This window comes from Methylobacterium sp. Leaf87, assembly GCF_001422775.1.
GTDB lineage: Bacteria > Pseudomonadota > Alphaproteobacteria > Rhizobiales > Beijerinckiaceae > Methylobacterium.
In genome coordinates this window covers 1-111,299 of record NZ_LMMI01000001.1, presented here as the reverse complement: position 1 = coordinate 111,299, position 111,299 = coordinate 1, and the positions used below count along the sequence as shown (strand labels likewise).

The 111,299-nt window shown below is 69.8% G+C and carries 103 protein-coding genes and 2 pseudogenes (1 of these 105 running past the window's edge); 51 read left to right on the top strand and 54 right to left on the bottom strand.

What is annotated here, in order from left to right; genetic code table 11:
• Positions 1–971, bottom strand: partial view of a ribonuclease E/G gene (locus ASF22_RS00520; protein WP_056260567.1) — the start only. Its footprint begins 2,086 nt before the window's first position; the window shows 971 of its 3,057 coding nt (coding positions 1–971); it begins with the start codon at positions 969–971; its stop codon lies beyond the left edge, outside the window.
• Between the two features lie 940 nt (positions 972–1,911).
• Between ASF22_RS00520 and ASF22_RS00510 the strand changes: the two genes are divergently transcribed.
• Both ASF22_RS00510 and ASF22_RS00505 read left to right on the top strand, forming a co-directional pair.
• Positions 1,912–3,183: an N-acetylmuramoyl-L-alanine amidase gene (locus ASF22_RS00510; protein ID WP_056260565.1), complete on the top strand. Its 1,272-nt coding sequence runs from the start codon at positions 1,912–1,914 to the stop codon at positions 3,181–3,183.
• 176 nt (positions 3,184–3,359) lie between these two features.
• Positions 3,360–5,789 carry a penicillin-binding protein 1A gene (locus ASF22_RS00505; RefSeq protein WP_056169923.1) on the top strand — a complete coding sequence of 810 codons (2,430 nt, stop codon included), beginning with the start codon at positions 3,360–3,362 and terminating at the stop codon, positions 5,787–5,789.
• A 70-nt stretch (positions 5,790–5,859) separates the two neighbouring features.
• Here the strand turns inward: ASF22_RS00505 and ASF22_RS00500 are convergent, their stop codons facing one another.
• Both ASF22_RS00500 and ASF22_RS00495 read right to left on the bottom strand, forming a co-directional pair.
• Positions 5,860–6,831, bottom strand: coding sequence for a hypothetical protein (locus ASF22_RS00500; protein WP_056260564.1), 972 nt, complete (start codon positions 6,829–6,831; stop codon positions 5,860–5,862).
• Between the two features lie 131 nt (positions 6,832–6,962).
• Positions 6,963–7,412, bottom strand: a pseudogene (locus tag ASF22_RS00495) (copper chaperone PCu(A)C); the annotation flags it as partial.
• 587 nt (positions 7,413–7,999) lie between these two features.
• On the opposite strand from ASF22_RS00495, the gene ASF22_RS00490 reads away from it, so the two are divergent.
• Positions 8,000–9,316, top strand: a complete 1,317-nt coding sequence (locus ASF22_RS00490) for a L,D-transpeptidase family protein (protein WP_056260560.1) — start codon at positions 8,000–8,002, stop codon at positions 9,314–9,316.
• A 179-nt stretch (positions 9,317–9,495) separates the two neighbouring features.
• On the opposite strand, the gene ASF22_RS00485 is transcribed toward ASF22_RS00490, so the two are convergent.
• A complete protein-coding gene (locus tag ASF22_RS00485; RefSeq protein WP_056260559.1) occupies positions 9,496–9,927 on the bottom strand; it encodes a hypothetical protein in 432 nt (143 codons plus the stop codon).
• A gap of 2 nt (positions 9,928–9,929) precedes the next feature.
• Positions 9,930–10,583, bottom strand: coding sequence for a hypothetical protein (locus tag ASF22_RS00480; RefSeq protein ID WP_156630000.1), 654 nt, complete (start codon positions 10,581–10,583; stop codon positions 9,930–9,932).
• Between the two features lie 301 nt (positions 10,584–10,884).
• On the opposite strand from ASF22_RS00480, the gene glyA reads away from it, so the two are divergent.
• The 7 genes from glyA (at position 10,885) to thiL (ending at position 16,753) form a co-directional block, all read left to right on the top strand.
• On the top strand, positions 10,885–12,189 hold the full coding sequence (gene glyA / locus ASF22_RS00475) for a serine hydroxymethyltransferase (RefSeq protein ID WP_056086469.1): 1,305 nt from the start codon (positions 10,885–10,887) through the stop codon (positions 12,187–12,189).
• A gap of 119 nt (positions 12,190–12,308) precedes the next feature.
• Positions 12,309–12,830 carry a transcriptional regulator NrdR gene (gene nrdR, locus ASF22_RS00470; RefSeq protein WP_056169900.1) on the top strand — a complete coding sequence of 174 codons (522 nt, stop codon included), beginning with the start codon at positions 12,309–12,311 and terminating at the stop codon, positions 12,828–12,830.
• Positions 12,827–13,927 carry a bifunctional diaminohydroxyphosphoribosylaminopyrimidine deaminase/5-amino-6-(5-phosphoribosylamino)uracil reductase RibD gene (gene ribD, locus ASF22_RS00465; protein ID WP_056260557.1) on the top strand — a complete coding sequence of 367 codons (1,101 nt, stop codon included), beginning with the start codon at positions 12,827–12,829 and terminating at the stop codon, positions 13,925–13,927. The genes nrdR and ribD overlap by 4 nt, the downstream gene beginning before the upstream one ends.
• A complete protein-coding gene (locus ASF22_RS00460; protein ID WP_056260555.1) occupies positions 13,928–14,572 on the top strand; it encodes a riboflavin synthase in 645 nt (214 codons plus the stop codon).
• Between the two features lie 182 nt (positions 14,573–14,754).
• On the top strand, positions 14,755–15,261 hold the full coding sequence (gene ribH / locus ASF22_RS00455) for a 6,7-dimethyl-8-ribityllumazine synthase (RefSeq protein WP_056169891.1): 507 nt from the start codon (positions 14,755–14,757) through the stop codon (positions 15,259–15,261).
• A gap of 5 nt (positions 15,262–15,266) precedes the next feature.
• Complete coding sequence (gene nusB / locus ASF22_RS00450; RefSeq protein ID WP_056260554.1) at positions 15,267–15,761, top strand: transcription antitermination factor NusB; 495 nt, start codon at positions 15,267–15,269, stop codon at positions 15,759–15,761.
• Positions 15,758–16,753, top strand: coding sequence for a thiamine-phosphate kinase (gene thiL / locus ASF22_RS00445; RefSeq protein WP_056260551.1), 996 nt, complete (start codon positions 15,758–15,760; stop codon positions 16,751–16,753). The genes nusB and thiL overlap by 4 nt, the downstream gene beginning before the upstream one ends.
• Positions 16,754–16,762: 9 nt before the next feature.
• Here thiL and ASF22_RS00440 read toward each other — a convergent pair whose 3' ends face one another.
• The 3 genes from ASF22_RS00440 to maiA form a co-directional block, all read right to left on the bottom strand.
• Positions 16,763–17,080, bottom strand: coding sequence for a hypothetical protein (locus tag ASF22_RS00440; RefSeq protein WP_056260893.1), 318 nt, complete (start codon positions 17,078–17,080; stop codon positions 16,763–16,765).
• A 185-nt stretch (positions 17,081–17,265) separates the two neighbouring features.
• On the bottom strand, positions 17,266–18,597 hold the full coding sequence (locus tag ASF22_RS00435) for an NAD(P)/FAD-dependent oxidoreductase (protein WP_056169883.1): 1,332 nt from the start codon (positions 18,595–18,597) through the stop codon (positions 17,266–17,268).
• Positions 18,598–18,736: 139 nt separating this feature from the next.
• Positions 18,737–19,381, bottom strand: coding sequence for a maleylacetoacetate isomerase (gene maiA / locus ASF22_RS00430; protein ID WP_056260892.1), 645 nt, complete (start codon positions 19,379–19,381; stop codon positions 18,737–18,739).
• 200 nt (positions 19,382–19,581) lie between these two features.
• On the opposite strand from maiA, the gene dgcN reads away from it, so the two are divergent.
• Together dgcN and dgcA are read left to right on the top strand one after the other, a co-directional pair.
• A complete protein-coding gene (dgcN, locus tag ASF22_RS00425) occupies positions 19,582–20,604 on the top strand; it encodes an N-acetyltransferase DgcN (protein ID WP_056260549.1) in 1,023 nt (340 codons plus the stop codon).
• Complete coding sequence (gene dgcA, locus ASF22_RS00420; protein ID WP_056260548.1) at positions 20,601–21,587, top strand: N-acetyl-D-Glu racemase DgcA; 987 nt, start codon at positions 20,601–20,603, stop codon at positions 21,585–21,587. The genes dgcN and dgcA overlap by 4 nt, the downstream gene beginning before the upstream one ends.
• A gap of 34 nt (positions 21,588–21,621) precedes the next feature.
• Here the strand turns inward: dgcA and ASF22_RS00415 are convergent, their stop codons facing one another.
• The 4 genes from ASF22_RS00415 to ASF22_RS00405 all read right to left on the bottom strand — a co-directional run bounded on the left by ASF22_RS00415 (position 21,622) and on the right by ASF22_RS00405 (position 24,924).
• Entirely contained in the window at positions 21,622–23,088 is a 1,467-nt protein-coding gene (locus ASF22_RS00415) for a sensor domain-containing diguanylate cyclase (RefSeq protein ID WP_082483448.1), read from the bottom strand.
• Between the two features lie 248 nt (positions 23,089–23,336).
• Entirely contained in the window at positions 23,337–23,510 is a 174-nt protein-coding gene (locus ASF22_RS23560) for a hypothetical protein (protein WP_156368925.1), read from the bottom strand.
• Positions 23,507–24,553: a cytochrome d ubiquinol oxidase subunit II gene (gene cydB, locus ASF22_RS00410; protein ID WP_056260546.1), complete on the bottom strand. Its 1,047-nt coding sequence runs from the start codon at positions 24,551–24,553 to the stop codon at positions 23,507–23,509. Before cydB ends, ASF22_RS23560 begins: the two co-directional genes overlap by 4 nt.
• Before the next feature lie 83 nt (positions 24,554–24,636).
• Positions 24,637–24,924 (bottom strand): hypothetical protein, encoded by a 288-nt coding sequence (locus tag ASF22_RS00405; RefSeq protein WP_056260545.1) that lies wholly within the window; start codon positions 24,922–24,924, stop codon positions 24,637–24,639.
• A gap of 398 nt (positions 24,925–25,322) precedes the next feature.
• Between ASF22_RS00405 and ASF22_RS00400 the strand changes: the two genes are divergently transcribed.
• The 3 genes from ASF22_RS00400 to ASF22_RS00390 all read left to right on the top strand — a co-directional run bounded on the left by ASF22_RS00400 (position 25,323) and on the right by ASF22_RS00390 (position 28,513).
• A complete protein-coding gene (locus tag ASF22_RS00400; protein ID WP_056260542.1) occupies positions 25,323–27,263 on the top strand; it encodes a PAS domain-containing sensor histidine kinase in 1,941 nt (646 codons plus the stop codon).
• 103 nt (positions 27,264–27,366) lie between these two features.
• Entirely contained in the window at positions 27,367–28,137 is a 771-nt protein-coding gene (locus ASF22_RS00395) for a peptidoglycan-binding domain-containing protein (RefSeq protein ID WP_056260540.1), read from the top strand.
• A 34-nt stretch (positions 28,138–28,171) separates the two neighbouring features.
• Positions 28,172–28,513, top strand: coding sequence for a DUF1491 family protein (locus tag ASF22_RS00390; protein ID WP_056260538.1), 342 nt, complete (start codon positions 28,172–28,174; stop codon positions 28,511–28,513).
• A 25-nt stretch (positions 28,514–28,538) separates the two neighbouring features.
• On the opposite strand, the gene ASF22_RS00385 is transcribed toward ASF22_RS00390, so the two are convergent.
• The 4 genes from ASF22_RS00385 to ASF22_RS00370 all read right to left on the bottom strand — a co-directional run bounded on the left by ASF22_RS00385 (position 28,539) and on the right by ASF22_RS00370 (position 34,625).
• Positions 28,539–29,666, bottom strand: a complete 1,128-nt coding sequence (locus tag ASF22_RS00385) for a DUF2336 domain-containing protein (protein WP_056260536.1) — start codon at positions 29,664–29,666, stop codon at positions 28,539–28,541.
• Positions 29,667–29,822: 156 nt separating this feature from the next.
• Positions 29,823–31,421 carry a heme biosynthesis HemY N-terminal domain-containing protein gene (locus ASF22_RS00380; RefSeq protein ID WP_056260534.1) on the bottom strand — a complete coding sequence of 533 codons (1,599 nt, stop codon included), beginning with the start codon at positions 31,419–31,421 and terminating at the stop codon, positions 29,823–29,825.
• Between the two features lie 134 nt (positions 31,422–31,555).
• Positions 31,556–33,775 (bottom strand): hypothetical protein, encoded by a 2,220-nt coding sequence (locus ASF22_RS00375; protein ID WP_056260533.1) that lies wholly within the window; start codon positions 33,773–33,775, stop codon positions 31,556–31,558.
• A 133-nt stretch (positions 33,776–33,908) separates the two neighbouring features.
• Positions 33,909–34,625 (bottom strand): uroporphyrinogen-III synthase, encoded by a 717-nt coding sequence (locus ASF22_RS00370; protein ID WP_056260531.1) that lies wholly within the window; start codon positions 34,623–34,625, stop codon positions 33,909–33,911.
• 185 nt (positions 34,626–34,810) lie between these two features.
• Here ASF22_RS00370 and tsaD point away from each other — a divergent pair, with 185 nt between their 5' ends.
• Genes tsaD through ASF22_RS00350 form a run of 4 tightly spaced genes read left to right on the top strand, consistent with a single transcriptional unit; the run spans position 34,811 to position 37,787 of the window.
• Complete coding sequence (tsaD, locus tag ASF22_RS00365; RefSeq protein WP_056169847.1) at positions 34,811–35,854, top strand: tRNA (adenosine(37)-N6)-threonylcarbamoyltransferase complex transferase subunit TsaD; 1,044 nt, start codon at positions 34,811–34,813, stop codon at positions 35,852–35,854.
• 12 nt (positions 35,855–35,866) lie between these two features.
• Complete coding sequence (locus tag ASF22_RS00360; protein ID WP_056260529.1) at positions 35,867–36,859, top strand: NAD(P)H-dependent glycerol-3-phosphate dehydrogenase; 993 nt, start codon at positions 35,867–35,869, stop codon at positions 36,857–36,859.
• A gap of 2 nt (positions 36,860–36,861) precedes the next feature.
• Complete coding sequence (locus ASF22_RS00355) at positions 36,862–37,320, top strand: opioid growth factor receptor-related protein (protein WP_056260527.1); 459 nt, start codon at positions 36,862–36,864, stop codon at positions 37,318–37,320.
• A gap of 50 nt (positions 37,321–37,370) precedes the next feature.
• A complete protein-coding gene (locus ASF22_RS00350; RefSeq protein ID WP_056260526.1) occupies positions 37,371–37,787 on the top strand; it encodes an EVE domain-containing protein in 417 nt (138 codons plus the stop codon).
• Positions 37,788–37,796: 9 nt separating this feature from the next.
• On the opposite strand, the gene ASF22_RS00345 is transcribed toward ASF22_RS00350, so the two are convergent.
• Positions 37,797–38,459: a response regulator transcription factor gene (locus ASF22_RS00345; RefSeq protein WP_056169834.1), complete on the bottom strand. Its 663-nt coding sequence runs from the start codon at positions 38,457–38,459 to the stop codon at positions 37,797–37,799.
• The gene (locus ASF22_RS00340) at positions 38,456–39,892 is read right to left on the bottom strand and encodes an ATP-binding protein (RefSeq protein WP_056260524.1); all 1,437 of its coding nucleotides are present in this window, start codon (positions 39,890–39,892) and stop codon (positions 38,456–38,458) included. Before ASF22_RS00340 ends, ASF22_RS00345 begins: the two co-directional genes overlap by 4 nt.
• Before the next feature lie 216 nt (positions 39,893–40,108).
• Between ASF22_RS00340 and ASF22_RS00335 the strand changes: the two genes are divergently transcribed.
• On the top strand, positions 40,109–40,873 hold the full coding sequence (locus tag ASF22_RS00335) for a hypothetical protein (RefSeq protein WP_056260523.1): 765 nt from the start codon (positions 40,109–40,111) through the stop codon (positions 40,871–40,873).
• A gap of 246 nt (positions 40,874–41,119) precedes the next feature.
• Complete coding sequence (locus ASF22_RS00330; RefSeq protein WP_056260521.1) at positions 41,120–42,055, top strand: hypothetical protein; 936 nt, start codon at positions 41,120–41,122, stop codon at positions 42,053–42,055.
• A 272-nt stretch (positions 42,056–42,327) separates the two neighbouring features.
• Here ASF22_RS00330 and ASF22_RS00325 read toward each other — a convergent pair whose 3' ends face one another.
• Entirely contained in the window at positions 42,328–44,043 is a 1,716-nt protein-coding gene (locus tag ASF22_RS00325) for a DEAD/DEAH box helicase (RefSeq protein WP_056260519.1), read from the bottom strand.
• Between the two features lie 282 nt (positions 44,044–44,325).
• Between ASF22_RS00325 and ASF22_RS00320 the strand changes: the two genes are divergently transcribed.
• Positions 44,326–45,447, top strand: coding sequence for a calcium:proton antiporter (locus ASF22_RS00320; RefSeq protein WP_056260517.1), 1,122 nt, complete (start codon positions 44,326–44,328; stop codon positions 45,445–45,447).
• A 13-nt stretch (positions 45,448–45,460) separates the two neighbouring features.
• The gene (locus ASF22_RS00315) at positions 45,461–46,549 is read left to right on the top strand and encodes an NAD(P)/FAD-dependent oxidoreductase (RefSeq protein ID WP_056169815.1); all 1,089 of its coding nucleotides are present in this window, start codon (positions 45,461–45,463) and stop codon (positions 46,547–46,549) included.
• Positions 46,550–46,559: 10 nt separating this feature from the next.
• Here ASF22_RS00315 and ASF22_RS00310 read toward each other — a convergent pair whose 3' ends face one another.
• The 3 genes from ASF22_RS00310 to ASF22_RS24685 form a co-directional block, all read right to left on the bottom strand.
• Positions 46,560–47,267, bottom strand: coding sequence for an FAD-binding oxidoreductase (locus ASF22_RS00310; protein WP_056260515.1), 708 nt, complete (start codon positions 47,265–47,267; stop codon positions 46,560–46,562).
• A 1-nt stretch (position 47,268) separates the two neighbouring features.
• On the bottom strand, positions 47,269–47,874 hold the full coding sequence (locus ASF22_RS00305; RefSeq protein WP_056260513.1) for a sulfite oxidase-like oxidoreductase: 606 nt from the start codon (positions 47,872–47,874) through the stop codon (positions 47,269–47,271).
• 76 nt (positions 47,875–47,950) lie between these two features.
• Positions 47,951–48,115, bottom strand: coding sequence for a YqaE/Pmp3 family membrane protein (locus ASF22_RS24685; RefSeq protein ID WP_244472960.1), 165 nt, complete (start codon positions 48,113–48,115; stop codon positions 47,951–47,953).
• 134 nt (positions 48,116–48,249) lie between these two features.
• On the opposite strand from ASF22_RS24685, the gene ASF22_RS00300 reads away from it, so the two are divergent.
• Both ASF22_RS00300 and ASF22_RS00295 read left to right on the top strand, forming a co-directional pair.
• Positions 48,250–49,188, top strand: coding sequence for a DUF2336 domain-containing protein (locus ASF22_RS00300; protein WP_056260512.1), 939 nt, complete (start codon positions 48,250–48,252; stop codon positions 49,186–49,188).
• Between the two features lie 43 nt (positions 49,189–49,231).
• Positions 49,232–49,978, top strand: coding sequence for a hypothetical protein (locus tag ASF22_RS00295; protein ID WP_056260510.1), 747 nt, complete (start codon positions 49,232–49,234; stop codon positions 49,976–49,978).
• A gap of 51 nt (positions 49,979–50,029) precedes the next feature.
• Here the strand turns inward: ASF22_RS00295 and ASF22_RS00290 are convergent, their stop codons facing one another.
• From ASF22_RS00290 to ASF22_RS00270, 5 genes are all read right to left on the bottom strand, one after another.
• Positions 50,030–51,301 carry a DUF4167 domain-containing protein gene (locus ASF22_RS00290; RefSeq protein ID WP_056260508.1) on the bottom strand — a complete coding sequence of 424 codons (1,272 nt, stop codon included), beginning with the start codon at positions 51,299–51,301 and terminating at the stop codon, positions 50,030–50,032.
• 488 nt (positions 51,302–51,789) lie between these two features.
• Positions 51,790–52,656 carry a peptide chain release factor N(5)-glutamine methyltransferase gene (gene prmC / locus ASF22_RS00285; protein WP_156647579.1) on the bottom strand — a complete coding sequence of 289 codons (867 nt, stop codon included), beginning with the start codon at positions 52,654–52,656 and terminating at the stop codon, positions 51,790–51,792.
• A 25-nt stretch (positions 52,657–52,681) separates the two neighbouring features.
• Positions 52,682–53,767 (bottom strand): peptide chain release factor 1, encoded by a 1,086-nt coding sequence (prfA, locus tag ASF22_RS00280; RefSeq protein WP_056169796.1) that lies wholly within the window; start codon positions 53,765–53,767, stop codon positions 52,682–52,684.
• Between the two features lie 81 nt (positions 53,768–53,848).
• The gene (gene ptsP, locus ASF22_RS00275; RefSeq protein ID WP_056169793.1) at positions 53,849–56,110 is read right to left on the bottom strand and encodes a phosphoenolpyruvate--protein phosphotransferase; all 2,262 of its coding nucleotides are present in this window, start codon (positions 56,108–56,110) and stop codon (positions 53,849–53,851) included.
• Positions 56,111–56,274: 164 nt separating this feature from the next.
• Positions 56,275–57,510 (bottom strand): aspartate kinase, encoded by a 1,236-nt coding sequence (locus ASF22_RS00270; protein WP_056169790.1) that lies wholly within the window; start codon positions 57,508–57,510, stop codon positions 56,275–56,277.
• A 206-nt stretch (positions 57,511–57,716) separates the two neighbouring features.
• Between ASF22_RS00270 and ubiG the strand changes: the two genes are divergently transcribed.
• The 3 genes from ubiG (at position 57,717) to ASF22_RS00255 (ending at position 60,127) form a co-directional block, all read left to right on the top strand.
• A complete protein-coding gene (ubiG, locus tag ASF22_RS00265) occupies positions 57,717–58,460 on the top strand; it encodes a bifunctional 2-polyprenyl-6-hydroxyphenol methylase/3-demethylubiquinol 3-O-methyltransferase UbiG (RefSeq protein ID WP_056260505.1) in 744 nt (247 codons plus the stop codon).
• 47 nt (positions 58,461–58,507) lie between these two features.
• Positions 58,508–59,080 carry a YbhB/YbcL family Raf kinase inhibitor-like protein gene (locus ASF22_RS00260; RefSeq protein ID WP_056169785.1) on the top strand — a complete coding sequence of 191 codons (573 nt, stop codon included), beginning with the start codon at positions 58,508–58,510 and terminating at the stop codon, positions 59,078–59,080.
• A gap of 72 nt (positions 59,081–59,152) precedes the next feature.
• A complete protein-coding gene (locus ASF22_RS00255; RefSeq protein ID WP_056260503.1) occupies positions 59,153–60,127 on the top strand; it encodes an NADPH:quinone oxidoreductase family protein in 975 nt (324 codons plus the stop codon).
• Positions 60,128–60,148: 21 nt separating this feature from the next.
• On the opposite strand, the gene ASF22_RS00250 is transcribed toward ASF22_RS00255, so the two are convergent.
• The 4 genes from ASF22_RS00250 to ASF22_RS00235 form a co-directional block, all read right to left on the bottom strand.
• A complete protein-coding gene (locus tag ASF22_RS00250) occupies positions 60,149–61,162 on the bottom strand; it encodes an adenosine kinase (RefSeq protein ID WP_056260501.1) in 1,014 nt (337 codons plus the stop codon).
• Between the two features lie 102 nt (positions 61,163–61,264).
• The gene (locus ASF22_RS00245) at positions 61,265–61,834 is read right to left on the bottom strand and encodes a Uma2 family endonuclease (RefSeq protein ID WP_056260499.1); all 570 of its coding nucleotides are present in this window, start codon (positions 61,832–61,834) and stop codon (positions 61,265–61,267) included.
• Positions 61,835–61,880: 46 nt separating this feature from the next.
• On the bottom strand, positions 61,881–62,171 hold the full coding sequence (locus tag ASF22_RS00240) for a hypothetical protein (protein WP_056169773.1): 291 nt from the start codon (positions 62,169–62,171) through the stop codon (positions 61,881–61,883).
• Between the two features lie 89 nt (positions 62,172–62,260).
• Positions 62,261–63,190 (bottom strand): protein-methionine-sulfoxide reductase heme-binding subunit MsrQ, encoded by a 930-nt coding sequence (locus ASF22_RS00235; RefSeq protein WP_056260497.1) that lies wholly within the window; start codon positions 63,188–63,190, stop codon positions 62,261–62,263.
• Positions 63,191–63,382: 192 nt separating this feature from the next.
• Between ASF22_RS00235 and ligA the strand changes: the two genes are divergently transcribed.
• Both ligA and ASF22_RS00225 read left to right on the top strand, forming a co-directional pair.
• A complete protein-coding gene (gene ligA / locus ASF22_RS00230) occupies positions 63,383–65,845 on the top strand; it encodes an NAD-dependent DNA ligase LigA (protein ID WP_056260495.1) in 2,463 nt (820 codons plus the stop codon).
• 75 nt (positions 65,846–65,920) lie between these two features.
• Positions 65,921–66,787: a 3'-5' exonuclease gene (locus tag ASF22_RS00225; RefSeq protein WP_244474163.1), complete on the top strand. Its 867-nt coding sequence runs from the start codon at positions 65,921–65,923 to the stop codon at positions 66,785–66,787.
• Positions 66,788–66,790: 3 nt separating this feature from the next.
• Here ASF22_RS00225 and ASF22_RS00220 read toward each other — a convergent pair whose 3' ends face one another.
• A complete protein-coding gene (locus ASF22_RS00220) occupies positions 66,791–67,312 on the bottom strand; it encodes a hypothetical protein (protein WP_056260493.1) in 522 nt (173 codons plus the stop codon).
• Between the two features lie 168 nt (positions 67,313–67,480).
• On the opposite strand from ASF22_RS00220, the gene ASF22_RS00215 reads away from it, so the two are divergent.
• Positions 67,481–68,596 carry a PA0069 family radical SAM protein gene (locus tag ASF22_RS00215; protein ID WP_056260491.1) on the top strand — a complete coding sequence of 372 codons (1,116 nt, stop codon included), beginning with the start codon at positions 67,481–67,483 and terminating at the stop codon, positions 68,594–68,596.
• Here ASF22_RS00215 and ASF22_RS00210 read toward each other — a convergent pair.
• Genes ASF22_RS00210 through ASF22_RS00200 form a run of 3 tightly spaced genes read right to left on the bottom strand, consistent with a single transcriptional unit; the run spans position 68,547 to position 71,167 of the window.
• Positions 68,547–69,200 (bottom strand): ribonuclease HII, encoded by a 654-nt coding sequence (locus ASF22_RS00210; RefSeq protein WP_082483426.1) that lies wholly within the window; start codon positions 69,198–69,200, stop codon positions 68,547–68,549. The two genes, ASF22_RS00215 and ASF22_RS00210, sit on opposite strands and share 50 nt — an antisense overlap.
• A 57-nt stretch (positions 69,201–69,257) precedes the next feature.
• The gene (locus tag ASF22_RS00205; protein WP_056260489.1) at positions 69,258–70,346 is read right to left on the bottom strand and encodes a glycosyltransferase family 1 protein; all 1,089 of its coding nucleotides are present in this window, start codon (positions 70,344–70,346) and stop codon (positions 69,258–69,260) included.
• Positions 70,343–71,167 carry a UDP-2,3-diacylglucosamine diphosphatase gene (locus tag ASF22_RS00200; RefSeq protein ID WP_056260488.1) on the bottom strand — a complete coding sequence of 275 codons (825 nt, stop codon included), beginning with the start codon at positions 71,165–71,167 and terminating at the stop codon, positions 70,343–70,345. Before ASF22_RS00200 ends, ASF22_RS00205 begins: the two co-directional genes overlap by 4 nt.
• Positions 71,168–71,908: 741 nt before the next feature.
• On the opposite strand from ASF22_RS00200, the gene ASF22_RS00195 reads away from it, so the two are divergent.
• The 9 genes from ASF22_RS00195 (at position 71,909) to ASF22_RS00155 (ending at position 82,980) form a co-directional block, all read left to right on the top strand.
• Positions 71,909–73,117 (top strand): aminotransferase class V-fold PLP-dependent enzyme, encoded by a 1,209-nt coding sequence (locus tag ASF22_RS00195; protein ID WP_056169756.1) that lies wholly within the window; start codon positions 71,909–71,911, stop codon positions 73,115–73,117.
• 90 nt (positions 73,118–73,207) lie between these two features.
• Positions 73,208–74,146, top strand: coding sequence for a D-2-hydroxyacid dehydrogenase (locus ASF22_RS00190; RefSeq protein ID WP_056260485.1), 939 nt, complete (start codon positions 73,208–73,210; stop codon positions 74,144–74,146).
• A gap of 143 nt (positions 74,147–74,289) precedes the next feature.
• Entirely contained in the window at positions 74,290–75,150 is an 861-nt protein-coding gene (locus ASF22_RS00185; RefSeq protein WP_056260483.1) for an NADP-dependent methylenetetrahydromethanopterin/methylenetetrahydrofolate dehydrogenase, read from the top strand.
• A 3-nt stretch (positions 75,151–75,153) separates the two neighbouring features.
• Positions 75,154–75,780 (top strand): methenyltetrahydrofolate cyclohydrolase, encoded by a 627-nt coding sequence (gene fchA / locus ASF22_RS00180; protein ID WP_056260481.1) that lies wholly within the window; start codon positions 75,154–75,156, stop codon positions 75,778–75,780.
• A gap of 249 nt (positions 75,781–76,029) precedes the next feature.
• On the top strand, positions 76,030–77,223 hold the full coding sequence (locus tag ASF22_RS00175; protein ID WP_056169743.1) for a malate--CoA ligase subunit beta: 1,194 nt from the start codon (positions 76,030–76,032) through the stop codon (positions 77,221–77,223).
• A gap of 18 nt (positions 77,224–77,241) precedes the next feature.
• Positions 77,242–78,135: a succinate--CoA ligase subunit alpha gene (gene sucD, locus ASF22_RS00170; RefSeq protein ID WP_056260480.1), complete on the top strand. Its 894-nt coding sequence runs from the start codon at positions 77,242–77,244 to the stop codon at positions 78,133–78,135.
• 293 nt (positions 78,136–78,428) lie between these two features.
• Positions 78,429–81,188, top strand: a complete 2,760-nt coding sequence (locus tag ASF22_RS00165; protein WP_056260477.1) for a phosphoenolpyruvate carboxylase — start codon at positions 78,429–78,431, stop codon at positions 81,186–81,188.
• A 134-nt stretch (positions 81,189–81,322) separates the two neighbouring features.
• On the top strand, positions 81,323–82,297 hold the full coding sequence (locus ASF22_RS00160) for a CoA ester lyase (RefSeq protein WP_056169734.1): 975 nt from the start codon (positions 81,323–81,325) through the stop codon (positions 82,295–82,297).
• 248 nt (positions 82,298–82,545) lie between these two features.
• Complete coding sequence (locus tag ASF22_RS00155) at positions 82,546–82,980, top strand: heme-binding protein (RefSeq protein ID WP_056169732.1); 435 nt, start codon at positions 82,546–82,548, stop codon at positions 82,978–82,980.
• Positions 82,981–83,087: 107 nt separating this feature from the next.
• On the opposite strand, the gene ASF22_RS00150 is transcribed toward ASF22_RS00155, so the two are convergent.
• Positions 83,088–83,972 carry a porin family protein gene (locus tag ASF22_RS00150; protein WP_056169729.1) on the bottom strand — a complete coding sequence of 295 codons (885 nt, stop codon included), beginning with the start codon at positions 83,970–83,972 and terminating at the stop codon, positions 83,088–83,090.
• Between the two features lie 236 nt (positions 83,973–84,208).
• Here ASF22_RS00150 and ASF22_RS00145 point away from each other — a divergent pair, with 236 nt between their 5' ends.
• A complete protein-coding gene (locus ASF22_RS00145) occupies positions 84,209–84,388 on the top strand; it encodes a hypothetical protein (protein ID WP_056169726.1) in 180 nt (59 codons plus the stop codon).
• 9 nt (positions 84,389–84,397) lie between these two features.
• Here the strand turns inward: ASF22_RS00145 and ASF22_RS00140 are convergent, their stop codons facing one another.
• The 5 genes from ASF22_RS00140 to ASF22_RS00120 all read right to left on the bottom strand — a co-directional run bounded on the left by ASF22_RS00140 (position 84,398) and on the right by ASF22_RS00120 (position 89,391).
• Positions 84,398–85,144: a molybdopterin-binding protein gene (locus ASF22_RS00140; protein WP_056260887.1), complete on the bottom strand. Its 747-nt coding sequence runs from the start codon at positions 85,142–85,144 to the stop codon at positions 84,398–84,400.
• A 117-nt stretch (positions 85,145–85,261) separates the two neighbouring features.
• Positions 85,262–85,438: a DUF3606 domain-containing protein gene (locus ASF22_RS00135; protein ID WP_156398840.1), complete on the bottom strand. Its 177-nt coding sequence runs from the start codon at positions 85,436–85,438 to the stop codon at positions 85,262–85,264.
• Positions 85,439–85,588: 150 nt separating this feature from the next.
• On the bottom strand, positions 85,589–87,019 hold the full coding sequence (locus tag ASF22_RS00130) for an MATE family efflux transporter (protein WP_156398839.1): 1,431 nt from the start codon (positions 87,017–87,019) through the stop codon (positions 85,589–85,591).
• A complete protein-coding gene (locus ASF22_RS00125) occupies positions 87,012–88,901 on the bottom strand; it encodes a monovalent cation:proton antiporter-2 (CPA2) family protein (protein ID WP_056169721.1) in 1,890 nt (629 codons plus the stop codon). Before ASF22_RS00125 ends, ASF22_RS00130 begins: the two co-directional genes overlap by 8 nt.
• A gap of 172 nt (positions 88,902–89,073) precedes the next feature.
• On the bottom strand, positions 89,074–89,391 hold the full coding sequence (locus ASF22_RS00120; RefSeq protein ID WP_056260476.1) for a DUF1127 domain-containing protein: 318 nt from the start codon (positions 89,389–89,391) through the stop codon (positions 89,074–89,076).
• 123 nt (positions 89,392–89,514) lie between these two features.
• On the opposite strand from ASF22_RS00120, the gene ASF22_RS00115 reads away from it, so the two are divergent.
• From ASF22_RS00115 to thrB, 3 genes are all read left to right on the top strand, one after another.
• Positions 89,515–90,918: a PLP-dependent aminotransferase family protein gene (locus tag ASF22_RS00115; protein WP_056260473.1), complete on the top strand. Its 1,404-nt coding sequence runs from the start codon at positions 89,515–89,517 to the stop codon at positions 90,916–90,918.
• Between the two features lie 100 nt (positions 90,919–91,018).
• The gene (ispH, locus tag ASF22_RS00110) at positions 91,019–92,020 is read left to right on the top strand and encodes a 4-hydroxy-3-methylbut-2-enyl diphosphate reductase (protein WP_056260472.1); all 1,002 of its coding nucleotides are present in this window, start codon (positions 91,019–91,021) and stop codon (positions 92,018–92,020) included.
• An 87-nt stretch (positions 92,021–92,107) separates the two neighbouring features.
• Positions 92,108–93,073: a homoserine kinase gene (thrB, locus tag ASF22_RS00105; protein ID WP_056260470.1), complete on the top strand. Its 966-nt coding sequence runs from the start codon at positions 92,108–92,110 to the stop codon at positions 93,071–93,073.
• 13 nt (positions 93,074–93,086) lie between these two features.
• Here the strand turns inward: thrB and ASF22_RS00100 are convergent, their stop codons facing one another.
• On the bottom strand, positions 93,087–93,524 hold the full coding sequence (locus ASF22_RS00100; RefSeq protein ID WP_056260468.1) for a nuclear transport factor 2 family protein: 438 nt from the start codon (positions 93,522–93,524) through the stop codon (positions 93,087–93,089).
• A 224-nt stretch (positions 93,525–93,748) separates the two neighbouring features.
• Complete coding sequence (locus ASF22_RS00095; protein WP_056169705.1) at positions 93,749–94,231, bottom strand: peroxiredoxin; 483 nt, start codon at positions 94,229–94,231, stop codon at positions 93,749–93,751.
• A gap of 164 nt (positions 94,232–94,395) precedes the next feature.
• On the opposite strand from ASF22_RS00095, the gene ASF22_RS00090 reads away from it, so the two are divergent.
• Positions 94,396–95,004, top strand: coding sequence for a YqgE/AlgH family protein (locus tag ASF22_RS00090; protein ID WP_056169703.1), 609 nt, complete (start codon positions 94,396–94,398; stop codon positions 95,002–95,004).
• 118 nt (positions 95,005–95,122) lie between these two features.
• On the opposite strand, the gene ASF22_RS00085 is transcribed toward ASF22_RS00090, so the two are convergent.
• On the bottom strand, positions 95,123–96,109 hold the full coding sequence (locus tag ASF22_RS00085; protein WP_056260466.1) for a hypothetical protein: 987 nt from the start codon (positions 96,107–96,109) through the stop codon (positions 95,123–95,125).
• Between the two features lie 455 nt (positions 96,110–96,564).
• Here ASF22_RS00085 and dnaK point away from each other — a divergent pair, with 455 nt between their 5' ends.
• The 4 genes from dnaK (at position 96,565) to ASF22_RS00065 (ending at position 101,014) form a co-directional block, all read left to right on the top strand.
• Complete coding sequence (gene dnaK, locus ASF22_RS00080; RefSeq protein WP_056169699.1) at positions 96,565–98,478, top strand: molecular chaperone DnaK; 1,914 nt, start codon at positions 96,565–96,567, stop codon at positions 98,476–98,478.
• Positions 98,479–98,590: 112 nt separating this feature from the next.
• On the top strand, positions 98,591–99,760 hold the full coding sequence (dnaJ, locus tag ASF22_RS00075; RefSeq protein WP_056260464.1) for a molecular chaperone DnaJ: 1,170 nt from the start codon (positions 98,591–98,593) through the stop codon (positions 99,758–99,760).
• A gap of 171 nt (positions 99,761–99,931) precedes the next feature.
• On the top strand, positions 99,932–100,588 hold the full coding sequence (locus ASF22_RS00070) for an rRNA adenine N-6-methyltransferase family protein (RefSeq protein WP_056169693.1): 657 nt from the start codon (positions 99,932–99,934) through the stop codon (positions 100,586–100,588).
• Between the two features lie 102 nt (positions 100,589–100,690).
• Positions 100,691–101,014, top strand: coding sequence for a hypothetical protein (locus ASF22_RS00065; RefSeq protein WP_056260462.1), 324 nt, complete (start codon positions 100,691–100,693; stop codon positions 101,012–101,014).
• A gap of 4 nt (positions 101,015–101,018) precedes the next feature.
• On the opposite strand, the gene deoA is transcribed toward ASF22_RS00065, so the two are convergent.
• From deoA to ASF22_RS00045, 4 genes are read right to left on the bottom strand one after another with little or no spacing between them, the layout of a single operon-like run.
• Entirely contained in the window at positions 101,019–102,329 is a 1,311-nt protein-coding gene (gene deoA, locus ASF22_RS00060) for a thymidine phosphorylase (protein ID WP_056260459.1), read from the bottom strand.
• Entirely contained in the window at positions 102,326–103,054 is a 729-nt protein-coding gene (deoC, locus tag ASF22_RS00055) for a deoxyribose-phosphate aldolase (protein WP_056260457.1), read from the bottom strand. Before deoC ends, deoA begins: the two co-directional genes overlap by 4 nt.
• A complete protein-coding gene (locus tag ASF22_RS00050) occupies positions 103,051–103,878 on the bottom strand; it encodes a purine-nucleoside phosphorylase (protein ID WP_056260455.1) in 828 nt (275 codons plus the stop codon). Before ASF22_RS00050 ends, deoC begins: the two co-directional genes overlap by 4 nt.
• A complete protein-coding gene (locus ASF22_RS00045; protein WP_056260453.1) occupies positions 103,871–104,278 on the bottom strand; it encodes a cytidine deaminase in 408 nt (135 codons plus the stop codon). Before ASF22_RS00045 ends, ASF22_RS00050 begins: the two co-directional genes overlap by 8 nt.
• Before the next feature lie 107 nt (positions 104,279–104,385).
• Between ASF22_RS00045 and ASF22_RS00040 the strand changes: the two genes are divergently transcribed.
• Positions 104,386–104,607: a DUF2093 domain-containing protein gene (locus tag ASF22_RS00040; RefSeq protein WP_056169677.1), complete on the top strand. Its 222-nt coding sequence runs from the start codon at positions 104,386–104,388 to the stop codon at positions 104,605–104,607.
• Between the two features lie 22 nt (positions 104,608–104,629).
• Here ASF22_RS00040 and moaD read toward each other — a convergent pair whose 3' ends face one another.
• From moaD to ASF22_RS00020, 4 genes are all read right to left on the bottom strand, one after another.
• Complete coding sequence (gene moaD / locus ASF22_RS00035) at positions 104,630–104,881, bottom strand: molybdopterin converting factor subunit 1 (RefSeq protein ID WP_056260451.1); 252 nt, start codon at positions 104,879–104,881, stop codon at positions 104,630–104,632.
• A gap of 11 nt (positions 104,882–104,892) precedes the next feature.
• Positions 104,893–105,492, bottom strand: coding sequence for a CDP-diacylglycerol--glycerol-3-phosphate 3-phosphatidyltransferase (gene pgsA / locus ASF22_RS00030; RefSeq protein WP_056169670.1), 600 nt, complete (start codon positions 105,490–105,492; stop codon positions 104,893–104,895).
• A gap of 69 nt (positions 105,493–105,561) precedes the next feature.
• On the bottom strand, positions 105,562–107,553 hold the full coding sequence (gene uvrC / locus ASF22_RS00025; protein ID WP_056170636.1) for an excinuclease ABC subunit UvrC: 1,992 nt from the start codon (positions 107,551–107,553) through the stop codon (positions 105,562–105,564).
• 129 nt (positions 107,554–107,682) lie between these two features.
• Positions 107,683–108,423: a protein phosphatase CheZ gene (locus ASF22_RS00020; RefSeq protein ID WP_056169668.1), complete on the bottom strand. Its 741-nt coding sequence runs from the start codon at positions 108,421–108,423 to the stop codon at positions 107,683–107,685.
• A 240-nt stretch (positions 108,424–108,663) separates the two neighbouring features.
• Here ASF22_RS00020 and ASF22_RS23555 point away from each other — a divergent pair, with 240 nt between their 5' ends.
• The gene (locus ASF22_RS23555) at positions 108,664–109,554 is read left to right on the top strand and encodes a L,D-transpeptidase (RefSeq protein ID WP_056260449.1); all 891 of its coding nucleotides are present in this window, start codon (positions 108,664–108,666) and stop codon (positions 109,552–109,554) included.
• 123 nt (positions 109,555–109,677) lie between these two features.
• On the opposite strand, the gene ASF22_RS00010 is transcribed toward ASF22_RS23555, so the two are convergent.
• Both ASF22_RS00010 and ASF22_RS00005 read right to left on the bottom strand, forming a co-directional pair.
• Positions 109,678–110,394, bottom strand: a complete 717-nt coding sequence (locus ASF22_RS00010; protein ID WP_056260446.1) for a DUF2076 domain-containing protein — start codon at positions 110,392–110,394, stop codon at positions 109,678–109,680.
• 324 nt (positions 110,395–110,718) lie between these two features.
• Positions 110,719–111,299 (bottom strand): annotated as a pseudogene (locus ASF22_RS00005) (porin family protein); the annotation flags it as partial.

The following is a 111,299-nucleotide window of genomic DNA, read 5'->3' as shown; positions in this document are numbered from 1 at the left end:
CGCGGGCGCTCGGGGATCTCGGCCAGGGCGTCGCCGTTGCCGCCGACCTGGGCGATCTTGGGCTCGCGCTCGCCGTCCTCGCCCTCGTGGTCCTCGTCGTCGTCCTCGTCCGAATCGTCGTCTTCGTCGGAATCCTCATCCGAATCGTCGTCTTCGTCCTCGTCCTCCTCATCGGACTCGTCCTCGTCGGATTCGTCCTCGGAGGTCTCGGCTGGGGCCGCGACGGGTTCGGCCGACCCGCCCATGGGCGCGGCTTCGAGGGCGATCTCGGCGGCCGGCTCGACATGAGGCGCCGAGGCGACGTGCGCCTCGGCGGTGATGTGCGGCTCGGGAGCCGCTCCAGTCGCCTGAGTCTCGGTTGCGGAAGCGTCCGTCGCGGGTGCCTCGTCGGCATTCGCCTGGGCAACGGCTTCCTCCGTGGATTCCACGGCGTGCTCGGCCTGAGCCAGCTCGGCGGACGCATCGCTGCCCGTCTCGGCCGAAGGCGCCGCCGTGTCGTCGAACCCGGACACGGTCTGCTCACCGACGTTCACGGCCGAGACGTCCGTCTCGGCGGCGTCGGCCGACGGATCCGCGACGCTCACGGTCTCGGCGGTCTTGGCCGAGGCGGCCTCGGCGCGGCGGCCGCGCGAGCGGCGGCGGGGCTTGCGCTCCTCACGCTCGCGATGCTCCTCGGCGTCGCGCGCCTCGTCCTCGAGCAGGGCCTGCCGGTCGGCGAGCGGGATCTGGTAGTAGTCGGGATGGATCTCGCTGAAGGCGAGGAAGCCGTGGCGGTTGCCGCCGTACTCGATGAAGGCCGCCTGGAGCGAAGGCTCCACCCGCGTCACCTTGGCGAGGTAGATGTTGCCCCGAAGCTGGCGCCGGTTGGCGGCTTCGAAGTCGAATTCCTCGACCCTAGACCCGTGGACCGTGACGACCCGGGTCTCCTCCGGGTGCATCGCATCGATGAGCATCTTGTTGTTGTTGGCCATGACGAACTTTCGACAGGGCGGCCGACGTCGTTCTCCTCGAACCGAGCGGCTCCCGTGGCGTGCCGCCCCGTCCCGGCCCATCGGGCCGGACGGTCAACGCGCGCGACGATCCGAAAACGCGGATCGCGGGAACTGTGGGGAAGGGATTGCCGTCAACCGCCTTTGGGCGCCGGTGATCGGCGCGCGTGGGGTTGATCCTGGTCAGGGCCGACGGGACTGCGGCGCCACGCGAAACGCGCATGCGTCGAACACGAGCAACGGCAACCGATGCTGTGTGTCCTCCCATCCTCTCCCTGACCTCGCGAAGACTCTTGGGCCGGATACCGCCGGCCACGGATTTCAAAGAATGGCCGCGAGCCGAGCGGCCGCAGCTTGAACCGTCACCTGCCCGGCTCTTTGGAGCACCGGCGAGCATGGCGCGGGAACCGACGGCGAAGACGCCCGAGCGATCACTCGAAACGTCCGCGGGCCGCGGAGCATACCGCACGGCACCGGGAAGGGTACAGTTTCATTACAGATCGCCGCAGGGATTTGGCAAGATGGAAACGCCGCACGTCCCGCGATAAGTCCCTTCCACGACGGGGCAATGGCGACCTTGACGCCCGTCCGGCCCCGAGGCCACGTGCCCCCGGCCGGCGAGGGTTTTTCCATCGACCGTCTTCACCGGTCCAGCGCCCGGCCCGATGCGGCGTCCGGGAAGGGAACGCAGCGATGGATGGCGACGCGACGTTCCGACTTGCGAACGATCAGGGCCGCGCTCGCCACGCCGCCGAAGCGCTGTTCGCGTCGGTGAGGCGCGAGCTCGTGCCGATCATGGCCCGCGCGAGTGTCGCGCGCCGGCCACAACCCCATGCCAACCGACGGCGTGGCACAAGGAACAGTTAACCATCCCGGCCGTATCGCTTAACCGGACGCCATCAGGAACCGGAACGCCGGACCCATGTTCGCATCCCACCGCCTGCTTCGGTCGATCGTCCTCGCGGCGAGCCTCGCGCTGACCGCCAGTCCCTCCGCGCGGGCCCAGGACGGCGACAAGTCCGTCCGCGCGTCGGCGGCGGTCGCCATCGCGGCGGACCTATCGAGCGGCGGTCCCGGCATCACCAAACTCACCCTGACCCTTTCGAAGGCCATCGAGGCCCGCGCCTTCGTGATGGAGCGGCCCGACCGCGCCGTGATCGATCTGGCGGAGGTCAACTTTCAGCTCGGCACGGAGACCGGGCGCAAGCGCGAGGGTGTGGTCGCCTCGTTCCGCTACGGCCTGTTCGCACCCGGACGCTCGCGCATCGTCGTCGACCTCGCCCAGCCCGCCACCGTCGGAAAGATCGAGACGGTGACCCGCGCCCGCGACGGGGCCGTGCTCCTGACCGTCGAGTTCCAGCGCAGCGACCGCGAAGGCTTCAAGCGCGCTGCGGTGGCGAGCGATCCGGCACCCCAGGCGCGCAAGGCCGTGGCTCCGCCCGAGGCGACGGATGCCCGCCCGCTCATCATGGTCGATGCGGGCCACGGCGGCACCGATCCCGGCGCCATCGCCGCCACGGGCGTGTTCGAGAAGGACATCGTGTTCGGCTTCGCGCAGGCCCTCGTCGCCCGCCTCGAATCGGGCGGACGCTACCGGGTGCGGATGACCCGCGACCGCGACGTGTTCGTGCCGCTCTCCGAGCGGGTGCGCATCGCCCGCGACGCGAAGGCCGACCTGTTCGTCTCGATCCACGCCGATTCGATCCAGTCCGCCCCGCAGGTACGGGGTGCGACCATCTACACCGGCTCGGAGAAGGCCACGGACGCCGAATCGGCCCGCCTCGCCGAGCGCGAGAACAAGGCCGACGCCGCCGCCGGCACGGAGTCGAACGAGGGGCCGGGGCACGTCGCCGACATCCTCCAGGAACTCACCCTGCGCGAGACCCGCACCTTCTCGTCGGGCTTCGCCAAAGGCCTGATGGCCCAGCTCGGCCCCGTCATGGAGATGAGCCCCAAGCCCCACCGCGAGGCCGGCTTCATGGTCCTGCGCTCACCCGACGTGCCGTCCGTGCTGGTGGAGCTCGGCTACCTGTCGAGCAAGCGCGACCTCGATCTCCTCCAGTCGGAGGCCTGGCGCGCCGACGTCACCGGCGGAATGGCCAAGGCCATCGACGCGTTCTTCGGCAACCGGACCTCCCTGACCCGGCCGAACCCGCCCCGGCGTTCCGCGGCAATCGCCCCAGTTTCACCATAGAATGAGAGTGAAACCGGGGCTCACGGCGCCCCGGTCCAACCGACGTCGCGACTTCGACGGGAACGGCCGCGCGGGTAGCCCCGAGCGAACGCCGCCCTTCCTCATGCCCGCTGCCGCGAGCGGCGAGCCGCGTCCAGGCCGGACCGGTGGCAGATTCAGCGACGAACGGGACCCGGATGCGCATCATCCTTCGTTTCTTCGGCTTCCTGTTCAGCATCGGTGCGATGCTGTTCGTGGTCGCCTCGGCCGCCGGGGCGTTCTTCTACTGGAAGTACAGCCAGGATCTGCCGGACCACGCGGCGCTCGCCAATTACGAGCCGCCGGTGATGAGCCGGGTGCATGCCGCCGACGGCTCGCTGCTCGCCGAGTACGCCACCGAGCGCCGTCTCTATCTGCCGATCCAGGCGATGCCGAAGATCGTCGTCGCGGCCTTCCTCTCGGCCGAGGACAAGAACTTCTACAAGCACGGCGGCGTCGATCCGGAAGGGCTGGTCCGCGCCGCGCTGACCAACTTCAAGAGCGGCAAGAAGCAGGGCGCCTCGACCATCACCCAGCAGGTGGCGAAGAACTTCCTGCTCAGCCCCGAGCAGACCTTCGAGCGCAAGGCCAAGGAGGCGCTCATCGCCTTCCGGATCGAGGCCGCCTACTCGAAGGACAAGATCCTCGAACTCTACCTCAACGAGATCTTCCTCGGCACCATCGTGCCCGGGCGCAATCTGCACGGCGTCGCGGCGGCGGCGCTGGACTACTTCGGCAAGTCCGTCCACGAACTGACGATCAACGAGGCGGCCTACCTCGCCGCCCTGCCGAAGGGGCCGAACAACTACCACCCCTATCGCCAGACCCAAAAGGCCCTCGACCGGCGCAACGAGATCATCGGCCTGATGGCCCAGAACGGGTACATCACCAAGGAGGAGGGCGACGCCGCCCGCAAGATGCCGCTCGGCGTCAACCCGCGCGTCGCCTTCGCCAACGCCGCCAACGCCAACTACTTCACCGAAGAGGTCCGCCGCGAGATCGCCGAGCGTTACGGCGAGAAGAAGCTCTACGAGGGCGGCCTCTCCGTCCGGGCGACCCTCGACCCGAAGATGCAGGCCTGGGCCCGCAAATCCCTCGTCGACGGCCTGATCCGCTACGACCAGTCCCATGGCTGGCGCGGGGCCCAGGCCAAGGTCGACCTCGTCGGCCGCGACTGGGGCTTGGCCGTAGCCGAGGTTCCGGGTCTCGGCGACGTGCAGCCCTGGCGCCTCGCCGTGGTACTGAGCACCACCGGGGGCGCCGCGCAGATCGGCCTCCAACCCCGGCGCGAGGCTTCGGGCCAAGTCTCGAAGGATCGGGAGACCGGCACCATCGCGGCCGAGGGGACGCGCTGGACCGGCCGCTCGCCCGCCGCCGCCCTCAGTGCGGGCGACGTGATCTACGTCGAGGCGATCGACGGCGGCCGCGGGGCCTACCGCCTGCGCCAGCGTCCGGAAGTCTCCGGCGCCATCGTGGCCATGGACCCCTACACGGGCCGCGTCCACGCCATGGTGGGCGGGTTCTCCTACGACGAGAGCCAGTTCAACCGGGCGACGCAGGCGATGCGTCAGCCGGGCTCGTCGTTCAAGCCGATCGTCTACTCGGCGGCCCTCGACAACGGCTACACGCCGTCCTCGATCGTCCAGGATTCGCCCATTACCATCGAGGCCGGCCCCGGCCAGGAGGCCTGGACCCCGTCGAACTACGACGGCAAGTCCGGCGGCCCGCACACCCTCCGCTACGGCATCGAGCACTCGAAGAACCTGATGACCGTGCGGCTGGCGAAGGACGTCGGCATGCCGCTCATCGCCGAGTACGCCCGCCGCTTCGGCGTCTACGACGACATGCTGCCGGTGTTGCCGATGTCGCTCGGCGCCGGCGAGACCACGGTCATGCGCATGGTGACCGCCTACTCGATGCTCGCCAATGGCGGCCGGCGTATCCGTCCGACCCTCATCGACCGCATCCAAGACCGGGTCGGCGAGACCATCTACAAGCACGACGCCCGCAAGTGCCTCGGCTGCGACGCGGAGAAGTGGTCCGGCCAGGACGAGCCGAAGCTCGTGGACGATTCCGAGCAGGTCCTCGATCCGCTCACCGCCTACCAGATGGTCTCGATCATGGAGGGTGTGGTCCAGCGCGGCACCGCCACCATCCTGAAGCAGGTCGGCAAGCCGCTCGCTGGCAAGACCGGAACCACCAACGACGCCAAGGATGCGTGGTTCGTCGGCTTCTCCCCGGATCTCGCCGTCGGCGTCTATATCGGCTTCGACAAGCCGCGCTCGCTCGGCGACCGCGCCACGGGCGGCGGCCTCTCGGCCCCCATCGCCCTCGACTTCCTGAAGCAGGCCCTCAAGGACAAGCCGCCCACGCCGTTCCGCGTCCCGCCCGGGATCAAGCTCATCCGCGTCTCGGCCTCGTCCGGCATGCGTGCCGGCTCCGGCGAAGGCCCCGGCACGATCCTCGAGGCGTTCAAGCCCGGTACCGCGCCGCCCGATGCCTACGTCGCGGCGCCCAGCAACGCCCCGCCCAGCGGCGGCGCTCCGCCGGACGCGGACCGTGCCGCTCAGGCCGGCGGCCTGTACTGAGACGCAGCCTTCGAAGCGGCCGGGACCCGATCCCGGCCGTTTTCGTTCACCGGAACCCTATTCCCGTTTGTCAGAAGCCCTTGCGCGCCAGGGCCAGGGCCGCGAGCTTGTCGATGTCGAAGCCGGCCTGGGGCACGTCGACCATGAAGCGTTCGGCGATTTCCGAAACGACGAAATCGGGGCGGACCCGCGCGATGGTGTTCCAGTCGATGCTCGTCGACCACAGCACATGCACCTCCCGGAACGTGTCGGCGAAGAGCGGCGTCAGGGTGCCGGTGGCGCCGTTGGGCGTATGATGCGCGTACGAATCCCCGAACAGGACGAGGCGGCGTGGATCGGCCCCGGGTGACGCGTTGCGGAAGATCGCGTGGGTGCCGATATGCGCGTCGCGCCCCCGGCCCTCCTGCTCGAACGCCGTGATCAGCGCGTTGGCGTGGACCCTCCGGGCCGCGCTCTCGAACAGGCACGGCTCGGCGACTTCGCAGCGGACCGGCGTGAACTTCGAACCGAGATCGCCGCCATAGACCTGGGGCGTGCCGATGCGGCGCTGGGCGATGTCGTAGCGCGGACGCACCCCGAGGCTCCGGCAGATCTCCGCATAGGCGAGCCAGCCCCCCGCGAAGGTCCAGTGGGTGTCCGTGTGGCGATAGAGCGCCGTGTCCCGGGCCCGCACCCGGAACGGCGGCACGAGATCGACATAGGTTCGACGGGCCGGCGACAGGCGCAACCAGCGTTCCAGGCGCACGGCCGGCGCGCGGTCGGGGTCGAGGGCGAGGCCGTCGAAGGCGTGGCCGTGGATGGCGAGCTTTTCGGGGGCGACGACGTGGGCGTAGCGAATCCCCATCTTCTCCAGGCGCCGGGTCCGAGCCTCGAGGAGGCGACGCCAGCGCCACAGCTTCCCCCGGGGAAATCCGGGCGCGCCGTACTGCGCCTGGACGGCGTTGCTGCCCCCCGTGAGGAACAGCCAGCCGTCGCGCCCGACATGGATGTCGGGATGGATCGCGGTCTGTGTGTGCGGCTCTATGGCTGCGGAAAGGCTCATTCGGGGGGTCTAATCGGGTTCGCGGCGGCGTGCCAACGCGCCCGGGTTAGTGCCTTGATCGGACGCGGGTTTCCAAGCCGATATCCAGGTTGCCCCTGGTGTGGCCCATCGGAATCCAGACGTCGCCGGTTTCAGTGGTGGTGATGCGCGGCCGGGGCGCCGGGGGCGGTCGCGTTCGGGCTCGTCGCGCCGATGGGCGCGACCGAGAAGGTGACCGGGACGGTCCCGGCGCGTTCGAAGGTCAGGGTGCCGGAGACGGGCTCACCGACCTTCGGGGCGGACTTGAGATCCTCGAACATCAAGTGAAGACCGCCGGGCTTCAGTTCCAGGGTCTGGCCGGGTGCGATGGGCAACCCGTCCGGCACGGCCGCCATCTTCATGACGTTGCCCGCCATGGTCATGGAATGGATCGCCCCCCGGCCCGCGGTGGTGATGGCCGCCCCCGTGAGCCTGTCGGCCTGCGTACCGGTGTTGGTGACGCGAACGTAGCCGCCCGCGACCTTGGCGCCCCCCGGCGTCGCCCGCATCCACGGTGTCTCGATCCGCAAAGTCCCGGCCGTGATGGGCTCGGCGGCGCGCGCCTGCGGCACGAGACCGAGGGCGGAGGCCACGAGAGCGAAGCGCAGGGCGGTGCGGGCGGTTTGATTCATCGCAGGGGTCCGTTGGGTCGGGCGGTAGGACGAGATGGCGGGGTCCGGTCGGGGACGGCCGAGGCAGGTCGACCATGCGCGCAAATCGATCGTGCGCAAGGGCACTTCTTCGGCGTGCCCACACCCTGCGGTGATTCCCCGGGCGACCGGTCCACGACGGCGCCGTCGCGGAGGCGCCCCGGAACCATCGCGTGCTTCGAAAAAAGCGAGCTGTGTCGGAGACTTGCGGAGAGTGGCGCGGCCTGTCTGCCTCCGATCCTCCCCGGCCCAATGCGGTGCTTCGGCGATGCCCGAGCGGTCCGTAGGCCCGATTCGTGCCTGCACCGGTCCTGTGGCGGGGGCGATACGCCCGCGCGGAAGTCATCGCAAAGTCCCGCAGCGCCATATTGTAGCCCGGACGCCATGAGTTCTTAACCGCACCCCGACACGTTCGCGGCAAGGGGTGCTTCGGACACGGCGTCATGCGCCGGCGGCCGGGCACCGCACGCCGCACCCTACGTCAGATCAGAGTTCGCCCGATGCTGAAACAGGCTCTCCATCCCAGGTCTTCCGGCCTCCACAGGTCCCTCGGCCTCGCCCTCGCCGCGTCCGTGGCCTTCATGGCTCAGTCCGCTTCCGCCCGCGAGCCCAGCGGCTACGCCCAGGCCGAGTGGGCGCAGGACTACGCCGCGCCGACCACCATGCAGGTGCAGCGCTCCTCGACGCCGATCCTGTCGCCGCAGACGATCGCCGCTTCGGAGCAGACCATCGAGCGCTACCGGGATATCGTGAACCGGGGTGGCTGGAAGCCGGTCTCGGGGGCCGACCGCCTGCGCATCGGCTCCAAGGGCCCGGCCGTGAGCGCCGTGCGTCAGCGCCTGATCATCTCCGGCGACCTCGATTCGGCGTCCGGCGGCTCGGGCGTCTACGATTCCTACGTGTCGGCCGGCGTGAAGCGTTTCCAGGCCCGCCACGGCCTCAGCCAGACCGGTGCCATGAGCATGGCGACCCAGCAGGCCATGAACGTGCCGGCCGATATTCGCCTGCACCAGCTCGAAATCAACGTGGTGCGCCTGCGCTCCTACGCGGGCAACCTCGGCAACCGCTTCGTCATCACCAACATCCCCGCCGCCCTGGTCCAGACCGTGGAGAACGGCCAGGTCGTGACCCTGCACGCCGCCGGCGTCGGCAAGATCGACCGCCAGTCGCCGATCATGAACACCAAGGCGACGCAGATCAATTTCAACCCCTTCTGGACGGTCCCGGCTTCCATCGTGAAGAAGGACCTCATCCCCAAGATGCAGAAGGATCCGAACTACCTCACCGACAACAAGATCCGCATCTTCACCGGTGAGACCGAGATCTCCCCGGCCTCGGTGAACTGGAATTCGGACGAGGGCACGCGCTACCGCTATCGCCAGGATTCGGGTGCCGACTTCAACTCCATGGGCATCGTGCGGATCAACATTCCGAACCCGCACGGGGTGTTCATGCACGACACCAACTCGAAGGGTGTCTACGGCGACGACTTCCGCTTCATCTCGTCGGGCTGCGTGCGCGTGCAGAACGTGCGCGAGTACATCACCTGGCTCCTCAAGGACACGCCCGGCTGGGGCCGCGACCAGGTCGAGCAGGCCATCGAGAGCGGCAAGCGGGTGGACGCCACCCTCAGCACTCCCGTGCCGGTCTACTGGACCTACATCACCGCCTGGGCGACCCCGGACGGCTCGGTGCAGTTCCGCGACGACATCTACAAGCGCGACGGCGTGAACGTGCCCTCGACCCTCTCGGCCCCGACCCCCGTCGCCAGCGCCGAACAGGTGCCGAGCTTCGAGCCGGGCGACGAGGAGAACTAAGGCAGCGAAAGGGGATCGGCTTCTCGAGTCTCTGATCTTTTCCGGGGCGGGTGCCATAGGGCTCCGTCCCGGATGACGGCATCCTGTCTGTTGTTTTTGCTTGTCGATCCCGGCCGATTCAGGACATTTGGCTCGTGTAAGGCCGGGACGAGCACAAAGTCACTTCGCGAAAACAGTTCTCAATGGCGTAGGGAAGCCTCGATCTTCGGTAGCAGAAGTTCGTTCTCGCGTGCCATGCGTATCGCCTTTTGGTCCCGGAGGATAAGACTGTCCTGGGGATCGAATACGACGCCGTCACGCATCTGGGCGAGTGTCACGGCAGCGATATAGGCGGCGACGCATTCGGGTAAACCGGACCAATAGAAGGCATAAGCGGTGCTCCACCTTCGACCAAAGTCGATATCGTCGTAGGTTTCCGTGAGTTTGTCGAAATCGCACGGTCGAAATTCGAACGAAGCATCACGGGTTTTCCATTTTGCTTTGATCAGGCCCCCTTCCCCTATGAGGATCTGATCTCGGGAGAATTTCAAGTCGAACCCAAATCCGTCGATGGTTTTTTGCCATTCGATAAGGTTCGGAAACTGGCCGTCATAGAAAACGTAAAGATCCATGCTCATGGGTTCGGCCCTATGATTGAGAACGAACTAACCATCGCGTAGATGTAGCTTTTCGCGTCGAGTCCCTTCGAGATGTGCAGCTCGACGATAGGGACGTCGTCGCCGACGCCGAGATGCTGTCGGATCTGTGCCGCGCGTTCCGGGGTGAGCTTCGCGCCACCGGTCTTGACATCCCATACCGCCAAGATGGGCGCGGCATTCGTTCGACCGTCGCGGAGAACAATATCCGTCCTGATGCTGCCATCGAGGCCATACCGCACGGTGTCGCCGAGACTGAAACTCTGTTCGACTCCGCGCCGGCCTATCCCAGGAAAATCGGACTCTCTGATGAGTTTTGCTGCCTCGGTGTGGATGGCCGTTCCGTAGAGAGGCCCCCTTCCGGTCCCGACATTGGCGACGACTTCCTTCATGACCTCCACGAGGCGATCGGACGTCAGATCGATCTTCGGATGACCGGTCCGGTCGCGTCGAACGACGACGATGCCAGGTCCGCCTCCTCCACCATTCCACCGCCCTCTCTCGTCGCGAGACTGGCTGGCGTTGAACCCGGCCTTCACGGCATCGTAGGCGCTTCGAAGTAGAGCCAGTCGCAAGCGGATGGCAGCGACCTCGCATCGGTGGAGAGCAATCTGGAACTGCCGCGACATCATGCGTACCTCCGAATCGATGTAGGTCCTTATTCCCATACCATCTCGAAAAATACAACTTATGAGTGTTTTATCGCGTGACGATCGTTCCGGTTTGGCATCGCCGGAGTGGCGGCACGGTTTGTTCCAGGACTTCGTGCCTTCGTTTCAGAGAGCGCGTGAAAGTTTTTTTGTAGGACACCGCAAATTAGCTGCGCTTGGCCCGATCCCGCCGCCCGTGTAATAAAATGCGCATCGAGCGTCCGCCCGCCGTAACGCCAGCGGATAACGGACGCCTTCGCCCGTTCAACAATCGAGGCCATCCATGAGCGCCGGTACCGTTGCCGACAAGCACTTCTCGAATTCCTTCTTCAACGCGTCGCTCGCCGACGCCGATCCGGAAGTGGCCGCCGCCGTCGGTCAGGAACTCGGTCGTCAGCAGCACGAGATCGAGCTGATCGCCTCCGAGAACATCGTCTCCAAGGCGGTGCTCGAGGCTCAGGGGTCGGTCCTCACCAACAAGTACGCCGAGGGCTATCCGGGTCGCCGCTATTACGGCGGCTGTCAGTTCGTCGACATCGCCGAGAACCTCGCCATCGAGCGCGCCAAGCGCCTGTTCGATTGTGGCTTCGCCAACGTGCAGCCGAATTCCGGCTCCCAGGCGAACCAGGGCGTGTTCATGGCTCTCATGCAGCCGGGCGACACCTTCCTCGGCCTCGACCTCGCCGCCGGCGGCCATCTCACCCATGGCGCGCCCCCGAACGTCTCGGGCAAGTGGTTCAAGCCGGTCTCCTACACCGTGCGCCGCGACGACCAGCGCATCGACATGGAGCAGGTCGAGGCGCTCGCCCACGAGCACAAGCCCAAGGTGATCATCGCGGGTGGCTCCGGCTATCCCCGTCATTGGGACTTCGCCAAGTTTCGTGAGATCGCCGATGCCGTCGGCGCCTACTTCTTCGTCGACATGGCCCACTTCGCCGGCCTCGTCGCCGCCGGGGTGCACCCGTCGCCGTTCCCGCACGCGCACGTCGCCACCACCACGACCCACAAGACCCTGCGCGGCCCGCGCGGCGGCATGATCCTGACGAACGACGAGGCGCTGGCCAAGAAGTTCAACTCGGCGATCTTCCCCGGCCTCCAGGGCGGCCCGCTCATGCACGTCATCGCCGGCAAGGCCGTGGCCTTCGGCGAGGCCCTCAAGCCCGAGTTCAAGATCTACGCGCGTCAGGTCATCGAGAACGCCAAGGCGCTGGCCGACACCCTGATGTCGGGCGGCTACGACATCACCTCGGGCGGCACCGACAACCACCTCATGCTCGTCGACCTGCAGAAGAAGGGCCTCACCGGCAAGGCGGCGGAAGCGGCGCTCAGCCGCGCCGACATCACCTGCAACAAGAACGGCGTCCCGTTCGATCCGGCCAAGCCCACCATCACGTCGGGCATTCGGCTGGGCACCCCGGCCGGCACCTCGCGCGGCTTCGGCGTCGCCGAGTTCAAGCAGATCGGCGGCTTCATCGTGGAAGTCCTCGACGGCTTGGTCGCCAAGGGCGAAGCGGGCGATGCCGAGATCGAGGCGGCCGTGAAGCAGAAGGTTCACGCCCTCACCGACCGGTTCCCGATCTACGCCTGAGACCAGGCGGTGTTCGCGCTTAACGCGTGCACCGCAACACGCTAAGGGAGACGGCCGCGGACCGGAGGGTGCGCGGCCGTTTCTCGTTCTTCCCCGCTCCCCGCACAGGTGTCCGCCCGATGCGCTGTCCCTATTGCAGCGGCCCCGACACCCAGGTGAAGGATTCGCGCCCCACCGACGACGCCATCCGGCGGCGCCGGGTCTGCCCGGATTGCGGCGGCCGCTTCACCACCTTCGAGCGGGTGCAACTGCGCGAACTCACGGTGCTCAAGCGCTCGGGTAAGCGGGTGCCGTTCGACCGGGACAAGCTCGAGCGCTCCATCGGCGTGGCCCTGCGCAAGCGCGCCGTCGACCCGGAACGCGTCGAGCGCCTCGTCAGCGGCATCACCCGGCAGCTCGAGAGCGGCGGCGAGGGCGAGATCACCACGGAATCCATCGGCGAACTGGTGATGGAGGGGCTGAAGGGGCTCGACGACGTCGCGTATGTGCGCTTCGCCTCCGTCTATAAGAACTTCCGCGAGGCCAGCGACTTCAAGGCGCTCCTGGGTACCTTGGCCGAGGCGCCACCCGGGGCCGCTCAGGGCGAGGAGTCCGACAGCACGGTGACGCCCCTGCGCGCCAAGCCCCGTCCGCGACCATGAGCGCGCGCGACACCGCCTACATGCGGCTGGCCCTGGCCCTCGGCCACCGCAATCTTGGGCGGACCTGGCCCAACCCCTCCGTCGGCGCCGTCGTGGTCGCGGACGGGCGCATCGTCGGACAGGGCGTGACCGAGGCCGGCGGGCGGCCCCATGCCGAACCTCAGGCCCTCGCCATGGCGGGCGCGGCCGCGCGCGGCGCCACCCTCTACGTCACCCTGGAGCCGTGCTCGCATCACGGCCGCACCCCGCCCTGCACCGACGCCATCCTGGCGTCCGGGATCGCCCGCGTGGTGACTGCCTTCGAAGACCCCGATCCGCGCGTCGCCGGACGGGGACACGCCCTCCTGCGCGAGGCCGGGATCGCCGTCGCGACGGACGTCCTGCGGGAGGAGGCGGCCCGCGACCATCGCGGCCACGTCACCCGCGTGACCCTCGGGCGGCCGAGCCTGCACCTCAAGCTCGCCCGGACCCGGGACGGCTTCGCCGCCGGGGCGCCGGACCAGCGATTGCGCATCACCGGCGCAATCGCCGACGGTGCCGTCCACCTGTGGCGGGCCCATGCCGACGCGATCCTCGTCGGCATCGGCACGGCCCGGGCCGACGACCCGTCGCTCACCGTGCGCCTGCCCGGCCTGTCCGGGCGCTCGCCCCTGCGCGTCGTCCTCGATTCGAGCCTGCGGCTCCAGCCGTCGAGCCACCTCGTTCGAGGCGCGCGCGACATTCCCACCCTCGTGGTCACCACCCGCAACGCGCCCGCCCATGTGAAGCGGATGCTCGTTTCGTTCGGCGTCGAGGTGATCGGCGTCGCCGCCGACGCGGCCGGGCGGGTCGATCTGCCCGCTGCCCAGGAAGCCTTGGCCGAGCGGGGCTTCACCCGCCTGTGCTGCGAGGGCGGCCCCCGCCTCGCCGATGCCCTGGCGCGCGCCGACCTCATCGATGTCTGCACCCTGATCACCGGACCCACGGCCCTCGGGACGGGCGGCCTGCCGGCCATCGGGCCGCACCTCGCATCCAGCCTGGAGAAGGGCCATCTGAAGCCCGTCGAAGCGCGCGCGTTCGGTCCCGATCGCGCGATAACGTATGAGCGGAGCGTCTAGATGTTCACCGGTCTCGTCACCGATGTGGGAGAGGTCGTCGGCGTATCGGGGGACGACCGCCTGCGCCGCATCCGCATCCGCTCCGCCTACGATCCTGCCACCATCGCGCTGGGCGCCTCCATCGCCTGCTCCGGCCCGTGCCTGACGGCGGTCGCCGTGGACCCGGTGGCGGGGGGATGCGAATTCAGCGTCGACGCCGCCGCCGAGACCCTGGCGCTCACCACCGTCGGCACCTGGGTCGCGGGCACGCGGGTCAACCTCGAACGCTCCCTGAAGGTCGGCGACGAACTCGGCGGCCACCTCGTCACCGGGCATGTCGATGGCCGTGCCGAGATCGTCGCCCGCGACTCCGTCACCGGGGGTACCGGCGATCCGCAATGGGCGCCGAGCGACCGCTTCACCCTGCGGGCTCCGGCCGGCCTGTCGCGCTTCATCGCCCAGAAGGGTTCGGTCTGCCTCGACGGCACCTCGCTGACGGTCAACACGGTTGCCGACGATCTCTTCTCCGTCCTCCTCATCCCCCACACCCTGGCGGTGACGACGTGGGGCCAGCGGCGCCAGGGCGATGCCCTCAACCTAGAGGTCGATCTCATCGCCCGCTACGCCGCGCGCCTCACGGAGGCGCAAGGCGCCCTGACCCGCTGAAGCCCTCCGCCGGGGAGCCGCTTGTCGGCCGGGCGCCTTCGGTCTATCGCTCGGCCCATCCGATCGGGCAGGCTATGGCACGGGCTCGACGCGCGAGCCGGGACAACCCGGCCGATCCAGGGCGGCAACGTCGAGACGCACGAAAAGTCCGCTCCCGCGCCGCGCATCCACAAGGCCCCACGATGGTTTCGACCCAGCACGTCCCCCGCCCGTCGCCCGCCATCGTCCGGGGCGCCCGCGTCCTCGTGGTCGAGGCCCGCTACTACGACGAACTCGCCGATGCGATGCTGGCGGGCGCGCGTGCGACCCTCGACGCGGCCGAGGCGGAGACGACGGTGGTGACCGTGCCGGGCGCCCTCGAAATCCCTGCCGCCATCGCCATCCTGGTCGAGGCCGCCGCCCGCGCCGGCCAGCCCTACGACGCCGCCGTGGCGCTGGGCTGCGTCATCCGGGGCGAGACCGGACATTACGACATCGTCGCGAACGAGAGCGCGCGCGCCCTCATGGACCTCTCCGTCGCCCGGTTGCTGCCGCTGGGCAACGGCATCCTGACGGTGGAGACGGAGGCGCAGGCCTTCGCCCGCGCCCGCGTGTCCGAACTGAACAAGGGCGGCGGTGCCGCCGAGGCGGCGCTGGCGGTGCTGGCCCTGAAGCGGGCCGCCGCGGCCGCGCCCGTCGGAGAGGATTGAGCCCCATGGCCAAAGTCATCGAGCGCAGCGGCGCGCGCCTCTCCGTGGTGCAGGCGCTTTACGAGATGGAGATTTCCGGCAAGGGCGTCATCGAGGCAGTGGCCGAGTTCGAGACCTTCTGGATCGGCCAGACCGTCGACGGTGTCGAACACCCGCCGGCCGAGATCGCCTTCTTCCGCGATCTCCTGCGCGGCGTGGTCGAGGAGCAGCGCGCCATCGATCCGATGCTCGACAACGCCCTGTCGCAAGGCTGGCCCCTGAAGCGCATCGAGATGGTCCTGCGCGCGATCCTGCGCGCCGGGGCCTATGAGCTCATGCACCGCCGCGACGTGCCGGCCCGTGCCGCCATCTCCGAATACGTCGATGTCGCCCACAGCTTCTACGGCGGCGACGAGCCCGGCATGGTCAACGCCGTCCTCGACAAGGTGGCCCGCGAGGTCCGGGGCCAGGAATTTTCGGGTCTGCCGGGTTCCAGCCTGCCGGGTTCGGGCCGGGCGTGAGCCGCGACCGTCCCACCGAGGACGGGCTGATCGCGCGTTACTTAGCGCCGCTGGCCGGCCCCGGCGCAGACGGGATGCGCGACGACGCCGCCACCCTCACGCCGACCCCCGGCCACGACCTCGTGCTGACCGCCGACGCCATCGTGGCCGGTGTGCACTTCTTCCCCGACGATCCGCCGTCCTCCATCGCCCGCAAGGCCGTCGGGGTGAACTTTTCGGATTTGGCCGCCAAGGGGGCGGCTCCGCGCGGCATTCTCCTGACCCTGGCCTTGCCCGACGATTGGACGGAGGCGTGGCTCGCCGCCTTCGCCAAAGGCCTCGGCGACGCCCTGTCGGCGTTCGGCGGCGCGCTGCTGGGCGGCGACACGGTCCGGGCCGCCGGGCCCCTGTCGGTGGGCGTCACGGCGCTGGGCGAAGTGCCCGCCGGCACCATGGTGCGGCGGATGACGGCGGCGATCGGCGATGTGCTCTGCGTCAGCGGTACCATCGGCGACGCCGCCCTCGGCCTGCCCCTGTGCCGTTCACCCCTGCCGGATTGGGGCGATGCCATCGGCGCGGCGGATCGCGCCGCCCTGGTCGAGCGCTACCGGCATCCGCGCCCGCGCCTCGGCCTCGCACCGGTCCTGAGGCGGCACGCCCGTGCCGCCATGGACATCTCGGACGGCCTCGCGGGGGATCTCGCCAAGATGCTGAAGGGGGAGGGGCGCTGCGCCCTTGTCCGTCTCGCCGACGTTCCGCTCTCTCAAGCTGCTGTAAGCGCCGCAGTGCACGCGCCGAACCTGATGGATACGATCGTCACCGGGGGAGACGATTACGAGATCCTCTGCGCGGTTCCACCCGAAAGCCTCGCGGCGATTCGCGCCGGGGCGGAAGCCGTCGGCATCCCCCTCCACCCCATCGGTACGGTCTTGGCCGGGGACGGGCCCCCCGTCTTCGAAGCCGCGGATGGCGCGCGAAAGACCTACGCGGCGGCCTCCTTCAGCCACTTCTGACGCGGCGCATCAGGCGGCCTCGTCGTCCTCGGGCGGCTCCGGATCGGCGGTCCACTGGGTGGCGAAGGCCGCGAGCTGGCGCGCGTCGGCGAACGCCATCACGGCGACCACCCGGTCGGCCGGCATCGCGCCCGGATAGGGGGCGAGCAGCACCGTCTCCTGGGAGAACTTCGCGCCGGGCGCGTGTTCGGCGATCCAGGCCTCGGCCTCCGGCGCGAGCCGGGTCGGATCGGAGGCGTCGCGGGCGCGGGAGTCCGACCGCAACACCAGCACGTAGGGGCCGAGCGTCGGGTTACGCTGCTGAAGAGCCTGGATGATGTCGATCATGGTGTCCTCGTCGCGCACCGGACCCGAGCCCGGCGGCGGCCTACGGTTGAATATCTTCGCTGATACTAATTCCGGCTCGATCGTTCGGGGGCCGACGCGGGTCCCCCTCTCCTTCCAGGAGGGGGGGCACGTCGCGTGAATACCGACCGAAGTCATCACCCGGAAACCGTATTAGCCAAAAACCCTCAGTGCAGTTTCACCCGCGATTCCGTACGGCGGGTCAGCGCGCGGGCGACGGCGTCGAGGGCGGTCTTCACGGTGCCGTGCAGGGCCTGCTCGTGCATCTTGTACAGCGAGCGGTACATCATCCGGGCGAACAGCCCGGCGATGAACATGTTCTTGCCCCGCACGAAGCCCATCAGGCTGCCCACCGTCGAGTATTCGCCAAGGGACACCAGCGAGCCGAAGTCGCGGTACTTGAACGGCTTCAACGGCTTGCCGGCGATCTTGGCGGGGATGAGCTTGATGAGATGGCTCGCCTGCTGATGCGCCGCCTGGGCGCGGGGCGGGATCGGCGTATCCGAGCCCTTCTCCACGAGGTAGGCGCAGTCGCCGATGGCGAAGATGTCTGGGTCGCGCGTGGTCTGCAGGGATGGCGTCACCACGAGCTGGTTGTTGCGCGTGGTCTCGAGGCCGCCGATGTCGTGCAGGAACGGCGGCGCCTTCACGCCGGCGGCCCAGACCACGAGTTCGGACGGAATGAAGCCCCCGTCGGCGAGTTGCACGCCGTCGGCCCGGACCTCGGTGACGCGGGCGTTGATCCGCACTTCGACGCCGATCTTGTCGAGCAGGCGCACCACGTCCTGCGACAGGCGCTCGGGCACCGCCGGCAGGATGCGGGAGGCCGCCTCCACCAGGGTGATCTTGAGGTCTTTGTCCGGGTCGATCCGGTCGAGGCCCGTGGAGGCCACGTCGCGGGTGGTCCGATGCAGCTCGGCCGCGAGCTCGGTGCCCGTCGCGCCGGCGCCGATCACCGTGACGTGGAGCTGGCCCGGACGCACGGGGCCGACCTGGGTGTGGGCGCGCAGCATGCCGTTGACGAGGCGCTGGTGGAAGCGCACCGCCTGGTCCTGCGTGTCGAGGGCGATGGCGTTCTCCTTCACCCCCGGCGTGCCGAAATCGTTGGTGGTGGAGCCGACCGCGAGCACCAGGGTGTCGTAGCCGATGGACCGCACGGGCGTGACCTCGCGCCCCTCCGCGTCGTGGCTCGCGGCGAGCTGGATCGTGTGCGTCGCCCGGTCGAGGCCGGTCATCTGGCCGATGCGGTAGCGGAAATGGTGGCGGTGGGCGTGGTGGAGGTAATCCACCGCGTGGTGGCCGACATCGAGGCTGCCGGCGGCGACCTCGTGCAGCAGCGGCTTCCAGATATGGGTGCGCGCGCGGTCGACGAGGGTGACGTGGGCCTTGCCGGACTTGCCCAGCGCGTCGCCGAGCTTCGTCGCCAGCTGAAGGCCCGCCGCGCCGCCGCCGACGACCACGATGCGATGCAGGTTTTCCACGGATTCGCCCGGTACCATGCGTTTGTCGTCCTGCGTCTCGTCAAGGAAGGGGGCGGATGTCGAGCCAGCGTGAACGCCGTTTGGCGCCGGGGGCACCGCCCATTCTTAGAACGCTTATATTTGGGGTGAGCCCGTTCGGGTCAAAGAAAATTATGCGTCAGGCAGGCGCGCCGGGCTGGCGCAGGGGGTGCGCCCGCGCGAAGGCCTCCTGCGATAGGCAATCCTCCGCGATGCGCCGGACCGTCGGGTAGGGCGCGGTCTCCACTCCGAAGATGCCGGTGCCGACCCAGAGGCTGACAAGGCAGAGGTCGGCGTGGCTCACCGCGTCGCCTTGCGCGTAGCGTCCGGTCCCAGGCTCCCGGGTCAGGCGAATCTCGAGGGTCTTCAACCCGCTCTCGAACCAGTGGCGCACGAAGCCCATCATCCGGTCCTTCGGGATGTCGTAGGCCTGCATGAGGTAGTTGCGCACCCGGGGCACATAGAGTGGGTGGGTGTCGCAGGCCACCACCTGGGCGAGCGAGCGGGCGCGTGCACGGGCGCGCGGATCGGCCGGCAGCAGCGGCACGGCGGGGTGGATGTCCTCGAGATAGTCGAGGATGGCGAGCGACTGGGTCAGGGGCGGCCCGTCGCCGTCGAAGAAGGCCGGCACCGCGCCCTGCGGGTTGATCGCCAGGAACTCTGGCTTGAATTGGTCGCCCGCATCGAGATCGATGAAGGTCTCTTCGCAGGGGATGCCCTTGAGGTTGAGGGCGATCCGCACCCGGAAGGCGGCGGCCGAGCGCCAGTTGCCGTACATCTTCACGCGCGTCGTCTCTCCGTGGCGATGCGCGACCACACCCGACATCGCTCCGGACCGCAACCCCCTCCGCCGGGGACCGTCATGAAACCGATGCGGTGGCCGTGATCCTGCTTTGTCGCAGGCGAATTTGGCAGCGCGGGATTCCTCGCGCATAGCGGACCGACGCTGAAGACGCGGGCGCGCGGCCCCAGGGATGGACGAGCATGCAGATCGAGACGCCCTACCTCATGTTCCTCGGCGACGTACCCGACACCCTGGCGGCCAAGACCGCCTACGGCATCAAGGATTGGCGTCCCGAATGGTGCGTCGGCCAGATGCGTCTGCCCGGCTGCGCCGCCGATCTCGGCATTCCCGACCTCACCCTCGCGCAAGCCGTGGAGAAGGGCTGCCGCACGATGGTGATCGGTGTCGCCAACGCGGGGGGCGTCCTGCCCGACCACTGGGTCTCGGAGATCGTCGCGGCGCTGGAGGCCGGCCTCGATATCGCCAGCGGGCTGCACGCCCGCCTCGGCGCCGTGCCGGCCATCGCGGCGGCGGCCGAGGCCAACGGGCGCCAGCTCCACGACGTGCGCCACACCTCCGAGACTTTCGCCACGGGCAAGGGCACGAAGCGCCCCGGCAAGCGCCTGCTCAGCGTCGGCACCGACTGCTCGGTGGGCAAGAAGTACACGGTGCTGGCGCTTGAGCGCGGCATGCGGGATCGCGGCCTCGACGCGGATTTCCGCGCTACGGGCCAGACCGGCGTGTTCATCTCGGGACGTGGCGTCGCCATCGACGCCGTGGTGGCGGACTTCATCTCCGGCGCCGTCGAGTGGATCGCCCCGGCGGCCGCGCCCGACCATTGGGACCTTCTGGAAGGGCAGGGCTCCCTGTTCCACCCGTCCTTCGCCGGCGTCAGCCTCGGGCTGCTGCATGGAGCGCAGGCCGACGCGTTCATCGTCTGCCACGAGCCGAGCCGCACCGCCATGCGGGGGGTGCAGCATCCCCTGCCGACGATCCGGGAGGTCATCGACCTCACGGTGCAACTCGGACGCCTCACCAATCCCGACATCCGCCCCGTGGGGATCGCGGTGAACACCCAGAGCCTGGAAGAGGGCGCCGCCCGGACGCTGCTCGCCGATCTGGCCCGCGAGCACGGCCTGCCGGCCACCGACCCCGTGCGCTTCGGCGTCGGGGAGATCGTCGATCGCCTCGTCGCCGAGTTCCCGGCCGGGGCCAGCGCATGAGCCGGGTCTTGACCGCAGCCGTCGAGCGCTTCCCCATCGCGGGGGCGTTCACCATCGCGCGCGGCAGCCGCACGGAGGCCGTCGTGGTCCTTGCCACCATCACGGATACGGAGGGGCGTGTCGGACGCGGCGAGTGCGTGCCGTACGCCCGCTACGGCGAGACCGTGGAGAGCGTGCGTGACCTCATCCTGGCGCAGGCCGATGCCATCGCGGCCGGGGCGTCGCGGACGGATCTGCTGACCGCAATGAAGCCGGGCGCGGCCCGCAACGCCCTCGATTGCGCCCTGTTCGACCTGGAGGCGAAGCAGCTCGGCCGCCCGGCCTGGGAGATCGCCGGTCTCAGTGCCCCCGAGGTCGCCACCACCGCCTACACCCTCAGCCTCGGCGATCCGAAGAGCATGGAGGCCGCCGCCCGCGCGGCCGCCGCCCGTCCGCTCCTCAAGGTGAAGCTCGGGGGGGAGGGCGACCCGGACCGGATCGCCGCCGTGCGCCGCGGGGCGCCCCGATCGCGCCTCGTGGTCGATGCCAACGAGGCATGGCGGCCCGAGACCCTGGAAGCGAACCTCGCCGCTTGCGTCGCGGCGCAAGTCGAACTCATCGAGCAGCCCCTGCCGGCGGGCGAGGACGAGATCCTGGCCACCATCCCGCGGCCGATCCCGATCTGCGCCGACGAGAGCCTGCACGACCGCGCCGGCCTCGACGCCCTGGCGACCCGCTACGACGCCATCAACATCAAGCTCGACAAGGCCGGCGGCCTCACCGAGGCGGTGATGCTGGCGCACGAGGCCCGCGCCCGCGGCTTCTCCCTGATGATCGGCTGCATGGTCGGAACATCGCTCGCCATGGCGCCCGCCATGCTGCTCGCGCACCACGCCGACTTCGTCGATCTCGACGGTCCGCTGCTTTTGGCGCGGGACCGAGACCCCGCCCTGGTGTTCGACGGCAGCCTGATCCACCCGCCGACGCCGGAGTTGTGGGGGTAGGACGTGCTCCGTACTTCTCCGTGAGCCGGTCTCCTCAGGGCGCGCCGACCACCCGGAGCGGGCTCGAACGACGCGTCCGGCTCGTCGTGTCAGGCGCAGCACAGCGGGTCTGGTTGCGGCCGGCGGCCTTGGCCTCGTAGAGCGCGATATCGGCGCGTTTGTAGAGATCGGCCGTCGCGCTGCCGACGCCGGGGGTCGGCACGACGGTCGCGGTGCCGATGCTCACGGTGACCGAACCCGCGCCCAGGGACGCCGCCTCGACCGTCAGCGTCGCCATCTCCGCGTGGACGCGATCGGCGATCCGCAGGGCACCCACCGAGTCCGTTTCGGGCAGGAGCAGGACGAACTCCTCCCCGCCGACACGAAAGACGAGATCCTCGGGACGGTGAACGCTGGCTGCGAGGCAGCGCGCCAACCCGATCAGCACCTCGTCGCCGACCGCATGGCCGTAGCGGTCGTTGTAGCGCTTGAAATGGTCGGCATCGACCACGAGCAGGGACAGCGGTTCGCCGGTGCGCCCGGCACTCCGCCACGCGCGATCGAACATCGTCTCGAAGCGCCGCCGGTTCGACAGGCCCGTGAGGGCATCCGTCTGCGACAGCCGGGCCAGCTCCGCCTGCGCCTCCGAGCGGCGGCGCAACTCGCGTCCGAACAGCAGCGAGAGGCTGGCGGTGAGGCCGCACAGCACGAGGACGATGAGGCCGAGGACGAGGGCGTGCTCGCGCCACTCGGCCTCGACCTCGTCGCGGGACAGGGCGACGTTGAGGAGCATCGGATGATCGCCGATGCCCGTGAAGCTGTAATGCCGTTCGAACCCGTCGCTGAATGTGCGGCTGACGAAGCTGCCGCGTCCTTCGCGGACGAAGCGAACGAAGTTCGGGACCTCGGCGAAGCTTTTGCCGATGGTGTCTCCGTCGAACGGATAACGCATGATGCGTGTGCCGTCGCGCAGATACAGCGCGATGGTGCCGAGGCGCCCGAGACCGATATCCTCGAACAACCCGCTGAAGTACGTCAGCTTCAGCGAGCCCAGAACGACACCGCCGAACGAGCCGTCCGGCTTGTCGATGCGGCGGCTGAGGACGAGGACTTGAGTTCCGAGAAGCTGCGACACGATGGGGCCGCTGATCACGAGGCCGAGATCGGCGCGCGCCCGGTGTGCCTGGAAGTAGGCGCGCGCCGAATTATTGAGCTTGCGCGCCGGCACGGCCCCGGAATCGACGATGCTTTCGCCATGCTCGTCGAGGACGAGCATCACGCCCATGTCTCGCGCCGAGATGGCCCGGTCGAACAGGATGAGCTGCCGCATCTCCGGGGTCGCCTGCGCGACGCCGGGTTCCCGCAGGTTGTCGATGACGCCCTGGAGGGACAGGTCGATGATTTCGATGTTGCGGGCGATGTCGCGTTCGAGAACCTGGAGAAGGTTCTTCGAATTCTGCTCGGCCTTGCTCCAGGCATCGCGGCGCAGGTCGAGTAGCATGATCCCGGACACGAGAAGCATGCCGATCGGCGCGAGAATTCCGAGGGCGATCCCGAGGCGCCCCAGGCGGAGCGTAGGCAAGCGAAGCACGAGCAAGCCGATCGCCGAAAGGATGCGCCGCCGACGAGCCACCACACGCTACCTCCGTGTCCGCATCCACACAACCCGAGGGTAGCACGAGGGAATGAAGCGAAGGTTTCAGTGGTGCGTACGATCGTGTCGAGCGAAGTCCATTTCGCGAAGCGATCGCCGCCAGGTATCCATCGGACCTACCCGCGCACGATGAAGCGTAGGGCATAGACGAGGGCGGTAAACGAGATGAGACTCACCGCGTAGAACACCACGAACCACAGCATGCGCCGGTTTCGCCCCGACGCACCCGAGGATTCGTTACCCTCCGAGCCGCTCCCGCCGGGGTCGGCGCCGCGTCCGGCGTCCCTCAATGTCCGTAACCCCCCGCCTGAATGTCCTCGGCGACTTTGCCGCGAAACACCCAGTAGGCGTAGGCCGTGTAGGCGAGGGTCAAGGGCATGACCACGGCATAGCCGACAAGGGCGAATTGCAGGGCGCTGACGGCGTTGGCGGCCTGCCAGATCGTCATGCGCGGCGGTACGATGTAGGGGAACAGGCTGATGGCGAGGCCGAGGAATCCGAGCAGGAACAGCGCGATGGCGAGGAGGAACGGCGCGAGATGCCGTCCTCCCGCGAGGGCGCGGTGGATGCCCCAGGCCACCAAGGCCGTCACCACCGGCACGGGCGCGACGTAGAGGATGTTGGGCCAGGACACCCAACGCCACTGGATGTCGAGGCCGAGGAACGGCACCCAGGCGCTGACGATGGCCATGCAGGCGACGGTGGCGAGAAGAAACTGCCGGCTCTTGCGGCGCGCCCAGATCTCGAGCTCGCCCGAGGTCTTCATCACGCACCAGGTGGCCCCGAGCAGCCCGTAGCCGCAAACGAGGCCGATCCCCGTCATCACGCTGAACGGGGTCAGCCAGTCGAGGGTCCCGCCGATGAAGCCGCGCCCCTCCGTCTGGAAGCCCTGCACGAAGGCACCGAGTACCAGTCCCTGCGCGAAGGTCGCCACCAGGGAGCCGTAATGGAAAGCGTAGTCCCACAGCGCCTGCGAACGTTCCGCCTTGAACCGGAACTCGAAGGCGACGCCCCGGAAGATCAGCGCGATGAGCATGAGGATCAACGGCAGGTAGAGGGCCGGCAGCAGGATCGCGTAGGCGACGCTGAACACCGCGAACAGGCCGCCGCCGCCGAGCACCAGCCACGTCTCGTTGCCGTCCCAGATCGGCGCCACGGAGAGCATCATCCGGTCGCGCCAATTCCCCTTCCGGGCGGCGGTGAAGAGGATGCCGACGCCGAGGTCGAATCCGTCGATGACCACGTACATGGCCACCGCGAGCGCGAGCAGTCCCGACCAGATCAGCGGCAGCCAGAAGGCCGGCCCTTCGTAGTCCATGCCGAATCCGAACATCCGACCGCGCCCCCGTCGTCATACTCCCGACGACAGGTTTAGCCGCACGATCCCCGCAATGCCAACCGGACCCCGCCGGGGCGCTACCGCGACGCGACGCCCCGCCACGGCGGCTGCCGGTCGGCCTCGGCCAAGGTATCGGCGGAGGCCGGACGGGTCGTGCCGAGGCGCCGGACGAGGCCGTCCACTCCTTCGCGCACGAGCTGTTCGCGCGGTTCCGCCGGCATCGCGTCGAAGGCGGCCGCGAGAGCGTGGGCCGGCGCCTGCGGCGACACCGCCGGGAGGGTCGGCACGGCGTCCGGGCGGTCCCTCAGGAGCGCGAGGTAGGACAGGCCGCCGATCACCACGGCGGCACGGATGAGGAACAGCATGGCTCGGTCCAGGGTCCGTACGGGGCGGCGACGAACAGCGTGAACTCCAGGAACGCACGCGAGTGGTAAAGCAGACATGAGCCGGTCGACACGACTCGTCGCGATGGTGAACGGCGTTTTATTGGGTCTGAGATCGAAAGCGTCGTCGGCTTTGTGGGGCCGATACGATCAGGAGCCGGGCGTCACCGGATTTTTCGGGCGTGCCGCCGCGAGAGCCATCCGTCTCGGACGATGCGGTTACTTTCCGGAAAGCATGTGGAGACGTGCGGCACCCCCCTCGCAAGACTCGCTTAAGTCGGCTCTGCGACGGTTCGGTCAGTCGAGTTCAGGTCGAGCCCGAGTTCAAGTCGAACCAAGGGGCGTCGGACGGGCCGGTAAGGCCTCCATCCGCGCTGTGCGTGTCGGTATTGCGTATCTACGGTGCCCTGGCGTCCCTCATCGATACCCGTTTGGCGGGTCTCGTCCATGAGTCGGTGATCGACGACGCCGCCGTGCGGTTTCGTCATGAGCGCTTCCTCGTCTCGCGCCTGGCCACCGGTTTGGTGATGATGCTGGGTCTGCCGCCCTACCTGCTTCTGCGGGGCGTGCCGAGCGGCATCGAGGCCCTCGCCATCGCCAGCCTGCTGCTCCCGGTCTTCGCCGCCGTCCTCCTGTCGCGCAACGGGATCCTCTGGGTGGCACACGCGATCTCGTCGGCCGGCCTCACTGGCCTCGTGGTCTGCCTCGCGATGATGACGGGCGGCGCCAACTCCGCCGCCGCCATCTGGCTCGTGGCGATTCCCCTCGAGGCCGTGGTCTCGGGCTCGCGCCGGGCAACCCTCGCGGCCGCCATCGTGGCGGCCCTCGGGGCGCTCGCCGTCGCGTTCCTGCCGCCGCTCGGCGTCAGCGGCGTCCTGATGGAATGGTCCCGGACTCTCGCCATGCCGGTCTTCGCCATCACGGCCATCGGCCACATCACCGCCCAGGCCATCGAGCACTTCCGCCACGAAGGCCGGTGGCTCGCCAAGCTGCGCGACAACGAACTGCGCGATCGCATGCTCCTGTCGGCTATCGACGACCTCGTGACCTGGCACGATTGCAACGGACGCGTCATCGAGGCCAGCGCGTCGTCGGCCCGCTTCATCGGCGCCGAGGCAAGCCGCCTGCGCGGTCACGGCCTCCTGGAGCGCGTTCATGTCGGCGACCGGCCGGCCCTGCTTCAGACCCTCAGCGACGTCGCCGCTCACGGCGTGCCCGCCACGGTGCAGTTCCGTCTCCAACTCGACGCCGCCGCCGTGCGGGCCGAGGGGGCCCCCCGCGTGATCTTCGCCGAGATGCGGGCCCACCGCATCGACGCCGCCCGCACCGGCCTGCCCAATGCCCTGGCTTCCGGCTCGAGCGTCGTCGCCGTGACCCGCGACGTCACGGAGCACCGCCGCCACGCCGAGGAATTGGAGCGCGCCCGCGCCGAGGCCGAGCGCGCCGACGAGGTGAAGAGCCGCTTCCTCGCCACCGTGAGCCACGAGCTGCGCACGCCGCTCAACGCCATCATCGGGTTCTCGGAAGTCCTGGCGGGCGAGGGCGCGATGACCATCGGACCGGAGCAGAGCCGGGAATACGCCGTGATCATCGGTGATTCGGGCAAGCACCTCCTCGACGTGGTCAACACGCTCCTCGACATGTCCCGAATCCAAAGCGGCCACTTCGATTACGCGCCGGAGACCTTCGACCTCAACGCCCTCGTGCGGACCTGCTGCGACCTGATGCAGCTCAGGGCCGTGAAGGCCGGCGTGGTCCTCGTCCGCTCCAACGATACCGCACCGATCCACATCACGGCCGACCTGCGCGCCTGCCGGCAGATGATGATCAACCTCCTGTCGAACGCCGTGAAGTTCACGCCGTCCGGCGGGCGGGTGGAGGTCGCCATCCGGCAGGCTGGCCATCACCTCGATCTCATCGTCACCGACACCGGAATCGGCATCGCGGCCGACGATCTGCCCCGGGTCGGCGACCCCTTCTTCCAGGCTCAGAGCGACACCCGCCGCTCGCACGAGGGCACGGGCCTCGGTCTCTCCGTGGTCCAGGGGCTCGTCGGCCTGCACAGCGGCGCCATCGCCATCGAGAGTGTTCCGGGCCAGGGCACGAGCGTCATCGTCACCCTGCCGGTGACCTGCCGGACGCAGGCCAACCTCGCCGGTCCGGCTCCGATCCGCACGGCTTCACGCGTTCCCGGCGCCACAGACACGGCGCGGTCGCCGGCGCCGATCCGTCGGCCCATCGGCCTGTTCGAGGCCTCGTCCGAGCCCGTCCGCGAGAGCTACGTGCCCGACGGAGGTTCGCCCCTGCGGCGTGCCGGATAGGACCGGCCCATCGTCACCCAGAGCGGCCGGACCCGGCCGCTTGCCCCGACCCCCCATCCGCGTCCCGTGCGCGGGTGGGGCGGCCCAGTTTGAGGGAGCCGCCATGCGCGATCAGCGCGAGATCATCGTCCCGCCCCAGCCGCGCGGACCCCGGGCCGATGCCGCCACCCGGCGTCAGCGCGCCGACGCGAGCGCACGGCCGGGCGGATGGCGGTCCGATCTCGGCGCTGTCGTGCGTTGGGCCGGTCGCCTGTGCGTGACGCGACCCGGCGATGTTCTCGGCTTCGTCGTCGTCGTAGGTGCCGCGGGATTCATCTCCTTGAATGCGCTGGGTTATCAGATGGGCCGTCATCCGGCCCCGATCTTCCCCAAGCCCGCGCCGCGCCCGATCGCGTCCGCGCCGCGCTCGATCGCCGAGAAGCCGCCCGCCCGCCGGATCGAGGCGAACCGGGCCGATGCAAGCGAGGCGGCGAGGGCGGCCGTTCCCAAGGCGGCGGTTCCACAGACATCCGCCAAGGCGGACCCCGCCAGCGCCGAGCCGTCGAAGCCGGATGCACCGAAGTCCGAACCTGCGCGGATCGCCCTCATCCAGCCCGCGCCGCGTCCGGTCTCCCGCGACACCATCGGGGAGATCATCCGCGAGGGCGAGACCACGGCGTCCGTCACGCCGAAGGCCGATCCGGCGGTGGCGAAGGCGCAGCGTGCCCTGGTCAAGCTCGGCTACGGACCCCTCAAGGCGGACGGCGTCCTCGGCACCGGCACTCGGGCGGCCATCGAGCGGTTCGAGCGCGACCGCAAGCTTCCGGTGAAGGGCCAGCCCGCCGGCCGCACCCTGCGCGAACTCGCGGCTCGCGCCGCCGCATCGCCGGGCTGATCGCTTTCGCGGGAAATCCCGCTATAGCCGGGCGATGGCTCGTCTGCGTTCGGATTTCTGGGTCTCGGCCCATCTGCGCCGTCTCGGCATCGAGGGCATCGCCGCCGTCCAGCGGCGGCGCGGCGCGGCGGAAGCGGGGGCGATCTTCGTCAAGGTGGACCGCCTCGACGGCCGTGCCGACCTCTACGGGCCGGCGCCCCAATCCCTCGTCGATACGGACGGCGACACGGATCGGCGCTTCGTCGCACTGATGCGCGAGGCCGAGCCCGCCGATGTCGAGCTCCGCATCGGCAAGGAGGTGCAGTTCGATCACGATCTTTGGATCGTCGAGATCGACGATCGCGCCGGCCGGCACCTCCTCGATCTGGCCGAGTAGGCGCGCTCCGCCCGTCGAGGAACGCTCAGGAACTCTGGCGCAGGCGACCGGGGAGGGCGGGGCGAAGGGGGGCGCGCTCGGCGGCGGCCGGCGAGACGCGCGGGCGCGCGGCGTCGGGGGCGTTGTAGGGCTGGTGCGCCCGTGCATCGCCCGCGCGCTCGGGCAGGGCGGTGTCGAGAATGGCGGCGAGCAGGCTGCGTGCGGCGGGGCGCTGAACCTTGCGGAACAGCTTCACCAGGTCGAACACCCGGTCGACGGAGCGGGCCACGGTCTCGTTGAGGGTCAGGAAGACGTAGACGGCCTCCTCCTCGTGAAGGCCCGCGGCACGCAGGGCGAGGGTGAGCAGGTCGTAGCGCAGGTGCGGGTCCGGCGTCGCGGCCAGGAAATCCCGGCGCAGGCCGAGCATCTCGGCGAGCGCTCCGATGAAGCCGGCGATGTCGCCGCGTCCCGAGAAGCCTGTCAGGATCGCGCCGGCCTCGCGCGGCGGTGGCGGGCATGGGCGCAGGGCCGCGGTCGCGGCCACCGCCTCGCCGATGGCGTCGCGCCGGGCTTCGTCGGCGTAGAGGAACAGGGGCGACAGGTCCGCCGGGACGAGGTCCGTGCGCGCCAGGAGCGCCCGGCCGAGGTCGGCCGACCGCCGTCCGCGCCCGACGAGGCGGGCCAGGGTCTCGGCCCCGAGGACGATGTGCGTGTTGCCCGCGAGCGCCAGGTCGACTTCGCCGACCGCACGGGCCGACAGGGCGTTGACGGTGCTCCGGTCGATGTCGGGACGCGCCGCGATGGCGCCGCCCAGATCCGTGCCGTCCGAGATCGCAGCCTCGATCACCGTCGGGGTGAGGGTGGGCGCCTGCGCGATCACGGCGTCGCGGACGGCCCCGCCGCGCGCGGCCAGGATCGCAAGGATGCCGGGCGGCGTTTCCGGGAAGGCCGCGAGCTTGCGCGCGACGATCTCGGCGGTCTCCTCGTCGACGATGGGGATGAGGCCGCCGGCCAAGGCCTCGAACGCTTCGAGGGTCTTCCGGTCGCGGAACGGTGCGGACAGGAACAGATCCGTCTGCACGCGCAGGATCACGGGTTTCAGATCGAGGGTGTCGAGGCGCGACAGTTCGATCAGGCCGGAGAGGTCCGGCGCATCGTCGACAGATGGGTGCATGGCACTTCGATTACGCAGAACTCGCTGTCCCGAGACTTAGCGTGTTTGCGTGAATCAGCCTTTAAACCCCCGGGGGTGGGCGCGTGTCGTCCTGCGCCATCCCCGCAGATCACAGGGTGTCCATCGACCCGTGATCCGCCGCGCTGTCGCGACGTCTCACACGACGCGGCGATCCTTCCCGTCGGCCGCCTTGTCCACGGCCTTGGGCATCGGAAGGACCACGGGTGTCGACGTGCCGGCCGGCATCGGGTTCGAGGCGGCGGGAATGCCGGACGCCGCGGGGGAGGGCGTCGTACCGTTCAATCCAGCAGGCACCGGCGGCTGGGCCGGCACCGGTGGCTTGGCGGACTCCGGCGGTCGGGCCGGTTCCGTGGGCTTCGCGGCGTCCAGGGGCTTTGCGACTTCGATGGGCAAGATCGCCCCCTCCGGCGGCTCGGCCTCGTCCGTCCCGGTCTCCGAGGGACCGGCCAGAACCTCCGTCGGGGTCTTCCACACGAAGGCGTCGAGGCGGCCAGTGACGGGAGAGACGGGGGCCCAGCGCTCCGATGCGATGCCGTCGGCGATCCACAGGGGGTCGCGCGGGGCATGGGCCGCTCGGGAGAGCCACTCGCGCGAGCGGCCCGTGCCGGCGCCGTGTTCGGCCTCCTCCAGGCGCGCCATGGCGAGGCAGGCCCGCACGGAGGGCCGGTCGGCGAGCAGCGGTGCGAGGGCTTCGCGGGCCTGGGTGAACTCGCGCGCCTCGTAGGCCGCCTGGGCCATGGCGAGGCGAGCCTCGGGATGCCACGACGACAGCCGGGCCAGGGTCTCGGCGCGGGCGAGGCGGTCGCGCACGGAATCGCCGGTGCGCAGGGTCAGGTAGGCCTTGGCGAGATCCGGATGCGGACCGGCGCGCCACGCGGCCTCGATGATCTTGGCGGCCTTCCGCAGGTCGCCGCGGCGCGCGAGCAGGCGCCCGGCCAGAGCTGCCGCCGGTACGAGGTCGGGGGCGAGCTTGACCGCCCGCAGTACCCGCTCGGTGGCGGCTTCCGGCTCGCCGGCTTCGCGCTCCTGCGCGGCCGCGGTGAGGAGCACGGCGCGCTGACGGCGGGCGAGACCCTTCTCGATGAGGCCTAGGGAGGCCCGGCGCTCGACGGTTTCCGTCGCGCCGCTCCAATCGCCGTCGGCGCATTGGGCTTCCAGAACGGCCTCGTTGGCCCAGGTGACGCTCGGGGCGAGGCGCGCGGCCTCGGCCGCGTAGGCACGGGCGGACACGTCGTCCTCGCGGCGACGGGCCTCGACGAAGAGGCCGCGTAGGCCGAGCACCCGGGTCTCGGGATCGTCGACCATGCGCTGGAACGCCGATTCGGCGGCCTCGCGGTCGCCCGAAATCTGTGCGGCCTGGGCCTTCAGCAACAGGGCGAGGGGCTCGGCACCGAGCAGTCGTTCGGCATCGTTGGCGTGGCGCCGCGCCGCCATGGGATCGCCGGAGCCCACCGCGACCATGCCGCGCGACAGGGCCGAGTAGCCCTTGGCCCGGCGCCGGTCGCGCGAGCCGCGCACCAGGGCCTCCGGCAGGGTGATGAGACCGCGCACGATGGCCCAGATGAAGCCGACCACGATGGCGGCGATGAGGACGCCGATCAGCGCGATGGCGAGGCTGGTGGCGACTTCGTAGCCGTTCCACACGATGGTGACGGAGCCGGGATGGTCGGCGACCCAGGTCGCGCCGTAGGCGGCGACGGCGAGGAGGGCCAGGAAGGCGAGAGCGCGCCACATGGGATCAGAAACTCCTGGGCGTGGGGCCGGTCGAGCCGGCGGCGCCGTAATCCGGGAACGGGAGCTTCGGATGCTCCCGTCGATTCATTCGTCGGCGGCATCGGGCGGGGATACCGCCGCGACGGGGCCGTGCCTTACCGCGACGGGCCCGCCGCGGGCAGGCCCTTGAAGGCCTCCGCGAGCAGAGCCTGCGCCGCCTCGCCGGCCGCCGCGCGGGACTTCAGCTTGGTCCCGAACTCGCCGGCCTGGGCGCGGACATCCTCCGGCAAGGCCGCGAAGGCCTGGGCGGCTTCCGCGACGGCGCCCCGGTCGAGGGCGTCCTGCACCTTCGGCAGCGGGTCGGCCGCGGGCGCTACGCCCTGCGCCGATGGCGCCGCGCCATCGACCTTGCGCACCTGCACGATGGATTCGGCCATGCTCATCAGCTTCTGGCTGAAATCGCCGGTCTCGGCCACCGAACGCACCTGTGCGGAGCGGCGGGCCGCCGCGATCGTCTCGGACACGGTGCGGAATTCGGCCGCGAGGGTACGGGCCGTCGGGGCCCCGCGATCGGCGAAGACCGCCACGGCGGTGAGCCGGGCCGGATCACCCGGCTCGTAGTTGCGCAGGGCGGAAAGGGCGTCGGCGTAGGGCGTTCCGGCGTTCAGGGCGGTCACGATCCGGTCGGCCGAGACCACCCGCAAGGCGGCTTGAACGGTGGCAACCTCGGCGCGCTCGGACAGGGCCTTGTCGAGGCCGGCGATCCTGTCGCCCTGTGCCTGAAGCTGGGTCTGAACCTGACGCTCGATGCCCTTGGCGGCTTCCGCGGCTTGGGTCTTGCCGGCTTCCGCCGCCTGCTGGCTCGCCTGGGTGGCGGCCTGGACCTTGGCGTCGAGGGCCTGCTGCGCGTCCGTGAGCTTCTGGCCGAGGGTGCGCGTCGCCTCGGCGTTGGTCTTGATTGCCTCGGCATTGGCCTTGGCCCGGTCGTCGAGGGCGGTCTGAAGCGCCGCGAGCTTCGGGGTCAGGTCGGGCTGCTCCGTGGGCTTCGGCACGGCGGCAATCTGGGCCTCCACCGCCTTCAGGCGCTCGGCGAGGGCCGTCACCTGCGCGGTGTCGTTGTTCGCGGGCGCCACCGCCATGCGGGCCTCGCCGCCCTGCTGGCCTGGCTCCTCCTGGAGGGCCGAGACACGCTGGTCGAGGCTGTCGAGGCGCGCGGCGACGTCGGGCGGCAGGGTCGCGGTCGCCTGCGGCGCGGTGCCGTCGCCGCTGGGAACCGGCGCGGCGCTGGCCTTCTGCAGGGCCTCGCGGGCCGTGGAGACGGCCTCCGGCACCGCCTTGAGGGCGGTCTCGTTGGACGCGACGCGCTGGGACAGGCGCGCGACCTCGTCCTTCGGCGCCAGCGCCGCGATGCGCTGATCGAGGGCGGCGAGGCGTCCGTCGTCGGCCTGAGGCAGCACGCCCGCGCGTTCGACGGCGAACAGCAGACCGGCTCCGATGACGCCGCCGAGAAGGCCGGCGGTGGCGACGGAGCCGAAGCCCGGCCCACGCGCCGCCGGTGTTGCCGGAGGCGTCGGCGCGATCTTCGGCGTGGTTCCGCCGGACCCGGATTTCGGATCGGCCGCCTTGGGAGTCTCGCCAAACTTGCCGGTATCCGAAGGCTTGGTGCCGGCGTCGGGTTTGACACCATCTCCAGGCTTGGCACCATCTCCGGGCTTGGCGTCCGCCGGCTTGGTGGCGACACCCGGCATGATGCCGGCGCCCGTCGCCGACGCTTTCTGGGCCGGTGCCGGATCGGGCAGTCGCTTGGCCTTCAGATCGATGATCGGACCGTCCGTCGCCCCACCGGACGGCTTTGCCACGCCCTGCGCGCCGCTCGGGAAGGTCGCGGTCCTCGGCGAATCCTTGGGGGGTTCCCTGGAAGCGTCCGGCTTCGGCGGCTCGCTCTTGCCCACCTCGCTCTTGCCGATCTCCGGCTTCGCGTCCTTCGACAGGTCGGCGGACCTTGCCGGCTCCGGCGGCTTCACATCCGCGGGCTTGTCGCCACCCAGCACGCCGGACGCAGCGGCTTTCGGGGCGTCGGGGGATTTGACGCCGTCCAGCGGCCTGGCATCCTTGCCGACGGGCTGGGCGTCCTTGGACGCTTCGGGCGGCTTCGGCGCACCCGGCTGGCCGACGCCCGCAACGGCGGGCTTGGTGTCACTCGTAGAGGGGGCGGTCTTCGGGGCATCGGGCTTGCTCGGCGACGCATCCGGCTTGGCACCAAGGGCGTTCGACGTCGGTGCGTTCGACGTCGGTGCGTTCGGCTTTGCCGGCTCGGGCGGGCGCGTGCCGGACGCATTGCCCGGGCGGTTGGCGTCGCTGTTGGGTGGTTTCACGGTTCGTTGCTCCCTTCCCGACGCTGCCGTCGTCACCCGACACCGGTTCGGTGCCCCCGGGTTCGGCGATCGCAGCCCAGCTTATTCAGATTCGTCCTAGCATCACGGCCCGCGCCGGAGCGAGGCCCTTCCGTCAGGTTCCCGCCACCAAACCCGCCAGAAGACTCTCCTCGTCCGGCCGTGCCGCCACGAAATGCGCGTCAAGCCCCGCCGCGGCCAGGGCGGCGGCTACGTCACTCGACAAGCAGTAATGCTTGAGCGCGCCGAAGGCTCCGCTTCGGTCCGCGCGGCGTGCCAGAAGTTGTGCGGTCTCGGCGCTGCGGCGCGAGTAGTGCAGCACCGCATCGAGGGCGGCCGGATGAGCCGCCAGTGCCGCCGCCACGGCCGGCGGAAGCGTCGCCTCCGCCACGGCTGCGTAGGCGATGGCGGCGGTGACCGCATATCCCGCCGCCCTGAGGGAGGCGGCCGGCTCGGACTTGCCTTCGGCGCCGGCGACATGGAGGAGGGCGCTGCCAGCCGGCAGGGTGGCGCGGACGAGGGCGGAGAGGGCGGCGGCGTCGCCCCCGGCTTCCCGAACCGCGCCGAGCCCGGCCCGGCGCGCCAGGGCCGCCGTCCGCGCGCCGACGGCGAACACCGGCAGCGTGGCGAACCGTGCCCGGTCCGCCGCCGTCAGGGCCGCGACGGCATTGGTACTCGTGAGCAGCAGGCCGGCGAAGGCGCCGTCCGGCAGGACCGTGCCCGTGGGGCGGATCGCCAGCACGGGTGCCACAAGGGGCGCATGGCCGAGCGCCCGGAGTCTCTGCCCCGTCCGCGTCGCCCCCGGCTCCGGCCGCGCCACCCAGATCCGCATTCCACGAAACCTCGTCCAGTCGTTGCCCTGCCCCTCGTTGCCCTGATAGCGCCGGGCCGGCTAGGATGCATCCAACGCAGCAGCTCGCCGCCGCAGCCGGTGATGCTTTCGCCTGCCTTCACGCGGCATCCGTAGGTTTCACCCGTGCCGCAGGAACGTACCCGCTCCATGAACGTCCTGATCCCATGAACGTCCTCGGCATCGAAACGACCTGCGACGAGACCGCCGCCGCCGTGGTCTGCCCCGGCGAGGGCGGACGCGGACGCATCCTCTCCAACGAGGTCCTGAGTCAGATCGCCGAACATGCGGCCTATGGCGGCGTGGTACCGGAGATCGCCGCGCGCGCGCATGTCGAGGTCTTGGACCGGCTCATCCTGCGCGCCCTCGACGGCGCCGGCCTGCGTCTGGCTGAAGTCGACGGCATCGCGGTGGCGGCCGGCCCCGGCCTCATCGGCGGCGTGCTCATCGGCCTCGTTACCGCCAAGACCCTGTCGCTGGTGGCGCGAAAGCCCCTCATCGCTGTCAATCACCTCGAGGCCCACGCGCTCACGGCGCGCCTCACGGACGGGATCGGCTTCCCCTATCTCCTTCTCCTGGCGTCGGGCGGCCACACTCAGCTGGTCGCGGTCAAGGGCGTCGGCGATTACGTGCGGCTCGGCACCACCATCGACGACGCCATCGGCGAGGCGTTCGACAAGGTCGCCAAGCTCCTGGGCCTCGGCTACCCCGGCGGGCCGGAAGTCGAGCGCCTGGCCGAGACCGGCGACCCCGAGCGCTTCGCCTTGCCGCGGCCCATGCTGGGCCGGCGCGAAGCCAACTTCTCCCTGTCCGGCCTCAAGACCGCCCTGCGGATCGAGGCCGAGAAGCTCGCTCCGCTGTCCAGCGCCGACGTCGCCGACCTGTGCGCCGGCTTCCAGGCGGCGGTGGTCGACGTGATCGTTGATCGTCTGCGGGTCGCCATGCGCGACTTCGCCGCCGTCGCCGGGCATCCGACGGCGTTGGTCGCCGCCGGCGGCGTCGCGGCCAACGGCGCCATCCGGCGTGCCCTTACCACCCAGGCCGGGGAGGCAGGCCTCGCCTTCGTGGCGCCACCCGTCGCGCTCTGCGGCGACAACGGCGCAATGATCGCCTGGGCGGGCATCGAGCGCCTGCGCCTCGGCCTCGTCGACGATCTCACCGCGCCGGCCCGTGCCCGCTGGCCGTTCGCCGAGCCCGTCGCCGCGGCCTGACAGGAGCGCCGCATGAGCAAACCCATCGCGGTGATCGGCGGCGGCGCTTGGGGCACGGCGCTCGCCAACGCCGCCGCCGTCGCCGGACATTCCGTGACCCTATGGCTGCGCGACGCCGAGGCCGCCGCACGCCTCGAAGCAACCCGCGAGAACGCACGCTACCTGCCCGGCGTGCCCCTCCACGCCTCCATCCGGGCCACGGCCGACGCATGCGCCTTGCGCGACGCCGGCACGGTACTCATGGTGACGCCGGCCCAGACCCTGCGGACGGTGCTGGCCGACCTCGCCCCGTCCTGGGCCCCCGGGACGGCGATCGTCCTCTGCGCCAAGGGGATCGAGCGCGGCAGCGACCGCTTCATGAGCGCCGTCGCCGCCGAGATCCTCGGACCTGACGCCCCCGTGGCGGTCCTGTCGGGCCCGAGCTTCGCGGCGGACGTCGCCCGTGGCCTGCCCACCGCCGTGACCCTGGCGGCAGCCGACGCGGGGCACGCCGCGCGTCTCGCCACCGCCCTGTCGGGGCCGAACCTGCGCGTCTATCACACGGACGACGTGCGCGGCGTCGAGATCGGCGGCGCCGGCAAGAACGTGCTCGCCATCGCCTCCGGCATCGTCGCCGGGCGGGGCTTAGGCGAATCGGCCCGGGCCGCCCTCATCGCGCGGGCGTTCGCCGAGCTCATGCGCTTCGCCCGCGCCTACGGCGGGCGCCCCGAGACCCTCATGGGGCTGTCGGGCCTCGGCGATCTCGTGCTCACCGCCTCGTCGCCGCAATCGCGCAACTTCGCCTTCGGTCAGCGCCTCGGGGCCGGCGCCTCGCCCCAGGACGCCGCCGGCGGCAAGCTCGCGGAGGGTGCCTACACCGCTGCGGCCCTGGTCGCCCTGGCGCGGGCGCGGGCCGTCGAGATGCCCGTGGCCGAGGCCGTCGCCGCCGTCGTGGCGGGCGAGGCCAGCGTCGAGACCGTCATCGCCGCGCTCCTGGCGCGCCCGCTCCGGGGGGAGGCCGAGTGAGGATGGGGCCGATCCATGCCTTCCTCGCCGGCGAGGGATCGGACGGCGAAGGACGCCGTCTCGCCGACGTGGTCGCGTTCGGCGACGCCCGGATCGAGGGCGTGCACGATTTCATCCAGTGGTGCTTTCCGCTGCGCGAGGCGAGTCTCGCCGTGCCGGGCGCTCCCGTGCTGACCCGCGCCGAGGCCGAGGCGATCCGAGCCGACCCGGCGGCGCTCTCGGGTCTTCGGGCGGCGCGTGATCGCATGATGCGCTTCTATGGGGACACCAACGGCTGGCTGCGCGCCCACGATCACAACCACCTGCGCATCACCCGCATCCTTCGGGCTCTTCGCAATCTGTTGGGATCACGGGAGGCGCAAGCGTTTCACGCCTTCGTGACCGCACGCAATGCCGAGGCCGGCGCGCCGATCAACCCGGACAGCCTGCGCTACTGGGCGAACGCGCTCGCGGGGGACTGACGGCCACGCTTCCCGGATGGTATGGCACCCGCCGTTCCCCGGAGATCCGCATGGCCCACTGGCTCTACAAGTCCGAACCCGCCACGTGGTCGTGGGACAGCCAAGTCGCGGCCGGGGCCGCCGGCACCCACTGGAACGGCGTGCGCAACCATGTCGCCAAGAAGAACCTGCAGGCCATGGAAGTCGGCGAGCTGGGGTTCTTCTACCATTCCAACGAGGGCAAGGCGGTGGTCGGCGTGGTGGAGGTGATCCGCCCGTACTACCCCGACGATTCCGACGCCACGGGCCGGTTCGGGATGGTGGATCTGCGCGCGGTGGAAGCGCTCCCCCGGCCGGTCACCCTGGAGGCGATCAAGGCCGAGCCGCGCCTCGCCGCCATGGTGCTCGCCAACAATTCCCGCCTGTCGGTGCAGCCGGTGACGGAGGAAGAGTGGGCGATCGTGCGGGCGATGGGCGGGCTCGGCTGATGCCTGACCTCACCCTTGCCGCTGGGCCTGCGTCACCGCCACGTGGATGAGTTCGGCGAGCGTCCGGACGCCGAGCTTCTGGCGCATCTGCGAGCACGCATTGGTGACGGTCTTGTAGCTCACCGACAGGTCGCTCGCGATGGCGCCGTAGGACTTGCCCTGAGCCAGACGCGCCAGGATCTGCTGCTCTCGCGGCGTCAGCTGGGCCTCGGGCGTGCGGCGCGGGTCCGTGCGCAGCATGGCGACCTCCGTGGCGAGGCGCCGGTCGAGGTAGACCTGTCCGGCACGGACCCGGTCGAACGCCTCGAACAGCTCGCCCGAGGCGTGGTCCTTCAGGACGTAGCCGAGCGCCCCCGCCTCCAGCGCGCGGGCGACGATGACCGGATCGTTGTGCATGCTGAACACCAGGATCCGAACCTGCGGATCGACGCCGCGCATCCGGCGGATCAGCGCCAGGCCGGCGAGCCCGCTGCCCTGGAAGGTCAGGTCGCAGATCACCATGGACGGCTTCAGGCGGTGGAAGGCCCGGTAGGCCGCCACCACCGTGGTGGCCTCGGCGATGCGCTCGATGCCGGCATCCTCCAGCACGCGGCGGCAGCCCTGGAGCACGATGGGGTGATCGTCGACGACCAGGACCGGGGCCCGGAGGGAAGTGGTGTGGATCGCGTTCATGCGGCGGGGATCGCGCTCGAGTCCTCGGACCGTTCGGACTCGAACGGAATCATGATCCGGACAACCGTCCCGGGCCGGCCATTGTCAAGCGCCAATGTGCCGCCCAAGGCCTCGACGCGCTCGCGCATCCCCGACAAACCCAGCCCGACCCGGTGGTCGGGCGTGATTCCGCGGCCATCGTCATGCACTTCGATGGCGAGGTGCGATCCGGAACCGTCCTGAACTTCGCCCGCCTCCACGGTGACGCGCGCGGCCCCGCCATGCCGAACGGCATTGGTCATGCTCTCCTGGATGCAGCGGAAGACCGTGAGATCGGTGACGTCGCCGTAGCCGGCCCCGAGGCGATCGAACGTGCCCGTGAAGGCTGTCCCCGAGTGCCGGCGGGTGAAGTCGCGCAGGAGCAGGACGAGGCAATCGGGCAGGGGCACCTGACCCAGGGCATGCGGGCGCAGGCGGTTGAGGAGGTCGCGGTTGAGGGTCTGGACCTGACCCACGATGGCGCTGATCTCCTCGGCGCGCTGGGTCAGCTTCCCCCGGTCCGGCGCCGCCTCGGCGGCGGCCATGCGGATCACCGAGGCGGCGTTGGCTTCGAGGGCGAACAGGCAGGGGCCGAATTCGTCGTGGAGCTCGAGGGCCGTCGCCCGCCGCTCGTCGTCCTGGGCAGAGAGGAGCTGGCGGTTGAGGCGCCCGTTGGCGGCACGGGTTTCCGACAGGGCCTGGGCCACGCTGTTGAAGCGGGCGGCGATGACCGCGAGTTCGCGCGAAGCCGGCGGCGCGAGGCGTGCGGTGTAATCCTGCCGTTCGAGCTGGGTCAGGCCATCGGCGACCTGCGTCAGGGGCGCCAGCACCCGGCCGAAGGCGACGTAAAGGGCGGCGAGGAGGCCGAGGCTGACGATGAGGCTCGCCAGCGACAGGGAGACGGCGTAGCCCCAGACCTCGTCGATCTCGTCCCGCGGCTGGGTGGTGATGCGAGCGGTGCCGAGGCGCTTGTTCTGGACCACGATGGGCAATTCGTGCTGGCGCGGCTCGGGGGCGATGAGGGCGACGAACCAGTGTGGTGCGTCGTAGGCGTCCCGGCGCTGGCGATGCGACGGTGCCGGGACGACGGCGCCCGCCGCGTCGAGGACGGTGACGCGCACGTGGCGCAGGCCCTGCACACGCAGGCGCAGGGTCTGCAGCAGGGTGTCGGGCGAGGCGGCCTGCGCCAGATCGATGGTGTCGGAGACGAGAAGCTCGACATTGGACAGGGCCGCCTTCATCTCGACCTCGACGGCGGAGCGCGCGTTCAGCACGATGACCCCGCACGAGAGCAGGGCCGCCAGGAGATCGATAGCGATGACGAGGACGATCATCCGCGTGCGGGTCGGCCAGCGTGCCCACAGGGTGGGGCGGGCCGCCCAACCGGGCGGGCTCGATGCGGGGGCCGTCGTCATGGTGGGGGTGCCGGGAAGCGGATGAGGGACGTTCCACTTGTAGCCGAGTCCGGGCGGGATGGAACGTGTAGCCCTGCGCCGTCCCGTCCCGATGAATCCGCGGGGATCCGGGACCGGCTCGCCGCATTCCTCGACGATCCGGCCACCCGGTGGAGTCTCGGCGGATTCGGTGCCGGGGCCGAGTTCGGTCGTGCGCCCGGCGAGGCCGTCGCGACCATGGGGCGTTTCGGCCGGCTGACGTGCCGCGGCGCCCTGATGCTCGCGCCCGCCGACGACCTCGTGCCGGTGGCCTACGAAACCGGGTTCCGTGGCGGCTGGAGCCATGCGGTCGCCCTGTGCCTGCCCGTGGGGACGGCTCTGGTCCCCGGGCCGGAGGTGGTCACGCCGCTCGGGCCCGACCTCGCGGCTGCCCAGCCCACGGATCGCGAGGCGTTCCTGTTCGACCTCGGCCTCGGGCTGCCTCAGGGGTCGGCCTGCCTGCGGACCCGCGATCCACGGATTCTCGACAACCTGTGGGGAGCTTGCGGTGGGGCGGCCTTCGCACCCGGCAGTCCGGTGCCGGGGCTCCTCGTGGAACGCCGGCTCGACGTGGTGATGACGACCCGTCTCGGGCGGATCGAGGTCTTCGGCGCTCCCGTCGGCTCCGGCGCGGCCGCGCCGCGCGCCTACGTCGCCCCGGAGGTCGTACGGGCGCGCCGGACCCATGCGGCGACCGCGCCGATCCCCTCCGGTCTGGTTCCGTGCGCCCATCTCCATCCGCCACACCCGTGCCGCGACGCGAACGGGCGACCGATCGCGTTCGACAGCGCGCACCATGACGCGTTCCAGGCGCTGCTGACGTGCTGGGGCGATCCGGGCCGGGTCGCCCTCAAGGCCCGGCTCCTGGCGGGCGAGGCCTTGCCGAAGGGCTCCGACCGCGCGGACCGCGGCGTTGCCCGGGTGGTGGCGGCGCAGGCCGACTTCATCGAGCGAGCGTCCTAGCCGGGGGCGCGACGCACCTCTGCAAGATGGTGCCTGCGTCGTCCCGGGACGTGACGAAGACGAACCGCGATACCACTCCTTAAAGCCTCCGGCCTAACACAGATCTAATCCGGGTAATCTCGGGCTTCGACTGTCGATACGGTGCCGGACATCTTCATGCCCCATTGTCGGGATCAGTTCACGGACACGGCACCGCGTCATCGACCGGACGCGACCGCCGGGTGTGTTCGGGATGAGTCCACGCTGATGTCGATTGCCATCGATCCGACCGAGCGGCGCATCGCCGCCGAAGGGCGCGCGCCCGCCGAGCCCAAGGCGCCATCGCGCGTCATGCGCGCCGCGCTGATCGCGGTTCTGGGCGGTGTCGGCCTCGTCGGCCTGTCCGCAGGGGCGTATTCGATGCTCTCGGGTCTCGCCGGCCCGCCGCCGTCCAAGGTCCGGATCGGGCGAATCTCGGCCGATTGGCCGGATTTGCGCGACGGCGTTCCTGCCCTGGCGTCGTCCCACCGGCCCTCGGGTCCGGTGCCGGCGGAGGCCGATCCGCTCCCGGTTCGAGCCGTCGTCGCGCCGGTCGAGGCCAAGGCCCAGGAAGCCAAAGCCTTCGAAACCAAAGCTCTCGAAGCCAAAGTCGTCGAAGCCAAAGTCGTCGAAGCGAAGGCGCCCGAGACGAAAGCGGTCGAAGTCAAGCTTCTCCAGACCAAGCCTGCGGACGTGAAGGCTGTCGACACCAAGCCGGTTCAGGTCGCCAACATCGCGTCCCCTTCGAAGCCCGCGCGCCTGCCCCCCATCGAGAATGCCGCGACGGTGCCGTCCGCGCCCGCCGTCGCCCTCGTGGAGAAAGCCCGCACGGCCCCCCTCGTCGCCCCGACTCCCGTCGAGACCACCCGCGCCCGTGCCACGACCGGCGGCACCTTCGCGGCCCTTCCCCCGGCGTCGGCCGAAGCCGGGCCGAAAGCGAAGCCCGCCCCGGTCGTGGCACGGACCAAGCCCGCCGCCAAACCGGTACCGGGTGCCTCCGAAAAGGTCGCAGCCGCGCAACCGGCCCAGGCCGCAGAGCCGGAAGCCGAGGAGACCGAGATGTTCGGCATGAAAGTGCCGTCCCTAGCCCCCGTCGGACGCAAGCTCGTCGAAGGCGTCGAGGCCCTCGGAAACGCGGTCAAGCGCTTCCCCGAACAGTTCTGAGAACGACGTCGGCACAGGGCTGCTGTCATCGGGTACGATGAGTTCAGGCACCGAGCCACTGCAATCAATATCGTCCGCGTCGGCCCGAACCCCCGCGCATCGAAGTTGAAGGCGTTCGCCGTGGAGCTTCGGTCGGTTCGAAGGCCGGCTTCGAGGCCTCCGCGCGGGTCCTGCGGTTCAGGTCCAGCGGGGATCGAACGAGCACGACCCGGTGTCGGGACGTGCTCGCGAGGTGATGGTCGCTCACCGAAGAGGAGCCTGAGGGCCTCGGGCTACTTCGTCCGGGCGCGCGGCTTCTTGCCGATCTCGCGCTCGTGACGGGCGCCGCGCGGGCTCTTGAAGCCCTTGGGGCCGCTGGCCTCCTGATCGCTGCCGGGACCGTCCAAGAGCGCTTCCACCTGGATTTCGGGCGAGCCGTTCTTGGCAAAGGTCTGGGCGAAGCGGGACGCTGCGCCGCCGCGCACCTCGAACTTGGTCTCCCGATCGAAGATCCGGATGGCCCCGATCTCCTGGCGCCCGATGCTACCGCGTCGGGTCAGCATCGGCAGCAGGCGGCGCGGGTCGGCGTTGTCGCGCCGGCCGAGGTTGAGTCGGAACCAGACAGACGGACCTTCCGCGTCGATGCGGGCGGTGTCGGCGGGGTCGTAGACCGGCCGGGCCTTGCGCTCGGGGCCGGCGCCCGGATCGGTGACATCCTCGGGCTCGGGCAGGCGCGCCCGGTAGATTCGGGCCAGCGCCGCGGCGAGCTCCTGCGGCGTGCGACGGGCCAGCAGGGCCTCGCCCATGGCGACATCCTCCTCGGCCGGGGCATCGGTGAACAGTGGGTCCTGCCACATGCGTTCGCCGTCGAGGGCGCGGATCTCCTCGGCGGTGGGCGGGCCGGCCCACTCGGCGTTGACCTTTGCGATCATCAGCATCTGCTCGGCGCGGCGACGCTTGGAGGCCGGGATCAGCAGGACGGAGGTGCCTTTCCGTCCGGCGCGGCCCGTGCGGCCGGAGCGATGCTGGAGCACCTCGGCGTCGTGGGGCAGGTCGGCGTGGATCACCAGGCTGACAGTGGGCAGATCGATGCCGCGGGCGGCGACATCGGTGGCGACGCACACCTTGGCGCGCCCGTCGCGAAGGGCCTGAAGGGCGGCGTTGCGCTCGCCCTGGCCGAGTTCGCCCGACAGGGCCACGGCGGAGAAGCCGCGCTCGGTCAGCACCGCCTGGAGGTGGCGCACGGCGTTGCGGGTGTTGCAGAACACGATGGCGGTCGGAGCATCGGTGAAGCGCAGGGTGTTGACCACCACGTGCTCCAGCTCACGCGGCATCACCCGAACGGCCCGATAGGTGATGTCTTCGTGGCCGCGCTCCTGGCCCTTCACGGCGATGCGCAGGGCGTCGTTCTGGTAGCGCTCGGCCAGCGTCGCAATGGCTTTGGGCAGGGTCGCCGAGAACAGCAGCGTGCGCCGCTCCTTCGGGGTCACCGAAAGGATGAATTCGAGGTCGTCCCGGAAGCCGAGGTCGAGCATCTCGTCGGCCTCGTCGAGGACGGCGACGCGCAGATCCTGGGTGGCGAGGTTGCGGCGCTCCAAGTGGTCGCGCAGGCGGCCGGGCGTACCGACGACGATGTGGGCGCCGTCGTTGAGCTGGGCGCGTTCGCGCCGCGGGTCCATGCCGCCGACGCAGGAGATCACCCGCGCGCCGGTCTCGGCGTAGAGCCACGTCAATTCACGCTCGACCTGGAGGGCGAGTTCGCGGGTGGGGGCGATGACCAGGGCCAGCGGCGCGCCGGCCGGACCGAAGCGCTCGGCACCGTCGAGCAGCGTGTCGGCGAAGGCGAGGCCGTAGGCAACGGTCTTTCCCGAGCCGGTCTGGGCCGAAACGAGGAGATCGCGCCCCTGCGTGGCGGCTTCGATCACCGCATTCTGGACGGGGGTAGGGTCTGCGTAGTCACGCGCGGCCAGAGCTCGGGAGAGCGGGGCCGGCAGGGTCGGAAAGGGCACTGAGGAGCCTTGCGGGCAAACAGGCTGGAACCCGCCGGGGATGGCCGCGCTAAGCGCGGATCGATCCCCCGGATGCGTGATTCCGGCCTCGATCGGTTACGGATACGGTGGCTTGTAGCCGGAACCGCGGCCATGCGCCATGTCTGCGCGCGCATGGGTGGTTTCCCGCACAGTTAAAGCTTGTCTTTCGGGCTTGGCCGTGGCCCCCGTGAGCCAGCCGCCCTGCGGGCGGTGCCGTCCGTCCCGATGGCGGCATGAATTCGGACGTCCACAGGGGGAAAGATGGGGGCGGTGTTGCGTCTGGTCGTGGCGTGGGCGAGCGTCGCCGCGTTCTTCGTGTTCGGGCCCGCCTGGCTCGCCGACCTCGGATCGCCGCTCTGGGCCACGGGCCTGTTCCTGTGGCTGTTCCTCGTGATCCTGTGGGCGGCGTTCGGCGTGGTCCACGAGGCCGAGGAACTCGCCCATCGCCTCGGCGAGCCCTACGGCACCCTCGTTCTCACCCTCTCCATCGTGGTGATCGAGGTGGTCCTGGTGTCCGCCGTGATGCTGTCCTCGAAGGCGGTGCCGACGCTCGGACGCGACACGATGTTCGCCGTGCTGATGATCGTCCTCAACGGCATCGTCGGCCTCGGCCTGCTCATCGGCGGCCTGCGCCATCACCAGCAATCCTACAACCTGCAGGGCACGTCGGCCTTCCTGTCGGTGATCATCCCGCTCACCACCATCGCGCTGATCATCCCGAACTTCACCACCTCGACGAGCGGCGGCACCCTGACGCCCGTGCAGGCGATCTCGTTCTCGCTGTTCACCGTGTCGCTCTACGGGATCTTCCTGCTGATCCAGACCGGACGGCACAGCAGCTTCTTCATCCACGACGGCGGGCGGATCGCGAAATCGAACCCCGGCACCGTTGTGCCCGAAGCCGAGGCGCCCGAGGCGGACCGGCAGACGGCCGCGATCCTGAAGCACGTCGGTCTCCTCTTCGCCAACATCCTGCCCATCGTCCTGCTGTCGAAGAGCCTCGCGGCGATCCTGGACCACGGCATCGCGGCGCTCGGTGCGCCTTCGGCCCTCGGCGGCGTCCTCATCGCAGCCATCGTGTTCACCCCGGAGGGCATCAGCGCCCTGAAGGCGGTGGCGCGCAACGAGCTGCAGCGGGCGATCAACCTCTGCCTCGGCGCCGCGACCTCCACCGTCGGCCTCACGGTGCCGGCGGTCCTGGCCGTAGGCCTGCTGACGGGCCAGACCGTGGTCCTCGGCCTCGCGCCGACGGAGATGACGCTGCTCGTCGTGACCCTGATCCTCAGCACCCTGACGTTCTCGGGGCTGCGCACCACGGTGCTGGAGGGGGCCGTGCACCTCGTGGTGTTCTTCGTCTATCTGGTTCTGATCTTCAGCCCGTGATTCGGCGGACATCATGAGCGACATCCTCGTCATCGGCGCCGGCGTGGTCGGACTCGCCGTCGGCCGGGCGCTCGCCCTGCGGGGCCATGCCGTGGTGGTGGCGGAGGCCGAGGGCGGCATCGGCACGGGCGTGTCCGCGCGCAACTCCGAAGTGATCCATGGCGGGATGTACTATCCCGAGGGCTCGCTCCGGGCACGGCACTGCGTCGACGGCGCCCGGAGGCTCTACGGGTTCTGCGCCAGCCACGGCGTACCGCACCGCGCCTGCGGCAAGCTCATCGTCGCCACCGATGCGGCCGAGGGCGCCGCCATCGCGGCGATCCATGCGCGCGGGATCGCCAACGGCGTCGAGGGTCTGGCGCTCGTCGACGGGGCCGAGGCCCGCGCCCTGGAACCCAATCTCGCCTGCGTCTCCGCCCTCCACGCCCCCAGAACCGGCATCGTCGACAGCCACGCCCTCATGCTCGCCCTGCAGGGCGACATCGAGGATCGCGGTGGCGCCATCGCGTTCCACAGCCCGGTCGCGCGCTTGTCATGGGCGGACGGCGCCTGGGTCGCGACGGTGAACGGGGATGCGCTGCCGTTCGACGCCGTCGTCAATGCCGCCGGTCTCGGAGCACAGGCTATCGCGAAAGCAATCGACGGGTTCCCACCCGACCGCATCCCGAGAAAGATCCTCGCCAAGGGGAGCTATTTCGGCTGCCTCGGCCGCCCGGCTTTCGCGCGGTTGATCTATCCGGCCCCCGTCGAGGGCGGGCTGGGCATTCATCTCACCCTCGATCTTGCCGGGCGCATGCGCTTCGGTCCCGATGTCGAGTGGGTGGAAACCGAGGATTACGCCGTCGATCCCGATCGCGCGCAAGCCTTCGCCCGTGCGATCCGCCGGTATTGGCCCGGTTTGCCCGAAGGGGTGCTGACCCCCGATTATGCCGGCATCCGTCCAAAGATCACCGGCCCGGGCGAGCCCGCGGCGGATTTCATCATCGACGGGCCGGCGCAGCATGGGCTGGACCGCCTCGTCCACCTGTTCGGCATCGAGAGCCCGGGCCTCACCGCGAGCCTGTCCCTCGCCGAAGAGGTCGCCGATCGGTTGTTGGCGTAGGAGATCGACGTCAGCCGCCGAAGCGTTCCGTCCGAATAGTGCCGGGCGCAAGACCGGCATCGACGAGGAGGTCGGCGGCCGTGTTCACGAACGGATTCGCGCCGCAGATGAAGGTGTGGCGCGGGCGCCCGAGGCGTTCGAGCGCCTGTCCGATGAGGGCGGCATCGATGCGCCGGCCGCCCTCGCCCGTCAGGTTCAGGATCCAATCGAAGCCGGGCTCGTCGCGGCGCCTCCGGTCGAGTTCGTCCTGGGCGATCGCCTCTGCCGCTTCGCGGACCGAATAGACCAGAAGGACCGGAACGTCGGGCGCCGCGATGGCCCGATGGCGCAGCATCGCCAGGAGCGGCACCACGCCCGAGCCGCCGCCGATGAGGAGCAGGGGGCCGCCATCCTCCGGTCGCCACACGAAGGCGCCCCCGATGGGACCGCGCAACGCCACGGTGTCGCCGACTTCCGCCACCCCGTCGAAGAACCCCGAGACCTCGCCCTCCGGCAGGCCCTCGACCATGAGTTCGACGATCCCGTCCGGGCTCGGCGCGGAGGCGATGGAGTAGCTGCGCTGAGCCTGGTAGCCGTCGGGTGCGGTCAGCCGGATATCGACGTGCTGCCCCGCGAGAGCCGGGCGGTCGAGCGTCACGGCCAGCCGGAAGTACTTCACCCGCGGGGTCACCTGACCGATGCCCACGATGGTGGCATCCAGCCAGGGCAGAGGCTTCATCTCAGTCACCGGTGAAGCGCTGCTCGCGCCACGGGTCTCCGTACATATGATAGCCCCGCATCTCCCAGAAGCCACCCTCGTCCTTCTGTGTGAAGCGCAGACCCTTGAGCCACTTGGCGCTCTTCCAGAAGTAGAGGTGCGGCACGAGGAGGCGCGCCGGGCCGCCGTGATCCGGCTCGATCGGCGCGCCGTCGTAATGGGTCGCCACCATGGCCCGGCCCCCGGTCAGGTCGGCGAACGGCACGTTGGTGGTGTAATCGTCGTATCCTTCCGCCAGGGCGAACGCCGTCGGCGCCGCGACGCACGCATCCGCCAGGAGATCGTCGATTCCGACGCCCTCCCACGCCGTGTCGAACTTCGACCACTTCGTGACGCAGTGGATGTCGCCGCCCCAACGCGTGCGCGGCAGGGCGTTGAATTCGTCCCAGGTCCAGATCTTCAACGGTCGCGATCCGGCCCGGAGGGTGAAGCGCCACGCGTCGAGATCGATCCGCGGATTCGGCCCGATCTGCAGAACCGGGAAATCCGCCGTGAGATATTGGCCCGGCGGCAGGCGCTCGCGCGTCGCCTCAGGCGGGCGTCGTCCGGTGAAGCCGCGTGTGCTCATGTCACCCTCGTTCGGGCTTTCGAAACCGCGCCTCCTTCCCCGTGCATCGGCGGGGAGGGCGCGTCGCGGCGCCGGATCAGCGGTCGCGCATGACGATCCACAGGGCGTGCACCATGCCCGGAACGATGCCCAGGACCGTCAGCAGGATATTGAGAAGGAACTGCAATCCGATGCCTGCCGTCATCAGGACGGCCAGGGGCGGCAGGAAGATGGCGAGCAGGATGCGAACGAGATTCGACACGATGTCTCCGGGACGTGATGGCGCCCGCGCAAGGGCGCGATAGCAACATTGCCGTTGCGACGATGGTTCCCGGTGGCTGTTTTTAAACATCTGCGTGCGATTCTGACGAACGGCGCGGCACACCCCGATAGGCTATGATCAAGACGCTCATCCACGAAATGGAACACGCCGTCACTATCGGAACACCCGATCAGCGTGCGGCGATGCTTCGCCGAATCACGGCTCTGTTTACCGATCACGCCGTCGCCCTGGGCGAGAGCGGGATCGAACCCTTCGATGCAATCATCCTTCACCTCGCCCGCAACGTCGAGGCCGCGGCCCGTTCGGCCCTCGCCGAGGAGATCGCCGATATCGCCAATGCCCCGCGCCGCGTCGTGCGCGACCTCGCCTTCGATCCGCAGATCACCGTCGCGGGGCCGGTCCTCGCCCGATCCGTGCGGCTCGACGAGGACGACCTGCTTCGGATCGTCAGGGAAGCCGGCCCATTGCATCTCGATGCGGTTTCGCGGCGACGGACCCTGAGCGAGCGGATCACCGACATCCTCGTCACGCGGGCGGCGACCCAAGCCGTGCGCCGGATCGCCGGGAACGAGACCGCGCACCTGTCGTCGACGGGATTTGGGACCTTGGTGGACTTGGCGGGGAAGGATCCGGTTCTGCGGGCGGTGCTCGATCTGCGACGGTCCATCCCCGAACTCCGCCGCATCGAAACCCCGCCGCTCTCGCCGGCTTCCCCCGGGGGCGTCGATCTCGAGGAAAAGGCGATCGTCGCCCTCGTGGTACAGGGACGGGTGGACGATGCCCTGGCCGCCATCGCCCGCATCGCCGGGGTGCCGACCGAGATGGCGTCTCAGGCCCACCGTAATCCGGATCTCGATCCGCTTCTCTTTCTCCTACGGGCGTCCGATCTCGGGTGGGGGACCCTCAAGCACCTGATCCAGGCCCGGTCCGGCCGTCGCCTGTCGCCGGAGGACATGCGGGGGACCTTCGAGGCGTTCCAGGCCCTGTCGGTGGCCACGGCCCGCCGTTCGGTCCGCTTCACCGCGTCCAAGGGCCGGACCAAGGCCGCTTGACGCCGCGGCGCACGGGCTGCCACCCCTGGTCTCAGGAGGCGCCGTGCTGGTCGACCTGTTCCACTACCTGACGACCCCCGCCCCCTGGTCGCATCGCCGGCGGGGCTACCTGCGCGAGAGTGTCCTGCTCCTGTCCCGCTCGCGCCGGTGCCGGACGGCCTGGGAGCCGCATCTCACACGGGCCCGTGCCGTGATCATGCGGGCCTGCGAAGGCCTCCCTCGATATCGCACCGTCGTCGTTCTCGGCTCGGGCCTCCTCGACGACGTACCCCTGGACCACCTCGCCCGCCGCTTCACCCACATCCGCCTCGTCGATGCCGTGCATCCGTGGCCGACCCGATGGACGGTGCGCCACCGTCCCGACGTCACCCTGGTCACGGCCGATCTCACCCGGCCAGGGGCGGTTCCCGATCACGGGGGCGGGCCGGAGATCGATCTCGTGATCTCCGCCAACCTGCTTTCGCAACTGCCGATCCTGCCCGTCGACGGCTCCGGAGGGGCGGATCCGCAGCTCGGTGGGCGGATCGTCCGAGCTCATCTCGACGGCCTGTCCCGCCTCGCGGCGCGGGTCTGCCTCGTCACCGACGTCCTGCAGACCGAAGAGGACCGCGACGGCCGTGTGACCGACCGCCTCGACCTCCTCCACGGCGTTCCGCTTCCGACACCCGACGCGGCCTGGACCTGGGATCTGGCGCCATTCGGCGAGGCCGCGCGGCACCGCCGCCTCGTCCACCGCGTCCACGGCTACGCGGACTGGCATGCCGCACTCGGCGGCCCAGACCGGCCCTGAACGCGAAAAGCCGCCCAACGGGGGCGGCTTTCCAGAGTAATCGCGGCAAACTTATTCGGTGATCGGCGTCACATCGTCAGCACCGGCGGAGCCGGGCTCGGCCCCATCGGTCCCCTCGAAGCGGGCCCGGCGGCGACGGCGTGGCTTCGGAGCCGTCGGCGTTTCGTCGGGGGCGGACGGGGCCCCCTGCGGAGCGGCTTCCTCTGACGTGCGGGACTCGACAGGCCGTTCGGTGGGAACGGGACGCGGCGGCGTCATCAGGAAGGCCGGCAGGCCGGACACGTCTTCGGCCGGCGCACGCTCGGCCTCGTCGCGACGGCGGCTCCGCCGGGGCGGTGCATCCGCCACCCGGCGCGGCTCGGTCGGCTGGAAATCCGGCCGCGCGGACTCCGGACGGACAGGCTCCTGCCGCACGGGTTCGGGGCGGACGAAGTCCGGTCGCACCGGTTCCTGACGGGCGGTCTCCTGCCGGACGAAGTCCTGACGCGGGGCCTCGTCGCGCCCGCCATCCTGCGGGGCCTCGGCGTTTCGATTGGATTCGAACCGCGCGCCGTTGTTGCGACGGCCATATTCCTGGCGCGGCTGCTCGTTGCGGGGCTGATCCTGCCGATCCCGATCCTGGCGCTGCTGGTCCTGGCGCTGCTGGTCCTGGCGCTGCTGGTCCTGGCGCGGCTGGTCCTGCCGACCGTAATCCGGTCGCTGGTTGTCCTGTCGCGAAGAATCCGGCCGATTGTAGTCCTGCCGCTGGCCGTCCTGCCGGGACCCGTCGGGGCGCTGGTTGTCGAAGCGCTGCGGACGGTCGTTGCGGTTGTTGAAGCGGTCGCGCCGGTCGTTGCGGTCGTTCCGGTTCTGGCCACCGTCCTGACGCGGATACTCCTGACGCGGCGAATCCTGCCTCTGGGACTCCTGTCTCTGGGACTCTTGCCGTCCCTCGTAGGCCGGCGGCTGATACGCCGGCTGGGGCTGCTGGCCGGGATCGGTGTAGTCGTCGTTGTAGGAATGGGCGGCGTAGCCGAGCGGTGCGCCCTGGTCGTCGCCACCATCCTCGTCGCCGTCGTCGTCGAAGCCGTTGCGGGCGTAGCCGCCGGCGGCCTGCTGACGGTTCTGCTCCTGTGCGCCCGAGATGATGCGAAAATAATGCTCGCCGTGCTGGAAATAATTCTCCGCCGCCACGGGATCGCCGCTCGCCTGCGCGTCACGCGCGAGCTGAGCGTATTTATCGGCGATGTGCTGGGCGGTGCCGCGAATCTTGACGTCCGGACCGTTCGATTCGTAGGACCGGGTCAGCGGGTTGGGACCCTTGGGGCGGTTGCGACCGCGCACCCGTCTGTTCTGGTTTGGTCTCATCGGTCTCGATTGACCCTCGTTCGTACGGGAGCTGGTGAGGCGGTCCGGGGCCCGGCGGCCTTGAGCCGAAATCCGGCCCGGCCATGGTGACCCCGGGAGGGGGACCGTGTGATCCGGTTTGTCAGGTCCGCGATCGGAATCGGAATGCGCCGTGCTTGCCGTGTGTCCCGGTCCACCGAGGCTCGCGCTCGCGTTCAGGCGCTCTTCGGTTTTCAGGCTCGAAGTGACCAAGTTCCTGCGCGTCGTCTCACAGCGCGCCAACCTGATCGTGGGGAGATCGCTGAGGAGCGTCGCGGACTACGAGCCGGCACCATTCCTGCCACGACCCGTCTCGACGGATCGTTTTTCGATCTGACTGAGAGCCTAGCCGGTCGCCGCGACGGCAACAAGCATTTTTTCGCGCCACCCCCGGTTGTTCACGACGATTCTCGTCCGAGCGGCGCATCCCGTCCCCGACATCGCCATCACTTCGACGCGAACGCGACCACGCGGGCATGTCCAGCCAGGTCGTGGGTGATGCCGGCCGCCACGAAGCCGCGCTCGCGACCGAGGGTCAGCACGGCCTTCGCCTGGTCGTGGCCGACCTCGAACAGCAGGCTTCCGCCCGTCGCCAGCCGCACCGGCCCCCGCGCCACGTCATCCAGGATGCGCCGGTAGGCATCGAGCCCGTCGACGCCGCCATCGAGGGCCGCTGCCGGATCGTGGAGGCGGACTTCATCGGCCAGGGTCGCGATGACGCCGACCGGGATGTAGGGCGGATTCGAGACGATGAGGTCGAACGCGGCCATCAGGCCTGCGCACCAGTCGGCACGCACGAAGGCGGCCCGGTCGCCGACCCCATTGGCCGTGGCGTTGGTGCGGGCCTGGATCAGGGCGCCTTCCGAGCGGTCGAGGCCGATGCCGAAGGCGTTGGCGCGCTCGGACAACAGGGCCACGAGGATGCAGCCCGAGCCGGTTCCGAGGTCGAGGATGCGCAAGGGGCTTGTGCGGTCGGGATGGCGTCCGAGGGCCGCTTCCACCAGGGTCTCGGTGTCGGCACGGGGCACCAGGGTCTCGGGCGCCAGTCCGAACGGGAGGCCCCAGAATTCCCAGGCGCCGACGATCCGGGCCACGGGTTCGCCCGCGAGGCGCCGGGCGAGGGCTTCCGATAGGGCTGCCGCGCCCGCCGGCCCGATGGGTTCGAAGCCACCGAGGATGAGCTCCGTCCCGCTGAGGCGGAGGACGTCGAGGACGAGGAAGCGGGCGTCGCTGTCGGCGATGCCGCCCTCGGCGAGGCATCGGGTCGCGTGCCGCAGGGCTTCCTGACGAGTCGTGCCCGCGATCAGAGACATGGTCGTGACCGGAGACATGGCCGGCTCAGGCCATGCCCTCCGCGGCGAGCAGCTCGGCCTGATGCTCCGTCACCAGCGCGTCGATGAGTTCGTCGAGGGCGACGCCCGCCAGAACCTCCTCCAGCTTGTAGAGAGTGAGGTTGATGCGGTGGTCGGTCACCCGCGCCTGGGGAAAGTTGTAGGTGCGGATGCGCTCCGAGCGGTCGCCGGAGCCGACCTGGGACTTGCGGTCGGCGGCGCGCACCGCGTCCTTGGCCGTGCGCTCGGCATCGTAGAGCTTCGAGCGCAGGAGCTGCATCGCCCGGGCCCGGTTCTTGTGCTGCGAGCGCTCCTCCTGGACGAAGATCACGATCCCGGAGGGCAGGTGGGTGATGCGGATGGCCGATTCCGTCTTGTTGACGTGCTGGCCGCCGGCGCCCTGCGAGCGCATGGTGTCGATCTTCAGGTCGGCATCGTTGATGACGATATCGACCTCCTCGGCCTCGGGCAGCACCGCCACGGTGGCGGCGGACGTGTGGATGCGCCCCTGCGTCTCGGTGTCGGGCACGCGCTGCACCCGGTGGGCGCCGCTCTCGAACTTCAGGCGGGCGAACACGCCCTTGCCCTTCACCTCGGCGATGACCTCGCGGTAGCCGCCGACGGTGCCCTCGCTCTCGGAGATCACCTCGACCTTCCAGCCCTTGGCGTCGGCGTAGCGGCCGTACATCCGGAACAGGTCGCCGGCGAAGAGCGCGGCCTCGTCGCCGCCGGTGCCGGCGCGGATTTCCAGGATGGCGGATTTCTCGTCGGCGGAGTCCTTCGGCAGCAGGATGAGCTGCAGGGCGCGGTGCGCCGCCTCCAACCCGGCTTCCGCCTCGGGCTTCTCGTCGGCCGCCAGCGCCCGCATCTCGGAATCGCTGCCCGGCTCGTCCATCAGCGCCTGGATGTCGGCGAGGTTGGAGGCGGCGGCCCGGTAGGCGTGGATCGCCGCGACGACGCCCTCCAGCTCCGACAATTCGCGGGACAGCTGGACGAAGGTGTCGGAATCCGCCGAGCCCGCGCTGAGGGTCGCGGTGACGATGTCGTGGCGCGTCAGGATGGCGTCGAGACGGTCGGAAGGAATGGGGGTCATCGCCCGTGGGGTACTCTCACCAGTGTTTCGGGTCGGCGCGGTCGGTCCGGAGGGGCCAGGGTCGGAAACTCTGAAGGCCCGCTAGATAGGAACGCCGTGCGCCTTGGCGAAGGCGCTGAGCGCCGGCCGGAGGGTTGCGCCGTCGCCGGCGCGGGCCATCTCGGCGTCGATGACGGCCGCGATGGCGGCGGCGTCGAGGGCGAGCACCATGGCCTTCACCGGGCCGATGGCGGCCGGTGACATGGAGAGGTGCCGGAAGCCGAGGCCGATGAGGGCCATGGCCTCGAGGGGCTTGCCGCCGATCTCGCCGCAGACCGTGGCCGGGCAGCCGGCCGCCGCCGCCCGCTCGGCGATGAGCCGGAAGGCGCGCAGGGCCGGCACGCTCAGGGTGTCGAACCGGCCCGCCACCCGCCGGTTCTCGCGGTCGACGGCGAATAGGAACTGCATGAGGTCGTTGGACCCCACCGACAGGAAGTCGGCGGCCCGCGCGATCTCGTCGATCTGGAACAGGAGCGAGGGCACCTCGACCATCACGCCGAGCTTGCAATCGCTCGGCAGCGGGTGGCCGTGGCGGCGCAGGTGCGCCTTCTCGCGCTCGACGATGGCCTTGGCGCGGGTGAACTCGTCCACCGTCGCCACCATGGGGAACATGATCTTGAGGGGTCGGCCCCCGGCCGCGCGGAGCAGCGCCCGCAACTGCACCCGCAGCAAAGCCGGCCGGTCGAGGCCGATGCGGATCGCCCGCCAGCCGAGCGCCGGGTTCTCCTCCTCGAGGGCCGGCATGTACGGCAGGATCTTGTCGCCGCCGATGTCGAGGGTGCGGATCGTCACCGGCAGGTCGCCGGTGGCGGTGAACACCGCCTCGTACAGGGTCTGCTGCTCGGCCGCCGACGGCATGCGCTGGGCGACCATGAACTGGAGTTCGGTGCGGAACAGGCCGATGCCGTCCGCGCCCGTCTCGGCCAGATGGGTGAGGTCGATGAGCAGACCGGCATTGAGCTGCAGGCCGATGGCGACCCCGTCGCGGGTCACCGCCGGCAGGTCGCGCAGGGCCCGGTACTGCTCCTGACGCTTGGCGCGGACCCGCACCATCTCGCCGTAGGCCGCCTCGATCTCGGGACCGGGCCGGACCTGGATCTCGCCCGTTGCGCCGTCGACGATGATGGCGTCTCCGGCGTCGCAGAGCGCCGTGGCGTTGGCGATCTCGCCCACCGCCGGGATGCCGAGCGCCCGCGCGACGATGGCGATGTGGCTCGTCGGGCCGCCTTCCTCCAGGACGACGCCGCGCAGGGCCGTGCGGTCGTAGTCGAGCAGGGCCGCAGGCCCCATGGAGCGGGCGACGAGGATCGCGTTCTCGGGCAGCACCCGGTCGCCGTTGCCCTCGTGGCCGATGAGGGTGCGCAGGAGCCGGTTGGCGAGGTCGTCGAGGTCGTGCAGGCGGTCGCGCAGATACGGATCGCTCTGGCGCATCATCCGGGCGCGGTTGTCCGACTGGACCCGCTCGACGGCGGCCTCTGCCGTCAGGCCCGACTGCACGGCCTCGCGCATCCGGCGCAGCCAGCCCTTGTCGTGGGCGAACATCCGCACGGTCTCGAGGACCTCGCGCGATTCGCCGGTGCCGATGCTGTCGCCGCGTTCCACGAGGTCGTCGATGGCGGAGCGGACTTCGCCGATGGCCTGTTCGAGGCGCTCGACCTCGCGGTCGAGGTTCTCGGCGATGAGCCGCTTCACGACGATGCGCGGCTCGTGCAGCACCACGTGCCCGAGGCCGATGCCGTCGGCGAGCGCCACGCCGCGCTGGCTCACGGCCCGTCGGGCCGCCGAGCCGGCCCCGGGGGCCAGCGCCTGGAGTTCGCCCGAGGCGATCATCTCCGACAGCACCATGGCGGTGGTCTGGAGCGCCTCGATCTCCTCCTCCGAATAGACCCGGTAGGTCTTGTTCTGCACCACCAGCACGCCGAGCGTGTTGCCCGCGCGCAGGAGCGGCACACCCAGGAAGGCGTGATACGCCTCCTCGCCCGTCTCAGGGCGATAGGAGAAGGACGGGTGCGACTGGGCGTCGGACAGGGAGAGCGGCTCGGCCGTCTGCGCGATGAGGCCGACGAGGCCCTCGTCCGCGCGCATGCGGGTGAGATGGACCGCTTCGCGGTTCAGGCCCTCGGTGGCGAACAACTCGAGGGTGTTGTCGTCGCTCAGCACGTAGACCGAGCACACCTCCGCCACCACGTTGGCGGCGATCAGGGTGACGATCCGGTCGAGACGTGCCTGTGGACTGACCGGCTCCGCCATCGCTTCGCGGAGGCGGCGCAGCAGCAGGCGCGGTCCTCCAGGCGCAGCGGGCATGGTCCCTCGATCCGGCTTCGGTTCGAGGCGTGATCCGATCCGACCGGATCGCGCCTCTCATTCCTTATGTGTCGTGCCCTCAGACGAACCGGTATCCACTTCGTCGGACAGCGCGCTCACGCGGCATCACGCGCAAGAATCGTGCGCGCGATGGGCCAATGTGTTCAGGCCTGGTCGAGGCCGTATAGCGAGTGGAGCGTACGCACGGCAAGCTCCGTATAGGCGGAGTCGATCAACACGGAGAACTTGATCTCGGATGTCGTGATCGCCCGAATGTTGATGCCCTTCTCGGCGAGCGCCCGGAACGCCTTGGCGGCGACGCCGGCATGGCTGCGCATGCCGACACCGATGGCCGAGACCTTCACCACGTCCGTGGCACCCTCGATCTGGGCGAACTCGATGACGCCGCTCTGGGCATCGAGGATCTGGCGCGCACGATCGTAATCGGCGGACGGGACCGTGAAGGTCATGTCCGTGGTGGACTGATCGCCCGACACGGTCTGGATGATCATGTCGACGTTGATGTTGGCGTCCGCCAGGGGCCCGAAGATGGCGGCGGCGATTCCGGGGCTGTCCTTGACCTGGCGCAGCGTGATCTGCGCCTCGTCCTTCGAGAAGGCGATCCCGGTGATGATCTGCTGTTCCATGGTCTCGTCCTCGTCGCAGATGAGGGTTCCGGGGCGTGCGTTGTCGGGCGGGTCGAAGCTTGATCGCACCGTGGTCGGCACCCGGTGGACCATGGCGAGCTCGACGGAGCGGACCTGCAGGACCTTGGCGCCTAGGGAAGCCATCTCCAGCATCTCCTCGAAGGTCACGCGCTCCATGCGCCGGGCCTTCTGAACGACGCGCGGATCGGTGGTGTAGACGCCGTCGACGTCCGTGTAGATGTCGCAGCGCTCGGCACCGATGGCGGCCGCGATGGCCACCGCGCTGGTGTCCGAGCCGCCCCGGCCGAGGGTGGTGACCCGGCCCGTCGCCTCGTGCATGCCCTGGAAGCCGGCGATGACCGCGACCTCGCCGCGCTTGAAGCCAGCATCGAGGCGGGCGCCGTCGATGCCCTCGATGCGGGCCGAGCCGTGGGCGTCGGAGGTGAGGATCGGGATCTGCCAGCCCTGCCACGAGCGGGCTTTGAGACCGGCCTTGCGCAGGGCGATGGCCAGCAGGCCGGCGGTGACGAGTTCGCCCGAGGCCACCACGGCGTCGTACTCGGCCTCGTCGTAGATCGGGTTCGCGTCCTTGACCCAGGCGACGAGCTCGTTGGTCTTGCCCGACATGGCCGAGACCACCACGGCGACCTCGTAGCCGGCCGCGACCTCGCGGGCGACGTGGGCCGCCACGTTGCGGATGCGCTCGACATTGGCGACGGACGTGCCGCCGAACTTCATCACCAAACGGGCCATGCAGCGTCCGCGTCGATTCTCGTGGAAAGGGAGCCGTGGTGCGGCGGGCCGGACAAACGCCCGCGTCGCTCTGCGGCTGTACCGGACAGGGCTTCGGCGGGTACAAGGGCTACCCGAGCGTGTCAACAATCGGGGCCGGTGGGCCGTGACCCATCCCCGGGACTGTTGTTCCCCCAAGCTTTTTTCCGCCCTATCAGACGGACCCGATGACCGGACCCACCTCATCCTCCATCGACCGCGACGAGGTCGCCCGCTTCGAGGCCATCGCGGCGACGTGGTGGGACCCGAGCGGGCCCATGCGGGTGCTGCACCGCTTCAATCCCGTACGGCTGGCCTATATCCGTGACGCCGCCTGCCGGCATTTCGACCGGGATCCGAAAGCGCCGTTCCCCCTCGACGGCCTCGCCATCGTCGATGTCGGGTGCGGCGGCGGCGTGCTGTCCGAACCCCTCGCGCGCCTCGGCGCCCGAGTGACGGGGCTCGATCCGGCGCCGACCAACGTGAAGGTCGCCCAGGCGCACGCGGATGCGGCCGGCGTGAGCGTCGATTACCGGGCCCGCACCATCGAGAGCGTGGTGGCGGAGGGCGAGCGCTTCGACATCGTGCTGGCCATGGAGGTGGTGGAGCACGTGGTCGATGTGCCGGCCTTCGTCGCCACCGCCTGCGCGGCGGTGAAGCCCGGCGGGCTGCTGTTCTCCGCCACCCTCAACCGCACCCTGCGCTCGTACGCCCTCGCCATCGTGGGGGCCGAATACGTCCTCGGCTGGCTGCCGAAGGGCACCCACGACTGGGACAAGTTCGTGAAACCCCACGAACTCATCCGCGCCGTCGAGGACGGCGGCCTCGCGGTGACGGACACCACCGGGGTGGTGTTCAATCCGCTGGACGGCTCTTGGCGGGCGAGCCGCGACACGGCGGTGAACTACATGATCGCCGCGCGCCGCGCCTGAACTCCCGGCGGCCTCGCGTCGTTGACCGCGCGCAACCGGAGGCCGTCATGCTCGAGAAGATCCCCCACGCCGTCGGCGAGGCCCTGTCCGGCCTCAAGGCGGGCATCGCGGCGACCACCTACCACGCCGACTTTCCCGACACGCCCGCGACGGTGCGGCTGACGAGCCCGGCCTTCGCCGAGGGCGGGTCGATCCCCGCCCGTTTCACCGAGGACGGCGAGAAGACGTCTCCGCCCCTGGCCTGGGACAACCTCCCGCCGGGGACCGTCCGGGTCGCCCTCATCGTCGAGGACGCGGGCAGCCCGACGCCGCGCCCCCTCGTCCACCTCATCGCCTGGAACCTGATGCCGGAGGCCGGCCCCCTGACCGAGGGCGCGCTGCCGAGCCCCGGCGGGGCGCACCAGTCCCAGGATCTCGGCAAGAACAGCTTCCTTCAGGACCAGTGGCTGCCGCCCGATCCGCCCACCGGCCACGGGCCGCACGAGTACCTGTTCCAGATCTATGCCCTCGACGTGGCTCTCGCCCTCGACGCCTCACCGGGCCGGGGCGCCGTTATCGACGCCATGCGGGGCCATGTGCTCGCCAAGGGCTGCCTGACGGCGACCTACGCCCGGACCTGAATCGCATTTGGATGTTGCACCGCTCGGTCCGCCCGGTGCATGGGCGCACCGGGACAGGGACGGAGCGTTTCCATGAAGGCCTTGCTGTGCACCCGCCTCGGCGGCCCCGACGATCTCTCCCTGGAGGACATCGCCGAACCGGTGCCGGGGCCCGGCGAGGCCGTGGTGCGCATCACCCTGGCGGCGCTCAACTTCTTCGATACCCTCATCATCGCCGGGCGCTACCAGGTGAAGCCGGAGCTGCCGTTCTCGCCCGGCGGCGAGGCCGCCGGCGTGGTCGAGGCCCTCGGGCCGGATACGAAGGGGGTTTCGGTCGCCGACCGCGTCATCGTCCACCAGAAGTTCGGGACCTGCCGCGAGCGCATCGCGGTCTCGACCCGTCACCTCACGCCGATTCCCGATGCCGTCTCCGATGAGCAGGCCGCCGGCCTGACCATTACCTACGGCACGTCGCTCCACGCCCTGCGGGACCGGGCGAAGCTCCAGCCGGGCGAGACCCTGGCGGTGCTTGGCGCCTCGGGCGGCGTCGGCCTCGCGGCGGTGGAACTCGGCGCCATCATGGGCGCACGTGTCATCGCCTGCGCCTCGTCGCCGGAGAAGTTGAGGGTCGCCGAGGCGCACGGAGCCACGATGAGCGTCGACTACGCCGCCGACAATCTGCGCGAGGCCCTACGGACCTTCACGGAGGACAAGGGCGTCGACGTGATCTACGATCCCATCGGCGGCGACTACGCCGAGCCGGCCCTGCGCTCGCTGGGCTGGAAGGGGCGCTACCTCGTAATCGGGTTCGCCGCCGGCGACATCCCCCGTATCCCGCTGAACCTCGCCCTCCTCAAGGGCATCGACATCCAGGGCGTGCACTGGGGCGTTTTCGTCGATCGCGAACCCGAGGCGCATGCACAGAACCAGCGCCAGCTCCTCGCCTGGGTCGCGGAGGGCCGTCTGACCGCCAAGGTCCATGGGGTCTATCCCCTGGCGGATTACGCCGAGGCCCTCGGGATCCTCAAGCGGCGCGAGGCCGTGGGGAAGGTGCTCCTGCGAATGTGAGCGCCTTCCCGTGGGATCGCCTCAGAGCAGGCCCTGCGCCTTGGCCAGCGCCACGAGGTCGTGCTGGGGGCGGGCGCCGATGTGCTGGATTACCTCCGCCGCGGCCAGGGCGCCGAGACGGGCGCTCGCGGCGTTGTCGAGGCCCCGCACATGGCCCGCGAGGAAGCCGGCGGCGAACAGGTCGCCCGCACCCGTGGTGTCCACCAGTTCGTGGACCGGGGAGGCCTCGACGCTGCGGATCTCGCCACCCTTGACCACCATGGCGCCGTCCGCCGAGCGGGTGACGAGGCCGAGGAGATGCTTGCCGCGGGCGTCGCGCTCGTCGCGCAGGGCCTTGAGGGCGACCTCCGCGTCGTCGGTCTCGTAAAGGCTCTGCAACTCGCCGATGTTGGCGAACAGGATATCGACGCTGCCGTCGCGGATGAGCCCGAGGAATTCTTCGCGATACCGGCCGACGCAGAAGGCGTCCGACAGGGTCAGCGCAACGGCGTTGCCGGCGGCGTGGGCGATCTGAACGGCCTTGCGGAACGCGTCCTTGGCGGCCGGCGGATCCCAGAGGTAGCCCTCTAGGTAGGTCACGCGCGCGTTGCGAACGGTGGCCTCGTCCACGTCGGCCGGGGACAGGTTCTGGCAGGCGCCGAGATACGTGTTCATGGTACGCTCGCCGTCCGGCGTCACCAGGATGAAGCAGCGCGCCGTGGCCGGGCCGTCCGTGGCCGCCGGCACGGTGTAGCGCACGCCCGTGGCCTTGAGGTCGTGGGCGTAGAGACCCCCGAGTTCGTCGTCGCGGACCTTGCCGATGAAGCCGGTCTTCGCGCCGAGGAGGGCCGCGCCGACGGCGGTGTTGGCGCCGGAGCCGCCCGATACGATGGTGGCCGGCCCCATGGCGTCGAACAGGGCCTCAGCCCGCTCCTCGTCGATGAGCTGCATCGCGCCCTTCGGCACGCCCTGTTCGGCGAGGAACGATTCGTCCGCGCGGGCGATGAGGTCGACGATGGCGTTGCCGAGGACGAGGAGGTCGAGGGATTCGGGCATCTAACCGTCCAGTCTGGCCGGGGGAAAAGGATGCGCCGGGCTGTGGCACCAGCCCCGCCGGGGGTCAAGCGAGGGCGGCCGTCCCAACGCTCCGGCCATCCCTCACGACTCGGCTAAGGGAGACTCGGTGAAGAGAGCGGCTCCCGTGAGGGTCAGGCCCGGTGGCTCGAGTTCGAGCCGCCCCGTGGAGGCGAGCCGCGTCTCGATCAGGTCTTCGGTTCCGCGCCGATGGTGAATGACCATGCGCCGCACCGGATCGACGATGAGAGAGTGCATCACGCTCGGCACCCGGAAATACCCGACGAGCTTCGGCGTGGTGTCGATCTGTCCGGTACTCGGGGACAGGACCTCGACGACCACGATGGGGGCCGGGGCCTGCGTGGCATCGGGCCCGAGGCGTTCGTCGCAATGCACCAGGGCGTCCGGCTCGAAGCAGGTTGCCGCATCCACCCGCACCGTGATCCCGTCGGGCAGCATACGACAGGCAAGCCCGGCCTCTCGAAGGCCTACCCTGAGCGCAAGCTGGACGGAGAACTTGGTCTCCGCATGCCGCACGCGCTGCGGGGCCATGGCGAAGACCTCTCCGTCAACGAGCTCGTAGCGGCCGGGCTGGTGCTCGGCCCAGGCCAGGAAGGCGTCGACATCCATGCCGGCTTTGGGCTTCGCGCTCATGGGCGACAGCCTCTCATGCGCCCCGAAGACTGCGAAGGCGCCGGTCTTACTGAAGCGCCTTCACCTCGCACTGCGCGTAGTCCGAGGCCGCCTTCACGTAGGCGTTCAGGCCCTTCACGTAGGCCTCCGCCAGGGGACGGTAGACGGCGATCTGGGCGTTGTAGGCCTTGATGGCGTCGTTGTAGCTGTAGGCTTCCCAGCCGGGGCAGCCGCCCTTGGCGTCGACGCAGGCCGGCTTCTCCGGGAAGGCGGGTTTGGTCGGCCGGGCGCTCACGGGCGGCGGTTCGGCGCGGGGGCACTCGGCGCGGGCCGCACCGACGGCGAGGAGGCAGGCCATGCCGGCCGCCCAGATTGTTTTCGTCATCGCGTCCCCCGAACCATCGGCACGGACTCATGCGGGAGGCCGGGCGCGGCCGCAAGCCGGCTTCAGCGCGCGGCCACCGCTTCGGCGGGCCGGCTCCGCACCGGTCGGGCCTCTGGTCCCGCGCCCCTGCCCGCACCCTTGCCCGCGCCTTTGCCGAACCGGTCCCAGATGCGGCGCGCGGCATCGATGACGGGCAGAACCAAACCGAGGCCGAGCACCCACCAGGCCGGGCGGATCATGTCGGGAAAGGCGAGGTTGGCCTGGAGCACGCGCTCGGCCGGGATGCCGCTGGCGAGGCCGTACCACGCCGCCTCCAGTCCGGCGGTGGTGAGCGCCACCGCGACGGCGAGCCCCAGCAGGGTCAGGGGGTTGATGGGCCAGCGCAGGCGCTGCAGGGCGCGCCAGCCCATGAGGAGCAGGAAGGCGCCGGTCCAGAACACCGGGTCGGAGACGTCGATCTTGGCCTGCAGGAAGTAGTGGACGAGGCCGAGCACCGCGAGGGTGTAGACCGTCTTGTGCAGGCGCGGCCACGCCTTGCCGAGTCGCCGGATCATGCTGTCCGTGGAGGTTACGCCGAGGACCACGAACCCCACGAGGGCGACGAACCCGATGGTGAGATAGATCCGACTGACGATCTCCGAGACCACCTTCGTCAGCACGAAGTTCTGATCGACCACGTAGAGCGCGAGGTGGATGAGCGCGTAGGCCAACACCGTCAGCCCGAGCATCCGCCGAACGAGGATCAGCTTCGGCCAGTTCGCCAGGCGCCGCAGGGGCGTGACGGCCAGGGACAGCAGCAGGAAACGCACGGCCCATTCGCCGGTGCCGTGCAGGAGCGCGGTGATGGGCTTGGCACCGAGCGCGTCCGCCGCATAGGCGCCGGCGAGCCAGAGGCCGGGCGCCAGGGCGAACAGGAAGACGCCGAGCTTGAGGCCCGAGAGACGTCCGGCGCGGTCGCGCCAGGGTGCGGAGATGGCGGGCAGGGCGGGCATGGCATGTTCCGAATGCGCGGCTGTCGGGGCGACCGGTGCCGCCGACGGTCCTATCTACGTGGCGAAGCGGGCCGAAGTTACGGCCGGCGACGTGCGGTCGCACACCCCGCCCGCGCCGTGCCGGGGGACGATGCGGCATCGAACGACGTGTTGTATGCCGGGCCGAACCGGTCCCCATCGCAGAAGCCCAGCATGCCCGCATCGAAGCCCGCCGCCGACAGCCTCGACGACCTGACGCCGGAGACGGCGCGCGGTGAGCACGCCTCCCTTTCCGAGCGCATCGCCGAGGCCGACCGCCTGTATCACCAGGAGGACGCGCCGGAGATCTCGGACGCCGAGTACGACGCCCTGCGCCGCCGCCTGGAGGACATCGAGGCGCGGTTCCCGGACCTCGCCGGCACGGGGGCGGCGAGCACCTCCGTCGGCGCCAAGCCGTCGGAGAAATTCGCCAAGGTCCGGCATGCCGTGCCGATGCTGTCCCTCGGCAACGCCTTCGCGGACGCGGAGGTCGAGGAGTTCGTCGCCCGGGTGCGCCGGTTCCTGAATTGGCCCGAGGGCGAGACGCTGGCCTTCACCGCCGAGCCGAAGATCGACGGATTGTCCCTGTCGCTCCGCTACGAGGGCGGCCGCCTCGTCACCGCTGCGACGCGGGGCGACGGCGAGACCGGCGAGGACGTCACCCGCAACGCCCGCGTGGTGGACAGCATCCCCGAGACCCTCTCGGGCGACGACGTGCCGGAGATCTGCGAGGTTCGGGGCGAGGTCTACCTCTCGCACGCGGATTTCGCGTCCATCAACGCGCGCCAGGAGGCCGCCGGCAAGGCCCTGTTCGCCAACCCGCGCAACGCCGCCGCCGGGTCCCTGCGCCAGCTCGATCCCGAGATCACCCGCTCGCGGCCGCTCAAGTTCTTCGCCTACGCCTGGGGCGAGATGTCGGCCTTGCCAGATGAGACCCAGTCCGGAATGATCCAGGCGTTCGGGCGCTGGGGCCTGCCGGTCAACGACCGCACGAAACGCTTCACCGACGCGGTGGCGATGATCGCCCATTACCGCGGCATCGAGGCCGCGCGGGCGGATCTCGGCTACGACATCGACGGCGTCGTCTACAAGGTCGACAGCCTCGCCCTCCAGCGACGCCTCGGCTTCGTCTCGCGCTCGCCGCGCTGGGCCTTGGCCCACAAGTTCGCCGCCCAGAAGGCGCTCACGGTGGTCGAGGGGATCGAGATCAATGTCGGCCGCACCGGCTCCCTCAATCCCCTGGCCAAGCTGCGGCCGGTGACGGTGGGGGGCGTCGTGGTGTCGAACGCCACGCTCCACAACGAGGGCTACGTCCAGGGGGTCGGCGGCGACGGGGAAAAAATCCGCGACGGCCGCGACATCCGCGTCGGCGACACGGTGGTGGTGCAGCGGGCCGGCGACGTGATCCCGAAGGTCATGGACGTGGTGCTCGACAAGCGCCCTGCGGACGCGACGCCCTTCGTCTTCCCCGACCATTGCCCCGCCTGCGGCAGTCGGGCGATCCGGGAGATCAACCCGCGTACGGGCAAGCCTGACGCCGTCCGGCGCTGCACCGGCGGCCTGATCTGCCCCGCGCAAGGGGTGGAGCGCCTGAAGCACTTCGTCTCGCGCAACGGCTTCGACCTCGAAGGCTTCGGCCAGACCTACATCGAGGTGCTGTTCGAAGCGCACGTCATCAAGCAGCCGGCCGACCTGTTCCGCCTCGATTTCGCGGAGCTGAAGGCCGCCATCGTGGCCCGCCGCGAAGCCCTGTCCGCCGAGCGCCGGGCCGAGGGCGCACCGGCCCCGAAGAAGCCGACGAAGAAGAAGGGCGAGGAGGAGGACAAGGCGATCCACAACCTGCTCGCCGCCGTCGAGGACCGCCGCCGCCTGCCCCTCAACCGCTTCCTGTTCGCCCTCGGGATCCCCGACATCGGCGAGTCCACGGCCAAGGCCCTGGCGAAACGCTTTCCCGACATGGCCGCCCTGATGGGTGGGGTCGCGGCGGCGGCCGCCGCCCAGGCGGGGCCGGACTGGATCGAACTCTCGTCGCTCCCGCGCATCGGCCCGACGACGCGCGACCGCCTGCTTGAGGTCGGCTACCCCCGCGAGACCTCCGATGCGGAGGAGGGCGAGGCTGGGGTGGAAGCCGGCGAGGCGCCCGGCCGCATCCGGCTGTCGGCGCCCCAGCGCGCGAGCCTGCTCGCCCATTACGGCGACGCCGATGCGGCGGCCGCCGGGATCGCCCGGGCCGCGTCCCAGCGCCCGGGCGACGCCTACCGGCACTTCGCCGACGACGCCGAGATCGGTCCGGTGGCGACGGATTCCCTCATCGCGTTCTTCGGCGAGCCGCACAACGACGCCGCCGTGCGGGCCCTCCTCGAGGCCGTCACCACGGAACCCATGGCGGCACCCGTGACGGCGACGGCCTTCGCCGGCAAGACCGTGGTGTTCACCGGCTCCCTCGAACGCATGACCCGCAGCGAGGCCAAGGCCACGGCCGAGCGCCTGGGCGCCAAGGTCTCGGGTTCGGTCTCGACCAAGACCGACCTCGTGGTGGCCGGGCCCGGCGCCGGCTCCAAGCTCAAGGACGCCGAGAGGCACGGCGTGGAGGTGGTGAGCGAGGAGGCCTGGCTTGCCCTCGTGGCGAGCGCTTGAGGTGGCTTCCAGCGCGGCTTACATGACGCGCATCGCCTCTGGCGCGCAGGGCACCCGCTTTTTGACACCAATCCTTTGACACCGATTCTTGCCCTCGACTTCGAGACCGCGAACGAGCGTCGCGACAGTGCCTGCGCCGTCGGTCTCGCGTGGATCGCGGACGGGGCGGTGGTGCGCCGGGAATCGCGGCTGATCCGGCCGCCGGACCTGCGGTTCTCCCCCGGCAACATCCGGGTCCACGGCATCGTGCCGGCGGATGTGCGGACGCAGCCGACGTTTCCCGAGGTGATGGCCGAGTTCCTGCCCGACTTGGCGAGCGGCCTCGTGCTCGCCCACAACGCCGGCTTCGACATGGGCGTCCTGCGCGCGTCGCTGGTCGCCTACGGCCTGCGGCCGCCGGCCTTCTCTTACCTCTGCACCGTTCAGATCGCCCGCCGGGTGTTTCCCGCGGAGGAGGGCTGCGGCCTCGGCAAGGTCGCGGCGCGCCTCGGCATCCGGTTCGAGCACCACGATGCGGGCGAGGACGCCTATGCGTGTGCCGAGATCGCCCTGGCGGCCATGCGCCGGACCGGCGCGCCCGACATCTTCGGCTTGTCCCGCGCCATCCGGCTGCCGATCACCACGGTGCCGGAAGGGCCGGACCGCGTCCCGCCGCCGCGTGCCGGCCCGGGACCGTCCTCCGATCGCGCCCGGTCGGGGCCGCGCCTCCCGCCGCCCCTGAGCTTCACCGTCAAGGGCTCGCGCGGCGACCGCTACGCCATCACCCTGGAGGACCGAGCCACGGGCCTGCGCCTGCGCTGCACCTGCATGGCGGGGCGCTACGGCACCGCGTGCCGCCACGTCGCGGCGCTCCTCGTCGGCGACATCACCGACCTGCTGTCCGGCAACCACGACGATGTCGAGCGCCTGCGTTTGCGCATGGAGGCAGCCGCCGAATCCTGATCCTCAGGAGCGTTCGAGGCGGGCCGGCAATTTGCGGACCTTCACCCGTCGGACGAAGCGCGGACCGGCGAGAAGGCGTTCGCGCCGCACCAGATCGCCGGGGCGCGGCGCGCCGACACCGATGACGCCCTCGCCCCGGGCGGCGAGGCGGGCCGGCAGACCCGCATGCGGGCGGCGCAGGCGGCCCAGGGTGACGTCCGGTCGGGCGGTGCCGATGAAGCGGTCGAGGATGCGGATCCAGCCCTCGGCGGGCACGTCCCCGGCCTCCAAACAGAGCACCCATTCGCGCCGGGCCGCCTTGGCCCCGGCCGACCACGCCGAGCCGCCGCGCGGGCGCAGGACGAGCTTGGCGCCGGTGGCCTCCGCCACGGTGTCGATGGCCGTGCTGTGGCTGGGCGCGACGATGACCGCATCGCCGACGAGCCCGGCGGCGACGCCGGCCACGAGGGCGCCGAGGGTGTCGGCGAGCCGATCGACCGCATCGGGATCGGCCGGCCGCGCCACATGGATCAGAGCGGAGATCATGCCCGCGCATACCGCATTTTTCCCCGGACTGAAGCCGGTCACCGGCCCGGTTTCCTGCCCGGACTGCGCAGGGCCCGACCCAGAAGCCGCTTTGCCCGCAATATGTGCAACATCTCGCGATCATGTTCATGATATGTTCGATTCGGCGGCGGGTGATGAAGGTTCGGCATGGAGACGGAGTCGCCGGACGCGGACACAGGGGAGGGCGCGCGGCGCCTCGCCACGACGACGCGGCCGAGCGACGCCCGGCGTGGACGCGGCGCGACGGCCAATCCCACCGGACGATTCGAGACTATCAGCCGCGAGATCTTCGACGACGGGTGGGAGGCCGTCGCCCCGACGCCCTTGCGCACGATGGTGACGGCCGAGCGCGCCCGCAGCCTCATCACCCGCAACACCTCGCCGGACATCTCGTTCGATCGCTCGATCAACCCCTATCGCGGCTGCGAGCACGGCTGCGTCTACTGCTTCGCCCGGCCCAACCACGCCTATGTCGGTCTCTCGCCCGGCCTCGATTTCGAAACGCGGCTGTTCCACAAGCCGGATGCGGTGAAGCTCCTGACCTCCGAATTGTCGGCGCCGGCCTACCGGCCCGCCACCATCGCCCTCGGGACGGCGACGGACCCGTACCAGCCGATCGAGCGCGAGCACCGCCTCACCCGGGGCATCCTCGAGGTGCTGGGCCGATTCCGGCATCCCGTCGGGATCGTCACCAAGTCGAACCTCGTGGTGCGCGACCTCGACCTGCTCACAGATCTCGCCCGCGACGATCTCGTGAAGGTCGCCGTCTCGGTCACCACCCTCGATCCCGATCTCGCTCGCCGGCTGGAGCCGCGCGCGCCGCACCCGAAGAAGCGCCTGGAGGCCATCGAGCGCCTGAGTGCCGCGGGAATTCCCGTCATGGTCATCGCCGCCCCGGTGATTCCCTCGCTCAACGACCACGAGATCGAGGCGATCCTGACGGCGGCCCGCGAACGCGGCGCGCGGGAGGCGAACCACGTGCTGCTGCGCCTGCCGCTGGAACTCGACGCCCTCGTGGACGACTGGTTCGCCGAGCATTATCCGGGGCGGCGCGCCCACGTGATGTCCCTGGTGCGCCAGGCGCGGGGCGGGCGCGCCTACGACGCCACGTATGGCCGGCGCATGGTCGGAGCCGGTGCCTATGCTGACCTCATCGTGCGCCGCATGCGCCTCGCCCGCCGCCGCCTCGGCTACCCGGAAGAACGTCTGAAGCTCAGGACCGATCTGTTTGTCCGGCCGACGGCGCAGCTGTCGCTGTTCTGAAATCGGTCTCGGGTCCGTAGGCTCTGGTGAAGCTGCAGCGGTGATGGGCCGAGCGGCCCAGTGTCGCGAGGCCGGCGAGGTGCACCTTGGTGCCGTAGCCGACATTGCTGTCCCAGCCATAGGCGGGGTGGCGCCGGGCGAGGGCGCGCATGGCCGCATCCCGTACGGTCTTCGCCACGATGGAGGCGGCGGCGATCTGCGGCACGAGGCGGTCCCCGCCGACCACCGGACGGCATCGTTCGACGTCCGGGATCGCGTCGCGGCCGTCGACCAGCACCGGGGCGTCGAGTCCGAGGCGATGGACCGCCCGCGCCATGGCATCGAGGGTGGCGCCCCGCACGTTGATGCGGTCGACGAGCGCCCGCGACCCGGCGGCCAGGGCCACGCGCGCATGGGCACGGATCAGGGGGGTGAGGCGCTCGCGCTCGGCCCGCTTCAGGCGCTTCGAATCGTCCAGCGCCGCCAGGATCTCGCCCGGGAACGCGTGCGGGTCGAACCACACCGCCGCCACGACCACGGGTCCGCACAGGGCGCCGCGTCCGACCTCGTCGCAGCCGATCACCGCCGGATAGTCTTTCGCGAGGGCAGCGTCGAAGGGGAGCATCGGGGTGAACACGGTGTCGGGAATGGGGCGGGACCCTGCCAGTCCGGCCCGCCCGAGTCACCACGCCGGTGCGTCGGTTCCTGTGCCTAAACCGATGGTCCTGCTCGGTGTGCCGTGGCGCGCCTGCGGGCCTGCCGTGCCGTGGGCGGCGGCGATGTTGGCGTAGAATTGCCGTGCGCTCTCGGCCCAGGTGTAGCGCAGGGCCTGCGCCCGGCATCGGTCGCGCGGGATGGTCAGGGCGGCAAGCGCCGCCTTGCGCAGGTCGGGGTCGAGGACGCCCGCATCCGTACCCCCAATGACGTCGAGGGGGCCGGTGACCGGGTAGGCCGCGACGGGCACGCCGCAGGCCAGGGCTTCCAGGAGCACGATGCCGAAGGTGTCGGTGAGACTCGGGAACACGAACACGTCGGCGGCGGCGTAGACCGCCGCCAGGGCCGCGCCCGTGCGGGTGCCGAGGAAGTGCGCGTCGGGGGCGAGCGCGGCGAGGCGCGCCCGGTCCGGTCCGTCGCCCACCACCACCTTCGAGCCGGGCAGGTCGAGGGACAGGAAGGCGGCGATGTTCTTCTCCACCGCGAGGCGCCCGACGAACAGGAAGATCGGCCGGGGCAGGCCCGCGAGGGGATCGGGCGCCCCTGCGTCGGGCCGGAACAGGTCGGTGTCGACGCCCCGGGTCCAGCGCATGAGGTTGGTGAAGCCGCGGGCGGCGAGATCGCGTTCGAGGGAGGGTGTGCTCACCATGGTGCCGCTGGCGGCGCCGTGGAACCGGCGCAGCCAAGCGTAGCTCCACGATTCCGGCACGGGGGCGCGGGCCGCGAGGTATTCGGGAAACCGGGTGTGGTAGCTCGTGGTGAACGGACGGCGATGGCCGAGGCAGTAGCGCCGGGTGGCGTAGCCGACGGTGCCCTCCGTGGCGATATGGACATGGGTCGGCCGCAGACCGTCCCAGCGGCGCGCCACCGCCGCGCGGGTGGCACAGGACAGGCGGATCTCCGGGTAGCCCGGGAGGGGTACGGAGACGAAGTCAGCGTGGGTGAGAAACACCGTGTCGATGCCGAGGCTCGCGCCCGCCGCCGCCATGTGCTCGAGGGAGCGCACGACGCCGTTGACCTGCGGGTGCCAGGCATCCGTTGCGATGAGGAGCCTCACGCGACGGCCCGGGCGCCGTCGGGCCGCGGCCCGGCGAACTCGGCGTCACGGGCCTCCCGGGCCCGCACCAGGCTCGGATAATGCAGCACCTCCATGGTGCCGTCGTAATGCTCGACGATGGCGGTGCAGGATTCCACCCAATCCCCAGTGTTGAGGTAGGTGAGCCCGCCGATGGTGCGGTTGGCGGCGTGGTGGATGTGACCGCAGATCACCCCGTCGGCGCCGATGCGCCGGGCCTCGGCGCTGAGCAACTCCTCGAACTTGCCGATGAAGTTGACGGCGTTCTTCACCCGCAGCTTGGCCCAGGCCGAGAGCGACCAGTAGGCCAGCCCGAGGCGGCGGCGCAGGGTGTTGAGGTGGGTGTTGACGAACAGCGCCGCCGTGTAGGCACCATCGCCGAGATACGCCAGCCACCGGGCGTGGCGCACCACCATGTCGAACTGGTCGCCGTGGATCACGAGGTAGCGCTTGCCGTCGGCCGCCACGTGGAGGCGCTGGTCGGCGACCTCGATGCCCCCAAAGGTCATGCCGATGTAGTCGCGCAGGAATTCATCGTGGTTGCCCGGAACGTAGATGAGGTTCGAGCCCTTGCGGACCTTGCGCAGGAGCTTCTGAACCACGTCGTTGTGACTCTGAGGCCAGTACCAGCCGGACTTGAGCTGCCAGCCGTCGACGATATCGCCGACGAGGTAGATCTCGTCGGCATCGTAGTCGCGCAGGAACTCGAGCAGCAGGGCCGCCTGGCAACCCTTGGTGCCGAGGTGCATGTCCGACAGGAACAGGGTTCGGACGCGGATGGTCGTCTCCGGATCTTCGCCCATGGTGGTCTCCGAGCAACTCTGCATCGGACCGAGCCAAACCGGATTCCCGTATCACTTTGATGACGCCGGCCGGCCCCGGGGGAGGGGCGCCCTGCCGTGCGGCACCGCATCGCAAGCCTTTCTGGACTATAAAATTATTTGACGTTTCGCGAAGTTTTTCGGGTTTTCCTTCCTGCGTGAAGGCAGGCATAGTCGCCGCAAGATGCCCCACCGGACCGCGCGAGACATCGTGTGTCCGGAGCCCCGAGAGGTGAAGAAGGGCAGCGAAATACGGGGCAGGATGGCGCCTGCACGGCCTGGGGAAGCGCGGTTTCGCGAGCGCGCCCCGGCCTGGAGAACGGCTTGAGATCGTCGGACCCGTTTCACGGCTGTCCGCGCGTTTCGATGCGTCCGCGCATCGCGGCGCAGGTCTCGAACGCCCGCAGCCCATCGACAGCACGGTGCCTCGCTCCCGACGGGATCGGGGGTCTCCGTCATGAGGCCGGCTCCTCCGGGGTCGGCTGCCTGAGGGTAAGCATTACCTGAGGGCAAGTATCGCCTGAGGGTAAGTGGGCCCGACCGGGTTTCCGGCGGGTCCGCGAGCGCGTAGGAGCCTGCCCACCCGAGACGGCTGCCTGAACCGGGCCGGCCTCTCGTCATCGATCCACCCGGAAGGGCGGCCCAAACGGGCAGATCTTCCGTCACTGAACCAAGTGTGTCGCACGGATCGCGCGCACTTCTTTGAGAACCGGAGACATCATCATGGCGGCAACGAAACGGCCGGGTCGCAACCACCTCTTCGTTCCTGGCCCGACGAACATCCCCGATCGCGTCCTGCGGTCGATGGTGGTGCAGTCCGAGGACCATCGCTCGGTGGACTTCCCCGCCCTGACCAAGCCCCTGTTCGAGGACACCAAGGCGGTGTTCGGCTCGACCAAGGGCACCATCTTCCTGTTCCCGGCCTCCGGCACCGGCATCTGGGAATCGGCGCTCACCAACACCCTGTCGCGCGGCGACAAGGTGCTGACCGCGCGCTTCGGCCAGTTCAGCCTGCTCTGGGTCGACATGGCCGAGCGCCTCGGCCTCGACGTCATCGTGCAGGACGAGGAGTGGGGCACGGGCGCGGACCCGGAGAAGATCGGCGAGGCCCTGCGCGCCGACAAGAACCACGAGATCAAGGCCGTCATGGTCGTCCATAACGAGACCGCCACGGGCGTGACCTCGGATATCGGCGCCGTGCGCAAGGCCATCGACGCGGCCGGCCACCCGGCCCTGCTGTTCGTCGACGGCGTGTCGTCGGTCGGCTCGCTCCCCTACAAGATGGACGAGTGGGGCGTCGACTGCGCCATCGCCGGCTCCCAGAAGGGCCTGATGCTGCCCGCCGGCCTCGGCGTGATCTGCGTCAGCGAGAAGGCCCTCAAGGCGGCCGAAGCCTCGGCCGGCAAGAACGACCGCCTCGCCCACGTCTACTTCGACTGGGCCGACCACCAGAAGCAGAACCCGGCCGGCTACTTCCCCTACACCCCGTCGCTGCCGCTGCTCTACGGCCTGCGCGAGGCCCTGGCCTGCCTCAACGAGGAAGGCCTCGAGAACGTCTACCACCGTCATCACGTGCTCGGCGAGGCGACCCGCCAGGCCGTCGCGGCCTGGGGCCTGAAGACCTGCGCCAAGGAGCCCAAGTGGAACTCCGACACGGTCACCACCATCGTGGTGCCCGAGGGGATCGACGGCGCGGCGATCATCAAGCACGCCTATGTCCGCTACAACCTCGCGCTTGGCGCCGGCCTGAACAAGCTCGCCGGCAAGGTGTTCCGCATCGGTCACGTCGGCGACCTCAACGAGCTGTCGCTGCTCGGCGCCATCGCGGGTGCCGAGATGGCCATGCTCGACCACGGCGTGAAGGTCACGCCCGGGTCCGGTGTCGCCGCCGCGTCGAGCTACCTGCGCGAGAACCCCCTGGCCAAGGCCTGATCCGACAATCGCCGGGGCGATCCTTCGCCCCGGCGACCCCATCGACCACGCTGCCGCCGGCGGTTCGGCCGGAGCGACCTGAGGGCTTCCATGACGAAGAAGATCGTGTTCCTCGACCGCGAGTCCCTCGACGCCAAGGTTCGGGAATTCAATTTTCCGCACGATTACGTCGAGTACGAGTCGACCTGGACGCCCGAGGAGATCGTCGAGCGCCTGAAGGGGGCCGAGATCGCCCTCATCAACAAGGTGCCGATGCGCGCCGACGTGCTGAAGCAGCTGCCCGACCTGAAGCTCATCGCCGTCGCCGCCACTGGCACCGACGTGGTCGACAAGGCGGTCGCCAAGGAACGCGGCATCACCGTCGTCAACATCCGCAACTACGCCTTCAACACCGTGCCCGAGCACGTGATCGGCCTGATCTTCGCCCTGCGCCGGGCCATCGTGCCCTACGCCAATTCCGTTCGCCGAGGCGACTGGGCCAAATCCACCCAGTTCTGCTACTTCGACTATCCGATCCACGACATCGCCGGGTCGACGCTCGGCATCGTCGGCTACGGGGCGCTGGGCAAGTCCATCGCCAAGCGGGCGGAAGCGCTCGGCATGAAGGTCATCGCCTACGACGTGTTCCCCCAGGAGGGGCTGGTCGATTTCGAGACCATCATCACCCAGTCCGACGTCATCACGCTGCACGCGCCGCTGACGCCCGAGACCCGCAACATGATCGGCCGCGAACAGCTCGCAAAGATGAAGAAGCACGCGCTCCTCATCAACACCGCGCGCGGCGGCCTCGTCGACGAGGAGGCCCTGGCCGAGGCCCTTCAGAACGGCACCATCGGAGGCGCGGGCTTCGACGTGGTGATGACCGAGCCGCCCAAGAACGGCAACATCCTGTGCGAGCTCGACCTTCCGAACCTCATCGTGACCCCGCACGTGGCGTGGGCGAGCAAGGAGGCCATGCAGATCCTGGCCGACCAGCTCGTCGACAACGTCGAGGCCTTCGTCGCCGGCAAGCCGCAGAACGTGGTCTAGGTCGCCGGCCTTGCCGATGGATGGGCGCGGGCTCCCTCTCCTTCCTGGAGAGGGAGCCCAGCGTGCCCTCCGGTGACGAGACGAGAATTCAGAATCAAACGCCAACCGCGCCCGAGCGCGGACAAGCATAGGGATCGACAAAAATGAAAAAACTGCTGTTCCAATTCGACACCGATGCCGTGCCGAGCGTGTTCGACGTGGTCGTCGGCTACGATGGCGGCGCCGATCACATCACCGGCTACGGCAACGTGACGCCCGAGAACGTCGGCGCCCTGGTCGACGGCACGATCTATACCCGCGGCGGCTCCGAGAAGAAGTCCACGGCGATCTTCGTCGGCGGCGGCAGCATGGCGGCCGGCGAGGCGGTGCTGAACGCGGTCAAGAAGCGCTTCTTCGGCCCGTTCCGCGTCTCGGTGATGCTCGATTCCAACGGCTCCAACACCACCGCCGCCGCCGGCGTCGCACTGGTGCAGAAGGCCGCCGGTTCGCTCCAGGGCAAGAAGGCCGTCGTGCTCGCCGGTACCGGCCCCGTCGGCATGCGCTCGGCCGCGCTCCTGGCCCAGGAAGGCGCCACCGTGATCCTGTGCGGTCGCTCCATCGACAAGGCCCAAGCCGCCGCGGACCAGATCAACAAGCGCTTCAAGGTCGAAATCTCGGCCGCCGCGACGCCGGACGCCGCCTCTCGCGCCGCCATCGTCAAGGGCCAGAACCTCGTGTTCTCCGCCGGCGCCATCGGCATCGAGCTCCTGTCGGAAGCCGACTGGAAGGACGAGGCCAGCATCGAGTTCGTGGCCGATTACAACGCCCAGCCGCCCCTCGGCTTCGGCGGGATCGACGCCATGGACAAGGGCAAGGAACGCCACGGCAAGAAGGTGTTCGGCGCGCTCGGCATCGGCGGCCTGAAGCTCAAGCTCCACCGCGCCTGCGTCGGCCAGCTCTTCGACAGCACCGAGCAGGTGCTCGACGCCGAGGAGATCTACGCCCTCGCCAAGAAGATGGCCTGAGCCATGGCTGCCGACGCAACCATCCAGACCTTCCTCGACGGGCTCGCGAGCTCGGCCCCGACCCCGGGCGGCGGCGGTGCCGCCGCCATCCACGGCGCCATGGGGGCCGCACTTCTCAGCATGGTGTGCAACCTCACCATCGGGAAGAAGAAGTACGTCGAGGTGGAGGGCGAGCTGAAGGAGATCCTCGGACAATCCGAGGCGCTCCGGGCCGAGCTCACCCGCATGATCGCCGACGATGTGGCGGCCTTCGACGCGGTGATGGGCGCCTACGCGCTGCCAAAGGCGACGGACGAGGAGAAGGCTGCGCGGGCGGAGAAGATCCAGGCGGCCCTCAAGGTGGCCACGGACGTGCCTCTCGAGTGTTGCCGGGCCTGCCGCAAGGTCATCGACCTCGCCCAGCCCGTCGCCGACAAGGGCAACCTCAACGTCATCTCCGATGCCGGTGTCGCGGTGCTGTCCGCCCATGCGGGCCTGCGCAGCGCGGCGCTCAACGTCTACGTCAACGCCAAGGGCCTGGACGACCGTACCTTCGCCGACGCGCGTCTCCAGGAACTCGAGACCCTGCTGGGCTCGGCCGGTCCGCTCAACGAGTCGATCTACGAGATCGTGAAGGCCAAGGTGAACTGATCTTTCGCGATGCGGGACGCCGATCGTTCCGCATCGCACAAAAGAACGCGGGGGATTACTTCACGCAAAGCTTGACGCTGCGACCCTAACGCCAAGGTGAGTCGTCGCGTTTGTTGAAATCCAGAAGCATTCCAACTGCCTTCAAGGCAGACTCAACGAGAATGTAAAAAAATATAAACGGCAAGACCCTTTTCGCGAAGTGAAATTTACGAGAAGGTCCGCCCCGAGGAAACGTCGAGGAGATCGCACATGGACGTTCACGAGTACCAAGCCAAGGAGTTGCTCGCTGGCTTCGGCGTGGCGGTTCCCAAGGGCGCGGTGGCCTTCAGCCCCGATCAGGCGGTCTACGCCGCCACCGAGCTCGGCGGTTCGTTCTGGGCCGTGAAGGCGCAGATCCACGCCGGTGCCCGCGGCAAGGCCGGTGGCATCAAGCTGTGCCGGACCTACAACGAGGTCCGCGACGCCGCCAAGGACCTCCTCGGCAAGCGCCTCGTCACCCTGCAGACCGGTCCCGAGGGCAAGCCGGTGCAGCGCGTGTACATCGAGACCGCCGACCCGTTCGAGCGTGAACTCTACCTCGGCTACGTCCTCGACCGGAAGGCCGAGCGGGTCCGCGTCATCGCCTCCCAGCGCGGCGGCATGGACATCGAGGAGATCGCCGCCAACGAGCCCGAGGCCCTGATCCAGGTGGTCGTCGAGCCGGCGGTGGGCCTGCAGCAGTTCCAAGCCCGCGAGATCGCGTTCCAGCTTGGCCTCAACATCCGCCAGGTCTCGGCTGCCGTGAAGACGATCATGAACGCCTACCGGGCGTTCCGCGATTGCGACGGCACCATGCTGGAGATCAACCCCCTCGTTGTCACCAAGGACGACCGGGTCCTGGCCCTCGACGCCAAGATGTCCTTCGACGACAACGCCATGTTCCGCCGGCGCAACATCGCCGACATGCACGATCCCTCGCAGGGCGACCCGCGCGAGGCCCAGGCCGCCGAGCACAACCTCTCCTATATCGGCCTCGAGGGCGAGATCGGCTGCATCGTCAACGGCGCCGGTCTGGCCATGGCCACCATGGACATGATCAAGCACGCGGGCGGCGAACCGGCGAATTTCTTGGACGTGGGTGGCGGTGCCAGCCCTGATCGCGTCGCGACGGCGTTCCGCCTCGTCCTCTCGGACCGCAACGTCAAAGCGATCCTCGTCAACATCTTCGCCGGCATCAACCGCTGCGACTGGGTCGCCCAGGGCGTCATCCAGGCGGCGCGGGAGGTGAAGATCGACGTACCGCTCATCGTCCGCCTCGCCGGCACGAACGTCGAGGCCGGTCAGAAGATCCTGGCCGAGAGCGGCCTCGACCTCATCACCGCCAACAGCCTGTCCGACGCCGCCGCCAAGGCCGTCGAGGCGTGCGCTGCCGCCAAGGCCGGCTCGGCCGCGCGCGCCAACTGAGAACGGGGAGGATACGTCATGAGCATTCTGATCGACGAGAAGACCCCGATCATCATTCAGGGCATCACGGGCGACAAGGGTACCTTCCACGCGAAGGAGATGATGGAGTACGGCTCCAACGTCGTCGGCGGCGTCACTCCCGGCAAGGGCGGCAAGACCCATCTCGGCGTGCCGGTGTTCAACACCGTCAAGGAGGCCGTGGAGGCCACGGGTGCCACCACCTCCATCACCTTCGTGGCCCCGCCCTTCGCAGCCGACGCCATCATGGAAGGCGCGGATGCGGGCCTCGCCCTCATCTGCTCCATCACCGACGGCATTCCGGCCCAGGACATGATGCGGGTGAAGCGGTATCTCCGACGCTACCCCAAGGACAAGCGCACCATGGTGGTGGGCCCGAACTGCGCCGGCATCATCTCGCCCGGCAAGTCGATGCTCGGTATCATGCCCGGCCACATCTACCTGAAAGGCAATGTCGGCGTGATCTCGCGCTCGGGCACCCTCGGGTACGAGGCCGCCGCGCAGATGAAGGAAGAGGGTATCGGCATCACCACCTCGGTGGGCATCGGTGGCGACCCCATCAACGGCTCGTCCTTCCTCGATCACCTCGCCCTGTTCGAGCAGGACCCGGAGACCAAGGCCGTTCTGATGATCGGCGAGATCGGCGGCCCGCAGGAGGCCGAAGCCTCCGCCTGGATCAAGGAGAACATGTCGAAGCCCGTCATCGGCTTCGTCGCCGGCCTCACGGCGCCGAAGGGGCGCCGCATGGGCCACGCCGGCGCCATCATCTCGGCCACCGGCGATTCGGCCGCCGAGAAGGCCGAGATCATGCGCTCCTACGGCCTCACCGTGGCCCCGAGCCCCGGCGAGTTCGGCTCCACGGTGGCGCAGGTGATGCGCAAGCTGGCGGCGTGAGCGCATGAACCCTCCCCCCTCTGCGGGGGGGGGCGCGGAGCGGCCGGGAGAGGGGAACGACCTCTTCGAACGGGGCACACCCCTCTTATGGGACTTCGTCCCGGCCCGACCCCCTTCGCGGGCCACCTTCTCCCGCAGGGGGGAGAAGGTGGCCCGCGAAGGGGGTCATGCCCAAGAAAACCGACCCTTGATCGTTCCGGCGGCCGGTCCCATGCTACCGGGTCGGCCGCACCCCCATCGAGCGCCTCCGTCGCGGTCGATCGGCACAAACTCCTTTCGAGGTGGCCTTGTCCATGACGGATACCCTTCACGCCCCGGTCGGCCCCATCGACCACACCTTCGCGCCGCCGGTCATCACCGGCACCTCGTCGAAGGAGGCCCTCGACATCCTGTTCCGCGCCCTCGTCGAAGTGGCGCGCCGGCACGAGCCCGAACTCGAGGACGTGCTGCACGGCCGCGCCAACATCTCCGATTTCTCGCCCGAGCTCCTCGCCCGCGCGCTTCAAGTGCAGGGCATCTGGTTCCAGCTGCTGTCCATCGCCGAGCAGAACGCCGCCATGCGCCGGCGCCGGCAGGTCGAGCGCACCAAGGGCCGCGAGGCGTTGAGCGGCAGCTTCCATGCCGTCCTGGCCGAGGCCGCCCAGAACGGCATCAAGGCGCCGGAGATCCACGGTCTCCTGAAGGACCTGCGCATTCGCCCGACCATCACGGCCCACCCCACCGAGGGCAAGCGCGTCACCGTGCTGGAGAAGTTCCGCCGCATCTATCTCGTGCTGCGCGAGCTCGAATTGCCGCGCTGGACCGAGCGCGAGCGCAACGGCCTGATGAACGAGCTGCGCGACCAGATCGAACTCGTCTGGATGACGGGCGAACTGCATCTCGAGAAGGCCACCGTCGAGCGGGAGGTCGCCTGGGGCCTGCACTTCTTCGACGAGACCCTGTTCGAGATGCTGCCCGAGGTGCTCTACTCCCTGGAGGAGAGCCTGGCGCAGTACTATCCGGACGAGAAGTTCGAGGTGCCGCCGTTCTTCCAGTTCGGCTCGTGGATCGGCGGCGACCGCGACGGAAACCCCTACGTCACCGCGTCGGTCACCCGCGCCACCCTGCAGCGCAACGCCCTGGCGTCGCTCCGGCGCTACCGCGACGGCGTCACGGCGCTGGGCCGCACCCTGTCGCTCACCGAGCGCTCGCTTCCGGTGCCGGCGACGTTCAAGGCCGAACTCGCGCAGCTCCTGGCCGAGAGCGGCGACGGCCGCGCCATCGCCAGCCGCAACCCGGGCGAGGCCTATCGCCAGTTCCTCACCTGCATCCTGCGCAAGCTGGAGGCCACCATCCGGCGCAACGAGGGCCAGCGTTCCACCGGCCCGGATTATCCGAGCGCCGACACCCTCATCAACGACCTGCGCACCCTGGAGCAGGGGCTGGCCGACGCGAAATGCCCGTCGCTGGCTACCGACCTCGTCCGCCCCGTGCGCCGCATGGTCGAGATCTTCCGATTCTCGACGGTCCGACTCGACCTTCGCGAAAACACTACGCGCACGACGAAGACGCTTCATGCCCTGTGGGCCGAGGCCAACGGCCAGAACAAGACGCCGCCGGACCTCGACTCGCCCGAGTGGAAGAAGTGGCTCCTCGACGAGCTCGCGAAGCCCCGCAAGGGTGAGCGCTCGTTCGAGGGGCTGCCCGACGACGCTCGCGAGACCCTGGAGACCTTCGCGCTCGTGGGCGAGATGCGCGAGCAGCTCGACCGTGAGGCCTTCGGCTCCTTCGTCCTGTCGATGACGCGCTCCGTGCCCGACATCCTCGGCGCCTACCTGCTCGCCAAGGAGGCCGGCAACTTCCTCGACGCCGCCGGTACCGAGATCTGCTGCCTACCCATCGTGCCCCTGTTCGAGACCATCGACGACCTGCGCGCCGCCCCGGCCATCATGAAGGAGCTCTTCGGGATCCCCGTCGTGCGCCGCTCGACCCGCTGGCAGGGCGGGGTGCAAGAGGTGATGATCGGCTACTCGGATTCGAACAAGGACGGCGGCTTCGTCGCCTCGAACTGGGAGCTGTACAAGGCGCAGGGCAAGCTCACCGACCTCGGCAAGGCCTCGGGCGTCCCCATCGCATTCTTCCATGGCCGCGGCGGCTCCGTGAGCCGCGGCGGGGCGCCCACCGCGCGGGCCATCGCGGCCCAGCCGCCGGGCTCCATCAACGGGCGGTTCCGCACCACGGAGCAAGGCGAGGTCGTCTCGTTCAAGTACGCCAACCGGGGCACCGCCGCCTACCAGATGGAGCTTCTCGCCTCCTCGGTGTTCGAGCATGCCCTGAAATCCGAGCGGGAAGCCGCGAAGATCCCCCGCAACGAGTTCGACGATTGCCTGGAGGCGTTGTCCGGCGCCTCGCGCGCGGCCTACGTCAACCTGATCCAGCACCCCGATCTCGTCACCTATTTCGGTGCCGCGAGCCCGCTGGACGAGATCGCGCTCCTCAACATCGGCTCGCGCCCGGCCCGGCGCTTCGGGGCGCGCTCGCTCTCCGACCTGCGGGCGATCCCGTGGGTGTTCGCCTGGTCGCAGAATCGGCACGTCATCACCGGATGGTACGGGGTCGGTTCGGGGTTGAAGAGTTTCCTCGACGTGCGCGGGGCGCAGGGCGAAACGCAGCTCAAGCGCCTGTTCGCCGAATCGAAGCCCTTCCGTCTCATCCTCGACGAGGTCGAGAAGACCCTGCTGATGGTCGATCTCGAGATCGCCCGGGATTACGCGAGCCTCGTGCCCGACGCGAACGCCCGCGCGAGCATCTTCCCGCTCATCGAGGCCGAGTACGCGCTGACCCGTGAGATGTGCCTGCGCGTCAGCGGCGATACCGAACTCGCCGCGCGCTTCCCCCTGTTCCGCGACCGCCTCAACGGGCGCCTGCCGACCATCAATCAGGTCAGCCGCGAGCAGGTGGAGCTCCTGCGCCGCTTCCGCGCGGAGGAGGACGAGGACAAGCGCGAGGCGGTGAAATCCGCCCTGCTGCTGTCCATCAACTGCATCGCCGTCGGCTTCGGGGCGACGGGCTGAGAGGTTTCACCAGGATACCGGGGGCCGTTCTTGGCCTTCGGACCGCGCGGGAGCGCACACTTCTCCGTCTGGTGCCACGCGTCGCCGCGTTGCATCATCGGCCAGAACACCACCCCCAGAGGAAGGAAACACCCATGAGCTTTACCCTGATCCAGCAGGCGACGCCCCGCCTTCACCGCTCGGAGCTCGCCGTTCCGGGCTCCAACCCGACCTTCATGGAAAAGTCCGCCAGCTCGAAGGCCGATGTGATCTTCCTCGACCTCGAGGACGCCGTCGCCCCCGACGACAAGGAGCAGGCCCGCAAGAACATCATCCAGGCGCTCAATGAGATCGACTGGGGCACCAAGACCATGATGATCCGCATCAACGGTCTCGACACCCACTACATGTACCGCGACGTGGTCGACATCGTCGAAGCCTGTCCGCGCCTCGACATGATCCTGATCCCCAAGGTCGGCGTCGCCGCCGACGTCTACGCCATCGACGTGCTCACCACCCAGATCGAGCAGGCCAAGAAGCGCGAGAAGAAGATCGGCTTCGAGGTTCTCATCGAGACGGCGCTGGGCATGGCCAACGTCGAGGCCATTGCCCAGTCCTCGCCGCGCCTCGAAGCCATGTCGTTCGGTGTGGCCGATTACGCCGCTTCGACCCGCGCCCGCGCCCAGGTCATCGGCGGTGTGAACCCCGATTTCTCGGTGCTCACCGACAAGGACGAGGCCGGTAACCGCCAGACCCATTGGCAGGACCCGTGGCTGTTCGCCCAGAACCGCATGCTGGTCGCCTGCCGCGCCTACGGCCTGCGCCCCATCGACGGTCCGTTCGGCGACTTCTCCGATCCCGACGGCTACGTCTCGGCGGCCAAGCGCTGCGCTGCCCTTGGCTTCGAGGGCAAGTGGGCGATCCACCCGTCGCAGATCGATCTCGCCAACGACGTGTTCACCCCGTCCGAGGCCGAGGTCACCAAGGCGCGCCGCATCCTGGTCGCCATGGAAGAGGCCGCCAAGGCCGGCCGCGGCGCCGTCTCCCTCGACGGCCGCCTCATCGACATCGCCTCGATCCGCATGGCCGAAGCGCTGATCGAGAAGGCCAACGCGATGAGCGCGAAGTAAGGTTTCCTCGCGATACGACCGACATGCAGAATGGCCGCTCCAGAGAGGAGCGGCCATTCTCATGTCGGACAGGAAACGTCAGGCTCCACGCTCTTCAGCCGTGTCGGCGAAAAGCTCATGAGGACTGTCGAACGCAACGGGCTCCCTCTCCGTTCAGAAGAGGGAGTCCGCGGCCAACATCCGAAAGATGTCCTTTGACGAGATCGCCCGCATCGCGGTCGAGATTCCAAACAACCGGAGATAACCCCATGCACGTGACCATCGAAGACGCCCACAAGGCCATCGAGGCCGCCCGCGCCAAGGCCGTCGAGCTCGGCACCCAGATGTGTATCGCCGTCGTGGATTCCGGCGGTAATCTCAAGGCGTTCTACCGGATGGACGGTGCCTGGGTCGGCTCCATCGATATCGCGCACAAGAAGGCCAAGACCTCGGTGTTCTTCGGCATGATGACCGGCCAGATCGGGGCGCTGTCGCAGCCCGGCGGCCCGCTCTACGGCATCGAGCATTCCAACGACGGGCTGATCACCTTCCCGGGCGGCATCCCGATCGTGGACAAGGACGGCGAGATGTCCGGCGCCATCGGCGTCAGCGGCTCGACGGTGGAGAACGACCACGCCGTGGCCCTCGCGGGTGCCAGCGCCATCGGGGCGACGGAATTGCCGGCGCATCCCTGGCGCACCTGAGCGGGCGCTCTTCCCGACACCGCCCAACGGACAAGGCCCCGCTCGCGAGAGCGGGGCCTTGTCGTTTGCCGCATCGGCGATCCGGAGGGACCGCCGGACAGTCAGGCTCAGAGGCCGCCGAACTTATAGTTGAAGCCGGCCTTGACGATGCTGCCCTCGGTGTTGAAGCGCGAGGTGTAGGAGCCGGTGGCGGCGGTGAGGCCGGTGGTGTTCACGGTGATGTTGCGGCTGCCGAGGTCGTAGCGCAGGTACTCGGCCTTCAGGGTCACGGCGCTGGCGCCGAGGAGACCGCCGAGGAAGTTGAAGCGGTTGAGGAAGCTGTCCGTGGGGATCGCGTACTCGATGCCGCCGCCGTAGACGTAGCCGGTCTCCATGCCGTTGAACTTGCCGGCATAGGCCAGTGCGCCGGCCGGATTGAAGAAGCCGGCGCTGTAGTTGACGTTGCCGTAGGCGAAGCCGCCGGTTCCGTAGACGAGGAACCGGTCGAACGCGTAGCCGAGGCGGCCCGTGACCGTGCCGAGGTAGTCGAGGCGCTGGCGCAGGTTGCTCGGATCGGCGGCGGTGTTCACGCCGGGGATGACCGGACCGAAGTAGCTGTAGCTCTTGCTGATGTCGGTCCAGGTCACCTCGGTGGCGGCGCCGACGACGAAGCCCGAGCCCGGGGTGAACTGATAGTTGTAACCGATGCCGCCACCGACGTTGCCGATGCCGTCCTGCTCGGAGCGGAAGGTGCCTGCACGACGACCTTGGGCGACGTTCAGCTGCGTGTTGGTGATGCCGCCGGTGCCGTTGTTGTTGCCGGTGGTGCGGATCGTCTGGCGGTCGCTGAAGGCGTAGGAGCTGTGGGTGCCGAGGTAGAAGCCGGTCCAGGTGAAGACCGGCACGGCGGTGAACACCGGCGGCGGCGCCGCACGACGCGGCAGATCGGCGGCGGACGCGCTCGACACGGCGAGGATCGCTGCGGTGCCGGCCAGGAGGAGCTTGGCGAACATGGGAATGGGTTCTCGGCGATGGGCTGAAGGCTGCGCGGAGCTTAACCCTGGGCTGCGCCACCCACCTATGACCGCGGCGCAACACCAAGCGCTGGAATGCGACCGGGCCTTCCGTAAGCTCCCCGCACCGATCACGAAATCGGCATCGGCCGAACGCCGTTTCACGCCACGACAACGCCCGGTTAAGCCCATGTCGCTATCACCCGGGAGAACCCCGAGCCGTGACAGGAGCGACGATGACACGGGACAAACTCGCCGCCGAACTGAAGCGTATCGCGACCGAGCAGGTCAGCGACATCGAGCGCGCGGTCAAGGACGGCCACAAGACCATCGCGCTGAACGAGATCGCCGACCTCAACCGTCACCTCAAGGCCCTGGCCGCAGCGGTGAAGGCGAAGCCGGCGTTGCGAGCCTGACAGGCGCCGTCAGGCGCCCGCGTCCGCCCGCAGACGGGCGACCAGGGCCTCGACATCCGCCCTGGCCGCGTCGAGGGCTTGCGGGTCCCTGCCCCGGACTACGATCCGGTTGGTGAAGCCGGTCGAGGTCATCGACGGATAGGATCCGATGGACACGCCCGCATGGGCCTTGGCCAACTCTCCGAGGGCGCCCGCATAGGTGCCTTCGGGCAGTCCCGCCTCGATGGTGTGCGACAGGACGCGGGCGCCCGTCTCCAGGGTCGGTCCGATGGAATCCAGCATCGCCTGCATGATCGCCGGCACGCCCGCCATGACGAAGACGTTGCCGAGGCGGAAGCCCGGTGCCTTCGAGACCGGATTGGCGATGAGGTCGGCGCCGGCCGGGATCCGGGCCATGCGCAGGCGGGCCTCGTTGAGGTCTTCCGGCTTGTGCCGCTCCAGCAGCATCGCGACGGCGCGCTGGTCGACGTCGATGGAGACCCCGAAGGCGGCGGCGACGCTATCGGCGGTGATGTCGTCGTGGGTCGGGCCGATGCCGCCGGTGGTGAAGAGGTAGGTGTGGCCCGCCCGCAGGGCGTTCACGGCCTCGACGATGCGGTCCTGCTCGTCCGGGACGATGCGGACCTCGCGCAGATCAATCCCGACGGCCGTGCAGTAATCGGCGATGGTGCCGATGTTCCTGTCCTTCGTCCGGCCGGACAGGATTTCGTCGCCGATCACGAGGATGGCGGCGGTGATGGGGGTGGATACGGTCATGGCGGTCCGGAGGCGCTGAGGGAGCGGTGCCGGATCGACGTAGGGCAGGGGCGGGCGGACCGCCACTCGCGAGTAAGGGACGCCCGCTCCGGCGTCTCCTTCGTCGGCCGGATCGACCTACTTGTGGAAGTAGCTCGTCAGCGTGGAGATGCGCGAACCGACGATGTGGACGGCCTTGCGCAGGCGATCCTCGGACACGCCGAGGCGGGTGGCCATGCTCGAGCGGGCCTGGGTGTCGTAGATGTCGAGGTGGGTCTTCTGGGCTGGCTGGGCGGAGATCCGATCGGCGATCATGGTCAAACCCTGAGGATGGGAGAACTGGCTCCGTGTCTCGTCGGAGATCGAAGTCTGAACGTGGCCCGAAGGGTTTTGTTTCCGGCGCGTGACGGGATGCAGCGGTTTTTCAACAGGGCCCGCCCGGCCCTCCACAGGGCCGCCCGGCCCTCAGACGAGGACCCCCGACTGGGCCGGTCCGGCGGCGAGGGAGGCGTCCGTGCTCGCCAGGGACTCCTCCGGTTCCGGGGCCGGAAGGGCGGCCGCCCGGGCCTCCAGGGTGGCGACCGTGCGGAAGGCGAGGGCGATGCCGGCGAGGCCGAAGAACACCGAGCCGAGGCCGACCCCCGCGATGACGCCCCGGGGACCGTAGAGATGCGCGCCGAGCAGGGCGGGCGGAACGGTGCCGAGGGTGGCCCGGCCCCAGTTCAGCACCGTCGAGTAGAACGGGAAGCCGAGGTTGTTGAACGAGGCGTTGGCCAGGAACAGCAGCCCGGTGAAGAACCAGACCCCGCCGCTGACGAGGCAGAAGAACCCGAACAGGTCGGCGGCCACCCCCTGTAGTTCGAACAGTCGCGTCAAGGGCTCGCGGGCGAGGAACAGCGCCGCCCAGACCACCAGGACGTAGGCTCCCGTCACGAGGGCGCCGTCGCGCAGGACGCCGCGCATCCGGTCGAACCGGCCAGCCCCCCAGTTCTGTCCGAGGATCGGCCCGATGGAGCCGGAGAGGGCGAACAGGCCGCCGAAGGCCACGGGGGTGAGGCGGTCGATGACCACATTGCCCGCGATGGCGACGGCCCCGAACTTCGCCAGCGCATGGGCGATGAAGGCGCTGGCGACGGACGGGGCGAGGTTGGTCAGCACCGCCGGCAGGGCGATGCGGAACACGATGGGCGCGTCGGCGACGATGTCGGCGACCCGCGGCCGGGCGAGCATGCGGAACCGGCGCACGCCCCACAGGCCGACGAGGGCGAAGGTGGCGCGCGCCACGCAGGTGGTGATGGCGGCGCCGTCCACCCCGAGGCCGGCACCGAAGATGAGGAGCGGATCGAGTCCGGCGGTGACGAGGGCGCCGGCCAGGGTCACCAGCATGGCCTGACGCGCGGCCCCGACGGCGCGCAGGAGCCCGGAGAACATCATCCCGGGCCCCATGAGGAGGTTCGACGGCAGGGTGATCCAGAGGAAGCGGGTCGCCACCGGCAGGGTTTCGGCATCGGCGCCGATGGCCGTGAGGAAGACGGGCAGGAACGGCAGCATCGCCACGACGAGGACGCCCGAGACGAGGATGCCGTGGATGGTGCCGGAGGTGGCCAGGCGCCGGGCACCCGCTTCGTCACCGGCCCCGATGGCCCGCGAGACCAGGGCCCCGGCGGCGATCATCAGGCCGATGTTGATGGCGATGGCAAAGAACTGGACGATGGTGGCGAAGCCCACCGCCGCCGTCAGGGTCGGATCGCCGAGCTTCGACACGTAGAGCAGCGACAGGAGGTCGACGACGAACAGGGCCATCAGGCCGACGGACCCGGTGGCGCTCATCACCACCACGTGGCGCAGGATCGAGCCGCTGACGAAGCGGGCCGCCGCCGGGTTCGTTTCAAGCATCGGAGGGAACGTCCCGGACTTCGAGGGTATGGGCTGCGGCCTCGCGGGCCTTGGTGCCGATGATGTCGCGGGTCTCGGCGTTGAGGGCCCGCGACGGGCGCTGCGGTTCGGTGAGCGGTTCGGGCTTGATCTGCGCCGCACCGCGCATCCAGCTCGCGGCATCCGGCAGGGCGCCCGCCTGCTGCAGGACGAGGCGGGCGACGTCGCGCTTGCGCACGTCCTCCGCGATGGCGGCGGCCGCATCGGGCGCGACGCCGAGGCCCTCCAGGGTGGCGCGGCCGAAGCCGAGGGCGGAATCCACGGTCTCCCGCAGCTGGAAATCGACGTCCCGGTTCATGAGCTCCACGGCGTGCATGCGGTCGTAGGCCCGCACATAGGTCCGCACGCTGGAGAATTCCTCGTGGACGATGTCGACGATCTTCAGGGCGGCCTCCGGCTCGTCGACGCAGACGCACAGGAGTTCGACCCGGCCGATGCCGGCAGCGCGCAGCACATCGAGGCGGGTGCCGTCGCCGTAGAAGATGCGGAAGCCGAAGCGCGAGGCGGAGCGGATCTGCTCCACGTCCTTGTCGATGACCGTGACGCTGATGCCTTCGGCGAGGAGCACCTGGGTCAGGATCTGGCCGAAGCGGCCGAAGCCGACCACGAGGACGCGGGCTTCCGTGTTCTCGATGGTATCGGGCGTCAGGTCGGGTTCGCGGCGGCGGCGCGCGAGGGCGCTGTCCAGGGCCTTGGCCGCCACCGGGCCGACCAGCATGGTCAGCGCCGCGAGCGCGATGGCGAATCGTCCGCTCGGTCCGTCGATGAGGCCGAGCTCGCCGCCCACCGGCAGGAGCACGAAGGCGAATTCACCGGCCGGCGCCAGGATCGCACCCCCGCGCACGGCGTCGAGCCAGTTCGAGCCGAACAGCCGGAACAGGCCGGCGACGAGACCGACCTTGATCAGGATGGCGCCTGCGGTGGCACCGAGCAGCCACGGCCACTCGGCTTTCAGCAGGCCGCCGTCGATGGACATGCCGACGCTCATGAAGAACAGGCCGAGCAGCATGCCGCGGAACGGTTCGATGTCGGCTTCGAGCTGATGGCGGAAGTTCGATTCGGCGAGGAGCACGCCGGCCAGGAACGCCCCCATGGCCATGGACAGGCCGACATGCTCCATCAGCATGGCGGTGCCGAGCACCACCAGGAGGGCGGCGGCGGTCATCACCTCGCGGGCGCCGCTGGCGGCGAGGAGGCCGAAGAACGGGTTGAGGCCGTAACGGCCCACCAGGACCACGGCGAGGATGGCCGCGCCCACGGTGCCGGTCGATTGCAGGGCGGTGAGGAGCCAGCCGTCGCCCCCGCCGCTCCCGGTGGAGGCGAGCAGCGGCATCAGGGCGAGGATCGCCACCACGGAAATGTCCTGGAACAGCAGCACCGCGAAGGCGCGGCCGCCATAGGGCGTGCCGAGGTCGCCGCGCTCCTCCAGGAGCTGCAGGGCGACGGCGGTGGCCGACAGGGCGAGCGCGATGCCGATGACGAAGGCGGCCGATGGCGTCAGGCCGAACAGGAAGCCGATGCCGGCGAGCACCAGGGTGCAGACGAAGAGCTGCGCCGCTCCGAGGCCGAAGATGTCGCGCCGCATGGAGACAAGGCGGGAGATCTGGAGTTCGAGGCCGACGATGAACAGCAGCAGCACCACGCCGAGTTCGGCGACGCTCGCCGCCGTCTCGGGCTCGGCGATGAGGGAGAAGCCGAACGGGCCGATGATCACGCCGGCCACGAGGTAGCCGAGCACGGCGCTCTGGCCGATGAGCCGGAAGATCGGAACGCCGATCACCGCCGCCGACAGGAACGTCAGAACGGGCGGCAGGAAGCTGACGTGGGTCGCGGCGCTCGCCATGGGGGTCCTGGCTGGAGATGGCCGGTCCCGATCGAACCGATCGTGGCGATCACGGACGCTGAGGCAGCGCCGTCTTAGACCACCTCCGCCGGGATCGCCATTCGGCCTCCGACACCGAATGCGGGCCCGGAGCCGTCCCCGTGCGAATCGGCACCCACATCGGCAGCCTCGCTCAGGCCCGCCGCGCGGCCTTGCGTTCCTCGCGGCGGGCGAGCAGCAGGGTGGTGGAATCGCCGTCTTGGCGCAGGGCGGCGGCATCGTGCAGGTCCTGGCGCACCAGCCCGATATCCTTCAGCTCGCGCTCCGACATGGCCCCGAGCTGACGCAGGATCCGGGCGTTGATGGCGGCGCGCGAGACCCCGGCGGCCAGCTTTGCGACGCCGGCGGCAGCGGCGGCCCATGCCCGGTGCAGGACAGGGTCCCGGTCCCCTGCGGACTGCCGGGCCGCGACCGTCGCCCCTCCAGAATTCCGTATCATCGTACCGGTCATGACCGCGCTCCCGTCGTCTGGCGCGACCCTGGCGCCCGGGGGCTGTTCGGGACAGGGACAGTGCCGTACGCTTCGCCAGAATTGTCCGGCAGGAAGTGCCGTACAGATCGAAAGACAGTGCCGATGAAATCCCGCGCGCCGAGCCCGCCGACCCTGGTCGAGACGGTGACCCAGGCCATCGCCGAGCGCATCGCGAGCCGCCAGCTCGCACCCGGAGCCCGCCTGCCCTCCGTGCGGAGCTTTGCCGAATCCATGGGCGTGTCGAAATCGACCGTGGTGGAGGCCTACGACCGGCTCGGTGCCGAGGGCGCCATCGTGGCGCGGCGGGGCTCGGGCTTCTACGTCGCCGGCAAGACCCGCCCGCTCTGCCTCAAGACCGTGGGGCCGGAACTCGACCGGGCCGTCGATCCCCTCTGGATCACCCGTCAGTCGATGCAATCCGGCCCGGACCTGCTGAAGCCCGGCTCGGGATGGCTGCCGACGGCGTGGATGCCGGGCGACGCGATCCGCCGCGGCCTGCGCCACCTCGCCCGAGAGGGCACGCGCAGCCTCGTCTGCTACGACCAGCCCCTCGGCCTCGCCCCGCTTCGCGCCCAGATCGCGCGCCGGATGGAGGAGAAGGGCATCGTCGCCGATGCCGACCAGATCCTCCTGCTCGATTCGGCGACGCAGGCCGTCGACCTCCTGTGCCGCTTCCTCCTGGCGCCGGGCGATACGGTGGTGGTGGATGACCCCTGCTACTTCAACTACCACGCGCTCCTGCGCGCCCACCGGGTCACGGTGGTCGGGGTGCCGTTCACGCCCACGGGGCCGGATCTCACGGCCCTGGAGACGCTCCTGTCGGCGCACCGTCCCCGATTCTACCTGACGAACTCGGCGCTCCATAACCCCACGGGTGCGACCCTCGCCCCGGCCATCGTCCACCGGGTGCTGCGCCTGGCGGAGGCGCACGACACCCTGATCATCGAGGACGACATCTTCGGCGATCTCGAACCCGAGCCGGCGCCGCGGCTCGCCGGTTTCGACGGGCTCCAGCGGGTGATCCAGGTCGGCAGCTTCTCGAAGACCCTGTCGGCCTCCGTGCGCTGCGGCTTTCTCGCCGTGCGGCCGGACTGGATCGAGCCCCTCGTCGATCTCAAGCTCGCCATGAGTCTCGGCAACGGCCACCTCGCCGCCCTGCTCATGCATCGCCTGATCACCGACGGCACCTATCGCCGCCACCTTTCGGAGGTTCGCGAAAAGCTCGCCCGCGATCGTGGCCTCGCGGCGCGGCGCCTGGAAGCGGCAGGCTTGACGCTCTGGACCGAGCCGCGCGGCGGCCTGTTCCTGTGGGCCGCCCTGCCGGAAGGCCTCGATTCGGGCGACGTCGCCCGCCGCGCGCTCGGCCAGGGCGTGGTGCTGGCGCCGGGGGCGGCGTTCAGCACCTCCGGGGCGGGTACGCGCTTCCTGCGCTTCAACGTCGCCCATTGCGCCGAACCGCGAATCTTCTCGGTGCTGGACGCGGCGATGCAGGGTGGGCCTGCATGACACGCTCGACAGGTTTGATACGCCCGCCCGTGCCACAGGGACGGTTTTCGGCTATGAGCGGTTGACAGGGGCGGCCCAGCCTCGCCACATCCCGGCTATCATGAGCGAAGCAATCCCGACCACCCAGACCGCCTCCGCCAGCGCGGAGAAGCCCCCCCTGGAGATTCTGCTCTGCGCCCCGCGCGGGTTCTGCGCCGGCGTGGTACGGGCCATCGACGTGGTCGAGCGCGCGCTCGCCATCTACGGACCGCCGGTCTACGTCCGGCACGAGATCGTCCACAACAAATACGTGGTCGAGAGCCTGAAGCGCAAAGGCGCCGTGTTCGTGCGTGAGCTCGACGAGGTGCCGGACGGCTCCGCCCCGGTGATCTTCTCCGCCCACGGCGTCGCCAAGACCGTCCCGAACAACGCCGATTCGCGCGGGCTCACCACCATCGACGCCACCTGCCCCCTGGTGACCAAGGTTCACCGCGAGGCCGAGATCCACCACAAGCGCGGCCGCCACGTTCTCCTCGTGGGCCATTCGGGCCATCCTGAGGTGGTCGGCACCATGGGCCAGTTGCCCGCCGGCTCCATCACCCTGGTGGAAGACCTCGAGCAGATCGCCGCCCTCGAGCCTGAGAGCCGCGACAACCTCGCCTGGGTGACGCAGACGACCCTGTCGGTGGACGACACGCACCACATCGTCGAGGCCCTGAAGAAGAAGTTTCCGACCATCACCGGGCCGCACAAGGACGACATCTGCTACGCCACCACCAACCGCCAGGAGGCGGTGAAGCAGGTGGCCCCCCTCGTCGATGCCGTGATCGTCGTGGGCTCGTCCAACTCCTCGAACTCGCAGCGCCTGCGCGAGGTCGCCGAGCGCGTCGGCTGCCCGATCACCCGCCTCGTGCTGCGCGCCGAGGAGATCGACTGGGAGGCGTTTAAGGACGTGCGCCGCCTCGGCCTCACCGCCGGCGCCTCGGCCCCGGAAGTGCTGGTGGAAGAGATCATCGACGCCTTCGCCGCCCGCTACACCGTCACGGTGGACACGGTCTCGACGGTGGTGGAGGACATGTCCTTTCCGCTGCCGCGCGAACTGCGCAGCGAAGCCGCCGAGTAGACGCGGCCTTTCCATCGATTCGACCTGCAGGGGCGCCCATCGGCGCCCTTGTTCTTTTTGAACCCCGAACCTTCGAGCGAACCGCCCGTGGCCGTCTACACCGAGGTCTCCGACGAGGCGCTGACCCGCTTCCTCAGCGCCTACGACATCGGCACCCTGCTCTCGTACAAGGGCATCGCTGAGGGCGTCGAGAACACCAACTTCTTCGTACACACCACGGCCGGCGCCTACATCCTCACCCTGTACGAGAAGCGGGTGCGCCTGGACGACCTGCCGTTCTTCCTCAACCTCATGGAGCATCTCGCCGCGCGCGGCCTCGCCTGCCCGCAGCCGATCCGCAACCGCGCCGGCGTGGCGCTCGGCGAACTCTGCGGCCGTCCGGCGGTGATCGTCAGCTTCCTCGAAGGCGTTTCGGTCAAACGGCCGAATCCCGACCATTGCCGCGCGCTGGGCGGGGCGCTGGCGGGCCTGCACGCCGCCGGCAGCGATTTTCCCATGCGGCGCGACAACAGCCTCTCGGTCGAAGCCTGGGGTCCGCTGTTCCGGGGCGCCGAACCCCAGGCCGACGGCGTGGCGCCGGGCCTCGCCGAGCGAGTGCGCGGCGACCTCGCGGTTCTTGAAGCCGGCTGGCCGCGCGGTCTGCCCTCGGGCGTGATCCACGCCGACCTCTTCACCGACAACGTGTTCTTCATCGGCGACGACCTGTCGGGCCTCATCGATTTCTACTTCGCCTGCACCGACGCCTTCGCGTACGACCTCGCCATCTGCCTCAACGCGTGGTGCTTCGAGGCCGACGGCACTTTTGACCGCGACCGGGGCGCGGCCCTCATCGCCGGGTACGAGACCGTCCGGCCCCTGACCCCGCCAGAGGTCGCCGCCCTGCCGATCCTGTGCCGGGGCGCGGCCCTGCGCTTCCTGCTGACCCGCTTGGTCGATTGGCTGAACGTGCCGCCGGGCGCCCTGGTCCAGCCGAAGGACCCCCTGGAATACGACCGCCGCTTGACGTTCCACCGCGCGGCGACACGGGCCGAGGATTACGGGCGCGGCGCCTGATCGGGGCCGTGCTTCAGTTCCAAGTGTGCAGCACCGTCCGCCACCCGTCACCCTGGCGCTCCAGGACGTTGACCCAGTTTCCGCTGAACACCTTGCGGGCGCCGCCGTCCCCGGGGCCGCTCGCCTCCCAGCGTCCGCTGGCGAGGAGGAGGTCGCCCTTCGCTTTCGCCGACTGGACCGTCACCTTGTGATCCGCGAACCCCTTCGACTTCAGATTGGTGAAGTAGGCCTGGATGCTCGGGCCGCCCGAGAGCGGCGCCCCCTTCGTGACGACTTCGGCGTCGGTGCCGTAGAGCGTCGTCAGTGCGTCCATATCCCCGGTGTTGAAGCTCTGGTCCCAGCGGTCGGCCGCCGCCTGGGCCGTGGCCTTCGGATCATCCGCGAAGGCCGGCGCCGACATCGCGAGGCCAGCCATGAGGACAATGGCACAGGTTTCGGAACGGAAGGGCATGGCGTTCTCCCTATCGAAAGCTTGGTTGATTCCCGAAACGACAGTGTCCGCCTAAAATTCGTATCTTGAAAGCTTGATAAGAGCTGCCGAACTTTTGGCCGGTCCGGCCGCCTCGTCGGCGAAAACCATATCCAGGCGACGGCACAGACCTCGAATGCAGGGAGGCATGAAAAAGCCCGGGGGATCACCTCGGGCCCGCATGGTCTCGGTGGGTGACCGAAGCGTCAGATCACCTTGAGCAGCGCGTCGACGCCGGAGATCTCGGTCTTGGCCGGCGAATCCTCGACGTTGAGCACCCGCACGACGCCGTCCTCCACCAGCATGGCGTAGCGCTTCGAGCGCGGCCCGAGGCCGAAGCCCGTGCCGTCCATGTCGAGGCCCAGCGCCTTGGCGAATTCGGCGTTGCCGTCGGCGAGGAATTCAAGGGCCTCGGCACCGCTGGCCTTCTGCCAGGCATCGAGGACGAACACATCGTTGACGGAGGTGATCGCCACGGCATCGATGCCGCGCGCCTTGATCTCGGCCTGCTTCTCGACGAAGCCCGGCAGGTGGTTGCGGTGGCAGCTCGGGGTGAAGGCGCCGGGCACGCCCACGAGGACGACGCGACGCCCCTTGAACACGTCGTCCGTGGTCCGGGCCTCGGGGCCGTCCTTGCCGCTGACGCGGAACGTGACCTGGGGCAGGTGGTCGCCAACCTGGATCGTCATGGGTGATCTCCTGCGGGCGTCGCGCCCGTACGTCCCTGCCGTCTATCGCGCGGGCTCCCGCGTGTCGAGGCAACCGCGACGGCCGTGCACACGCGGCCGAACGCCTTGCTGCGCCTCTCGGATTTGCGCCTTGGACAAGGGCACCGACGGGCGTAGCATGGGGTATGCAGTCATCACGGTCCCAGTCGGGTGATCCCGCCTCCCTCGAAGGCCAGTTCCTGGTCGCCATGCCGGGGCTCACGGATGCGCGCTTCTCGCGCTCGGTGATCTATCTCTGTGCCCACTCGGCGGATGGAGCCATGGGCATCATCCTGAACAAGCCGGTTCAGAACCTCAACATGCCCGACCTGCTGATCCAGCTCGAGATCGCCACCGAACTCGACGCCATCCGCCTGCGCGAGCGGGTCGGCCACATGCCCGTGCTCATGGGCGGCCCGGTGGATGCCAAGCGCGGCTTCGTGCTGCACACGGACGATTTCCACATCGACCAGTCGACCCTGATCATCGACGACGGCATCTGCCTCACCGCCACCGTCGATATCCTGCGGGCCATCGCCAACGGCGCCGGTCCCGCCAGCGCCGTCCTGGCGCTCGGCTATGCCGGATGGCAGGCCGGCCAGCTCGAGAACGAGATCCTGGCCAACGGCTGGCTCACCTGCCCGGCCGACCCGGAGCTGATCTTCAACACCGCCCTCGATGCGAAGTACGAACGCACCCTGCGCGGCATCGGCATCGACCCGGCCATGCTGTCGATGGATGCCGGCCACGCCTGAATCGGGGTCCGAAGGGCGAGCCCCTCGCGGGTCAGGGCAAGAGTTTTGAGAAACCGGCCCTGATTCTTCGTCGGTCTCTGCCCGGCACCCGCCAAAGGGATGATCCCTCTCGAAACCCCTACTCCGGAAAAGCCGGCGCGCCGCCGGCATCCGGGTTCATTCCCTCGACGGACGGTTGCGGCTTGCGGCGCGGCCGTGGGGCGGCGGCCGCCGTCGGGGCGGCGCTGGCGGTGTTGACGCCGAGGCGGGTGGCGAGCGCGAGGGCTCGGCCTTCGGTGAAGCGCAGATTGCAGAAGCCGTGCGCGCCTTCCCGGGCATAGGTCCGGCACAGCTGCTCGCGGTCGGACGAGAACGCCGCCTGCTCGGTGACGATGGGGCGGACGTCCTGTCCGCGCGCCCGCTGGGTCATGAGCTTGTAGTTCTCACGGACCGCGCGGTCGGCCGTGCCGCGCGCGCCGTCGAATTCGGCCGCCCGCGGGATCAGGGTCGCGGCGGCCGGCCCCCACAGGCCCACCGGCGTGGTGGCGCAATCGGCGGCCGCCACGGTGCAGATCGGCGTGGCCCCGAGCGATGTCACCAGCACACCGCCGTCCACCACCTCGAAGCGCAGGGGGCAGGTGGCCCCGGCGGCTTCGAAGCGGGCTAGCCCGTCGGGTCGCCCTTCGGCCGTGAGGGTCGTGGGCGTGCCGCCGTTCCACGGCACCGTGCAGCTCTCGCTCGGCTGGGACACCTTGGTGCCCGGCAGGGTCATGCGGGCGGTCGTGCCGCCCCCGGTCTTTTCCAGCTTCAGGCTGCCGTTGAGGCCGTTGTGCATCAGCTCCTGGCCGACGACGTTGTCCTCCGGCGGCGCCTTGAGAACCACGGGCTGCTTCGGAACCGCCGGCGCGCGCGGCACCTCCGCCGTCGGCGCATCCCCCGGGGCGCCCGGAGGCGGCGCGATGGGCGAGCCCGGCTGGACGCCGCCCGGGACGCCGCGGGGCGGAACCGGCGGCTTGGCGGCGCGCCCGATCCCGAACAGCTCCTCGAAGAAGTTCTGCGCGGCGGCCGGGCTGGGTGGCGCGAGCAGCAGGGGTGCGAGGAGGAGGGCGCGGGTCAACGGGGGCATTGGGACTTTCCGGCTGTGGGAACTCGCCGGCCGCGGGAGCTCGCCGGCCGCAGGAACTGCGAGATCAACTCGCGGACGAACACGGCCACACGTCAGCCTACCATGGGGGCCATGGCTTGAACGTGGCGCCGTTACAACAGAATCGCGGCGGCGGGCCGTGGGAATTCGCGTCCTCGGCCGGGATCGAGCCGCTGCGAGAACGGGATAACGCCCTCGGGCGCGATCCGCTCCGGGGGCGCGCCCGGTTCCCCCGGGTCGTTTCCGGTTCGCCTTGCGGCTCCGCATCCCCCTTCTTATATCCGGCGGGACGCGGGATTAGGACCCGAGCCTGAGCGTTTCGCGACGTTCGGCCCGGGCGCGATCCGGCTCGCCAATCTCAGTTTTTCACCGCCATGGGCCGAGCTGCTTCGGGGCTCGGCGGTCTGCTTGACCAAGCACAACAGAGGGATCCCACCATGGGTAAAGTTATCGGTATCGACCTCGGCACCACCAATTCCTGTGTTGCCGTGATGGAGGGCTCGCAGCCCAAGGTCATCGAGAACGCGGAAGGTGCGCGCACCACGCCGTCCATCGTCGCCTTCCTCGACGACGGCGAGCGCCTCGTCGGCCAGCCGGCCAAGCGCCAGGCGGTCACCAACCCGGAACACACCTTCTTCGCCATCAAGCGCCTCGTCGGGCGCACCTACGACGATCCGATGACGCAGAAGGACAAGGGCCTCGTGCCCTACAACATCGTCCGCGGTGACAACGGCGACGCCTGGGTCGAGGCCGACGGCAAGAAGTATTCGCCCTCGCAGATCTCCGCCTTCACCCTGCAGAAGATGAAGGAGACGGCGGAAGCCCATCTCGGCCAGCCGGTGACGCAGGCCGTCATCACCGTGCCCGCCTACTTCAACGACGCCCAGCGCCAGGCCACCAAGGACGCGGGCAAGATCGCCGGCCTCGAAGTGCTGCGCATCATCAACGAGCCCACCGCCGCGGCGCTGGCCTACGGCCTCGACAAGAAGAAGGCCGGCACCATCGCGGTGTACGATCTCGGCGGTGGCACCTTCGACGTATCGATCCTGGAGATCGGCGACGGCGTGTTCGAGGTGAAGTCCACCAACGGCGACACCTTCCTCGGCGGCGAGGACTTCGACAACCGCGTGGTCGAGTACCTCGCGGCGGAGTTCAAGCGCGAGCAGGGCATCGACCTGACGAAGGACAAGCTCGCGCTCCAGCGCCTCAAGGAAGCCGCCGAGAAGGCCAAGATCGAGCTGTCCTCCGCGACCCAGACCGAGATCAACCTGCCCTACATCACGGCCGACGCCTCCGGGCCGAAGCACCTCGCGCTCAAGCTCAGCCGCGCCAAGTTCGAGTCCCTCGTGGACGATCTCGTCCAGCGCACCATCGAGCCCTGCCGCAAGGCCCTCAAGGATGCGGGCGTCTCGGCCTCCGAGATCGACGAGGTCGTGCTCGTCGGCGGCATGATCCGCATGCCGAAGATCCAGGAAGTGGTGAAGTCGTTCTTCGGCAAGGAGCCCCACAAGGGCGTCAACCCCGACGAGGTCGTGGCCATCGGCGCGGCGGTCCAGGCCGGCGTGCTCCAGGGCGACGTGAAGGACGTTCTCCTCCTCGACGTCACCCCGCTGTCGCTCGGCATCGAGACCCTGGGCGGCGTGTTCACCCGCCTCATCGACCGCAACACCACCATCCCGACGAAGAAGTCCCAGACCTTCTCGACGGCCGAGGACAACCAAAACGCCGTCACCATCCGGGTCTTCCAGGGTGAGCGCGAGATGGCGGCCGACAACAAGATGCTCGGCCAGTTCGACCTCATGGGCATTCCGCCGGCCCCGCGCGGCATGCCGCAGATCGAGGTGACCTTCGACATCGACGCCAACGGCATCGTCAACGTGACGGCCAAGGACAAGGCGACGAACAAGGAGCACCAGATCCGCATCCAGGCCTCGGGCGGCCTCTCGGATGCGGATATCGAGAAGATGGTCAAGGATGCCGAGGCCAATGCCGAAGCGGACAAGAAGCGTCGCGAGCTCGTCGAGGTGAAGAACCAGGGCGAGAGCCTCGTCCACGCCACCGAGAAGTCGGTCAAGGAGTACGGCGACAAGGTCTCGGCCGACGACAAGGGTGCCATCGAGACCGCCATTACGGCGCTGCGCACGGCCCTCGAAGGCGACGACGTCGAGACCATCAAGGCTCGCACAACCGACGTGATGCAGGCGTCGATGAAGCTCGGCGAGGCCATGTACGCGGCCAACCAGGGCGGTGAGGCCGGGGCCGAGGCGCCGGCCGGCGAAGCCAAGAAGGACGACGTCATCGACGCCGACTTCCAGGAAGTCGATGACAAGGACCAGAAGAAGCGGGCATAACGCCCCTTGAGAAACGGGGGGTCGGAGTAATCCGGCCCCTCGCCATGTCTGGTCAGATGACGGTGCGGTCCCCGGTGGATGCCGGCGCGCCGAACGACTTTTGAGGGCGGGTATGTCGAAGCGGGACTATTACGAGATTCTTGGCGTCGCCAAGACCGCGACCGACGGCGAGATGAAAGTCGCCTTCCGCAAGCTCGCCATGACCTACCATCCCGATCGCAATCCCGGGAATGCGGAGGCCGAGGTCAAGTTCAAGGAAGTCAACGAGGCCTACCAGACCCTGACCGACGGCCAGAAGCGCGCAGCCTACGACCGCTTCGGCCATGCCGCGTTCCAGCAGGGCGGCGGCGGGGGCGGTCCCGGATTCGGCAACGAGTTCGGCGACTTCATGTCGGACATCTTCGACAATTTCTTCGGCGACGGACGCGCGGCCCCCGGCGGTGCGCGAGCCGGCGCGGGCGGACGCGGCGGCTCCACCCGCGAGCGCGGCGCTGACCTGCGCTACAACCTCGAGATCTCCCTGGAGGAGGCCTTCGCCGGCAAGGCGGAGACCATCAAGATGGCGACCGCCGTGACCTGCGAGGTATGTTCGGGGTCGGGTGCCAAGGCCGGCTCGAAGCCGCGCCCGTGCCAGACCTGCGGCGGCTACGGCCGCGTACGCGCCGCGCAGGGGTTCTTCGCCATCGAGCGGACCTGCCCGAACTGCCACGGACGCGGCGAGGTCATCGACGATCCGTGCGGCAATTGCTCGGGCGCCGGCCGCGTCACGCGCGAGCGCACCCTGTCGATCAACGTGCCGGCGGGCGTCGACGACGGCCTGCGCATCCGTCTCGCCGGCGAGGGCGAGACCGGCCTGCGCGGCGGCCCGGCAGGCGACCTCTACGTGTTCCTCTCGATCAAGCCGCACGAATTCTTCCAGCGCGACGGCGCCGACCTGTTCTGCCGGGTGCCGATCAACATGGTGACGGCGGCCCTGTCGGGCGAGATCACCGTGCCGGTCATCGACGGCTCGCAGACCCAGGTGCGGATCCCGGCCGGCACCCAGACGGCCAAGCAGTTCCGCATCAAGGGCAAGGGCATGCCGGTGCTGCGCGCCCGCGAGGTCGGCGACCTCTACATCCAGGTGTTCGTCGAGACGCCGCAGAATCTGACCAAGCGCCAGCGCGAGCTACTGCAGGAATTCGGTCAGTCGGCTTCCGACGAGAACCACCCCGAGAGCGCGGGCTTCTTCTCCAAGGTCCGCGAGTTCTTCGACGGACTCGGCGGTACCGCCCGACAGTGAACACGGTGCGGGATCGAACGGCCGCGAGCCCGGTTATGATTGTGGCTGGGCCGCACCGCTCGACCGAACGCACGACCGGACCCGGGGGCAAAGCGCCGATGCGGCTTGACTGTACACGGCCTTCGGCGTCTAGCCTTTCCTTCCCAAACCGTGATCTGAGGGCCTAGGGTCTTGCCGCCGCTCCGCCGTCCCAGCACCAAACTCCAAGCCGCCCTCGGCGCTCTTCAGGGTGCGCCCGGGGCCCCGCGCGTGCGGCGCGATCCGCTGGAGGACGAGGCCCGCTTCCTGCGCTCCTGGTTCGAGCGTCCCCTCGTCACGGGGTCGGTGACCCCGTCGGGCAAGATGCTCGCCCGCACCATGGCGTCCTACGTCGATCCGCGCATGGCCGGGCCGGTCATCGAACTCGGGCCGGGTACGGGTCCGGTGACGGAAGCCCTCGTGCGACGGGGCATCGAGCAGGAGCGCCTGATCCTGGTCGAGTACAACCCGGATTTCTGCCGGCTGCTGCGGACGCGGTTTCCCCGGGCCACCGTGGTGCAGGGCGATGCCTACGACATCACCGCCACCCTCGGGGCCCTCGTCCACGAAAAGGCCGCCGCCACGGTGTCGAGCCTTCCGCTGTTCACCAAGCCCCTGGAACAGCGTCTCAAGCTCCTCAACGCCGCCCACGCCATGATGCATGCGGGAGCGCCCTTCGTGCAGTTCACCTACGCGGTGGTTCCGCCGATTCCCGAGCGCTGCGATGCCGGGACCTATACGGCGAGCCGTTCCAACCGCGTCTGGCTCAACCTGCCGCCGGCGCGCGTCTGGGCCTATCGCCGTCCCTGACGCAGGGCTGAACGGCTCCCGGCCACGGCGTTCAGCCGTCGCGATCTAGGTTCTCCTGACGGGGTCGAGATGTCGTCGACCCCCTGAGACCGGGAGACCGTCATGGCTTTTCGCCCCCACACGCTGCTCGTCCGAAGCCGCCGCCTCGCCGCCGGCCTCGCCCTCGCGATCGGCCTCGGCATCGGCGGTGCCCAAGCGCTGCCGTTCGCCGATGTCGGACCGCAAGCCGAGTTCGTGCCCGTCTACGATCATGACGGCTACGGTCACCGGGGCTACGATCGCGGGCATCATCATCGCGGCCATGACCGCGGCTGGGGTGGTCACCATCGCGGCTGGGATCACGACCGTGGCTACGGCCGGCGCCACTGGGGCCACCATCACCACCATCATCACGACGGCCGCGGCCGGGGTTACGACCGGTACTGATCGGTCAGGCGATCCTGTCGCGGAGCAGGGCATCGGCCGGCTGAGGCTCGGCCGTGATCAGGTAGGCCGCTCGCAGGGCCGCCTCGGCCCGGTCCGCCGAGGCGGCGTCCCTTGCGTGGATCGTGGCGAGCGGCCGGTCGGGACCGACCGCGTCGCCGGCCCTTGCGAGGCCGGTGAACCCCACGGCGGGGTCGATGGCGTCCTGCGGCCGGGTCCGGCCACCGCCGAGGCCGATGACGGCGAGACCGATGTCGCGGGTCGCCGCCCGGCGGATGACGCCGGCCTCCGGCACCGTCACGGTCCGCACGACGGCGGCCCTGGCGAGGTACTGCCCAGGACGCTCGGCGAGGTCGGCCGGGCCACCGAGCGCCGCCACCATGCGGGAAAAGATCGCCAGGGCACGCCCGGAATCGAGGGCTTCCTCCAATCGCGTCCGCGCGGCGGGCAAGCTGTCCGCGAGGTGGCCCAGCATCAGCATCTCGGCGCCGAGTTCGACGGTGATGGCATGGAACGCGGGCTCCCGCGCACGCCCGCCGAGATAATCCAGGGTGTAGGCCACCTCCAGGGCGTTGCCCGCCGCCGAGGCGAGGGGCGAGTCCATGTCGGTGATGAGGGCAACGGTCGGAAGGCCGGCCCCGCCCGCCACGCCGACGATGGCTTCGCCGAGCCCCCGCGCCTGGTCCGGTTCGGCCATGAACGCCCCCGAGCCGACCTTCACGTCCATCACCAGGCCGTCGAGGCCGGCGGCGAGCTTCTTCGACAGGATCGACGCCGTGATGAGATCGAGGGATTCCACCGTGCCGGTGACGTCGCGGATGGCGTAGAGCCGGGCATCGGCCGGCGCGAGGTCGGGTGTCTGGCCGATGATGGCGCAGCCGACGTCCTTCGTGACCCGGCGGAACCGGTCGAGGTCCGGCCGCGCTTCGTAGCCCGGGATGGCCCCGAGCTTGTCGAGGGTGCCGCCCGTGTGCCCGAGGCCGCGCCCCGAGATCATCGGCACGTAGCCGCCGCAGGCCGCCACCAGGGGCGCCAGGGCGAGGCTGACCGCGTCGCCGACGCCGCCGGTGGAATGCTTGTCGAGGACGGGGCCCGGCAGGTCCCAGCGCAGCACCGTGCCCGAATGCGTCATCGCCCGGGTCAGGGCGACGCGCTCGTCCAGGGACAAACCGCGGAAGAACACCGCCATGGCGAAGGCCGCCGCCTGGCCCTCGGTGACGCGCCCATCGGTCAGGCCGGCGATGAAGTCGGCGATGCGGGCCGGATCGAGGGCGAGCCCGTCCCGCTTCGCCCGGATGATTTCCTGCGGCAGCATCATGGCCTGGGGTCCCGGGCGGCGATGAGGGCGGCGTGCAGGCCGCTCGCGCCGATGCGGAAGGTTCTGGGCGTCGCCCAATCCGGCCCCATGATGCGGTCGGCGAGGGCGAGATACAGGGCGGCGTCGGCCACGGTCCGGATGCCGCCCGAGACCTTGAGGCCGTGTTCGCCGCCGGTCTCCCGGAGGGCGACCAGCATGATCTCGGCCGCTTCCGGGGTCGCCGAGACGGCGGATTTGCCCGTGGACGTCTTGATCATGTCTGCACCCGCCGCGAGGGCGAGGCGGCTCGCCCCTTCGATCAGCTCCGGCGTGGCGAGTTCGCCGGTTTCCAGAATCACCTTGAGGCAGGCGGGCCCACAGGCGTCCCGCACGGCCGAGACCATCGCGCGCGCCGGTTCGGGGCGGCCTTCGCGGAGGGCGCGATAGGGCAGGACGAGGTCGATCTCGTCGGCGCCGTCCGCCAGGGCCGCGCGGGTGTCGGCGACGGCCCGCGCCGCATCCTCGCCCCCGGCCGGAAAATTGATCACGGTCGCCACCGCCACGCCCGATCCGGCGAGGAGCCGGGCGGCCTGCGCGACGAACCGGGGCCAGACGCAGATTGCCGCGACGCCGCTGGCGCGGGCGGCCGTGCACAGGGCGTCGATGGCCGCCTCGGTGCAGGTGTCGCCCAGGTCGGTCAGGTCGAGGAGCGGGAGGGCGCGCCGCGCGATCGAAGCGTCGGTCATGCGTGGGGCTCCGGCAGGCGGGCGACGAAGGCTTCGGCGAGGCGGGCGAGGTCGGCGGCCGCCCGCGCCGCCACGGCCTTGGTCTCGTCGTGGTGCGGGTCGCCGTCGCCGATGCCGGCGGCGAGGTTGGTGACCACCGAGACCGCCGCCACGGGCAGGCCGAGGAAGCGGGCGAGGATCGCCTCCGGCACCGTGGACATGCCGACGAGGTCGGCGCCGAGGATCCCGGCCATGCGGACCTCCGCCGGCGTCTCGAAGCTGGGGCCCGAGAACCACGCGTAGACGCCCTCGTGCAGGACCAGGCCGCAGGATACGGCCGCGGCGTGCAGCGTCTTCCGCAGATTCGAATCGTAGGCGCCCACCATGGGGACGAAGCGTGCCTCGCTCGCCTCCCCGATGAGCGGATTGAGGCCGGACAGGTTGATGTGGTCGCTGAGCGCCACGAGCTGGCCCGGACCGGCCTCGGGCCGAAGCGACCCGGCGGCGTTGGTCAGCAGAAGGGCGCGGGCGTCCAGCGCCCGCGCGACACCGAGGGGCACCCGCATGGCGGCGGCGTTCCCGATCTCGTACGCATGGGCGCGGCCCTCGAACACCAGGACGCGGCGCCCACCGAGCCGCCCGGCATGGAGCCGCCCGCCATGGCCGCTGACGCCGGGTGCGGGAAAGCCTGGAATCTCCCCATAGGACAGTGCGTAGGCGTCGGTGAGGCGCTCCACCAGGGCGCCGAGGCCGGTGCCGGTCACGATGGCGCAGGCGAACGGTCCTGCGAACCCTTGCATGCGCAGGCGATCGACCGTCGCAGCGAGCCCGGCCCCGTCAGGCATCGGTCAGGTTCTCCGGCCCGAACGAGTCCGGCAGCAGGGCGCCGAGGGTGAACCGGGCGCGGATGCCGTCGTCGTCGGCCACGTGGATCACAGCGCCGGGCGTGGCGAATTCACGGATGCGCTGGCGGCAGGCGCCGCAGGGGGTGACGAGGCCGGGGCCGGGCCCCAACACCAGCAGTGTGCGGATCGCCCGCCCGCCCTCCGCCACCATGGCGGCGATGGCCCCGGCCTCGGCGCAGGAGCCCACCGGATAGGCCGCGTTCTCGACGTTGCAGCCGGCATGGACCCGGCCGTCCGCGTCCCGCAGGGCGGCTCCGACGGCAAAGCGCGAGTACGGCGCGTAAGCCCGCGCGCGGGCGACGCGGGCGGCGTCGAACAGGCTCTGGAGATCGGGGTCCATGCGCGATGTTTGGCACCGATGCCGGAGCCCTGTCGAGGGATCATCGACAGGGCGCCACCGGCCTTTTAAGACGCGAGGGACGAGGATGGCGGCAGGGACGGACGGCGATGCTGGGTCGGTTTGAACGGAGTGCGTCGGGCGAGGCGACGGTGGAGTACGGCGACGGCACCATGCGGGTGGTGAAGCCCGGCCGCTTCGTGCGCTGCGCCGTCACGGGCGCGCCCATCGAACTCGACGCCCTGCGCTACTGGAGCGCCGTGCATCAGGAAGCCTACGCGACCCCGGAGGCGGTGATGCAGCGCCTGCGCGAGCGCGCCGTCGCGGGCTGATCCTCAGCCGTCGGTCCTGTTCTCAGCCGCCGGTCATGGGCGGGAAGAACGCGATCTCGGATGCGCCCGCCAGGGGCGCGTCGGGCTTGGCGTGAACACGGTCGATGGCGACGCGCACGACGCCGTCCCCCTCGAAGGCGTAGGCGTATTCCTCGCCCCGGCCGCCCAGCCAGCGCAGGAGATCCGCCACCGTGGCGAGGTCGCCCGGCAGGTCCACCACCTCTTCGGCCTTGCCGACGCGTTCGCGCACCCAGGCGAAGTAGACGAGCTTCATGAGACCATCTCTCAGCGCGGGTCGTCGATGACGTGTTTGATGCCCGCCCGCATGTAATCCCACCCCGTATAGAGCGTCAGGGCCGCGGCGATCCACAGCAGGTAGGTCCCGGTCTGCACCGTGCCCGGCAGGATCGTTTCGCCGGCCGGGCCCGCCACGAGGAAACCGATGGCCACGAGCTGCAGGGTGGTCTTCCACTTGGCGACCCGGCTCACCGGCACGCCGACCTTCAGTTCGGCGAGATATTCGCGCAGGCCCGAGACCAGGATCTCCCGGCACAGGATCACGATGGCGGCCCACAGGGTCCAGCCATGGATGGTGCCATCGGCGGTGAGCATGAGGAGGCAGGCGGCCACCAGCAGCTTGTCGGCGATGGGGTCGAGCATGCGGCCGAGCGCCGAGGATTGGTCGTAGGTCCGCGCCACGTAGCCGTCGAGGTAGTCGGTGATGGCGGCGAGGATGTAGACGCCGAGGGCCGCGAACCGGGCCGTGTGCTCGACGGGCCAGTACAGCAGGGCGACGACGATGGGCACGGCCACGAGCCGCCCGTAGGTCAGGCAGTTCGCGAGCGTCCAGGCCGGCGAACGGCGGCGGGTGGGGGTCGGCTCCATCGGCGCGGTGAAACCATGGGGCGGAGTGGGGGTCAACCGCTGTGCCTCGCTCATGCTGGTCCGGCGCCCTCAGGTCTGGGCGTGGAAGAAGTCGTAGACGGCGCGGGCCGTGGCGGCGTTGACGCCGGGCGTCTTCGCCAGATCCTCGAACGCCGCCCGCTGGATCGCCTTCACGGTTCCGAAATGGTGCAGGAGCGCGCGCTTGCGCGTCGGACCGATGCCGGCGATCTCGTCGAGCGGGTTCACCATCATCTCGCGCTTGCGCTTGGCCCGGTGGGTGCCGATGGCGAAGCGGTGGGCCTCGTCGCGCAGGCGCTGGACGAAGTACAGGGTCGGGTCGCGCGGCGGCAGCTTGAACGGCGGGCGCCCCGGCACGAAGAAGGTCTCGCGGCCGGCGTCGCGGTCGCGCCCCTTGGCGATGCCGACCAGCGCCACGTCGGTGACGCCCATCTCCTCCAGGGCCGTGCGTGCGGCGTCCAACTGGCCCTTGCCGCCGTCGATGAGGACGAGATCGGGCCAGGCCGGCATGGTCTCGGTGTCGGCCTCCGGCGCAGCGACGGCCGCCGGCTCCCCATCCGCCGCCTCGGCCTGGGCGGGCGTCCGCGGGTTCTCCTTCACGAGGCGCTTGAAGCGGCGCTGCAGCACCTCGCGCATCATCCCGTAATCGTCGCCCGGGGTCAGCTCCTCGGACTTGATGTTGAAGGTGCGGTAATGGGTCTTGGCGAAGCCCGTCGGCCCGGCGACGATCATGCCGCCCACCGCGTTCGTGCCCATGATGTGCGAGTTGTCGTAGACCTCGATGCGCCGGGGCGCGGCGGCCAAGCCGAACGATTGCCCGAGGGCCACCAGCAGCTTGCCCTGGGAGGCGGTGTCGGCGAGGCGCCGCCCCAGGGCCTCCTTGGCGTTGCGCTGGGCATACTCGACGAGGTTCTTGCGCTCGCCGCGCTGGGGCAGATGGATGTCGACCCGGTAGTCCGTGCGGCTCGACAGGGCGGCGGCGAGCAGCTCCGCATCCTCGATGACGTGGGACACGAGGACGAGACGTGGGGCCGGCTTGTCGTCGTAGAACTGGCCCATGAACGAGGCCAGCACCTCGTCGGCCGTCATGCTGCGGTCGGCCTTGGGGAAGTAGGCGCGGTTGCCCCAGTTCTGGAAGTTGCGGAAGAAGAACACCTCGATGCAGAACTGCCCCGCCTGCTCATCGAGGGCGAACACGTCGGCCTCCTCGACGCCTTGGGTGTTGACTCCTTGCGTCCCCTGGATCGCCGAAAGGGCCGAGATCCGATCGCGAAAACGGGCGGCGCGCTCGAACTCCATCACCTCCGAGGCCGCCTGCATCTCCTCGCGCATACGGTCCTTCACGGCGTTGGACTTGCCGGCGAGGAACGCCTTCGCGTTGTCGGCGAGCGCCTGGTACTCCGGCAGGGCGATCTCGCCCGTGCACGGACCGGCGCAGCGCTTGATCTGGTAGAGCAGGCACGGCCGGGTGCGGTTCTCGTAGTAGCTGTCCGTGCAGGTGCGCAGCAGGAAGGCGCGCTGGAGCGCGTTGACCGTGCGGTTGACGGCCCAGACGTTGGCGAACGGCCCGTAATAGCTGCCCTTGCGCCGGCGGGCGCCGCGATGCTTGACGATCTGCGGGGCTTCGGAATCGGCCGTGACGAGGATGTAGGGGAACGACTTGTCGTCCCGCATCAGGACGTTGAAGCGCGGCTTCAGCTGCTTGATGAGGTTGGCCTCGAGCAGCAGCGCCTCGGTCTCCGTGGCGGTGGTGACGAACTCCATCGCCGCCGTCTGCGAGATCATCCGGGCGATGCGGTTCGAATGCGCCTGTCCGCGGGCATAGGAGCCGACCCGGGCCTTCAGGTTCTTCGCCTTGCCGACGTAGAGGACGTCGCCCTTCGCGTCGAACATCCGGTAGACGCCCGGGCCCGAGGGCAGGGTGGTCCAGAACCGGCGGATGATCTCCGTCCCGGCCTTGACCGCGCCCTCCTCGAAATCGAAGTCGATCTCGGGCGCGTCGTCGTCCGGAGCGAGTTCGGAGGCGTCCTCCGCCTCGTCCATGGCGTCGAGATCCTCCGGCGGAGCGTCCCCGAGGCTCTGGCCGTTCGGGGTCTCGCGTTTGGTTTCGCGGCTCTTTTCGCGGCTCATTAGCCTGATCTAAGCCGCGTGGATTCGTGAGGGAAGGGGCGATCAGTCGAACAGCGCGTCGATGTCGCCTTGGTCGACGTGGCCGGCATCGCCGTCGAGCTTCGGCCCGTTGAGAAGCGAGTTCTCGTCCTCGATGTCGATCTTGCCGCCGTTGACGCCGAGGAGTTCGCTGAAGGTGTCGAGGCCGCCCCAGGCGTCGATCATCCGGTCGAGGTGTTCCTCGATGAATTTCAGCACGCCGACGATCTTGTTGATGCGCTGGCCGGTGAGATCCTGGAAGTTGCACGCCTCGAAGGCGACGACCACGCGCTCGAGGATGGCGTCGATGTTCTCGCGCCCCGCCATGGTGGTGGTCATGGCGCGCAGCATGCTGGCGTTGGTTTCGATCTCCTCAATGGCGCCGAGGATCGTGCTCGTGGCCTGCTCGGTGGAATCGACCACGGCGTCGAGCTCGCCCGCCACCCGGCGCATGCCCTTGCCGGTGTTCTCCGAGCGGTAGAGGGTCGCGATCTCCTGCTTGGTGCGGGTGATCGCATCCTTCATGATGTCGAGCTCGGAGCGCATGGCGAAGGCCTCGCTCAGCTCGCGCCGGCAGGCCTCCACCGTCTCCACGGTGCTCGTCTGGGTGACGCGGCGCAGGTCCTGGATCGCCGACAGGATCTCTTCGAGGCGGGTGTTGTTGAGGGCCACCGCCTCGGACGCGACGGCCGCCTCCGGTGCGGGCGTGGGAGCGCTCGCGGCGAGGCCGAGGCTGTCTTCGATGCGGTAACGTTTCGTGGTCATCGGTGAGATCAAGCCCGCCAGAGTTCAGCGAAGGGACCATCGGCCAAACTGGTTGCCATTTCTTGAATGCCGCAACGGTTGGGCAACCTTTACCACCCGTTCACGCTGAATCGGTTCCGGCGCCGTCGAGGACCGGTCTCGTGAAGGATTCACCACGTTCCTTCACCGGACGCCGACCCGCCCGACGCGATCCTGGCCCGAGACGGGACCCCATCGGGTCGGGTGTGTCGGGGGAAGATCATGCGGATCGAAGGGTGCGTGGCCGGCGTGGCGTTGGCCATGGGAATCACCGTGGGAATCACCGTGGGGGCCAGCCCGGCGGCGGCGCAGGCGGCGCCGGGCCGCTACGGCGGCGGCCTCATCGAATTCCTGATGAGCGATGCCCCGCCCCCTGCACCGGCCGGGGGCCGCTACGAGGCGGCGCCCATGCGCCGTCTCTCGTCGGGGGACCGTGTGCCCGAAGCCATGCCGCCGGCCGTCCCCGTGCCGCCGCGGGTCCGCCTCGCCGCCCTGCCGCCGGTCGAAGCGCGCCCGGAGGAGTCCGGACGCACACCGCAGATGTACGGGCGTCCTCCCGAAGCCTATGGGCGTGCGCCCGAGGCCTACGGACGCGCACCCCAGGCCTATGGGCGTGAGCCGGGGCCGGCCTACGGACAGCAGGGTGCCGAAACCATCGGCCGGGCAGCGGACCCGCGCTTCGCCCGTCAGGTCGTTGCGTATGACGGCGGCCAGCGTCCCGGCACCATCGTGGTCGATACGCCGGGGAAATTCCTCTACCTCGTCCAGCCCGGCGGGAAGGCGATCCGCTACGGCATCGGCGTCGGCCGCCCGGGCTTCGCCTGGTCGGGCCTCAAGTCCATCAGCCAGAAGCGGGAATGGCCCGACTGGACCCCGCCGTCGGAGATGATCCGGCGTCGTCCCGACCTGCCGCGCCACATGGCCGGAGGGCCCGGCAACCCGCTCGGCGCGCGGGCGCTCTACCTCGGTTCGTCGCTCTATCGCATTCACGGCACCAACGAGCCGCACACCATCGGCCAATCGGTCTCGTCGGGCTGCATCCGGATGATGAACGAGGACGTCATCGATCTGTACGAGCGCACCCCCGTGGGCACCCGCGTCGAGGTGCTCTGAAGGCAGGCAGACGGGCGCGGGAACGAAGCCCCTCGAAACGTAGAAAGGATCGGCCCCTTACCCGGAGCCGATCCTTTCGGGAATCGAAGCCCGGCCGCCCGGAGGGGGCGGCCGGAGCCGATCTCACACCCAGTCGTCGTCGCCACCGCCGCCGAGGTCGCCGCCGAAATCGTCGCCCGCATCACCACCGAACGACGCCTCCTGGAAGTCGCCGCCGCCGCCCAAGGCCGAGCCGAGGTCGGAATCACCGCCCGCCGCAGCACCGGAGGCCGGCAGACCGGCCGCTGCCGCGCTGCCGAGGGAGGAATGGCCGCCCGCGAAGGCGTTCGACAGGGCGCTTCCGAGGAGCATGCCGCCGGCCGCACCCGCCGCCATCGGCAGCGCGGTCGCCATGAAGCCGCCGCCGCGCGCCGGGGCCGCCTGCTGCTGGCCGCCCCACGGGCCGCCTTGCTGCGGACCGCCATAGCCCGGCTGCTGGCCGTAACCGGGCTGCGGCTGGCCATAGCCCGGCTGCTGCTGGCCGGGGCTGCCCCAGGCCTGACCGGCCGGACGCTGCGGCTCCTGGCGCGAGGACCCGCCGCCGAAGATGCTCGACAGGAACCCGCCGCCGCCCTGGGGCTGCTGCTGGCCTGCCTGCTTGGCCTGTTCGAGCTGCTGGTTGAGGCTCTTGATCGCCTCCTCCTGCACGTAGATGAGCTGCGCCATCGCGTAGGGTGCGTAGGGCTGGGCACGCAGCTTGTCGGCGATGAAGCGCTCGGCTTCGAGATCGCGGGGCTGGCTCGCCGCCTGCTCCAGGCGCTGGAAAATGCCGCCGATGACGTCGCGTTCTTCGCTGTTCATGGAGTTGTCCTCCTGGGGCCAAGCCGGCGGCGTTCTCACCGCGCGAGCGGTTCACAGATGGGGAACGCCGTGGGCTTTTGTCAGGGGCTCAACGCAAACTCCGCCGTTCGGATGCATCGATCCGTCACGGGCGTGCGCCGGAACACGAAAAAGCCCGGCCTTTCGGCCGGGCTTCTCACGATGACGGGAGTCCGGTGGCGCTCCGAGGGAGCGCCGGTCGGGTCCTAGTACGAGCCGAACTNACACGAAAAAGCCCGGCCTTTCGGCCGGGCTTCTCACGATGACGGGAGTCCGGTGGCGCTCCGAGGGAGCGCCGGTCGGGTCCTAGTACGAGCCGAACTTGTAGTTCAGGCCGGCGCGGACGACGGCGAACTCGGTGTCGCGGACCTGACGGCCACCGCTGGCCAGGACGACGCCGGGGCTGTTGGTGAAGATGGTCGCGCCGGCGTTGTTGACGGCGAAGGCGCCGGCGTTGCGGTTGTTCTGCTCGAGGTTGACGTACAGGCCTTCGACCTTGAACGTCACGGCCGAGGACTTGAAGAAGTTGAAGAACGAGTCSGTGGGGAGCGCGTACTCGATGCCACCGCCGGCAGCCCAGCCGGTCTGGAAGCTGTCGCGGCTGCCGCTGTTCAGGCCGAACTCGCGTCCGCCGCCCGAACCGTAGGCGAAGCCGCCGGTGCCGTACACGAGGGTGCGGTCGAAGGCGTAGCCGAGGCGACCGCGGACGGTGCCGAAGTAGTCGAGGCTGGAGACGCCGGCCGGGTTGAAGACCTGCTGGGCGGCGAGGGGGCCGGTGGCGGAGAAGCGGTTCCGCTCACGCCCGAAGTCGACGTACTGGGCGTCGGCCTCGACRCCGACGACGAMGCCGGAGCCCGGGGTGAACTGGTAGTTAGATCGGAAGAGCA

Excerpts from the sequence above, each read along its gene's own strand:
- ASF22_RS00510 (WP_056260565.1), top strand. The coding sequence starts at position 1,912 with ATGTTCGCATCCCACCGCCTGCTTCGGTCGATCGTCCTCGCGGCGAGC.
- ASF22_RS00505 (WP_056169923.1), top strand. The coding sequence starts at position 3,360 with ATGCGCATCATCCTTCGTTTCTTCGGCTTCCTGTTCAGCATCGGTGCG.
- ASF22_RS00500 (WP_056260564.1), bottom strand. The coding sequence starts at position 6,831 with ATGAGCCTTTCCGCAGCCATAGAGCCGCACACACAGACCGCGATCCAT.
- ASF22_RS00490 (WP_056260560.1), top strand. The coding sequence starts at position 8,000 with ATGCTGAAACAGGCTCTCCATCCCAGGTCTTCCGGCCTCCACAGGTCC.
- ASF22_RS00485 (WP_056260559.1), bottom strand. The coding sequence starts at position 9,927 with ATGGATCTTTACGTTTTCTATGACGGCCAGTTTCCGAACCTTATCGAA.
- ASF22_RS00480 (WP_156630000.1), bottom strand. The coding sequence starts at position 10,583 with ATGATGTCGCGGCAGTTCCAGATTGCTCTCCACCGATGCGAGGTCGCT.
- glyA (WP_056086469.1), top strand. The coding sequence starts at position 10,885 with ATGAGCGCCGGTACCGTTGCCGACAAGCACTTCTCGAATTCCTTCTTC.
- nrdR (WP_056169900.1), top strand. The coding sequence starts at position 12,309 with ATGCGCTGTCCCTATTGCAGCGGCCCCGACACCCAGGTGAAGGATTCG.
- ribD (WP_056260557.1), top strand. The coding sequence starts at position 12,827 with ATGAGCGCGCGCGACACCGCCTACATGCGGCTGGCCCTGGCCCTCGGC.
- ASF22_RS00460 (WP_056260555.1), top strand. The coding sequence starts at position 13,928 with ATGTTCACCGGTCTCGTCACCGATGTGGGAGAGGTCGTCGGCGTATCG.
- ribH (WP_056169891.1), top strand. The coding sequence starts at position 14,755 with ATGGTTTCGACCCAGCACGTCCCCCGCCCGTCGCCCGCCATCGTCCGG.
- nusB (WP_056260554.1), top strand. The coding sequence starts at position 15,267 with ATGGCCAAAGTCATCGAGCGCAGCGGCGCGCGCCTCTCCGTGGTGCAG.
- ASF22_RS00440 (WP_056260893.1), bottom strand. The coding sequence starts at position 17,080 with ATGATCGACATCATCCAGGCTCTTCAGCAGCGTAACCCGACGCTCGGC.
- ASF22_RS00435 (WP_056169883.1), bottom strand. The coding sequence starts at position 18,597 with ATGGTACCGGGCGAATCCGTGGAAAACCTGCATCGCATCGTGGTCGTC.
- dgcN (WP_056260549.1), top strand. The coding sequence starts at position 19,582 with ATGCAGATCGAGACGCCCTACCTCATGTTCCTCGGCGACGTACCCGAC.
- dgcA (WP_056260548.1), top strand. The coding sequence starts at position 20,601 with ATGAGCCGGGTCTTGACCGCAGCCGTCGAGCGCTTCCCCATCGCGGGG.
- ASF22_RS00415 (WP_082483448.1), bottom strand. The coding sequence starts at position 23,088 with ATGCTTCTCGTGTCCGGGATCATGCTACTCGACCTGCGCCGCGATGCC.
- cydB (WP_056260546.1), bottom strand. The coding sequence starts at position 24,553 with ATGTTCGGATTCGGCATGGACTACGAAGGGCCGGCCTTCTGGCTGCCG.
- ASF22_RS00405 (WP_056260545.1), bottom strand. The coding sequence starts at position 24,924 with ATGCTGTTCCTCATCCGTGCCGCCGTGGTGATCGGCGGCCTGTCCTAC.
- ASF22_RS00395 (WP_056260540.1), top strand. The coding sequence starts at position 27,367 with ATGCGCGATCAGCGCGAGATCATCGTCCCGCCCCAGCCGCGCGGACCC.
- ASF22_RS00390 (WP_056260538.1), top strand. The coding sequence starts at position 28,172 with ATGGCTCGTCTGCGTTCGGATTTCTGGGTCTCGGCCCATCTGCGCCGT.
- ASF22_RS00385 (WP_056260536.1), bottom strand. The coding sequence starts at position 29,666 with ATGCACCCATCTGTCGACGATGCGCCGGACCTCTCCGGCCTGATCGAA.
- ASF22_RS00380 (WP_056260534.1), bottom strand. The coding sequence starts at position 31,421 with ATGTGGCGCGCTCTCGCCTTCCTGGCCCTCCTCGCCGTCGCCGCCTAC.
- ASF22_RS00370 (WP_056260531.1), bottom strand. The coding sequence starts at position 34,625 with ATGCGGATCTGGGTGGCGCGGCCGGAGCCGGGGGCGACGCGGACGGGG.
- tsaD (WP_056169847.1), top strand. The coding sequence starts at position 34,811 with ATGAACGTCCTCGGCATCGAAACGACCTGCGACGAGACCGCCGCCGCC.
- ASF22_RS00360 (WP_056260529.1), top strand. The coding sequence starts at position 35,867 with ATGAGCAAACCCATCGCGGTGATCGGCGGCGGCGCTTGGGGCACGGCG.
- ASF22_RS00355 (WP_056260527.1), top strand. The coding sequence starts at position 36,862 with ATGGGGCCGATCCATGCCTTCCTCGCCGGCGAGGGATCGGACGGCGAA.
- ASF22_RS00350 (WP_056260526.1), top strand. The coding sequence starts at position 37,371 with ATGGCCCACTGGCTCTACAAGTCCGAACCCGCCACGTGGTCGTGGGAC.
- ASF22_RS00345 (WP_056169834.1), bottom strand. The coding sequence starts at position 38,459 with ATGAACGCGATCCACACCACTTCCCTCCGGGCCCCGGTCCTGGTCGTC.
- ASF22_RS00340 (WP_056260524.1), bottom strand. The coding sequence starts at position 39,892 with ATGACGACGGCCCCCGCATCGAGCCCGCCCGGTTGGGCGGCCCGCCCC.
- ASF22_RS00335 (WP_056260523.1), top strand. The coding sequence starts at position 40,109 with ATGGGGCGTTTCGGCCGGCTGACGTGCCGCGGCGCCCTGATGCTCGCG.
- ASF22_RS00330 (WP_056260521.1), top strand. The coding sequence starts at position 41,120 with ATGTCGATTGCCATCGATCCGACCGAGCGGCGCATCGCCGCCGAAGGG.
- ASF22_RS00320 (WP_056260517.1), top strand. The coding sequence starts at position 44,326 with ATGGGGGCGGTGTTGCGTCTGGTCGTGGCGTGGGCGAGCGTCGCCGCG.
- ASF22_RS00315 (WP_056169815.1), top strand. The coding sequence starts at position 45,461 with ATGAGCGACATCCTCGTCATCGGCGCCGGCGTGGTCGGACTCGCCGTC.
- ASF22_RS00310 (WP_056260515.1), bottom strand. The coding sequence starts at position 47,267 with ATGAAGCCTCTGCCCTGGCTGGATGCCACCATCGTGGGCATCGGTCAG.
- ASF22_RS00305 (WP_056260513.1), bottom strand. The coding sequence starts at position 47,874 with ATGAGCACACGCGGCTTCACCGGACGACGCCCGCCTGAGGCGACGCGC.
- ASF22_RS00300 (WP_056260512.1), top strand. The coding sequence starts at position 48,250 with ATGATCAAGACGCTCATCCACGAAATGGAACACGCCGTCACTATCGGA.
- prmC (WP_156647579.1), bottom strand. The coding sequence starts at position 52,656 with ATGTCTCTGATCGCGGGCACGACTCGTCAGGAAGCCCTGCGGCACGCG.
- prfA (WP_056169796.1), bottom strand. The coding sequence starts at position 53,767 with ATGACCCCCATTCCTTCCGACCGTCTCGACGCCATCCTGACGCGCCAC.
- ptsP (WP_056169793.1), bottom strand. The coding sequence starts at position 56,110 with ATGCCCGCTGCGCCTGGAGGACCGCGCCTGCTGCTGCGCCGCCTCCGC.
- ASF22_RS00270 (WP_056169790.1), bottom strand. The coding sequence starts at position 57,510 with ATGGCCCGTTTGGTGATGAAGTTCGGCGGCACGTCCGTCGCCAATGTC.
- ubiG (WP_056260505.1), top strand. The coding sequence starts at position 57,717 with ATGACCGGACCCACCTCATCCTCCATCGACCGCGACGAGGTCGCCCGC.
- ASF22_RS00260 (WP_056169785.1), top strand. The coding sequence starts at position 58,508 with ATGCTCGAGAAGATCCCCCACGCCGTCGGCGAGGCCCTGTCCGGCCTC.
- ASF22_RS00255 (WP_056260503.1), top strand. The coding sequence starts at position 59,153 with ATGAAGGCCTTGCTGTGCACCCGCCTCGGCGGCCCCGACGATCTCTCC.
- ASF22_RS00250 (WP_056260501.1), bottom strand. The coding sequence starts at position 61,162 with ATGCCCGAATCCCTCGACCTCCTCGTCCTCGGCAACGCCATCGTCGAC.
- ASF22_RS00245 (WP_056260499.1), bottom strand. The coding sequence starts at position 61,834 with ATGAGCGCGAAGCCCAAAGCCGGCATGGATGTCGACGCCTTCCTGGCC.
- ASF22_RS00240 (WP_056169773.1), bottom strand. The coding sequence starts at position 62,171 with ATGGCCTGCCTCCTCGCCGTCGGTGCGGCCCGCGCCGAGTGCCCCCGC.
- ASF22_RS00235 (WP_056260497.1), bottom strand. The coding sequence starts at position 63,190 with ATGCCCGCCCTGCCCGCCATCTCCGCACCCTGGCGCGACCGCGCCGGA.
- ligA (WP_056260495.1), top strand. The coding sequence starts at position 63,383 with ATGCCCGCATCGAAGCCCGCCGCCGACAGCCTCGACGACCTGACGCCG.
- ASF22_RS00220 (WP_056260493.1), bottom strand. The coding sequence starts at position 67,312 with ATGATCTCCGCTCTGATCCATGTGGCGCGGCCGGCCGATCCCGATGCG.
- ASF22_RS00215 (WP_056260491.1), top strand. The coding sequence starts at position 67,481 with ATGGAGACGGAGTCGCCGGACGCGGACACAGGGGAGGGCGCGCGGCGC.
- ASF22_RS00210 (WP_082483426.1), bottom strand. The coding sequence starts at position 69,200 with ATGCTCCCCTTCGACGCTGCCCTCGCGAAAGACTATCCGGCGGTGATC.
- ASF22_RS00200 (WP_056260488.1), bottom strand. The coding sequence starts at position 71,167 with ATGGGCGAAGATCCGGAGACGACCATCCGCGTCCGAACCCTGTTCCTG.
- ASF22_RS00195 (WP_056169756.1), top strand. The coding sequence starts at position 71,909 with ATGGCGGCAACGAAACGGCCGGGTCGCAACCACCTCTTCGTTCCTGGC.
- ASF22_RS00190 (WP_056260485.1), top strand. The coding sequence starts at position 73,208 with ATGACGAAGAAGATCGTGTTCCTCGACCGCGAGTCCCTCGACGCCAAG.
- ASF22_RS00185 (WP_056260483.1), top strand. The coding sequence starts at position 74,290 with ATGAAAAAACTGCTGTTCCAATTCGACACCGATGCCGTGCCGAGCGTG.
- fchA (WP_056260481.1), top strand. The coding sequence starts at position 75,154 with ATGGCTGCCGACGCAACCATCCAGACCTTCCTCGACGGGCTCGCGAGC.
- ASF22_RS00175 (WP_056169743.1), top strand. The coding sequence starts at position 76,030 with ATGGACGTTCACGAGTACCAAGCCAAGGAGTTGCTCGCTGGCTTCGGC.
- sucD (WP_056260480.1), top strand. The coding sequence starts at position 77,242 with ATGAGCATTCTGATCGACGAGAAGACCCCGATCATCATTCAGGGCATC.
- ASF22_RS00165 (WP_056260477.1), top strand. The coding sequence starts at position 78,429 with ATGACGGATACCCTTCACGCCCCGGTCGGCCCCATCGACCACACCTTC.
- ASF22_RS00160 (WP_056169734.1), top strand. The coding sequence starts at position 81,323 with ATGAGCTTTACCCTGATCCAGCAGGCGACGCCCCGCCTTCACCGCTCG.
- ASF22_RS00155 (WP_056169732.1), top strand. The coding sequence starts at position 82,546 with ATGCACGTGACCATCGAAGACGCCCACAAGGCCATCGAGGCCGCCCGC.
- ASF22_RS00150 (WP_056169729.1), bottom strand. The coding sequence starts at position 83,972 with ATGTTCGCCAAGCTCCTCCTGGCCGGCACCGCAGCGATCCTCGCCGTG.
- ASF22_RS00145 (WP_056169726.1), top strand. The coding sequence starts at position 84,209 with ATGACACGGGACAAACTCGCCGCCGAACTGAAGCGTATCGCGACCGAG.
- ASF22_RS00140 (WP_056260887.1), bottom strand. The coding sequence starts at position 85,144 with ATGACCGTATCCACCCCCATCACCGCCGCCATCCTCGTGATCGGCGAC.
- ASF22_RS00135 (WP_156398840.1), bottom strand. The coding sequence starts at position 85,438 with ATGATCGCCGATCGGATCTCCGCCCAGCCAGCCCAGAAGACCCACCTC.
- ASF22_RS00130 (WP_156398839.1), bottom strand. The coding sequence starts at position 87,019 with ATGCTTGAAACGAACCCGGCGGCGGCCCGCTTCGTCAGCGGCTCGATC.
- ASF22_RS00125 (WP_056169721.1), bottom strand. The coding sequence starts at position 88,901 with ATGGCGAGCGCCGCGACCCACGTCAGCTTCCTGCCGCCCGTTCTGACG.
- ASF22_RS00120 (WP_056260476.1), bottom strand. The coding sequence starts at position 89,391 with ATGACCGGTACGATGATACGGAATTCTGGAGGGGCGACGGTCGCGGCC.
- ASF22_RS00115 (WP_056260473.1), top strand. The coding sequence starts at position 89,515 with ATGAAATCCCGCGCGCCGAGCCCGCCGACCCTGGTCGAGACGGTGACC.
- ispH (WP_056260472.1), top strand. The coding sequence starts at position 91,019 with ATGAGCGAAGCAATCCCGACCACCCAGACCGCCTCCGCCAGCGCGGAG.
- ASF22_RS00100 (WP_056260468.1), bottom strand. The coding sequence starts at position 93,524 with ATGCCCTTCCGTTCCGAAACCTGTGCCATTGTCCTCATGGCTGGCCTC.
- ASF22_RS00095 (WP_056169705.1), bottom strand. The coding sequence starts at position 94,231 with ATGACGATCCAGGTTGGCGACCACCTGCCCCAGGTCACGTTCCGCGTC.
- ASF22_RS00090 (WP_056169703.1), top strand. The coding sequence starts at position 94,396 with ATGCAGTCATCACGGTCCCAGTCGGGTGATCCCGCCTCCCTCGAAGGC.
- ASF22_RS00085 (WP_056260466.1), bottom strand. The coding sequence starts at position 96,109 with ATGCCCCCGTTGACCCGCGCCCTCCTCCTCGCACCCCTGCTGCTCGCG.
- dnaK (WP_056169699.1), top strand. The coding sequence starts at position 96,565 with ATGGGTAAAGTTATCGGTATCGACCTCGGCACCACCAATTCCTGTGTT.
- dnaJ (WP_056260464.1), top strand. The coding sequence starts at position 98,591 with ATGTCGAAGCGGGACTATTACGAGATTCTTGGCGTCGCCAAGACCGCG.
- ASF22_RS00065 (WP_056260462.1), top strand. The coding sequence starts at position 100,691 with ATGGCTTTTCGCCCCCACACGCTGCTCGTCCGAAGCCGCCGCCTCGCC.
- deoA (WP_056260459.1), bottom strand. The coding sequence starts at position 102,329 with ATGATGCTGCCGCAGGAAATCATCCGGGCGAAGCGGGACGGGCTCGCC.
- deoC (WP_056260457.1), bottom strand. The coding sequence starts at position 103,054 with ATGACCGACGCTTCGATCGCGCGGCGCGCCCTCCCGCTCCTCGACCTG.
- ASF22_RS00050 (WP_056260455.1), bottom strand. The coding sequence starts at position 103,878 with ATGCCTGACGGGGCCGGGCTCGCTGCGACGGTCGATCGCCTGCGCATG.
- ASF22_RS00045 (WP_056260453.1), bottom strand. The coding sequence starts at position 104,278 with ATGGACCCCGATCTCCAGAGCCTGTTCGACGCCGCCCGCGTCGCCCGC.
- ASF22_RS00040 (WP_056169677.1), top strand. The coding sequence starts at position 104,386 with ATGCTGGGTCGGTTTGAACGGAGTGCGTCGGGCGAGGCGACGGTGGAG.
- moaD (WP_056260451.1), bottom strand. The coding sequence starts at position 104,881 with ATGAAGCTCGTCTACTTCGCCTGGGTGCGCGAACGCGTCGGCAAGGCC.
- pgsA (WP_056169670.1), bottom strand. The coding sequence starts at position 105,492 with ATGGAGCCGACCCCCACCCGCCGCCGTTCGCCGGCCTGGACGCTCGCG.
- uvrC (WP_056170636.1), bottom strand. The coding sequence starts at position 107,553 with ATGGACGAGGCGGAGGACGCCTCCGAACTCGCTCCGGACGACGACGCG.
- ASF22_RS00020 (WP_056169668.1), bottom strand. The coding sequence starts at position 108,423 with ATGACCACGAAACGTTACCGCATCGAAGACAGCCTCGGCCTCGCCGCG.
- ASF22_RS23555 (WP_056260449.1), top strand. The coding sequence starts at position 108,664 with ATGCGGATCGAAGGGTGCGTGGCCGGCGTGGCGTTGGCCATGGGAATC.
- ASF22_RS00010 (WP_056260446.1), bottom strand. The coding sequence starts at position 110,394 with ATGAACAGCGAAGAACGCGACGTCATCGGCGGCATTTTCCAGCGCCTG.